Genomic DNA, 113,237 nt, shown 5'->3' on the forward strand with positions numbered 1-113,237 from the left:
CACAAGGCTACTTCAACAATCCTGAAAGCTCCGAGCAGCTCTGGGCCGGAGGTTATCTGCACACCAGCGACATCGCGGTGGTCAGCCCGGACGGCTACGTGCACATCACCGATCGCATGAAGGACGTCATCAAGACTGGCGGCGAATGGGTGTCGTCCTTGCAGATCGAGGATCTGATCTCGCAATGCGCCGGCGTATCCGATGCGGCCGTCATCGGCGTCAAGGACGACAAATGGGGCGAGCGCCCGCTGGCGCTCGTGGTCAAGCAGGCGTCGGAGACGAACGACGTCAGCGCCACGATCATCAAGGATCATCTCAAAGTCTTCGCGGACAAGGGCGTCATCTCGAAATACGGCATTCCGGAGCAGATCCTCTTCATCGAAACGATCCCCAAGACCAGCGTCGGCAAGATCAACAAGAAGCTGCTGCGCGAGCGCTACGGGAACATGTAGCCGTCCGCCGCAGCCACGAACGAGGAGGAAAAATTGAGCAACCTCACTCTCGCCGGTTTAAACGAACGGGTCGGGCAGGAGCTCGGCCTCTCCGGCTGGGCTACGATCGATCAGGCGCGCATTGACACGTTTGCAGCCTGTACCGGCGATCATCAATGGATTCATGTCGACGTCGCGCGGGCGAAGCGCGAGAGCCCTTTCCGTGGCCCGGTCGCGCACGGCTATCTGACGCTCGCGATGGTGGCCCCGCTCGCCATGGAGATCGGCATCATTCCGCGCGATGCCGCGGCCGGACTGAACTACGGGATCGACAAGGTTCGCTTCCTCGCGCCGGTGCCGGCCGGCGCGCGCGTGCGGCTGCGCGTCGTGCTCGCAGGACTCGAACCGAAGGACGGCGGTCAGGTGATCATGCGAACCCAGAATACGCTCGAAGTCGAGGGGGCGGAGAAGCCGGCTCTGGTTGCCGAGACGCTGTCGCTTCTGATCCCGGCGGCGGGGGCACGACGACAATGAATGCCGAAAACCGCCAGCAAGTTCCACCTGCCGAAGGCATCTCTGAAGATGCGTCGCGCAATACACTTGCGCTCAATCCTCTCGTCGGACTTCGGAGCGAGGATCTCCTGGAGAGTGCGGGTGTCCTGTTCAAGGCTGTCGTCAACGAGCCGAAGGTGGCGGCGGAGCAATGGCTGTCCTTTCTCGGTGAGCTCGGCTCCATCGCGGCCGGCAAGTCGGAGCGGGCGCCGCGGACCGGCGACCGGAGATTTTCCGATGCCTCCTGGAAGGAGAGCTCGCTGCACGGCGGCTTGCTCAAGGCCTATCTCGCCTGGGGCGACGCCGTCAGCGGCTTCGTCGACAAGACGAGCCTGAGCGACATCGACAAGGCGCGCGCGCATCTGGTCACGGAAATCCTGATCGACGCCGTCGCGCCTACCAACGCGATGCTGACCAATCCGGCGGCGATGCGCAAATTCGTCGACACCGGCGGCCGCAGTGTCTGGCAGGGACTGAAGAACTATGTCGACGATCTCACCCGGAACGGCGGCATGCCGTCGATGGTCGACCGCAGCGCCTTCAAGGTCGGCGAGAATCTCGCGACCACGCCGGGCGCGGTGGTTCTCCGCAACGAGCTGCTGGAGCTGATCCAGTACACGCCGACGACGTCGAAGGTCTGGAAACGACCGCTGGTGATTACGCCGCCGCAGATCAACAAGTACTACGCGCTCGATCTCTCGCCCGACAAGAGCATGGTCCGCTTCCTGCTCGAGAGCGGCATTCAGGTGTTCTGCGTGAGCTGGCGCAATCCGACCGCCGCCGATCGCGACCTCGGCCTCGACAGCTACGTCGCGGCGCTCGACGAAGCCGTCGACGTCGCGCGCGAGGTGAGCGGAAGCGACGATATCTCCATGATGGGTTCCTGCTCCGGCGGCATCACCTCGACGGCGTATTTCGCGACGCTGGGCAATGCTGCTGAGAAGATCAGGAACATGGTTCTGGCCGTCTGCCTGCTCGACCCGAACACGGCCGACGAGAGTGCATTCGGCTGCCTGATGACGCCGGACACGATGCGGGCCGCCAAGGAGACCTCGCGGCTCCGCGGGCTGGTCGATGGTCACGAATTGGCGCGGATGTTCGCCTGGATGAGGCCGAACGATCTGATCTGGAATTACTGGGTCAACAACTATCTGCTCGGCAACCAACCGCCGGCCTTCGATATCCTGTACTGGAACGCCGATACGACCCGGCTGCCGGCGCGTTTGCATGGTGACTACCTCGACCTGTATTTCACCAACCCGTTCGTCAATGCCGGAAAGCTCACGCTGAACGGCAGGACGATCGACATGGGCGAGGTCAAGGCCGACTGCTACGTCGTGGCGGGTGTGACCGACCACATCACGCCGTGGAAGGGCGTGCACAGGACGGCCCAGATCATGGGGGCGAACACGACCTTCGTGCTCTCGAACAGCGGTCATCTCCAGAGCCTGCTCAATCCGCCAACCAATCCGAAGGCGTCGTTCATGATCGGCTCCGTCAATCCGGCCGGACCAGAAGCATTCCTGGCCGCCTGCGAGAAGCGGAAGGGAAGCTGGTGGCTCGACTGGCGGGACTGGCTCCACGCCCGCTCAGGCGATGAGGTCGACGCACCGGCCTCGCTCGGCAGCGGGCGCCATCCCGTCCTTGCTCCAGCCCCGGGGACATACGTCTTTGAGTGACATAACCACAGAAGCGCGCCCCGCCAAGGACGCCGCGACCGGGACGCCGGGCGAGATCGAGGTGCGGCAAATCGCGATCGACGGGCAATCGCTTCGGGTCGCCATCAGGCATGGTCGCGGGCCGCAACCGCCGCTGTTGCTGTTCAACGGGATCGGCGCCAATTGGGAATTGACGAAGCCGCTGCTCGAGGCGCTTACGCGCACGACGGCGATCATCTTCGACGTGCCAGGCGTCGGTGCTTCGCCGAGACCACGCCTTCCGTATCGCCCGTCGACGCTGGCGCGGCTGGCCGCGGATCTCGTCGCCGAGTTGGGGTACAAGGAGATCGACGTCGCGGGCGTCTCCTGGGGCGGCGGGATCGCGCAGCAATTCGCGCATCAATATCCGAAGCTCTGCCGGCGGTTGGTGCTGGCCGCGACGGCGCCCGGATTCACCATGGTGCCGGCGAGCCCCGCGGTGCTGTGGAAGATGGCGACGCCCCGTCGCTACACCGACAAGAGCTACATGAACAGGATCGCCGCGGACATCTATGGCGGCGCATTTCGCGGCGACCCATCGCTGATCGGCCGGCACGCCGGAGCGATGCATGGTGCGCGAACTCTCGGCTATTTGTATCAGCTCCTCGCGATGGCCGGCTGGACCAGCCTGCCATGGCTTTGGTCGCTGCGACAACCGACGCTCGTGCTGACGGGCAGCGACGATCCCCTGGTCCCTCCGATCAACGGCCATATCCTGGCGAGCCTGATCCCGAACGCCGACCTCCGCATGATCGATGACGGACACCTGTTCATGGTGACGCGGCCGGCGGAGACCGCGGCATTGATCGAGGATTTTCTGGGCGGCGGCATCGCAGATCTCGTTCCGGCATCGAAAGACGGGCGCCACCATTCCAAGGCAGAGCAACAAGGGAGGACATCATGACGGATACGGCCTCATACATCGACATGCTGAGGAAGTTCGGCAGCGATCTCGGTCTGCCCAAGCTGAACGTGGATGAGCTGCTCCAGGCACAGAAGAAGAATATCGACGCCCTCGGCGAAAGTGCGAAGGTGGCCGCGCAAGGTGCGCAGTCGGTGGCGCAGAAGCAGCGCGAGGTGCTGGAGGCCGGCCTCAGGGAAGCCGAAACACTCGCGCGCCAATACAAACCGCTCGGCCAGATGCACGAGAACGTCGCGTTGCAGACCGAATTTGCGCGAAAAGTGTTCGAGATCGCCGTCGATGGCGCGCGGGAGAGCGCATCGACCGCGCGGCAATCGACGACAGACGCGGTGAAGATCATCCAGGACCGCGTCAAGCAGAGCCTGGAGGAGATCCGCGCCAGCGTTCGCCCGAACAAGTCGGCCTGACGCCACCATCCGCGCGGCAGGGAGGAAACCATGGCGAACCCGCAGGCGACACGAACGGGACGACCCGACTATGTGCCACCGCCGATCGACGGTGACTTCTATGGAATTGCGAACGTGATGAGCGAGAGCGAGCGCGCGCTGCTCCGGCGCGTTCGCGCGTTCACGGAAGGCGCGGTCGCGCCCGTGATCGAGGAGTATTGGGGGCGGGACGAATTCCCGTTCGCGATCGTTCCGAAGATGGCCGAGATCGGCGTCGGTGGTGTCGGCTACCAGGGCTATGGTGCGGCGGGCGGGAGCTGGCTGTTGAATGGCCTTGTCGCGATGGAGCTGGCCCGGGTCGATGCGTCGGTCGCGACGTTCTGGGGCGTGCACACTGGCCTGTCGGCAGGCTCGATCTATCTGTGCGGTGACGAAGAGCAGAAGCAGCGCTGGCTGCCGCCGATGATGCGCTTCGAGAAGATCGGCTCGTTCGGGCTGACGGAGCCCTTGGTTGGCTCGGCGACGTCGGGCGGCATGCTGACGACCTGCCGACGCGAGGGCGACGTCTGGATCCTCAACGGCCAGAAGAAATGGATCGGCAACGCCACCTTCGCCGAGATCAACGTGATCTGGGCGCGCGAGGAGGGGACAAACCAGGTCAAGGGCTTTGTCGTCGGCAAGGACAATCCGGGCTTCTCGGTCGAAAAGATCAGGACCAAGATGGCGCTTCGCGTCGTGCAGAATGGGTTGATCACCCTGAAGGACTGCCGTGTGCCGGAGGCAGATCGTCTCCAGAATGCCAACACCTTCAAGGACACCGCCAAGGTCCTGCGCATGACCCGCACCGGGGTGGCATGGTTCGCGGTCGGCTGCCAGATGGGTGCCTACGAGCACGCGCTGCGTTACGCGACCGAGCGGATCCAGTTCGGACGGCCGATCGGCGGCTTCCAGCTCGTGCAGGATCTCCTGGTGCGGATGCTCGGCAACGTCACATCGACCCAGGCGATGATGCTGCGTCTTGCCCAGCTTCAGGACGAAGGCGTGATGCGCGACGAGCATGCGTCGCTGGCGAAGGCATTCTGCACCGTCAAGTGTCGCGAGACGGTCGGCTATGCACGCGAACTGCTCGGCGGCAACGGCATCCTGCTCGAGAACCATGTCGGGCGGTTCGTCGCCGATGCCGAGGCGATCTATTCCTATGAGGGCACCAGGGAGATGAATACGCTGATCGTCGGCAAGGCGATCACCGGGCTGAGTGCGTTCGTCTGACCGGACGGAAATCTGGGGGGCATCATAGCAGGGGCGATTAACAGACGGGGAAGCGGCATGAATGGCGCGGAAAGTCTCTTGCGAACGCTGGTCGGATCGGGCGTCGAGGTCTGTTTCGGCAACCCCGGCACATCGGAAATGCACTTCGTCGCCGCGCTCGACAGGGTCGAGGGCATGCGGGCCGTGCTCGGCCTGTTCGAAGGCGCGGTAACCGGCATGGCCGACGGCTATGGTCGCATGGCGGAGAAGCCAGCCGCGACCCTGCTCCACCTCGGGCCGGGACTCGCCAATGGTCTTGCCAATCTGCACAACGCGCGTCGCGCGGCGACGCCGATCGTCAATGTCGTGGGCGACCACGCCACCTATCACGCGCAGTACGACGCGCCGCTCGCATCGGACGTTCACGGATTTGCCCGGCCGGTCTCCGGCTGGGTGCACTCGTCGGCGAGCGCCAGGACCGTCGCTGCGGATGGAGCGCGGGCGGTGCAGGCCGCGCTGCAATGTCCCGGTCAGATCGCGACGTTGATCCTGCCTGCTGACACGGCCTGGATGGAGGCCGATCGGCCGGCGCCAGCTTTGCCGAGGCCCGTGCCGACTGTGGTTTCCACCGAGGCGGTTGACCAGGCTGCCGCGGCGCTCAAGTCAGGTCGCAAGACCATGCTGCTGATCCGTGGAGCCGCACTCAGGGAGCGCGGACTGAGCGCCGCGGGCGGTATCGCCGCGGCGACCGGCGCGCGGATCGCATGCGATACTTTCGCGCCACGCTGCCAGCGCGGCGCCGGGCGCGTGGCGGTCGAGCGAATCCCGTATTTCGCCGAGCAGATCGTCGAATTCATGAAAGGAACAGAGCAACTGATCCTGGTCGGCGCGAGCCCGCCTGTGAGCTTCTTCGCATATCCGAACAAGCCGTCCTGGTGCACGCCCGATGACTGCAAAATTATCTATCTTGCGCATGCTCACGAGGATGGTCCGGCGGCGCTGGAGGCTCTCGCGGAATCTGTGAAGGCGGCCAGGCAGGCGTTGCATGTCGGTCCACTGAGCCGGCCCGATATTCCGTCCGGACCGCTCAATCCGCAGACGGCCGGACAGGTCATCGCTCATTTCCTCCCCGAAGGTGCCATCATCTCCGACGAGGGCGCGACAGCAGGCGGAGGTATGCATCGATTTGCGGCGACGATCGCACCGCACGACCATCTTGCCTTGACCGGCGGCGCGATCGGGCAGGGCATTCCGGTCGCCACCGGCGCCGCGGTGGCCTGTCCGGACCGCAAGATTGTCTGCCTCCATGGCGACGGCGGGGCGATGTACACGCTGCAGGCGCTCTGGACGCAGGCGCGGGAATCGCTCGACGTCGCGACGGTGATCTTTGCCAACCGTTCCTATGCGATCCTGAACATCGAGCTTGCGCGGGTCGGCGCCGGAGATCCGGGGCCGAAAGCCTTTTCGATGCTGGATCTGCACAATCCCGAGCTCGATTGGGTCAAGCTCGCGTCCGGCATGGGCGTGGACGCGAGCCGGGCGACCTCGGTTGGCGAATTCGCGAGCCAGTTCGGCAGCGCCATGCAGAATCGCGGTCCTCGCCTGATCGAGGTCGTGCTTTAGCTCGCCGGAGCGCGATCGCTCTCATGCAAGCGCGCGCTGCTCGATCCAATCGACGTAAAGCCGACGCTCAGCAAACAGCCACGCGCCGTCCATCTTCACGAACGTATCGAGGTAGCGGAGCGAGGCGACCATCAAGCGGCGTTGTCCGCCGTCGACGATGACATGATGAGCCAGGCAATACGTCTCCCCTGTGCCACGTTCGCTCGTCAGCGTGAAGAGCGTGCTCTGTCCGAGGAAGTGCGTCGTGGCATCGTACGTGTTCAGCTCCGCGAAGACCGGAGCAAGTTCTGCGCGAGCGTGCAGCTCCTGCGAGGGCGTCGGATCCTTGGCGTTCATGTACACCACGAAATGGGTGTCTTCGGTGAAGAGGGACATTTGCCCGATCGCATCGCGACGGTCGGCGCAATGCGCATAGGCTTCGACGAGCTCCCGTATGGCGAGGCGATCCGCCGCTTCGCCGGGGGAGATGGCAACGTGCTTGCTCATGGGCAGATATCCTTTGAGTCAGGGGGCGATCAGATCGGCTGGTCAAACTGCCGCATTTGCGAGCGTGGTCTTGGACAAAGTCTTGGACAAAACTGCTCCTGCCGGAGCCGCCTTCGGCGGTGGGCGCGGCCGGCGGATCCTCGTCGGGCGCCGGCAGGCGTCATCTTAGCCCTTGACATGCCCTTGTGTATGTAATAGCGATGGTGACACACTTTCGGAATCGGTCATGCCAACCAGTACACGCTTCGCTGTCGCCGTTCATACGCTCGCCGCGCTTGCGGTCAGCGACGGCAGGCCGATGCGGTCTGAGGATCTGGCCTATTCCGCCAATACCAGTCCTGTCGTGATCCGCAGCCTGTTGTCGCGCCTGAGCGAGGCAGGTCTGACCCGCTCGCAGCTCGGGACGGGCGGTGGGGCGCTGCTGGCGAAACCCGCGGCCAAAATTCGACTGCTCGACGTCTATGAGGCCGTCGAGGACACCGAGCTGTTCTCGTTGCATCGGACGCCGCCCTGCGAGAGCTGTGCGGTCGGAGGCAACATCCTGGAGGCGATGGAGCCGACGCTGATGCGCGCGCGCAAAGCACTCGAGAACGAGCTGGCAAAGGTCACGATCGCCGCCATCGCTGCCGAGGTCGCGCGCCTCGGGAAATTCAGCATTCCGCTGGAGTGGTGATCCTCTTTTTGTCGTTAAATGTAATCATGTCACCGACACACAGTTTAATGCGAGCCGCGCTGGGTTCGGCTGCATAGGGGCGCTGCCGTTCCGGAGTCATTCCGCCCCGTTCATCAACAGGAGCAAACAATGAGCATTGGCATTATCGGGGCGGGCGCCCTCGGTTCCAGCGTGGCCCGACTGCTGGCAAGAGGCGGGATTGCGGCGACGATCGCAAACAGCCGGGGCCCGGAGTCGCTGAAAGATCTCGTCGCGGAGCTTGGTCCGTCGATCAAGGCCGGTACCGCCAGGGAAGCCGCCGGCGCCAATATCGTCGTGGTGGCTGTGCGTTGGGTCGATCTCGAAACAGTGCTGGAACGTCTGCCCGCCTGGGATGGCCGTACCGTCATCGACGCGACCAATCCCGTCGAGTTCCTCGAGCCGGACTCCCCCGACGCCAGGGACCCGAACAATCCGCTCGCCGCCTATGGCATCAAGGCGATCGATCTCGACGGCAAGCATTCCAGCGAGGTGTTCCGCGGATACGTTCCTGGCGCGCGCGTCGTCAAGGCCTTCAACCATCTCGACGCGCGCGTGCTGTCGGAGCCGGTGGTGTCGGGCGGGCAGCGCACCCTTTTCTACTCGGGCGACGATGCCGGGGCGAAGGCCGCCGTTCGCAAGATCATCGAACAGGTCGGTTATTTCCCGGTCGACCTCGGCGCGCTCGATGCGGGCGGACCTCTGGCCTCGCTGCCGTTCGGTTCGCTTGCGGCCGTCAATTTCATCAAGACCTGACATTCGATGATTCTCGCCAGAGCCGCTTCGGCAAGCAGCTAGTCGCGGCTTTCGATCTTGCCGCCAAGCGCCTGCGTCGCGCTGGCGGCGCTGGCGAGCAGCGCCTTCACCTGATCGCTCGACGGCTCGACCTTCATCGAGGCCCGGGTGCCGGCGAGGCTCAGTGTGAAACGAACATCGCCATTCCAATCCACGATCGGCGCCGCGATGGAGACATAGCCGGTGAGGTCGGATCGGACGATTGTCGTATAGCCCTTTCGCTTCAGCTCACGGCTTGCATCATCCCTGAATTTTCCGGCATCGACTTTGCCGCCGAACACGGCCTCCCATTCCTGCGTGATCAGATGCGCCGTCAGGTTTGGCGGTAGCCGGGCGGCGTAGATCTTCCCCGCTGCAGAACTCAGCATCGGGATCAGTCCGGTGCGAAATTCGAACGCGCCGCGCTGGTCGCCGTCCTGCTTGAACAGGCTGAGCGGGCCGTCGTCGGTCCATGTGGTGACGGCCGCGCTTCGCCGCGTGATGTCGCGCAGATTGGTGACCTCGCGGCGGACGATCTCGAAACCGTCGATCTGCTGGATTGCGCTGACGCCGAGCGAGAGCGCCGCAGGCCCAAGGCGATAGTGGCCCGGCTTCTCGTCCGCCGCGGCGAGCCCGATCCTGACGAGGCTCACGAGATAGTTATTGGCGGCGCTGGTCGTCAGGTCCGCCAGCGGCGCGATGTCCTTCAGCGCCATCGCCTGCTGACTGCCCTGCATAACATTCAGAATCCGAAAGGCAATTTCCACCGACTGAATGCCGCGGCGCGGCTTCTTCTCCTGCATCTGCTTCCTTCGACCGGTTCAGTTAATCGAGATTGACACAAACGAAAGTCGCGAGCACTATACAACAATAAAATATGTATTCAACAGTATTGAATATGAGGGAAGGAGACGGAAATGCCCCTCGGTGCCATCCGCAGCATCTACACGGTCGCCAACGATATGGATCTCATGCAGGCCTTCTACGCAGAGGCGCTGGAGCTCCCGCTGGCATTTCGGGATCGCGACCAGTGGTGCCAGTTCAAGATCGGGCAGCTCGCGTTCGCGCTGAGCTCACCATCCGAAGCGGCCACCGGCGCGCGCGGGAGTGTGGTCGTGTTCGGCGCGACCGACGTGGCTCAATTGGCGCAGCGGATCGAGCGGCTCGGTGGGCTGCACCTGTCGAGCCGCGACATGGGTTCGCACGGCAGCGTCGCGACGTTCGCCGACCCCGAAAACAATCTGTTCCAGATCCACGTTCGGCAAAGCACCTAGCTGCGGCCGCGTATCAATCGTGCCACCTGAGAAAGGATATTCATCATGAAGTTCGGCGTCTTCGATCAGAACGACCGCTCGGGTCTGCCGCTAGCCGAGCAGTACGAGAACCGGCTTGCGCTCGCCGAGCTCTATGATCGGCTCGGCTTTCACTGCTTCCACATGAGCGAGCACCACGGCACGCCGCTGAGCACGACGCCGTCGCCCAGCGTATGGATGGCGGCTCTGTCGCAGCGGACCAGGAGATTGCGGCTATGTCCGCTGGTCTATCTGTTGCCGACCTACAATCCCGCGCGTCTCTATGAAGAGATCTGCATGCTCGATCATTTGAGCGGCGGCCGGTTCGAGTTCGGGATTGGGCGCGGCGCCTCGCCGCACGAGCTCGACGCGCTCGGGATCGAATCCGCGAAGGCGGCGAAGATGTACGCGGAGGCCTTCGAAGCGATCCAGCGCTGCTTCGCGCAGGACTCGGTCACGACGACAGGCGAGTTCTGGAGCTTGAACGATTACGCGGTGGAAATGAAGCCGCTCCAGCGTCCGCATCCGCCGATGTGGTACGCGGTCGGTTCGCCCGATTCCGTGGTCTGGCCGGCGCGCAACGGCATGAATGTGGTCTGCGGTGGGCAGGTGTCCCGCGTGCGCGCGATTTCCGATCGTTATCGCGAGGAGATGGCTGCCGCCGGTCTACAGGGCAAAGCCTCTCCCCTCATCGGCGTCAATCGCTACATCATCGTCGGCGAGACCGACCACGATGCCCACGAGCTGGGTCGAAAGGCCTGGCCGGCGTTCTACGAAAATTTCATCAAGCTCTGGCGCAAGCACGGGACGCAGCCGGTCAACGCAAAACTGCCGCCCGCGTTCGACCAGCTCGTCGAATCCGGCCATGCGATCGCCGGCTCCGCCCGGACGGTCGCGCAAATCCTGTCCGACCAGGTCGCGCTCGGCGGGCTGAACTACGTGATCGGCAGCTTCATGTTCGGAACCATGCCGCACGCGGAAGCCGCGGCCTCGATCCGCCGCTTCGCCGAACAGGTGATGCCTGCGGTGAAGGCGGCCGAAGCGGTCGCCGCATGAGTGCACAAAACGGGTGAACGCTAAGGAGGTGGAAGATGGCTGATGCTCCTCTGTTCGACAACCGCGACCTGCGGCGCGTGCTCGGAACCTTTGTCACCGGCGTGACAGTGGTGACCACGACCGATGACGAAGGCAGATTCCATGGCGTCACCGCCAACTCCTTCAGCTCGGTGTCGCTTGATCCGCCGCTGGTGCTTTGGAGCCAGGCGGTTAAAAGTCATAGCCACCCGGCGTTCCTCAGGGCGGAACGCTTTGCCGTGAACATCCTCGCCGAGGATCAGATCGAGCTGTCACAACGGTTCGCAAAATCTTCTCATGAGAAGTTCGCCGGCATCGACGTCGATATCGGCGCCAGTGGCGTGCCGCTGCTCCGCGATTGCAGCGCCAGGCTCGAGTGCCGGGTCGTGTCGCGGGTGCCGGGCGGCGACCACACCATCTATGTCGGCGAGGTGCTTGCGATCGACCGCGCCGAACGCAAGCCGCTTGTCTTCGGCAACGGTCAATATCTGCTGGCTGATCCCCACGATATGGCTGACGGCGCATTGTCGCCCGGCCGCAAGCAGGCGCAACTCGCCGCGATGCGGCTCGGCACCCGCGCGATCGCGCGCCTTGCGAACCAATTCGACGAGACCATGGCGCTCGCGGTCTGGGGCACACACGGTCCAACCATCACCCATTGGGAGCCGGCGTCCGCGCCCGTCAGCGACGCGCTTCCCGTCGGATTGATATTGCCGGTCACCTCGACCGCAACCGGCCTGGCATTCGCCGCGCATCTTGCGCCTGAGGCCATCGCGCAGACGGGCTGGCCCGGCGAGGTCGCCATGTCCGACGCGGGTGATTGGGAGCTGCGTCTCGATGACGTCCGGCGGTCGGGACTCGCGAGGCAGGGGCTGGAAACCTTCTACCGTAGCGAGACCGTGATCAACGCACTCAGTGCGCCGGTGCTTGATGCGAGCGGCCAGGCGGTGCTGGCTCTGACCGCGGTCGGCGAGGCGAGCCGGTTTCGCGCGGATCTCGACGGCGTGTTCGCCCGCGCCCTTCGGCGGAGTGCGAAAGATCTGTCCCGCCGCCTCGGCTACCGCTCCGACGATGCGCTCGAGCCGGCCAGGCGGCTGGAGCTGGCTGCTGGAGCTTGATCGATGGCACCATTATCCGCTCTCGACACCGAACTTCTTACGCAGGACCTGCCCGGGCTTGCGCAGGTGGCCGTTGCGTCGCCGGTCTATTCCGGACAACGGGGGCAGATCGAATATCGCGTCGCCGGAGACGCGCGCAATCCCGCAGTACTGATGCTTCACGGGCTCGGCTCCAGCTCGGCCGGATACCGCGCCCAGCTTGCCGGCCTGTCGCGGGATTTTCATGTGATTGCCTGGAATGCGCCGGGCTTTGGCGGCAGTTCGCCCATCCACGGACAAGATGCGGGCATCGATGACTACGCGGACGCCGTGGAAGGGCTGCTGCGTGCGCTCCGGGTGCGGCGGCTTGCCGTCCTGGCCGGCAGCTCCTGGGGGAGCGTCGTGGCGCTGGCCTTCGCACGGCGCTATCCAGCGCTCGTCGACAGCCTCGTTCTTTCAGCCCCCAACGTCGCCAGAGGTCATCTCGTCGGCGACGCCCGCGCGGCCGAGCTCAACGCCTGGCTTCGCACGGCGGATATCGACATTCCGGTTTCACGCGCGGCCATCGCGGACAAGTTGCTGGCGCCAGACGCGCCACCGCAGGTCAGGCAGCATGTCGAGCGTTTGCGCGACGCCATGACGACCGAGGGCTGGCGACAGGCGATACAATCGCTTTTCACCATCTCAACGCCGGACATCATCTCCACAGTGCGGTGCCCGATGGCCATTCTCTCCGGCACGCTCGACCAGGTCGCGCCACATCGGGATCACGCGGCGCGGCTGCTCGCCGCGGCGCCTTCCGCGACGTCGCACCAATTCGAGGCTTGCGGTCACATGCTCAAGCTCGAGGCGCCCGCGAAATGCGGGCGTGCCGTTGCGATCTGGGCGATGGGTGCGAGCATCGGCGGCGGGATCGCACTTCTTGCTGGAGGAGCCATTCTTCACCTGGTCGGCGAGAACGGGGCCTATGTCGTGCCGGTGCTCGGGATCTCAATTCGCTCGTGGCAGCTCGTCATGATTGCCTGTGGCGTGATTGCGCTGCCCGTTGCCCTGCTCGTTTTCACGTTCCCGGAGCCGGCAAGACGATCAGCCGGCTCAAGCAAATCTGTCGCGTTCAAGGAAGCTCTCGAGGCGATCCGTGGCCGACGGCTGATCTTTACGCTGCTCTTTCTGGCCAATGCTTTGACGATCATGCTGTCGGTGGCCTATTCATCCTGGATTCCCGCGTTTCTCGGGCGAGTGTGGAAGATCCCGGCAGGCGAGATCGGCCTAACCTACGGTCTCATCGTGCTGTTGCTCAGCACCACGAGCCAACTCAGTGCGGGTTTTCTCGTCGACTGGGTCTACCGGCGGTATGGCCTGGCCGGTATCCCGGCGCTCGGAATTGCGATTTGCGCGTTGATCTTCGTGCCGGCCGTCTTGGCGCCTGCCGCCGGTTCTATCTCCGCGACCTGGTTTCTGCTGGCCGCTTTCAATCTCCTGGCCGCGAGCCTTTTCACCATCGGCACCTCGACGATCGTGCATCTGTCGCCAGGCTCGGTGATCGGGAAAATCACGGCCGTCCATTTCGCGTGGGTCGGCATCACGGGAACGGCGGTCGCGCCGACGCTCGTTGCTGTGATCGCCGATCGACTATTTGAGGGAACGCAGAGCGCTCTCGGCTCCGCGCTATCAACTGTCGGCGGTGGGCTGGCGATAGCCGGAGGGCTGTGTCTTCTCGCTGTCTATTGGCAGATGCGTCCCGGCCGTGACGTGCCATCGCTTGTTCCCGAGCGCGCGCGATGAGGGGACCGTTTCTGGAATCACAATATCAACATGTTGAAGGGAGGTCGAAAATGCAAGTGATCAGGTTCGAACAGAAAGACTCGGTCGGTCATATCGTACTCGCCAATCCGCCGAAAAATCTCATTGCATCGGACTTTTCGGACTCGCTCAAGCAGGCCGTCCACGAAGCCGGCGAGGCTGACATCAGGGCATTGCTGGTGAGGGCGGAAGGCCCCCATTTCAGCCAGGGCGGCGATGTGCTCGATTTCCTGGAGAAGAACGCCAGCCAGTTCCGGACCTTCATCGCCGAATGCAATCAGTCGTTCCGCGCCATCGAGGCCTTGCCGATTCCGACCGTCGCGGCCGTGCGTGGATCCGCATTCGGCGGTGCCTTCGAGCTCGCACTCGCCTGCGACTTCATCGTTGCGGCCGAAGACGCGGTGTTTCGCTGTATCGAGGCTTCGGTGGGATCTGCGCCCGTCGCCGGCGCGGTGCAGCGACTGGCGGAGCGGATCGGCCGTTCGCGCGCGGCCCGATACGCCATGCTTTGCGAGCCGATGTCGGGTGTCACCGCCGGCGAATTGGGTATCGCGATCATGGTGAAGCCCGCGGATGATGTCGAAGCGGCTGCGCTGAAATTCGCGCAGGATCTGTCGACCGGTCCGACGCGCTCATATGCCGCCATACGAACCCTGCTCAAGGCCTGGTCGGGCGGCGGCATACCGTCCGCCGATGCGATGATCCTGGATATCACCATGGCGCTCCACAGCTCCGAAGATGCGAGGCGTGGACGCACGGCGCGGGCTGAGGCCATCAAGAAGGGGATCGAGCCGCCGAAGATCGTCTTCACCGGCCGATGATGGAACGTCTCGCAGAACGCGGGAGAGAAACGGCGGCATCGAGCCGCCTGTCGTCTTTCACAAGTCCAACCAGCGCTGCCGGTACCTGCTGCTGGACGGAGCCCTGAAGCGGACATTCTGCTGGCCAAGAGCGGAATCGAAATTGAATGCCTGCTGGTGCTCAACGATGAAGCCCACACCTGCGATGTTGCGCTCTCCGGAAGGCCAGATCTGTGCAGCTTACGAAGGGATTATTCAAATCACGCAAGTTAAGAATCTCAAGCGATCCGCGGCGCCGCCCTTAGTGTATGTTAGAGGCACGGCAATCGCGCCGTATCCTCGTTGAAGCGTGTGGAGACCTCATGATCGCCTGGAAAACGCCAAAAATCGTCGAAGTGCCTGTGGGAATGGAAATCAACATGTACGCATGTGCGGCGCGGAAGTAACCATCGCCCGTGTGCCAACTCTGAAAAGGTGGAAGTTGGTCGTTTGCTCTGACAGGCTCGTCCTGTCGGCAACGGTCCTTCCGCCTTTTTGCATTGATTTATCCATCCGCTGCCCGGCGTCGGTCCCATGCTTCGCGTGATCGTTCTCGGAGCTGCAGCGGGAGGCGACCCCAGGTCGGTCTTTTCGCACTGCTGGTCAAACGAATCTTAGCGCGTCCGCATGAGCATCTCGGAAGGATAGTGGCCAAACCGCGCATGATATTGCGCGGCGAAGCGCCCCATTTGCGTGAAGCCCCATTTGAGTGCCACTTCGCCGACGGGCAGTCTGTTCTCCGACAGAGACAACTCCGCGCGGACCGCGTCTAGTCGGATCTGGCGCAAATATGCCGCCGGCGTTGCGTCTTTGAACGTCCGGAATCCCGCTTGCAATGAGCGCACGCTGATGCCTGCAGCCTCGGCGATGTCAATCATGGTCAGCGGCTGATGCATGTTGGCGTGCATGAAGTCGACGGCCCGCCTGACATACCGCGGGGCCGCCTGGAGCCGGTCGCGGTTCAACCGGAAGCTCAGGCGATGCGGCACGTGCTCGAAGATCAGTCGCAAAGCCGATTCAACGAGGAGCGACATCGCCAAAGGTGAACGCTCGGAGAGTCGTGCATCGAGCACGCCCGACGCGATGGTTTGCGCAAGCAGATTGAAGGTCGCACCTGCGCCGGTCGAAAGATCCAGGATCGGTGTGAGATCAAGCCTGCTCAATTTCGCGGCGTCGAACGTTGCCGAAAGCACCCTGGACACGGCTTCGACGTCAAACATCAGTGTGACGCTAGCGTACTCGCCATCGACGCAGCGCAGCTTGATGTGGTGCGACAGGGACGTGGGTGCGAGCAATGCGGTGAGTGGCGGTGCCGTCGACGCCCTCGTTCCTATTGTCGCGTCAGCAACTCCGGCAATTGGCAGGATGATGCTGAGATGTTCATCGTTCGCCCTCTTTGTCACGGCCCAATCGGCAGTGTATCTGTTCCTCCGAAACACGCCGAGTCCGGGCCAAACCGCGACATCCGACTTCCAGCGAAAGCTTTGGCGCGGACTTGGTGGTGACGCCTTGAACGTCGGAACTTGCGAATGAAAGGTTGCGAGTAAATCTTCGAACGCGGTGCCGGAAAGGGCGGCGGGTGCGTAGAAGGGATCGTGTTGCAAGATGATTTGCTCGCTGCGCTGACTAGCTGGTTACAGTTTCCGCACGCCTAAACCGGCATTTCAAGCGATCGCCGCATTGCATTGAGGCTTTTGGAAGACCGGTCTATCCGGTTTACGCAAGGCCTATTCAAATTACGCAGGCCGGGGGCTGGACGCAACTCCAAGAATCCCCTTCCACGGCTTGGCCGACCCGACCGGAAGGTCGAGTTCAGCTGGATGGCGAGAAGCCATAGAGCTCCGCCGGATTCTCGACCAGGATGCGCTGGCGGACGGCCTCGTCAGGAGCCCAGTCGAACAGGAGGTCGAGCAACGCCGCATCGTCCGGCAGATCCTGGACCGAAACGTGGGGCCAATTGCTGGCCCAGATCATGCGCTCCGGCACAGCTCTGATAGCAACTGTCGCCAGCGCGCCTACGTCTGGATAGAGTGGGGCGCCGGCCTTCGAGGTCTCATAGGCGCCCGCCAGCTTCAGCCAGGTCCGGCCACGGTCGATCAGATGAAGGATGGTCCGGAAACCGGGATGCTCGACCGGCACCGGCTCCAGGAACTTGCCGACATGGTCGATGATCAGCCTGCAAGGCAGCCGCTTCAACATCGCCTCACGTTCTGACAGCAGGCGGCCATCCATCTGCAATTGGATGAACCAGCCGAAGTTGGTGATGCGGGACGCGACCGGCTCCAGCGCGTCCCAAGGCAACGGACCGCCCGGCAGCATTTGGAAACGCGCGCCGCGAATGCCGGCGTCGGTCAGCTGCTGCAACTCGGCATCGCTGGCGTCCGGCCCGACGATCGCGACGCCGCGAGTCCTGTCGAGCCCGAGGGCCGCGATCGCCTCGACGGTACAGCTGTTGTCGGTGCCATAGGCAGTTGGCTGCACGACCACCGCACGGGTCAAGCCGAGGCGGCGCTGCACGGCGTCGATGTAGGCCGCGACGTTGGCCCAGGCCGGGCCGGGACCCGTCGCGGTCGGGGCCACAGGCTTGGTCGGGTCAAAGATATGAATGCGGCTGTCGCAGGTTTCGGGCGGAGCGATCAGTCGCGGTGGGGCCGCAGGCATGGCATTTTTTCTCCTGACCGAGAGGAATCAGATCCGCCCTGTCCATCGGTCCGCGTTGACGGGGCCCGGCGGAATCTCGCCGTGCACCAGGGGCTGTATCGTATCACGTAAGGAGGCTGCGGTCGCCGGTTGGGCAACCGCAGCCTCCCGTTTCACGACACGCTACTTCTTGCTGTAGCTGATGCGATAGATCGCACCGGCCCAATCGTCAGCAACGAGGATCGAGCCATCCTTGGCAAGGATGATGTCGTTAGGACGGCCGAGATAGCCCTGGTCGCCTTCGAGCCAGCCGGAGGCAAACACTTCCTGCTTGGGGTTCTTGCCGTCGGGCCCGACGATCACGCGCACGATGCGCGCGCCCTGGTACTTGTGCCTGTTCCAGGAGCCATGCTCGGCGATCAGGATGTTGTTCTTGTACTCGGCCGGAAATTGATCGCCGGTATAGAACTTCATGCCGAGCGGAGCGATATGGGCACCGAGATTCAGCACCGGCGGCGTGAACTCCGAGCACTTGTGACCCATCGCGAATTTCGGATCCGGTGTGTCGCCCTGGTGGCAATAGGGGTAGCCGAAATGCTCGCCCATCTTCGAGATCATATTCAGCTTGTCGCTAGGCAGCTCATCGCTGAGCCAGTCGCGGGCGTTTTCGGTGAACCAGTAATTGCCGCTGCGCGGATCGACGTCGCCGCCAACCGAGTTGCGGACGCCGAGGGCGTAAACTTCCGCGTTGCCGGTCTTGGGATCGACGCGGCGGATCTGCGCGACGCTGGTCGGCGGAATGCCGACGTTGAAGGGAGGTCCGAACGGCAGAAAGAACCAGCCATCCTTGTCGACCGCGATGTACTTCCAGCCATGTGCGGCATATGACGGCATGTCGTCATAGACGACCTTGCCCTCGCCGGGATTGTCGAGCTTGTTTTCGATGTCGTCGTAGCGGATCAGCTTGTCGACCGCGATGACGTAGAGCGCACCGTCCTTGACGGCCAGACCCGTGGGCATGTTCAGGCCCTTGAGGATGGTCTTGACCTCTTTCTTTCCGTTGTTGTCCTTGATGGCATAGACGTTGCCGAGGCCGAACGAGCCGGCGAACAGAGTGCCCTTGTCGCCCCAGGCCATTTGTCGGGCCGCCAACACGCCGCTGGCGTAGACCTCGATCTTGAAGCCCTCCGGCAGCGTGATCTTCTTTACGATGTTGGCGAGCTCGGTCTCCGATGCACCGGTCGGCGGGCCGGATGGCGGCACGAGACCTTTCTGTTGCGCGTTCTCGTCGCCAAGGTACCAGTCGTCCGGTGGATGGGTCCAGAATTCCTTGGTGCCGGAATCGTAGTGTTTGAGCTCGTCAGCGCGTAGCGGGCCGCCCGCCGCAACCAACGACACAAATGCGAGTGTCTGCACAATGCGAGTTAAACTTGAAGCCATCGTTTCACTCCTGGAGGACAAAACCGCTATTGTTTTCGATCGAGCGATTTTCGTTGGCCTACGATGAGGCGCCTCTCTTATATCACGCGGAGGCGAGCCCACGATCGAGCGTGCTCGATTTAGAAGGCGAGTCCTATTCAATTTGCGAAGTGACTATTCAAACTGCGCAACCCAGGACGCAGATGATGGTACACCGACCGAGAGGCGAGCTCTCCGGGTGCACAACGTGACAATGATCTTGAACCGCAGCCCGATCTTGTCGAATCGTGGCACGGAACTCGCGCACGTCGCGAGGATTGACGCTATAGCGGCGTCGGGGGCGTGATCTGTCGCCGCCGTCATTGCGATCCCGCACGAGCGTCTCCACACGCAGGTCGTTTGCGCGCCCGTCTTAGGGGCGGAAAATCCCAACTGGATCTTGTCGCCCTTGGTCGTTCAATGCGACTCGCCCGCGCCGTGCGGGCGCAGCAGATTGTTTGTCCAGGCTTCGGCGATGTGGGGCAGGGAGAGAGCTGGCTTTTGGTCGACGAGAAGCTCGAGCACCCGCGGCGGAGTTAGTGGCAGCTCCCGGATCGGTTTTCCGATTGCGTTGGCGACGGCACAAGCCACGGCGGCTGCGACATTCAGGATCGGAACTTCGCCGGCGCCCTTCGTTCCGAGCGGACCGATCGACGGCGCACCTTCGTACAGATTGATCTCGACCGGCACGACATCGAGGGCCAGCGGCACGCGGTAGGTCTCGAAGCCATTTTGACGGACGCGGCCATTGCTGCCGATCGTCACTTCCTCATGCAGGGCATAGCCCAATCCTTGCACAACGCCGCCCTGGATTTGGCCATGGATCGCGCGCGGGTTCAGCGCGCGACCAACGTCCTGGACGACGCGGTAGCTCAACACCTCGACGTGTCCTGTCTCTGTGTCGACGGCGACCTCGCAATCATGGACGGCGAAGACGGGGATGTCGATCGCGTCGATGAAATGACCGGCGACGCAGCCGGGCATCGCAGGCACACCGGCTCCTGTGAAGGCGCCGGTGCCGGAGATCGGGCCAATCTGCACCTGGGCGCGGGCCGCAACTTCGGAGATCAGGCGGCCGGAGCCGGGCGCTCCGGCAATTTCAATTCGCCCGGAGCGCATGACCAGATCCTCGGGCGCGGCCTCGATCATCTCGGAGGCGACTTTCAGCAGCTTTGCTCGCACCTCTTGCGCCGCCGACAAGCTGGCTGCACCGAGCGAGACAGTGGTTCGGCCGCCTCCGACGCCGACGTCATAGCCGGCGGCATCCGTGTCGGCTGCGCGGACGATCACGTTGCCAGGGTTCAGGCCGAGCGTGCCGGCCACGATCTGAGGCAGAGCTTGCATCATGGAGCCTGACCCGATCTCGACGCCCGATGTCACCAGCGTTGCCGTCCCATCGGCATTCATGTTTACGGTCGCGGCCGAAGGACCGACAAAGACGAACCATGTGCCGACAACGGTCGCGCGTCCATGGCGCCGGCCGTCGGCGCGCCCGGGCGGCGTTGCGGCGGCATCACGCATCGTGTCCATTCGCTCGAGCATCGGGCCAAGCACGTCACCCTCGAACACCTGGCCGGTGGCGCCGAGATCGCCGTCGCCGAGCACGTTGCGGCGGCGGAAGGCGAGGGCATCCATGCCGATCCGGGCCGCGATTTCGTCGGTGTGCCGCTCGAGCGCAAAGGTGTTGTAGACGCCGTTGCAGGCGCGGAAAGCGCCGTTCGGGGCGGTGTTAGTATAGACCGCGCGCGAGACCAGCCGCACCGCGCCAAGGGAATAATTTCCGCCGAGCGTGTGAGCGGTCATCGTTGTCAGGAAAGATCTGTTCGCCGCCATATGCGCCGCAATCCATCAGGACCACGGCCTCGCGTCCGACGATCTCGCCATCGCGCGTCACCGCCGAGCGTATGCGGATTTCGGCGTTTTCGCGAAAGAGGCAGGTGAGCATCTCTTCCTCGCGCGAATTGACCAGCCGGACCGGCCGTCCGCTCGCCCGGGCGAGCAACGCAGCGAACGGCTCGATAGCGAGATCGAATTTGAGGCCGAAACCGCCGCCGACGGGCGGCACGGTGACGCGAACCTGGGAAGCCGGCACGCCCAGCAGGCGCGCTGTTGCATTGCGGATGGTCCAGGGAACCTGGGTCGACGTCTCGATATGGAAGCGCCCGTCTTCATAATTCGCGACCACCGCGCGCGGCTCGAAGGCGACATGGTTCTGGCGGCCGACCCGGAAGCTGCTTTCGATGATCTCGACATCGCGCCGGGCAAACGCAGCGTCGACGTCGCCGCGAACAACGGTGGCCTCCCAGGCGACATTGCCTCCGCGGGCACCGCCTTCGAGCAGAACCTCGTAGTTGCGCCAGTCGGGATGCACGAGCGGAGCGTCCGGAGCAAGCGCATCCGCCATGGTGAGAACCACGGGCAGCGGTTCAATCTCGACGTCAATTCCAGCAAGCGCGGCGTGAGCCTGCATCAGCGTGTCCGCCGCGATCGCGGCGATCGGCTCGCCGTCGTAGCGGATCACGTCGCGGGCAAAGAGCGGGTGGTCGGCGATGCCGATCCCGATCATGCCGGGCGCATCGGCGGCGGTCACGACGGCGCGCACACCGGGCATCCGGGCAGCCTTGGTGATGTCGAGACGGGCGATCCGGCCTGACGGCACGCCGGCGCGCAAAATCGCCGCGTGCAGCATGCCGGGCAGGTAGCGATCGATGGTGTAGCGCGTGCGGCCGCGCAGCTTGTCCGCCGCGTCGCGACGCGCAAAGTTCATGGTTGCGGAGGCGTTGGACACTTTTGCGTCTCCCGTCATGTCGTCGCAAGCGCAAGCAGTGCGGCTTCGATGATGCGTTCATATCCGGTGCAACGGCAGATGTTGCCCGTCAGAGCGGCACGAATATCGTCGCGCGTTGCCTCGGGGCGGGTTGTGACGAGATGCGTCAGGCTCACCACCATGCCGGGAAAGCACATGCCGCATTGGACCGCGTCGCAGGCCTCGAGCGCGACCTGGATCGGGTTCAATCCGCCATTGACGGCAAGACCCTCGACGGTGCGGATATCGCAGGCCTCGGCGAGCGCGGCCGGCATCAGGCACGACGGGGTGGGCTTGCCGTCGATCAACACCATGCAGGCGCCGCAAAAGCCCTCGCGACACACCGGCTTTGCGCCTGTCAGATGGAATTCCTCGCGCAGGATATCGATGAGAGGCGTGATGGGATCGGCAGTGGAGGTGAGGTGATCGCCGTTGACGGTCAGGCTAAGGCCCATGTTCATCCCCGACGGTTCAAGAGCCGAGCGCGGCGGCGGCACGGCGGACGAGGCCGGGCAGGACGCGCACCCGGTACCAGGCAGGCACGTCGGCACTGTCGCGACCCGTAAATTCACCGGCTAGTCCCGCCGCTGCGTCCGCAGCCTTCGTCGCATTCAGCTTATGTCCGACAAGAGCGTCCTCGAGGCGCTCCCATCGGCGCGCGACCGGCTCGACTGAACCCACGGAAACACGTGCCGACTGAACATGTCCGGCATCGTCAAGGCTCACGGCAAGACTGACGATGGCGGTTGGATAATCTCCGGCCTGTCGCAGCGGCAGGCGGGCGTGAGCGGTCTTGCGACCGCGCCGAGGTACGATGATGCGTTGGAGCAGCCACCCGGGTGCAAGCGTCGATCTCATTGTCAGAAATTGCTCAAGATCGATCCGCTCCCGGCCGCCTCGGCTTGCGATCTCGACTTCGGCCGCGAGGCAGAGCAGCGCGGGCACGCAATCAGCCGCGGCAAATGCTGTCGTTGCGAGGTTGCCGCCGATGGTCGCCATCCCGCGGATAGCAGGATTGGCGGAGCGGCCGGCTGCCGCCGTGAGCACGTCAAACTCCGACAGCTCCGCCAGCGCTGTGGCGAGCGCGGCGTGCGTGACCGCCGCGCCGATCTCGACCACATCGGTATCGACCTTGATCGCATGGAGCTCTGGAATTTTCCCGATTGCGACGTAACGGGACTTGAGCGGCTCGTGCCGGATTGGGGCGCGCATGATCCAGGTGCCGCCGGCGAAAGGCGCGGCTTCAGAGCCGGCTTCGTCGAGCGCATCGAGCGCCGCCGGCAGCGAGGGGGCGACGTAGACCGATCCCGAGGTGGGTGTATCCATGGTGTCGGAGCTCCCGGTTCGATCGGTCAGCCTGTGCTCCACTTCGCCACCGAGCGCCGTTCGAACACCTCGCGAAACTGACTTGTGGATTTTGGAAGCAGGGCGCCGGTGCCCCAGTCGAGGATCACAGCATGCTGGCGGATCACATCGAGCACGCCGATCGCGCCATTGCGATAATTTTCCGCCACGATCTCGGGATCGAGCCGCACATTGGCGACACGCTCGGCCCTGATTTTGGCGCGAAGCGCCGCGGTCGCGGCCTTGTCGACCTCATATTCGCACAGCTCGGAGTCAACGGTATGTACGACAACGCCATAATCCTTCGCAGCGCGCTCAACAGAGACATAGTCGTCCTTGATGTCCTCGATCACGAGGGCCGGGTCGCGTTCGAGCGGATCACCGAACCCGCCGCCGCCGGCTGTCGGGCGCGAGAAGATATCGCCTTCACCGATCGGGACATCCGAGAAGATCGAGCCGAGCCGCTCTTCGGCTTGGCCGCCGGCACGCGTCAACGTCAGCCCGTGCGGCATCGACGGCAAGCCGCCCTCGATGCCCCACACCACCGCGCGCTCGCGGTCGCAGATGTAGGAAATCACGGTCTTCTCGGCTTGTAGCATGCGGGAGGTTTTCACGACCCCGGCGCCGCCGCGCCATTTGCCCGGACCGGGCGAGTCCTTGAGGATTTCGCATTCCGTGGTCAGGATCGGATTGGCGCGCTCCTGGCCTTCGACCGGTTGCGACATCAGGCCGGTGCCGAAGCAAGCCGTCGTGACATTGCTGCCGTCCTTGCCGTTGCGTCCGCCCCAGCCGCCTGGCAACCAGTCGTAGAACATGAAGATGGGCTTGTCCGGGCTGCGGGCGTCGAGGCCGCCGGTGAGCAGGTATTCGAGATTGAAGGCGCAGGCGAGCGCACGCTCCGGCATCAGCTTTGACCACATCTCGTAGATCGAGTTCATGATCTTCTCGAACGGCATCAGGAAGCCGGTGACGGCGATCGGCCATTTGGCATCGACGATCGAGCCTTCCGGCGCGATGATTTCAAAGCAGCGGTAGAATCCGGAATTGAGCGGGAGATCGGGGAAGAAAGTCTTCATGCCGGCTGCAACGGCCGAGAAGGTCGTGCCGAAGGCCGAGTTGTAGATCGAACCGATGGTCGGATGGCTGCCGGTGAAGTCGTAAATCGCGCGGTCGCCTTTGATCGTCAGCTTGATGCGGATCGGGATCATGCCTTCGCCGCCGGCGGGATCACGGTCGATGAAGTCGACCGTCTCCCATTCGCCATCGGGCAGGGCCGCGATACGTTGGCGCACCGAACGTTCGACATAGTCCTGCACGGCGGCAAGGCCGGTCTCGACCGTGTCCCGACCATATTTGTTGACGAGGCGCAGGATCTCGCGCTCGCAGACCTGGGTGGCCTGGGACTGCGCCTGGATATCGCCGATGATCGAGACCGGGTCGCGCGTATTCGAGGCGACCAGATGCGCGACGTCCTTGCAAAAGCGACCCTTGTCGAACAGGCGTATCGGTGTGATGCGCAGCCCCTCGCGGAACATCTCGCGTGCGGCGACGTCGAATGAACCCGGCACGCTGCCGCCGACATCCGACCAATGGCCGTTCGACTGGCTGAAGGCGATGATCTTGCCGTCGGCGAAGATCGGTCGGATCAGGCGGACATCCGGGAAGTGCGTGCCGCCGGCGTAGGGGTCGTTGATGGCGAAGACGTCGCCCTCATGCATGTCACCGTCGAAGAAGCGCATGACGTCCTTGCAGGTGAAATGCAACGTGCCGACATGGACGGCGATGTCCTGATTGCCTTGCGCGGCGCATTCGCCGTGGGCGTCATGCAGGGCGCTCGAAAAATCGCGGTTGTAGATGACGAAGGAGTAGCAGGTCCGAAGCACCTGCTCGCCCATCTGGTCGACGCTGGTGATGAAGGAGTTCTTGAGAACCTCGAAGGTCACGGGGTCGAGCGGGAGATCTCCGGCCATGGTTCACTCCTTCACGCGGATGATGATGTTGAGATATTTGTCGACCTCGGCGCTGGCGCCTGGTGGCACGACGGTCGTCGCGTCGACCTGCTCGACGATCGCGGGGCCTTGAAAGGAGAAGCCGCAGGGCAAGTCGTCGCGCTCGTAGACGGGCGTGTCCAACCCGTTGCCTTCGAACCACACCCTGCGGCGGCCAACCGGCTCAGGGATCACACCGGTCGGTTCGTGAACGGCGAACTCCGCCTTTGGGACGACGCCGACCGCCTTCAGATTGAGGCGGAAGAAGCTGACCGGGGCGCTGTCGCGGCGGAAATTGTACTCACGCTTGTGCTCGGAATGGAAGCTCTGGACGAGGTCGGCGATCGCGCCGATCGGACTGGGCGCGTGGACCGCAAGCGACCGCCATTGGCCCCGATACATCATGTCGATCGATCGCTGGAGCACGATGTCCTGTGGCGCGATGCCTTCGTGGGTGAGCCGGGCGAGTGCGTCCTTCTCCAGCGCCGCGAACTGCGCCTCGATGTCGGCGGCATCAGCCTCGTCGGCGCCGACCATGCAGCTCTGCGAGAAATCGTGCTGCATGTCGACCAGGAGGCAGCCAAGCGCCGAGGTCACGCCGGGATTGGGTGGCACGATCACGACCGGGATCGCAAGCTCTCGGGCAACATCTACCCCGTGTAGCGCGCCGGCGCCGCCAAAAGCCACCAGGGCAAAGTCGCGCGGATCGTAGCCGCGGCTGATCGAGATCAGCCGTACCGCATCCGACATGTTGGCGTTGGCAACCTTGACGATCGCGTCGGCAGCCTCGTGCAGGCCGAGGCCGAACGGCTTTGCGACGCCGTCCTCGACCGCCTGGCGTGCCAGCGCGGGGTCAAGCTTCACCTTGCCGCCGGCGAGATTTGTGCCGAGCCGGCCCAGCGTGACGTTGGCGTCCGTATTGGTCGGCTGCTTGTTGCCGTTGCTGTAGCAGGCTGGGCCCGGAAAGGCGCCGGCCGATTGCGGGCCGTTGCGCAGGGAGCCGGCCGAGTCGGTCCAGGCCAGCGATCCGCCGCCGGCTCCGATGGTGAGGACCTCGATGGACGCAAAGCGGATCGGATAGCCGAACTCGATGTACCAATCCTTGGTGATGCGCGACTGCCCTTCATAGGCCAGCGAGACGTCGGTCGAGGTGCCGCCCATGTCGAGGCCAATGGAGTTGGGAAAGCCGCAGAGGCCGGCGATGTAGCGGCTGGCGATGGCGCCGGCAGCAATGCCGGAACCAGCCAGGCGTGCTGCGAAATCCTTGACGCTGGCCGGCGTCATGACACCGCCGCCGGTGTGCAGCAGCAGGAGATCGCGGGTATAGCCCTCATCGGCGAGACGCTCGCCGAGCCGGCTCGTGTAGCTGACTACGACCGGGCTGACGACGGCATTGGCGACCGTGGTCGAGAACCGCTCGTGCTCGAAGATTTCGGGGAGCACCTGCGAGGAGATCGAGATGGGGATATCGGGCATCTCCTCGACGAGGATATCGCGCATGGTGCGCTCGTTCGCTCCGTTGAGATAGGCGTTCATGAAGCAGACCGCGACCGCGGCCACGCCGCGACGCTTGAGAATGCGCGCGACGTTGCGCGCGGCCTCGACATCGAGAGGCTCGAGCACGACGCCGCCGGCGTCGACCCGTTCCGGCACGGTCAGGCGGTCGCGTCGCGGGACGTAAGGCTTGACGACATCCTTGTAGGTATCCCAGAGGTCTTCCTTGTTGGCGCGCCGGATCTCGATGGCGTCGCGAAACCCCTTGGTCGTGACCACCGCCGTGCGCGGAAGGCGGCGCGTGATCAGCGCGTTGGTCGCAACCGTCGTGCCGTGGGAGAACAGTGCCACTTCCGCGAGATCGACACCGGCCTTGGACACACCGCCCATGATCCCGTCGATGGGATCGGGCGTCGACGCCGTCTTCTCGATGCGGATGAGGCCGGTTACCTCGTCCATGATGCAGACGTCGGTAAAGGTGCCGCCGACGTCGACGGCCACGCGAAGGTTCTGCACCATGCGACTTCCTCATCGAATTGCGATCGCCGATCATATGCAGATCGGCGGCGGCAATTCTTGACGCTGAGCGCAGGAAGATTTGTGCGAGAGAGCACCGACGACCGCCGCTTCGGCGCCGGCTGCCTAAAGGTCGGTCAGGCGGGCGAATGAGCCTTCAGGGAAGGGCGGTGCGCGCCGCGGCGCGCGCCTCGCTCGGGGTGCAGCCGAACCGGCTGCGGTAATTCCGGCTGAACTGCGCCTGGTCGCCGAACCCCCACTGGTAGGCGATTTCCGAGATGCTCTTGCGGCAGCCGGGATCGCGCAGCATGGCGTCGGACATCGACAGGCGTTGGTTCCGGATATAGGCGCAAACGGTGATGCCTTCTCCCTCAAAAACCTGATGCAGATATCTGAGCGAGATGCCACAGCCGTCCGCGACCATTTGCGGCGTAAGCCGCATATCGTCGAGGCGCGTGCGAATGAACTGCTCGCAGCGATGGAGGTGGCCGTTGCGAACGGACGAGGAATGGCCCACCAGCACGCGGTCGTCCGACTCGATCACCATCGCCAGGAGATCGATGAGATGCTTGCCCATCACAGCCCGGGCTGCCTCGTCCATGTCCGCGATCCGTTCGCCGGCAAGCCGCAGGGTGTCGACGAACAGTGCACCCACGCTGCGGCTGGCGTCGAATTGCAGGGTTGCGAGGCGTTCGGGGCGGGATATCCGGGCGCGCAGGACGGCGCTTGGGATCTTCAGCACCCAGAGCGCTGCCGGATCATCGTGGCTGAATTCATAGGGAAGATGGCTTCGCTCGATCACGAATGCGCCGGGCCGGCACCGGACGTCCTTGCCGTCCTGCTCAAAACGGATTTCGGCGAGCTCCGGGACCGTAATGAGGAAACATTCTTCCCGCTCGTTCACGAGGTGTCGTTCGCGGCGCCTGTAGAGCAGGCCATTCGAGACATTGCGGGATACTGAGAGCGGGCCCATGGACCAGGCGCCCAGGCTCGCGTGGAAGTCGCGACCGCCGGGAAAGACGAGATCGAGCGGGAAGTAAGTCTTCGAGACAACGTCCTGCCAGAAATGCCGCCGACTTTGCGAGGGAACATCGCTGGTCGCATAAGTGGCCTGCATGCCGCACTCCGTCCCTGCCGTCGCCCGTTCGGGCCTTGCGCTCTTCATTGCGCCGACCGCTGTGATCGGTCCAAGCTTGGCGAGGACGACCTGACGGCGTCAAATCGAAATAAGCGGGTGCCGGTATCTCAGATTCCGATGGCCTCGTCCGATCGTTGCCGGTGGTCGATGCCGACCGGAGGACGTGCCGGACCAACGCCCGCCACGGCAAAGCGCATGAAGTCGCGATACGCCTTCGCGGCCTCGGAAAATTGGGTGTCACGGCGCCAGGCCAGTCCAACGTCCATGCTGGGCACTTCGTTCTCGATGACGCGGGTCTCGATCCTCTGGCCCTCGAGCGACCAGGGCCGGTAGACGAGATCGGACAGGATCGTAATGCCCATTCCGCCCGCAACCATGGACCGGACGGCTTCGACGGAGGAGGTGCGGAAGATCGTTCGCGGTTCGAGCGACAAGGCGTTCCAGTAGCGCATCGACGTGTGGCTGGCTTCGTCGACGGTGAGCATGACGTAAGGGTAGGTCGCGATCTCGGCGAGATGGACGCGCTCGGCGCGTGTCAGGGGATGATCGGCAGCAAGCCACAACCGGCGCGGCGACCGCAACAGCGTCTCGCTCGCAAGCATGGCATTGTTGTGCAGGTTCGAGACCAGCATGACCGCAAGATCGAGTGCACCGTCGACGACGGCGCGTTCGAGCACGTCACGCGGCGCCTCGTACAGTTCGACCGTGATTCCGGGAAAGCTCGCCTGGAAGCGCATCTGATGGCGCGGCAGAAAATAGCCGGAAACGGTATAGGTGACGCCGATGCGCACCGTTCCGAACAGCGGGCCGGCAGATATATGCGTCCCGCGGACGGCTTCGGCGACCGAAGCAAGGATCTGGCGCCCTTGCGACAGGAACCGGCTGCCCTCCATGGTGACGGTCACGCCGGTCGGCGTGCGTTCCAGCAGGCGGGCACAGACGATGGCTTCGAGTTGCTGGATCGCGGCGGTGACCGCGGATTGCGAGACATTCAGGTCGATGGCCGCCTGGCTGATACGTCCAGTTTCCGCGGCGGCGACGAAATAGCGGATTTGTTTCAGAGAAACGGACATCGCGGTCGATCCGATATTTTGATTTTACCTAACTCACGATCGGTTGAGCGCTGCTTCTCGGCGCGAAAGCTTTCGATGCAACTCTCGTGCCCAACGGGCGTGCGGGCAACTGGGGGAACAAAATGAGTGAAACGGCGGGTCAGAATGACCAAGCGCCGTAGCATCGGCGCTTGGCGGCCGAGGCGAGGCCAGATACTGCACTCTTCGGCGCGGAAGCTGCAAGGCGGCTACGCCAAAGCACCGCGAAGCTTGCCCAGCAACCCGGCCCGGCTCTTGCGCGCCGCAAGAGCCTCATCCATCCCGACCTTGACGAACTTCACCGGCGTGTTGGGCTGGAGCTGGCCGATCAAATCCATGTCCGCTGCGATGACCGTGCCGACCATGAAATAGCCGCCGCCCGAGACCGCGTCACGGTGCAGCACGATCGGCTCAGTGCCGCCGGGGACCTGGATCGATCCGTAGGGGTAGCAGGCATCGGTGATGTTGGAGGGGTCGGAACCGGCCCCGAAGGGCGGCTCGCGCGGCACGAATTCGAGCGGCTTGCCGCCCTTGAAGCGGTAGCCGATCCGGTCAGCTTCCGGCGCGACCTTCCAGGTGTCGCCGAAAAAACCAACGCCGGCCGTCTCGGTGATGCGGTGCCAGTAAAGCCCGGGCATCACGCGCAGTTCCGTCGGCATCCCTGCCGGCAGGCCGCGCAGCTCCTTCGCGACTATGCGGCCATCCTTGACGGGTGCGCTGGCCTTGCCGATGGGAAGTTCGTCACCGGCCTCGAGCTTCCGGCCCTTGAAGCCGCCGAGTGCGCCGAGCGCGTAGGTGGAACGCGAGCCCAGAACAAGCGGCACGTCGATGCCGCCAGCGATTGCAATGTAGCCGCGTGCGCCCTGCTTGAGGAAATCGAAGGAGAGCTTTTGGCCGCGCTTCACCTTGAAGCTCGTCCAGGTCTCGCGCGGCTCGCCATCGAGCTTCGGCGGCAGCTCGGCTCCAGTGATTGCGACCAGGGCGTCATCGGTGAATTCGAGCTCCGGCCCCATGAACACGGCCTCGAGGACCGCAGCGCCTTCCTCGTTGCCCACGAGCAGGTTTGCAGCGGCCAGCGCGTGACGGTCCATGCCGCCGGAGAGCGGGATGCCGATGTGATAGTAGCCGGGACGCCCCAGGTCCTGCACGGTTGTAGCAAGGCCGGGCTTCAAGACTTTAATTGCCATGGAGAACCCCCTCGAGCTTGCGATTATAGGCGTCGATGTCGTTGTTGAACTCGGTCAGCGAAAACGAGACATCGCGAATGATCGGCGCGAAACGGCCGGCATCGACATCGGCCACGGCAGCGTCATAGGCCGGTCGGTCGATCGGTTTCCATTTCACGATGTCGCCCGGCTTGAACAGGCACATGAAGTCGCGCAAATAGCTGATCTTCTGGTTGGGGTCGTAGATCGGCATCGGCGTGATGCCGAACATCTGGTAGCCGCCGGCGCCGCGTACCGAGTAGATGCAGCTGAAGCATCCGCCGTGCCCGACGGTGAGCTTCGGCGTGTCCGTGCGCGGGCGCAGATATTTCGGCGCCTGGATCTGCCGCTGGCGTTCCACCATCTGGTAGAGGAACGGCAGGCCTGCGACGAAGCCGACCATCGAGACGAACCATGGCGCGCTGGAGTGCGCTTTGATGAAGGCGTCGACCCCGTCGAGCCCGTTGATGCGCGCAGCATATTCGAGATCGGTGCCGTTCGGATCCTGATGGCGCTCCCGGAAGCGCATCAGGGTCTCGTGCGTCCAGGGGTCATTGTAGAGCACGGGGATTTCGATGATCCGCGTCTTGATGACCGGTGCGGATGTTTCAGATGCGGAATCCAGCTGTTTCAGCTCTGCAAGCAGGTCGTCGGGCTTGATCTGATCCGGATCGAACTTGACCTGATAGGACGCGTTGGCCGGACAGATCTCGGTCACGCCCTTGATCCTGGCGTCGCGCACCGCATTGGTGACGAACAGGCCCTTGAAGAAGGCCTCCAATGACATGGACTCAGCGACCTCGGCGAAGATGTGCTCATCGCCGCCGTAGGAAAATCGGGTTTGCATGACTAGCGGCCTCCTGTTGCTGGCGGGGCGGGTTCTCTCGCGGTCATTGCGCGACCTTGGCGGTCGGCGATGGCGCTACGGTGCCGAGCGAGGCCGCATGGGTTTCCAGCCATGGCTCGAGCCAGGCTGTATGAAAGCGTGCGGCCTGAACGTCGGGATCGCGCGCGAGCGCCTGGTGCAGGGTTTTTGTCGTCGCCAGGCCCTCGACGCTGAGCTCGGCAAGTGCGCGCTGGAGCCGCCGGATCGCGCTTGGCCTGTCCTTGTCGTGCACGATCAGCTTGCCGAGCAGGCTGTCGTAGAACGGCGGCACCGTGTAGCCCTGATAGAGCATGCTGTCGAAGCGCACGCCTTCACCGGCAGGCACGCTGAGCGCGCTGATTGTGCCGGGGCTTGGGAGAAAGCCTTTTGCAGGATCCTCGGCGTTGATGCGGACTTCGATCGAATGACCGCGGACGCGAACCTGATCCTGGCGGATGCGAAGCGGCTCGCCGCCGGCAATCCGGATCATTTCGCACACGAGGTCGATGCCGGTGACCATCTCGGTGACGGGATGCTCGACCTGGATGCGCGTGTTCATCTCCAGGAAGTAGAATTCGTGGCTGCGGTCGTCATAGAGATATTCCAGCGTTCCGGCGCCGCGATAGTCGACGGCCCTGGCGAGCGCGACCGCCGACGAACACAGTCTGTCACGAACGGCCGGTGCCAACGAGGGCGAGGGAGCTTCCTCCCAGACCTTCTGGCGGCGTCGCTGCAGCGAGCACTCGCGCTCGAAGCAATGGATGACGTCGCGCCCATCGCCGAGGATCTGCACCTCAATGTGCCGCGCGCCTTCGATCAGCTTCTCGACATAGAGCCCGCCATCGCCGAAAGCGGCGAGTGCTTCCGCCTGTGCCTGCGGCATCAGGTGATGGAATTCCTCGGCGGAACGTGCGATGCGGATGCCGCGTCCGCCACCGCCGGCCGCGGCCTTGATCATCACGGGAAAGCCGGTCTTTTCGACCAGTGCGAAGGCTGCGTCGGCAGAATCCAGCCGTCCAGCGCTGCCGGGGACGGTCGGCACGCCGGCCGCAGCCGCAGCCTCCCGGGCCGCGACCTTGTCACCCATCAGCCTGATCGATTGCGCCGTCGGGCCGACGAAGATCAGTCCGGCTGCCTCGACGGCGGCTGCAAATTCGGCGTTCTCGGCCAGGAAGCCGTAGCCGGGATGAATGGCGTCGGCGCCGGTCGTTCTGGCGGCGGCGAGGATCGTCGCCTGGTTGAGATATGACTTTGAAGCCTGCGGCGGACCGATCTCGATCGACTCGTCGGCAAGCCTGACGGCCAGCGAGTCCTTGTCGGCCTTGCTGTAGACCTGGACGGTCGCGATGCCGAGTTCGCGCGCCGCACGAATGATGCGGACGGCGATCTCGCCGCGATTGGCGATGAGGAGCTTCTGGATCGTCATGGACGCGCGAACCGTCTCAAACGTCAATCTCGGCAATTGGCTGGCCGGCCATCACGGCCTCCTCGTTCTCGGCCAGGAAACGCAGGATCTTGCCCGCCGCGCCAGCCTTCACCTCGTTGAATGATTTCATCACCTCGATGAGCCCGATCGTGTCGTGCTCCGTGATCGTGTCTCCGTCGGACTTGTAGTCCGGCTTGTCGGGCGCGGGCTTGCGATAGAATATGCCCGGCAGCGGCGAGAATATCTGCTGTGTTGCCATGAGGTCCTCCTGGTCGTTCGTTTCTTCGGGCCGTTCTCACCGGGCGGTGAGATAGGGGCGGACGGCCTCGCGAACGGCGTGCGCGATCGCGACGGCATTGGGGGTGTCGGAGTGGATGCAGATCGAGTCGGCGCCGACCAGCACGTCGTTTCCGGCCACCGACCGGGTCTTGCCTTCATTCACGGCTCGGGTGCACCGCGACGCCGCATCGGCCGGATCCTTGGCCTCGTGCTCGCGCGTGATGATGAGGCTGCCGTCGGCATTGTAGTCGAGGTCGGCGTAGTATTCGGCGACGAAGGTGTGGCCGCGCCGCTCGTAGACCATCTGATGCAGCGTACCTTTCATGCCGAGGAGCGGTACCTTGTAGACGTCAGCGGCATCCGCGACGGCCTCCGCGATGTTCTCGCTGCGTGCGGCCATGCCATAGAGGGCACCGTGCGGCTTGATGTGATTGAGCGGCAGGCCCTCGGCATCCAGGAATGCCTTGAGCGCGCCGATCTGATAAAGCAGGCAATTCGTCAACTCCTCGCGGTCGATCTTCATCTCCCGCCGTCCAAAACCCTGCAAGTCCGGGAGTGACGGATGGGCGCCGACCTTGACGCCGAATTGCTTGGCGAGCTGCACCGTTTTCCGCATGTGATTGAAGTCGGACGCATGGAAGCCGCAAGCCACGTTGGCGACATCGATGTGGGGCATCAGAGCCTTGTCGTCGCCCATCTTGTAGAGGCCATAGGCCTCGCCCATGTCGCAATTAATCACGACCATTCTCCTGTTTCCTCTCAACGGCTTGCGTTCGGTCCAAGGGGTGCGGCCGCCCGCAGGTGCGCGAGGCACCGCGGGCGGCGCATTGCCAGCTTACTTCGACACCAGATAGTCGACCGGGATCTTCTCCGAGATCGTCCACTGATCGACCATCTTCGGCTTGCCGGCCTCGGTGTCGATGATCAGGTAGCGGCCCTGGTTCTGATGGTGGATGTCCTTGTTGAAGGTACGCGGCCCGAACAGCGTAGCCTCGCTGTTCATCTTTTCCAGTTCCGCGACGACAGCCGGAGCATCGGTGGTCTTGGCACGCTCGACCGCCTTGGCCCAGACGTCGATCAGGACATAGCCGGGATAGACGTACTGGCTGGACGGATCGCCACCCGTCACGTCCTTGTACTTCTTGTTGAACTCGTTGACCTTCGGATTGGGATCGTCGCCGTAGATCGAGCCCTGCACCGGAACGTAGAAATTCGACAGATCCGGAATGGCGTTCAGCCAGTAGCTGCCGTCCATGCTGGAGCCGTTGAGGATCATCGATTTGATGCCGGCGGCCCGGATCTGCTTGATAGCCGAAACCGCGCCCGGCATCATGGTGCAGACCATGATGGCGTCGGGCTCCTTCGGCAGGCTCTTGATGCGCGTGATCTGGGACGCGATCGAAGCGTCATCATTCTTGAAGGTGTCGCTTCCGGCCAGCGTCGCGTCCTTCAGCTTCGGCATCATCCAGTCGAAGCCATCGCAGATACCCTTGTTGTAGACGGTCCAGCTGTCGAGCAGCCGGTAGAAGCTGCGGGCATTCTTCTTGTTGTAGGCCCATTCCGCCATGGTCGCGCCCTGCACGGCCGCCAGAACGGAGCCGGAGAACGAGTAGGGACCGACGCCGGGGATGCCCGCCTTGATCGATTCGGCACAGAGGAAGAACGAGACCTTGCCGGCCGCTTGCGCCTGGAGCGCTGCCGGCGCGCCGAAATCGTAATCGCAGGAGACGACCACGAGATCCGCGCCCTGGTCGAGCACGGCGAGGCCGGCCTTCGCGCCTTCAGCCTGATCGGTCTTGGTATCGGCAAAAACCGCCTTGATCTTCTTGCCGAGCAAGCCGCCCGCCTTGTTGATCTCGTCGATGCGGATCATGGCCGCATCTTGTGCCGGCTTGTCATAAGCCTGCATGAAGCCTGACGCTGCGGTCGCAAATCCGATGACGATCTCGTCGGCTGCTTTGGCCGGTGTGAACCAGAGTGCGGACACTCCAGTCAGGATGCCCAGTATTCTCGTAAGACGCATAACCATTCCTCCAGTTGTGCAGTGAAATTCAGTTCAGTTCCTTCATCGCGGTCCGCACCGGGCGTGACAAACGTCGCAGCATCGGCCAGCCGCGCCAGGAGAACTCCTGGTTGCGGGTGAGGCCGGTCGGCAGGTACATCAGGATGACGATGGTGATGATGCCGATCGCGATCTCCTGGACCCCGTTCGGCAGTGCGACCTTGAGTGCGCCAAGGCTGATGCCCTTCTCGAGGTTGCGGAACAATTCGATCAGCACCGAGATCGTGACGACGCCGGTGACGGCGCCGCTGAGGCTGTACATGCCGCCGACGACCAGCATCGACAGGGTGATGAAGGTCGTCCGCAGATAGAAGGCACCGGGGTTGACGATGCTCAGGAAGTGCGCGTAGAGCGCACCGGCGATGCCGATGATGAACGCGCTGACCACGAACGCGATCAGCCGTTCGCGGACAATATCGATGCCCGAGGCGCTGGCGGCAACGGACTCATCGCGTGTGGCGCGAAGCGCGAGCCCGGAGCGGGAAATCGCGTAGAGATAGGCGATCACGATCGCAACTGCGGCACCCAGCCAGCCGATCCATACGTTCATGGTTGGCGGTATGCCGACGATCGAACCTTGTCCGCCTGTGACCGAATCCCAGTTCGAATAGACGTTGTTGACGACGCCGAGCAGTCCGAAGGTCGCGATCGAAGCTGCAATTCCAGACAGGCGCATGATGACGCGCCCGACGATGAGCGCGAACAGGGCGGCGAACACGCCCGAAATGGGTGTGGCGACCCACATCGGCAGTTGCGTGTGCAGCAGCCACGCGGGCAGTCCCTTGAGCGTGATCGACTTCATCACGGGCGGAATCGCGAGCCATGCGGTCATGTAGGCGCCGAGGCACATAAAGCTGATGTGACCGAACGACAGCAGGCCCGAATTGCCGACAAAGACGTAGAGGCCGACGACCACCATGATGTTGATGAACATCTCGACGGCAGTTCGGTTGAACGCGCGGGTGCCGAACTGGTAGCTCAGGGCGGCCATGACGAGCAGCACGACGATCAGGACGATCGGTGTCAGCATCGTTTGCCGGATGACAGACGGCCGCTTTGACATCGATCAGACCCTCTGCTTGGCGGATTTCGGTGCAAACAGGCCTTGCGGCCGCACCAGAAGGACGACGATCACCGCGCCATAGACGAAAGCATCGCGAAAGACGCGCGCGTCGTGCGGCAATGTTGCCTGGAAGACGACGCTGGCCGCGCCAATGATGAAGCCCCCGGCGACGGCGCCGGGTACGCTGCCGAGACCGCCGATCACCGTGGCAATGAAGGCGATCAGCATGACATTGGCGCCCATGTTGATGTCGGCGGTGCCGGAGATGGTGGCCAGGATCAATCCGATCGCCGCGGCCAGCATGCCGCTGATGGCAAAGGCCAGCAGGATGACGCCGTTGGCACGGACGCCAAGCATGCGTGCCATGGTGAAGTTTTCGGCCGCAGCGCGCATCTCGAGGCCATAGCGCGTGCGCTTGAGGAATAGCACCAGCACAGCGAGCGCGGCCAGCGTGATGACGATGGTCACGACTTGGAGCATCGGGATGTGGGCGCCGAGAAAATCAACCGGGAGGCCGAGGCTTGGCCACAGCGTGATCGACTTCGGTCGGCTCGAATAGAGCATCAGCATCAAGTGCCGAATGACGAATCCAAGGGCGAAGGACGCGATCATCATCGTCGCCGGATTGGTGTTGCGGAAACGGCGGAATACGACGATCTCCGACAGGATCGACAGTGCCGCGCCGATCATCAGCAAGAGTGGAATCAGGAGATAGAACGGCAGCATGCCGGCAAATACGACTGCCGTTGCATCGATCGACGGCCATAGCATTGCGAACACGCAGAAGGCGATGAAGTCGCCATGGGCGAAGTTGACGAGCCGCATGACGCCGAAGATCAGCGCGATGCCGAGCGCGCCCAGGGCATAGAGACTGCCGAGGCTCAGTGCGTCGAAGATGATCTGCAGAACCGCCGTCATTCTCAATGGTCTCCGAAGCCGAAATAGGCCTGCTTCAGACGTTCGTCCTTGATCATGTCGGCGGCGGCGCCCTCGAGGACGATACGGCCGCCGCGGATCAGGATCATGCGTCCGCCGGTCATCATGGCGCGCGTCGAGCTCTGCTCGACGATCAGCAGCGTCAGCTTGCGCTGCGCCCGTAGCCGCACGAGGATCTCGTAAACCTGATCGATGATCTTGGGTGCAAGCCCCAGCGAAGGCTCGTCGATGGCCATGATGCGCGGAGCCGTCATCAACGCACGGCCGATGACGAGCATCTGCTGCTGACCTCCGGATAGCATGCCGGCCGCAGTGTGACGGCGATCGGCCAGCATCGGAAATTCGGCGTAGACGGATTCGAGGTCGCCGGCGATCTTGTGCCTGTCGGCCCGCATGCCGGTGCCGACCTTGAGATTTTCCTCGATGCTCAGTGCGCCGAAGACGTTGCGTCCTTCCGGCACCAGCGAAAATCCCCGCCGGGCGATGTCCTCCGGCGAGGCGCCCGTCACTTTCGCACCGTCCATGGTGATGGAGCCCGAGCCCGCCGGCACGACGCCGGCGATCGCGTTCAGCAGGGTCGACTTGCCTGCGCCGTTGGGGCCTGTCACGAACAGAACCTCGCCTTCGGCGATCTTCAGCGTGACGCCGCGCAAGGCCGTGAGGCGCCCGTAGCTTACGGTGATGTCGTCGACGGCGAGCAGCGTCATGATGCAGCGCCCATCTCGGCCGCGAGCGCCGGAATCACTTCGTCGCGCTGCGTGCCCATATAGGCGTGCCGGACCGCGTCGCTGTCGCGGATCTGCGCAGGCGCGCCGACTTCGATGATCTCGCCGGAATCGAGCACGAAGATGCGCTCGCAGAGTTCGAGCACAAGGCCGATGTTGTGCTCGATCAGCAGCACGCCGACGCCGAGTTCGCCGGCGATCCGCCGGATGATGACGGCTAGGTCGTGGCTTTCATGCTCGGACATGCCGGCCGCAGGTTCGTCGAGCAGCAGATAGCGCGGCGTGCACATGATGGCGCGGCCGATAGCGACGCGGCGCTCGTCGGTGTAGGGCAGGGCGCCAGCGATCGTACTGCCGAGGTGCGATATGCCAAGCCAGGTCATCACGCGCTCGGCCTCCGTGATCGCCTCGCGCCGCGTCTGGCCCATCCCCACGCCCGTGACCTCGAGATTGTCCACGACCGGCAGGTCGCGGAAAAGTCGGCCGGACTGAAACGTGCGCGCGACACCCTTGCGTCGCAACTTGTGGGCCGCGATGCCGTTGAGCACCTCGCCTTCCAGATCGACGGTCCCTGTGCCGACCGGCTGGAACCCTGTCAGCACGTTGATAAGTGTCGTCTTCCCGGCGCCGTTGGGGCCGATCAGTCCCGTGATGCGTCCCCGCGGTACTGTAAGCGTAACTTTGGACAGCGCTTTCAAGCCTTCGAATTGGACGCTGACGTCGCGAGCGCCCAACTCCAAGCCACCGGAAGTCATCTCAACGCCTTCTCACTCGCCGCCAATCACAAGCGGAGTTTTGCGTTGCGGGAGACGCTTGTAAAATTCGAAATATCGTTCGCCGATATCGGAAATTGTGATGACGCTGACGTTCCGGGAATATTTCGTAGCGGCGCAGCGCCGCGCCGTGGCGCTCCGGAGCCGCCGCAAGACTCCATCACGAAAATGGTCAGCATGACTTCATCTTCGTGCGAAGCCGACGTGATCGCGCGATACCCATCGAGCCAGGATGCCTGGAGCTCAGCCACGGCGGGCTCGTGCTCCATGAAGCTGACGGCGGCTGCAAAGTCGTAGAAGAACCAGGAGAAGCTGCAATCGTCGCGGCGGACGAACTCGAGCTACGCTTCCACCTTGCACAGTTTTGCTACAGGCCGGCACGAATTGCGGCAGTTTCCGCTGCAACAACGCGCTTGACATAGTATCCGATCTCAACGACCGTATCGTGCAAGCGTAGGGCAAGACGGCCCATCAACGCGGTGAGTTCAACCATTTCCAACGCCACGCTTTCATCGCGTGTTTGGTTGGCGGCGAGGGCGCCCTCGGCTTCACAGCCGACGGGCGCTTTTTTGTTTTGGATCGAGTGATGACGCAAAAGCGGTATCGAATTGGCGTGATGTTCTCGACGACGGGCTCCTATAGCGTCGTCGCGCGCTCGATCCTCAATGGCGCATTGCTGGCCTTCCAGGAGGTCAATGCGAGCGGTGGCGACATCGTGTTGGAGCCGGTCGTGGTCAATCCCTCCGGCGACCTCGCTCGTTATCGTTCGCTCAGCCTCGAACTCCTGGGGTCCGGCGTTCGCCAGGTGGTCGGCTGCTACACCTCGTCGAGCCGCAAGGAGGTGATCCCGTGCTTCGAGAAGTTCGATGGATTGCTGTGGTATCCGTCTCACTACGAGGGTTTCGAGAGTTCCGATAACGTCATCTACACCGGCGCCGCGCCGAACCAGCACGTGCTGCCGTTGGTCGATTACCTGGCATCCCGGGTCGGCTCTCGCGCTTTCTGCGTGGGCTCCAACTACATCTGGGCCTGGGAGAACAACCGCATCTTTCGCGAGGCGCTGATAGCGCGCGGCGGCGCCGTGCTCGCCGAGCGCTATCTTTCGGTCGGCGATACCGAGGTCGACCAGGTGATCGCAGCCATCATCGATCAGCGACCCGATTTCGTCTTCAACAATCTGATCGGCACCAGTGCCTATGCCTTCTTCCGCGCGTTCCGTGCCGCCTGCCGAGCCCGCGGCATCGATCAGGCCGCCGAAATTCCGGTCGCGAGCTGCACGCTGTCGGAGCCGGAATTGCCGGAGATCGGCCCGGACGCGGTCGACGGACACCTGTCCTCGAGTGTCTATTTCTCTTCGTTAAATTCGCCGGAAAATGCTGCGTTCATTCGCGCCTACACGACGTCCTTTCCGAACGGGCCGGTCTCGTCGGCAGATGCTGAATCCTCCTACATCGCCGTCAAGCTGCTCGCAGCGGCATTGTCACAGGCCGGGACTGACGACGCCCGCACGGTGCGCGCCGCCGTGGCCGATCAACGACTGCGCGCCCCGCAAGGAGAAGTCCGTATCGACCGACAGACCTTTCATGCCTGGCTCACGCCACGGATCGGCCGCTCGGCCGCCAACGGCCAGTTCGAGGTGCTGCTGGAATCCCGCGAGCCGATCGCGCCCGATCCGTATCTTGTTCAGTCGTCGCCGCGCTTTGCCAGCGCGATGCGCTCTCCGCTGTTGAAGGTGGTGCAATCATGAGCTTCCGACTGCTGCAGAACTTCAAGGGCGGCCGCGCCATCGTCGTCACCCGGCGAGGCGGATGGGAAAGCACGCTCGAAACGACGCTCGCCAAGCTCGGGGTCTCCACTGAATATCCGGAGATCATCGATGGCCACGCGCAGATCGACGTTGCGAGCTTTCAGGCCGATCGGGACATCCTGTTCGTCGATGGCGATCTCGAAGGCGCGGTTGCGATCGAGGTCAACCCGGCCTCGCGGCTGCCGCCGGTGCCGGTGATCGGGCTCGTCGGCGTCGAGGCGCCAAGCCGGCTCAAGGCGCTGGTCAATCTCGGTGCCACCTCATTCCTGCGCAAGCCGGTGCATGGCGGCGCGGTCTATACGTCGCTTTTCATGGGCATCAACCAGTTCCTGCTGCGCGCCGAAATGTTTGAGCGCCTTCAGGACCTCGAGGAGCGCCGTCGCGGCCGCCGCGCGGTGATCCGGGCCGTCATCCAGCTGATGCAGCAGGACGGCTTTGACGAGGAGGGTGCCTATTCCCGGCTCCGTCGCGAAAGCATGCGCGCGCGGCAGAACATGGAACTCTATTGCGAGGAGTTTCTGAACAAGCGGGCGAAGCCGCCCGATACGACGGGCCGCACGACCGGCATCATGCTGCAAGGCGGCGACAAGCAAGCCATCTAGGAGAAGCAAAATGAGCAAGTCTGTATTGCGGGGGCTGCGTGCCGCAGCCCTCACGGGGACGCTTGTCCTCGGATCCACCCTGGCACAAGCGGCCGAGAACCCGATCAAGCTCGGCGTGCTGGAGGACCAGTCCGGCGACTTCGCTGCGGCCACCATCGGCAAGGTCCACGCCATCGAGCTTGCCGCCGAGGAAATCAACAAGGCCGGCGGCATCATGGGCCGGCCGCTTGAGCTCGTTCCTTACGACACCCAATCCGACAACACCCGTTACCAGGAGTTCATGCGGCGCGTGCTCCAGCGCGACAAAGTCGACGTCGTGTTTGCCGGCTTCTCTTCGGCCTCGCGCGAGGCCTATCGCCCGATCGTCGATCAGTTCAACGGCTTTGCCTTCTACAACAATCAGTATGAAGGCGGCGTCTGCGACGGCCACATGATCGTCACCGGCGCGGTGCCCGAGCAGCAGTTCTCCACGCTGATCCCCTACATGATGGAGAAGTACGGCAAGAACGTCTACACGCTGGCGGCCGATTACAATTTCGGCCAGATCTCGGCGGAGTGGGTGCGCAAGATCGTCAAGGAGAACGGTGGCAAGATGGCCGGCGAGGAATTCATTCCGCTCGGCGTGTCGCAATTCTCGCAGAGCATCCAGAACATCCAGAAGGCCAAGCCCGACTTCGTGGTCACGCTGCTGGTCGGCACTGCACAGGCCTCCTACTACGAGCAGGCGGCTTCTGCCAACGTCAACCTGCCGATGGCCTCCTCCGTCAACGTCGGCCAGGGCTACGAGCACAAGCGCTTCAAGCCGCCGAGCCTGAAGGACATGTACGTCACCACCAACTACATCGAGGAGATCGACTCGCCGAAGAGCAAGGCGTTCTACGCCAAGTTCAAGGCGAAATTTCCGAGCGAGCCCTATGTGAACCAGGAGGCGGAAAACTCCTATCTCGCCGTCTATCTCTACAAGCAGATGGTGGAGCGGGCAAAATCGACCAAGCGCGAGGACATCCGAAAGGTGATCGCGATGGGAGATGTCTGCATGGATGCGCCGGAGGGCAAGGTCTGCATCGACCCCAAGAGCCAGCATATGTCGCACACGATCTATCTGGCCAAGGTGGGTGCCGATCATTCGATCTCCTTCCCGAAGACCTGGGAGGACATCAAGCCATACTGGTTGGGTGAGGCCGGCTGCGATCTCACCAAGAAGGATCCGATGGCCCAGTACACGCCGTCGAATCCGCCGCCGAAACCCTGACCCGGCGGCTGATCGCTCCGGCCCTCCGGGCACGCCCCGGCGTTGCCGGCGGGCCGGGGCGATCACGGACATCTGCGGCGGTGACGCCGCGTCTTCCTACAGACTGGTTGGTTCATGGATATCGCGACCCACGTCTTTTCGGCGCTCTATCAATTCGGTGACGCCTTCGCGTTCCTGGTGCTCTCGGCCTGCGGGCTCGCGGTGATCTTCGGCATGATGGGCGTGATCAATCTCGCCCATGGCGAGTTCATCATGTGCGGTGCGTATGTGACGGCCGCGACCGCGCATGCGGGCTTGCCGCTGCCGCTGGGCATCCTGGCAGGCACGGTCGTATCCGCGCTCGTCGGCGTCCTGGTCGAGCTTGCGGTCATCCGCCATCTCTACGACCGGCCGCTCGACACCATCGTCGCGACTTGGGGCCTCAGCCTGATCGCCACGCAGGGCACGCTGATCATGGTCGGATCGACCATGGCCGGCGTTGGCACGCCGTTCGGCAGCTTTCAAGTTGGTGACTATTCCTATTCGATCTATCGCATCGTGCTGTTCTGCGCCGCGCTCGGCGTGCTGGCCGGGCTCTACGCGCTGTTCAACTGGACCCGCTTCGGCGTGCTGGCGCGCGCCACCATTCAGGTCCCGCATATGGCCGCCGCGCTCGGGGTCGACACCCGCCTGATCTACAGCCTCACCTTCGCCTGCGGGGCGGGACTCGCCGGCCTTGCCGGTGGCCTCTATGCGCCGACCATGACGCTGGTGCCCACCATGGGCGCCACCTTCATCATGGAGGCATTCGTCACCGTGGTGATCGGAGGCGCAGACGTGTTCCTCGGCACGGCGCCTGCCGGCGGCCTGCTTGCGATCGTGAAGTCGGGGATGACGTCCTGGCAAGGGCAGTTATTCGGTCAGATCGGTCTTTTGGTCGCCGTCATCATTGTGGTCCGGGTGCTGCCGAAGGGCATCTCCGGCTTCGTGCTGCGCGAACGCACCTGACGGAGTGATGGCGTCGTGACCGGTTTCGTCTCTTTCTTTCGTCGTCTCGAAGGCCCGCAGACCGTCGGTCGTGGTCCGGCCTTCTGGAGCCTGTTTGCCGTCGTGATGATGATCGCGGTCGCTTATCCGCTGTTCAGCGACGGCTACACGGTCGGCAACACCGTCTACTTCTTCGTCTGGGTGTTCATCGCTCTCAGCCTCTGCCTGATCTGGGGCTATGGCGGCTCACTGTCTTTCGGGCAAACCGCGTTCTTCGGCATCGCGGGGTACGGCTACGGCGTCCTGACCCTCAATTTCGGTTCGGCCTATGGATTCACATTGGTGGCGCTGGTGGCGTCGGTCGCGATTGCGGCGTTCTTTGCGGCCTTGCTCGGCTACTTCATGTTCTTCGGACGCATCGCCGGCGTATTTCTCGGCATCGTCACGCTCGCCGTGACCCTGATGCTGGAGCGCTTCATGGCGCAGACTGCGGGACCGGAGTGGCATATTGGTAGCGCGCGGCTCAACGGCTTCAACGGCATGAGCGCGATGCCGCCTCTGACCATCCCGTGGCCGGGCGAACCGATCGTGCTATTCGCCGATGTTGGGCTCTATTATTTCGTGCTTGGCCTTTTGGTTTTCGTCTATCTGGCCTTGCGCATCCTGATGAACTCGTCGTTCGGCAACGTGATCGTCGCGATTCGCGAGAACCCGGAACGGGCGGAGATGCTGGGCTACGATGTGCGCAAGTATCAGCTCATCACTTTCGTCATCGGCGCCGTGCTCGCGGGGATGTCGGGCGTGCTCTACACGGCGTGGGGACAATATATCACGCCGTCGAGCATGGGCATGACGGCGGCGGCGCTGCCGCTGATCTGGGTTGCCGTCGGCGGCCGCAGTGATCTGACCTCGACCGTGGTCGGCACGCTGGTCGTGCTGGCGGCATTCCAGGCGCTCACGATCTACGGCAGCCAGTATGCGCTCGTCTTCATGGGTGTGCTGCTGGTGCTGACCGTCCTCATCGCCCCGAACGGTCTCGTGCTGGGGACGATGAACTGGCTCGGACGGCTCGCCGCGCGCATCACCCAAAGGGCCGGCTGATGTCGCTGCTCGAGCTTCGTAAACTGAACAAGCATTTCGGCGGCCTGCACGTCACCAATGCCGTTGACCTCACGTTGGAGGCGGGTGAGATCCATTGCCTGATTGGCCCGAACGGCGCCGGCAAGAGCACGCTGTTTCGCCTGATCCTCGGCGAGCACCATCCTGGCAGCGGCGATGTCCTCTTCGCGGGAGAGAACATCACGGCGCTGAAGGCCTTTGCGCGGATTCGCCGCGGACTGTCGGTCAAGTTCCAGGTGCCTGGAGTCTTCAAGGGCCTATCCGTCCGCCAGAACCTCGAGATCGCCTTGCAGAGCCGGCATCGCGGCAGGGAACTCGAAGCGGAGATCGACAGACTGCTCGTCTTCCTCGGACTGGCGAGCGAGCAGGCGCAGACGGCCGGCAATCTTAGCCACGGCCAGAAGCAGTGGCTTGAGATCGGCATGGCGATCAGCTTGAAACCAAGTCTTCTGTTGCTCGACGAGCCGACCGCCGGCATGTCTCCGGAAGAAACCCACATGACGGGTGAAATGGTGCAGCGGCTCAATGCCGATGGCATGACTGTGCTGGCGATCGAGCACGACATGGCCTTCGTACGCCAGGTTGCCCAGCGCGTGACCGTGCTGCATCTCGGCCAGGTCTTTGCGCAAGGCTCGATCGACGAGATCGTGGCCGACGAGCGTGTCGCGGCGATCTATCTGGGGCAGGCTCATGCTTGATAGGCCGCGCAAGGAAGTCATCCTGTCGACGCTGGCTCTGCGCGCCGGCTATGGCGGCAAGCCCGTCCTGCAAGGCCTCGAGATCGAGGTGCGGGAAGGCGAGATCGTCGCTGTCATTGGACGCAACGGTGTCGGCAAGTCCACGCTGATGAAGAGCCTGATCGGGCTGGTGCCTGCGATGAGCGGCTCGGTCGTCTATCGCGGCGAGGCGGTGGAATCTCTCCCGGCGTACAAGCGGGCTCGCCTCGGCATGGGTTACGTGCCGCAGGGGCGCGACGTGTTCCCGCGGCTGACCGTCGGCGAGAACGTCGCTGTCGGCGCCGCGATCAAGGGCAGCGGCATCCCCGAGGCGGGTCGGCGCAAGATCGTCGAGGCGTTTCCGATTCTCGCCGAGCGCTGGACCCAGCGTGCGGGCACCATGTCCGGCGGCCAGCAACAGCAACTCGCGATCGGGCGAGTCCTGATTGCCGATCCGAGTCTCATCCTGCTGGACGAACCGTCGGAGGGCATCCAGCCCAACATCGTCCAGGACATCGCACGCAACATGGTCGAGCTCAACCGCAGGACTGGCGTGACCATGATCCTGGTCGAGCAGAATCTCGACATGATCCGCGCCATGGCGCAGCGCTGCTACGTCATGGACAAAGGCCGCATCGTCGCGAGTCTCGATCGCTCCGCGCTCGACGATGAGGCGGAGATGCGCCGCCACCTCGCGGTTTGAAAGCGACGCCTATAACCAAGGAGAACAGCAATGGCCTGGCAAAATGATTCGATTATGGCCCGCAAGGGTCTCGCCAAGGGCGAGCGCGGCAAGGAATACACGATCACCGAAACCGAGCAAGGCAAGTACCACTATGTCTACGGGCCCTATGTGAAGCCGGTGCTGACGGTCGATCCGGGCGCCGTCGTCTCCGCCGAGACGCATGACGCGTTCGAAGGCGCAATCAAGCACGAGACCGATAGCCCGTCGAAGATCCTCAACTTCCCGTTCCTCAATCCGCAGAACGGACCGATCCACGTCAATGGCGCCGAGAAAGGCGACGTGCTGGCCGTTTATATCGAAAGCATCGTGCCGCGCGGGCCGCAGCCGTGCGGCACCACCGTGGTCATGCCGGACTTCGGCGGCCTGGTCAGCACGGGACAGACCGCGCTGCTCAATCCGGCGCTGCCCGAGCGCGTGAAGAAGCTGGTGATCGATGCCAAGACCGGAACGAAGTGGAACGACAAGATCACGCTTCCTTATGAGCCGTTCATCGGCACCATCGGCACCTCGCCGGAGATTGAGGCGATCTCGTCGCTGGTTCCGGACTATTATGGTGGCAACATGGACCTTCCCGATGTCGGTGTCGGCGCCGTCATTTACCTGCCGGTCAACACCAAGGGTGCGCTACTTTATCTCGGCGACTGCCATGCCGCACAAGGCGACGGCGAGCTCTGCGGCGTCGCCATCGAGCATCCGACCGTGACCACAGTCCAGATTGACTTGATCAAGGGCTGGACCATTGCGTGGCCACGGCTCGAGACGAAGGAGTTCATCATGACCATTGGCTCGGCGCGGCCGATGGAGGATGCCGCCCGCATCGCCTATCGCGAGCTCTGCCGCTGGATGGCGGCCGACTACGGCTTCGACGAGATCGACGCCTACATGCTGCTAACTCAGGCCGGACGCATGCGTGTCGGCAACATGGTCGATCCCAAATATACGCTCGGCGCCTCCATCAAGAAGTCCTTTCTCGTTTGAGGACCAGCCAGGCCATGCCGCGCATACACATAGTCGCCGCCGTCCAGTTCGAGCCGACCATGTTCGAGAAGGAGCGCAACATTGCGCGCCTTCTCGATTTCTGCGAGCAGGCGGCGGCTGCCGGCGCCAAGCTGATCGTCACGCCGGAAATGGGAACGACGGGCTATTGCTGGTTTGACCGTGCCGAGGTCGCACCGTTTGTCGAGACGATCCCGGGGCCGACCACGAACCGTTTCGCGGCGCTGGCGCGCAAGCACGCCTGTTACATCGTGGTTGGCATGCCGGAGGTCGATGAGGACGGCATCTACTTCAACACAGCCGTCCTGATCGGCCCCGACGGCGTTGTCGGTCGCCATCGCAAGACGCATCCCTATATCTCCGAGCCGAAATGGGCGGCGGCGGGCGATCTGCATAATCAGGTGTTCGAGACGCCGATCGGGCGGATCGCACTGCTGATCTGTATGGACATCCATTTCGTGGAAACTGCGCGACTGATGGCGCTCGGGGGCGCGGACGTCATCTGCCATATCTCCAACTGGCTGGCCGAGCGGACGCCTGCGCCTTACTGGATCAGCCGCGCCTTCGAGAACGGCTGCTACGTCATCGAGAGCAATCGATGGGGGCTCGAACGCACGGTACAATTCAGCGGCGGCAGCTGCGTGATCGCGCCGGATGGGCAGGTGACGGCCGTGCTTGACAAGGGCGATGGAGTCCTGCTGTCCGAGATCGACCTCGACGCCGCCCGCGTGCGCCGCGTGCTCGGTGAGACCGTGTTCGCGCAGCGACGGCCGGAGCTCTATCCGGAATTGCTCACCGACACATTCAGCTGGAATCCGCGTGACTTCTTCCGTCTCTACGGTCACGAGCCTTGGCCCGCCGGCAAGACGTCGCAGGTTAGCGTCGCGCAATTTGCGCCTGGTGATGACGCTGCTCAAAATCTGAAGGAGATCGAGGCGCACGCGCGCGCGGCAAAAGAGGAGGGGGCGGAGCTTGTCGTCTTTCCGGAGCTGGCAGTGACGGGCCTGACCGATCCCGCGAAGTCGGCGCAGCCGATACCGGGGCCGGCGACTGCTAGCCTCGGCGAGCTTGCGGCGGATCTTGGCCTCTATCTCATCTGCGGCCTCGCCGAGCGCAGCGACGATCTGGTCTACAACAGTGCCTGCCTGGTCGCGCCCGATGGAAGCATCTCCGTCTATCGCAAGACGCATCTGGCGGCCGACGAGCGAAGCTGGGCCACGGCCGGTGACGGTTGGACCGTCGTTGACACGCCGATCGGCCGCATCGGGCTAATGATCGGTCACGATGCATCTTTCCCAGAAGCGGGCCGGGTCTTGGCGCTACGCGGCTGCGATCTCATTGCGTGTCCCGCCGCGATTAGGGGGCGCTTCAGTTCGTCGCATGCCGGGACGGAGGTCGAGCAGCCGAAGCCGATTCCGACCGGTCCGGATCCGCATCATTGGCATCATTTCCGCGTTCGCGCCGGCGAAAACAATTTGTTCTTCGCCTTCGCCAATGTCGTCGATCCCGAGCGCGGCTATCCCGGGTTGAGCGGCGTGTTCGGTCCGGACACGTTCGCGTTTCCGCGGCGGGAGGCGATCGCGACCGACGCCACGGGCATTGCAACCGCACTGGTCGACACGACCAATCTGGACAGCGTCTATCCGACCAATGTCGTGCGTCGAAAGGATCTGGTTTCGATGCGCATGCCGCACAGCTATCGTGGATTGGTGAAGGTGACTGCGAACAATTACTGAACCAGGAAAAGGAATCCGACCATGGATCTGGGACTGAAGGGCGCCAAGGTTCTCATCACGGGAAGCACCAAGGGAATCGGCCGCGCGATCGCCGAGACATTTGCCGCCGAAGGCGCCAATGTCGGCGTGTGCTCGCGCAATCTGGCCGAGGTCGAGAGCACGACTGCCGCGCTCAAGGCCAATGGCATCGCGGCCTATGGAGGTGCGGTCGACGTCTCCGATGCGGCAGCACTGAAGGCCTGGGTCGGCGATATGGCGGCCAAGCTCGGCGGCATCGATGTCGTCGTCGCCAATGTCAGCGCGCTTGCCATCGGGCAGGACGACGAAAGCTGGGAGAAGGAGTTTGCGACCGATATGATGGGTACGGTTCGGCTGGTGAATGCGGCCATGCCCTATCTGGAGAAGAGTGCCGCCGGCGCGATCGTCACCATTTCCAGCGTCTCAGGGCGCGAGGTCGATTTCGCCGCGGGTCCCTACGGCACCTTCAAGGCGGCGATCATCCACTACACGCAGGGACTGGCCAATCAGCTCGCAGGGAAGGGTATTCGCGCGAACTCGGTCTCCCCGGGAAATACCTATTTCGATGGCGGGGTCTGGAACATGATCAAGGACAACAACCCCGAGCTCTACAAGACTGCATTAGCCCTCAACCCGACGGGACGGATGGGAACGCCGCAGGAAATGGCCAACGCCGTGGTGTTTCTCGCCAGCCGCGCGGCCAGCTTCATCACGGGCACAAATCTTGTCGTCGACGGCGCACTCACGCGTGGGGTGCAGTTGTAGGAAAACGTATCGGCGTTTGCCTCGCATTGGACCTCGATAGCTCAAAACTTGCCCCTGATGGATTGGAGCGAAAGTCATCGCTTGCTCGCCGAGAGCTCTGCCGCGCTTGAGACGTACAGCGTGCTTTGGGGAATAGCCGAAAAGACCGGCTTCACAGCGCAGGAGCAAAATGGCGCATACCTCGCCATCATCTTCGAAAACGAGTGCAACGGCAGGCGATCATGTGCACGTCCGGCGGCTATACTATTTTCGCGGAAATAGTATAACGGGGGCGAGTGTGAAGAGGATGTTATAACCAATTGAAATCGCAGGACTATCGCTTTTCCGTGGCCCCGATGATGGATTGGAGCGAGAGTTCAGGTTTTTCAATTGGTTAAAAGGCGGCGTGTGCACGACGTGTGCACCGGGAGATCTAGAAGAATCTATTGTGGGCAAGTGTGAAGCCGGTCGTTTTGGACTGATCTGACACGTCCGCAGAAGCCTGATGGTCTAAAGAGTGGCGCCGTAAGGGTAGGGCATTCGCGTGAGGCTTGGAGTTGATAGCGCCCCTCATGCGCAGAACTCCGTGTTCGGCTGATCGAGAAGAGCAATGTGAACTGCAGTGAGACAAAAATTGATGTCGGGGGTTCGAGTCCCTCTCCCGCTACCAAATTTCCACGATTTTGCTCGCGTTGCTTCGATCTTTTGCGATTCGTTTCGCTCAATGGTAGCGCCTCGTCAGCGGGAAAGGATTCGCCCCTCAAGCTCAGGCGAAAGTTTGGGGGAAAGCGCGACTTGTGCGCGATCAATGTCGATAGTTGCGCCTCCGGGATTTGAACTGTCGGGGACGCAGGCAGGCTTTCCGCCTCTCGGGACCCCACCAACGTGCGCACGTCGCCAGCCACAAGGGCCCTCTGCGGTGAGTGCTCTATTCATCTTGTAGTAATCATGATCCACTCGAAGCGGTCATTGGGCCCGGCGCCGATCTGGACTACTCATTCGAAACGGCAAACAGTGTCTACCCCAATAAGCCGATACCGGCCGCCCGAAGATAGCGCCAAGTAGGCAAACCAGGACAGATCGAATTCTGTTGCTGTGACAGCCGTCGATTCCGCGAAATCCTCAGAATCATGGGGCAGGAGACAAAAGGTCCATGAATCTCTGGAAGACCTGGTGCAAGTTGTAGTCTGCGGCGCGCAAGATTGGTGCCTATTCCGGTCTCCGCAGGAAAGATGCGAACAAGCCTGGATTTAGAATCCACGGTCGATCACAACAATCCCGTTTTGAACAACCATCCTTATGCTGTGTAGGGGAGCCGCAAGGAGGCCGATGTTGCGTAAAGGGTTTCCTTGGACGACAAGAAGGTCTGCGATTGCTCCCTCGCGGATAACGCCGAGCCTTTCTCTAGCGCCGATCAACTCGGCCGCGGTCGTTGTCGCACTGGCAAGCACCTCGGTTGGTGACAGAACCTCCGACCGGTACCTAAATTCCTCGTTCTGGTATTCGTGTGTCTCGCCGAGCAGGTCAGTGCCATAGGCCATCTTGACGCCTGCATTGCGCAAGATCTCGATGCTCTTGAAGCCCGCAGACCAGACCATGTCGAGCTTGGGCCGGTTTTCCTTCGGCAAGCCCAGCTTTTCTCCCTCGCGGGCCTGAGCCTCGAAAATGGTCAATGTCGGGACCGCAACTGCACCTGCAACGGCGGCGAGCTTTGCCGTTTCCTCGTCAATGAGGTTGCAATGTTCTAGGGAATGGACGCCGCACTCGACTGCTCTCCTAATTCCCGCTGCAGTATACAGGTGAGCTGACACGTAGGTGTGCGCATCACGGGCCTCGCTAACAGCGGCACGCAGCTCATCCTCGGAATAGCCGAACCAATCGATTGGGTCGGTCGGGCTTCCGACGCCGCCGTTGGCCATCACTTTTATGAAGCGCGCGCCTTGTCGGAGCTCTTCTCTACAGGCGTGACGTACTTGCTCTGGACCGTCTGCGATGCGGCCGAGCGATCCAAATCGACGATCGTTGCGATGCGGTTCGCGCACATCGTATTTTTGTCGGAAGTCGGTGTGTCCACCCGTCTTGGACAATGCCTTGCCGCAGACGATGAGCTTGGGGCCGGCAATTAGGCCTTGCGCTTGTGCATCTGCGAGTGCGACAGGGGCGCCGCCAACATCGCGTACCGTAGTAAAACCTCTCTCCAGCATGCCGCGCATGATCGGTACAGTGCGAAGAACGGCAAGAGAATCGGGCAGTGCCGCGTTTTGGGCGAGATTCATCATGCTTGCTACGACGTGAACATGGCAATCGATCAGCCCCGGCATCAGGCTTTTGCCTTTCAAGTCGAAGACCTGGCAATTTTCGGGAACGCGGCCGGAGAATGCAGCATCTCTGATCTGACCGTTCTCAACGTATACGGCACCATCCCGCGCGCCGAGCTCGGTCGCGTCTACGACAAGCGCATTCTTGAATAAAATCGACATCGGGTCTCTCAGATCAAAGGAAGACTTGTGTCAGGCATTGGCCGTAAAGGCTGGTCAATGGGCACATGTCTTCCGTGTAGTGATTTTCAATGTCCAAGATGTTTATCGAGCCGATAACCTGTCCTCGCGATAGAATCGGCGTGTTGAGCACACTTTCGCACCCAACATCGAATAGCGTTTCATGTTCGGCGAACACGCTCTTGAGATCGGAGCGGTTTCGGCCGACGTAGTGGAGACCTTCGACGAGAACGCGTTGAGTCCAGTTGCTTGCCTCGATCGGCTTGGTGCCCCCTACGGGGTTGATCTCCGCGTTGCTCGAGTAGAGCCGGCGCATGAGGCCGGCGTTGCGGTCGATTTTCAGGAGCGTGAAGAGCTTGTGTCCGAATTCTCGCTGAAAAGCCGTTTCCCCCAGCGTCATCATAAGGCTGGGGTCGGTCGCACGTGCAACAGCTGCATTGAAGGCTGCCAAGCGATGGAATTGCGTTTCCGTCAGGCCCTTGGTCACGCGCGGAACTCCTCGGCACCCTCGACAGGGAGAAGGGCAGCCGTAAATTCCGTGCTCTCGATCTCCTCGAGCGAGCGCCCTTTGGTCGGAATTCCAAGTGTGGTGACAGAGAGTGCGCCTGCGAGCAGGACGGCCGTAGTCATCCCAAATACACCCGCAAAGCCGGCGATTGGATAGATGTAGCCCACAAGAATCGGGGAACTGATTGCGCCAATGCGACCGATTGCCGATGCGGTCCCAACTCCTGTTGCCCGGACACGAGTTGGAAAAACTTCCGGCGTGTAGGCATACTCACCGGCATTGACGCCGTTGATAAAGAACGACAGCAGGATGCTCATAGCCAACACCTGCTGATCGGTCTGGACTGTGGCCAAGGCAAGAGCCGAAAGTGCCGCGCCAGCCATGTAAGACACGATCGTGTATTGACGGCCGATCCGTTCACAGACCCAAGCTGCGGAGAAATATCCCGGGATTTGAGCGAGATAGATCAGGATTGAGAAGGAGAAGCTCTTGGTAATCGTCATGCCGCGTTCGACCAGCAGACCGGGAATCCAGGTAAAGAACAGATAGGAACAGAAGGTCACAGAGAGCCAAAGCAGCCAGGTCATGATCGTTATACGCCGCAGCTTTGGCGACCATAAAACCTTGAAAGTCTCGCCGAGGCTCGCTGCGGGAGTTGTAACGACCGCCCCCGATGCAGGAACCGGCGGAAGTTTGACGCCGCGTTGCGCGAAATCCGCTTCGATGTTCGCAACGATAGCTTCGGCTTCTGCGTGTCTGCCGCGGCTTTCCAACCAGCGTGGAGACTCGTAGACCGAGCGGCGCCACCAAAGAACGAGAATGACAGGGAGAGCGGTCGCCACGATTGCGTATCGCCAACCGTTATCACCCAGCGGGACGATGAAATATCCGATGAGAGCAGCCGTTACGAACCCAAAAGAGAAGAATCCTGCGAGCGATGCCGTAAAGCTACCTCGCCGGTTGGCGCTTACGAATTCCGATAGGAATGGGGCGATGATGGCGGCCTCCGCGCCCATCCCAATTCCTCCAATCACCCTGAGTGCGAAGAAGTGGTGCCAGTTGTTGACGAACGCGCTTACGAAAGCGGAGACACAGAACAGCACGAGCGCCCACATCATGATGTTGCGGCGTCCATAGCGGTCACCGAGTGCGCCGGCGGTCAACGCGCCGACGAGGAAACCGAAAAAAGTGCTGCTTGCGAGGACACCGGTCTCGACGCTGGTTAGACCCCAGAGCGGTCGCACCACCGGCAAGAGGAATGCAATGATGGCGGCGTCGACCGCCTCGAACATGTATCCCAATCCTCCCATCAGGAGGAGCTTGTAGTGAAAACGACCGAAAGGCAGCCGCTCAAGGCGTTGAGCAATCTGAGACATACATCACACTCCCCTTGGGCGCACCTTTGGCGCCAATCGATTGGATCCAATTGCACTCAGAATATTGGCCCTCGACCTGCCGCTTCGACGATTCTGCAAAATTCTTTGCAAAAAGGGGGCGCCGGTATTTATTTTCGGCTGGAGCAGTATGCCATCTGCAAAAATAATTGCAATATGACTCGCCGATGACAAAAGATACAAAAATCGTTGCAAGACCGGGGCTGAATGGGCGGCCGGTTGAGGATTGGCTCCGCGCGCTTGCTGCCAACAAGGTTCCGTCGAAAGCGGTTCACCACGTTCTGGACGCAGTCATCACCAATCCAGAGCTTGCATCCTATGCCTCCACGTCTGAGATGGCGGGGGCTTCGGGCGTCAACGTCGCTACCGTTACGCGGAGTGCTCAATCCTTCGGATTCTCGGGCTGGCCGGAGTGGCGTCAGGAGATCCGCGCTCGCTATCTCGGCCTCTTGAGCGCACCTGAGCTTGCGGTTGTTCACGAAGCTTCATCAACGCAAGCGCCCTTTGACGCGACTATAGGCAAGCATATTGAGCACCTGGCTGCCATGAAGCGGGCGATCGATCGATCGGTCATCCTGGATTTTGCAAAAGCTATCTCATCGGCGAAGCGACGCCTTATTGTTGCGTCGGGAAGCTTTGCTGCGGTCGGAAGAACGTTAGCTCACCATGCAGGAGTGGCTGGCTATCGATGCGAGGTTCTGGACGATACAGTCGTCCTGACCAACGCACTCGCTGATCTAACAGACAGAGATGTCCTCATTCCGATAACGTTTTGGCGATTGTACAACTCATCCATCGCCGCTGCGCGCGAGGCAAAACGTCGAGGTGCACCCGTTTATCTGATCTCGGACCAATTGGTCTCGCCGATCGCTGAGCTCGCGGACCGGATCTTGGTGGTCCCATCTGAAGGTGCCTCGTTCTTTCCTTCGATCGTACCCAGCCTCTCGATCGTCGAAAGTGTGTGCGCTCAGCTTGTGAAGCTGGACCCAGAGAGAAGCGCGAAAGCAATCGCTGCCGCAGAGAAGCAGTGGCAGGAGTTTGATCTCCTGCACTTCAATTCCCCGAAGTTCCAACCCTAGAGCAAAGCAACGAGATCTTGGTGGAGGGAGCGCGGGATTAACACGCCGTCAGCAACGCTTCGCTTCCGGCTTTCGTATCGTCGTTGTGAGGGCAAGCGCGCTCCCTGTGTCGTGATAGCCTCAAACAGAGCCTCCGCTCTGCGAATATGGTGGTTGGTCGAAACGCCCAGGAATCCAACTGGATCGATGGCGACGATCAGCTCTCCTCCGAGCGGAGACGATTTTCGCCCTGCATCGGCTGCCAACGATTCCGCGCTCGTCATGTCGCCAATCAGCGGCCCTGCCAGCAACTCAACCATGACAGCCAGTGCGGAGCCTTTGTGTCCGCCGAAGGCGAGCATGGCACCGGCCAGCGCGTCACCGGCGCTCGTTGTCGGTCGCCCGTCGGTGTCGAGGCCCCAGCCGATCGGAATGGGTTTCCCAACACGATGATGCAGTTCGATCTCACCACGTGCGACCGCGCTCGTAGCGAAATCGAAAACGAAAGGTGGACCGTCGAGACGCGGCCAGCCGAAGGCAATTGGATTGGTTCCAAAGACGGGCTTCGTGCCCCCGGCGGGCGCTACCCATGCGTGGCTTGGCGTGCAGGCGAGGGCGGCGAGACCTAGATTCGCCAGGCGCTCGACTTCCGGCCACAGCGCTGCGAAATGAACACAGTTATTGATCGCCAGCGCGGCGATACCTGTTTGCTTTGCATTCTCGACGAGCGTGGGAAGCCCCATTTCGAATGCAAGCTGGGCGTATCCGCCCTTAGCGTCGACCCGCGTCATCGACCGCGCGGTGTTCGAGACTTCTGGAACGGCGTCTCGGACCACATTCCCGCTGGCGAGCGTCCGGGCGCAGACGATCAGACGGTACACTCCGTGTGAGGTGCAGCCGTCGCGTTCGCTCGCCACGATCGTTTCGGCGACTGCAGCTACATGGTCGGGCGCGAGGCCATAGTGCGACAGGATGCGCCTGGCAAGGTCGCGAACCTGATCGAGCGACATGCGGACGGCGTCGGTTTGGCTCATTGTGCACTCGATCAACTGAAGACGCTGTTCAGGCCAACTGGAAACCGTGAGCGAGCGGGTCACGATCGTCGACGTAGATGGTATTGTGGCCAATCACGCGGGCCCAACCTGCAACGCTGGGCAGGATTGCCGGCTTTGAGCCGACTGAAGTCTCGCCCTCGACGCGACAATTGAACATGGTGCCTATGATACTTTCATGGACGAAATTGTCTCCCGCGGCCAAGCGCCGGCGTGCCACGAGTTGCGCCATGCGAGCGGAGGAGCCTGTTCCACACGGCGATCTATCGATGGCATGGTCTCCGTAGAACACGGCGTTGCGCGCGTCTGCTTTTGGCGATTTTGGCTTGTCGCACCACATGACGTGGCTGACGCCGCGGATGCGCTCGTCCTCCGGGTGTACGGGCGCCAGAGCTCGCTCCGCGGCGGCGCGCACCAACGGGCTCAACCGCTTGATTTCGTCAGCCGACATTCCATCAAGGCCCAACCAGTTGGCCTGAGGTTCAATGATCACGTAGAAGTTTCCGCCGTAGGATAGGTCAACGACGATTGAACCCAGGCCGGGTACGTTCAGGGTGACGTCTTGTGCGTGAAGGTAACTGGGCACGTTGAAGAGCCTGACCTCCTCAACGTACTGTCCGTTCTTGAGGTATTCGATCGCCACGCGGCCGGCCGGCGCCTCGATCGCGAGGCGTCCTTCTTCCTTCGGAACGACGAGGCCTTCCTCGATTGCTGCCGTTACCGTTCCGATCGTGCCATGGCCACACATCGGCAGACAGCCGCTGACCTCGATGAAGAGCACGCCAACGTCGCAGTCATCGCGAGACGAAGGATACAGGATCGTTCCGGACATGACATCGTGTCCGCGCGGTTCAAACATGAGTGCGCGCCGGATCCAATCATAGTCCCTGACAAAAATCTGACGCTTCTCGGCCATTGAAACCGCGGGCAGGAGGGGACTGCCGCCTGCAACGACACGAACCGGGTTTCCGCAAGTGTGAGCGTCGATGCAGAAGAATGTGTGGCGTGCCATGGCGCAACTCTTGGCTCAGTTGAAGCGAGATATGGAATAGGGTGAGAGATTGATCGAATCAGGGCGCCCCTTGACCAAATCCGCGACGATCCGGCCTGTTGTGGCGGCTTGAGTCAGGCCGAGATGCCCGTGGCCAAACGCATAAATCACGTTCGGACAACGCCGAGCTCTGCCGATCACCGGTAGGCTATCCGGGGTCGCAGGTCGATGGCCCGCCCAGGCCGTCCCGCCGCGCGGGTTGAGTTTGGGAAAGTAGCGCGAGGCCAATGAAACCAAAGCTTCTGAACGCTTGTAGTTCGCGACTGCATCGAGGCCACCGAACTCAGCCGCACCTCCGATGCGCAAGCCGATGCTGAGGGGCGTTGCAACGAACTTGCGCTCGGCGAAGATGATCTCACGAGAGATCTCTACGCCTGGCTCTGGCAAGGTCGTATTGTAACCTCTCTCACTCTCGAGGAGCACGCGATCGCCCAGCGTCTGGGCGAGAACGCCCGACCAGGCACCAGCGGCGACCACGACAAAGTCGCCCGAGAATTCTCTCCCGTCTTCGCAGTACAGCGTGGCTCTTTGTGAATCCTGGGTGACGAAACCTCGTACCTCGCCCGTTAGGATCTGAACCCCTCTTTCGCGCATCAGCCACGAGCGCAACCCGTCAACGAGTGCTTTAGGGTCATTGATATGCGACCATTGCGGTGTGAGGATCGCGTTAGTTATGACCGGGCTGAGCGCTGGCTCGAATTCGCGCGCTTCATCTCCCGATAGAGCGCGTACCTCTATCCCGTGACGGCGTTTGAAGCTCCACTCCTCGGCGTCGTTCCTGAAAGCCTTCTCGCTCTCGTAAACGGTGAGTGCGCCACGGCGCTGGAGTTCTCCAGAAAGCCCGCACGCGTCAAGCATCGGTTCGAGATCATCGTAGACTCGGCTGTTCAAGGCCGAGAGCGCCGCCCCAATACGCTCAACTTCTTCCGGGCGACCCGCGCGTGAAAAGGCCCAGAGCCAAGGCAGAAGTTTGAGTGCGTGCGCAGGGCGGACCGCGAGAGGGCCGAGTGGATCGAGCAGCCATCCTGGAATCTTGAGGGCAAGGCCTGGCACCGAAGCGGGAACGACTTCTGTCACAGCAATCCCGGCAGCATTTCCAAATGATGCCTTATCCCCGAGAGGGTCGCGATCCACGACGGTAACGGTCAGATCTTCGGCGGCGAGATGAAACGCCGTGGATAGCCCGACGACTCCGGCTCCGATCACGATTGCAGATTGCGCTGACACGGCTTCTCCTGACCCATATTTGTAGATTGGATCCACAAAGCTCGTCAAGCCCTTCAAGGACGGAGGATGCGTTGGCCTCAAGGGTCAAAAATGCCAAATAAACTTCGCCAAAGGCACTCCAGCCCACTTTCAGCAGACTTGACAATTGTAGATTGGATCCATAATGTCGACATTGCCGGATTTACCAAGTCTGCTTTTCAGAGGGAGAGAGCCTGATGTCGCGTCAGAGTTGGGGTCGAGGTGCGCTGGTATCCTTAGTGCTCGCGGCATTTGCGGGTGGCTCCGCCGCCCATGCGCAGTCCGCGCTGGATAAAATCGTTCAATCGAAGACGCTGCGATGCGGGGTGCAACTCGATTATCCGCCCGCAGGCTTCCGCAACCAAAAGAACGAGCCTGATGGCTATGATGTCGCTTATTGCAAGGATATGGCCAAGGCCCTCGGCGCGACCGCGCAGATTATCGAGACACCTTCCTCGGAGCGGATTCCTGCTCTGGTCTCGAACCGAATCGACGTCCTGATTGCGTCTGCGTCGATCACCACGCAACGCGCGCTGACTGTGGCTTTTTCTCAACCTTATGTCAGCTACACGAATGTGGTTCTGACCCGTAACGACACTGGCGTCGAAAAATTCGACGACATGAAGGGGAGGGCGATCGGCGGAGTAACGGGCACGACGACCGAACAGGAGCTCAAGTCTCTCTACGGCGCCTGGAAAGACGCGAAGGGTTCTTACACCGGTTACGGCTCCGAAGCGGAAAGCTATCTCGCGCTAACGCAGGGGAAGATCGACGGGATTATTCTTGGTAACGCTTCGGCGGGTGCTCTCGTTCGGAGCGGCCAATTTCCCACCTTGGTGATCAAGGGCGAAGCGCCGACGCCAGCAGATCTTTGCGGCATCGCTGTCCGAAAAGACGACCGAGACCTTTTGAGCTGGGTGCGTGTGTTCGTCTGGTCGCAGGTAAGGACGGGTCGCTACAAAGAGCTCTATTCCCAATACTTTGGTGGCAGCGAACCTCCATCGCTGAGCGTGCCGGGCGTGGACTTCTGATCGCAGTGGGGTGGATCGCTTCTCGAGCGCCACCTCACAGGTTTTAGGAGGCGGCGCGATGTTCAATTACACATTCTACTGGTCGATCGTCTGGGAGAAGTTTCCTGAGTTGCTTCAGGGCGCGCGGATCACGCTTGAGGTCACCATTCTTTCGATGATCTTCGGTACCGCGCTCGCTTTGCCGCTTTCGCTCTGGCGGCGTGCAAGGGAGGGTGTCGGGCACGCCTTTGCAACTGGTTGGGTTGAGCTGGCGCGAAACACGCCGGCGCTATTCCAAGTGTACATGGTCTATTTCGGCCTTGGATCCCTCCATATACATCTGCCAAGCTATTTTGCGATGGTGGCGGCACTGACGTTCAACAACGCCGGCTATCTGGCAGAAACCTTTCGAGGTGGCCTGAATTCGGTGCCGCCACAGCAACTATCGGCCGCACGCTCGTTAGGTATGAGTGCATTTTCGGCGTACGCGTATGTCGTCTTCCCTCAAGTCTTTCAAGTCGTTTTCTTTCCATACGTGAATCAACTGAACTGGGCGCTGTTGAACAGTTCGCTTGGAATGATTATTGGGCTGCGCGAACTGACTGGAGCAACGCAGGCGGCGCAGTCGGAGTCATTCCGAACATTCGAATTCTTCATCGTCGCGGCCTGTATCTACTATGTCATGGCCAAAGCGATTGAAACGCTCGCCCAATTGGCGTCGTGGCGTCTGTTTGGGAGGTGAACGCGATGCAATTCCAGCTGCCGTATTCAGGACTCCAATGGTCGGATCTACCGTATGTCCTCTTGGGCGTCTGGAATACCCTCATCCTCACACTTGCCGCCGCTACGTTCGGTACCTTGATTGGCGTCGTGATCGGCTGGCTGAGGCAAGACGTGCCGGTCGCGCGGGTTGTTCTTGCACCCTACGTTGACGTAACCCGCAGCGTTCCGTTGATAATCCAGTTCATTCTGGTCAATAGTTCCTTCGCGCTGGCTGGCATTCCGCTGGAGCCACTGTGGGTTGGGGTCATTGTCCTCAGTCTCTACATGGGTGTTCTGACCTCCGAACTGGTCAGAGCCGGGCTTGGCGCTGTGCGGTTTCAGTTGAAGTGGGCGAGTAGATCGCTCGGCATGAGCTATTGGCAGGAGCTTCGCTATGTCTCCGCTCCACTCGCTCTTCGAACTTTCTTCCCTGGTTGGATTGGGACTGTCATAGCGCTGACGAAGGATACGGCTCTGGTCAGTGTCGTCGGGTACGTCGAGCTTCTGCGCGCATCGCAAGTCTTGATCAATCGTACGAACGAAGCACTTCTCGTGCTCGCCGGTACCGGGCTGTTCTACTTCGCCATTTGCTACCCTATCTCACTTTACAGCCGTAGGCTCGAAAGGACCTTCCAGCATGATTGAGATTGAGAACGTGCGCAAATCGTTCGGTACGCTGGAGGTGCTCAAGGGCATCAACCTGTCGATCGAAAAAGGCGAAGTGCTGTGTCTCATCGGCGGCAGCGGGTCTGGAAAGTCGACGCTGCTGCAGTGTATCAACGGTCTTCAATCGATCCAGGGTGGTAACATCATCGTCGACGGAACCAACGTGCACGCCCGAGATACAAATCTGAACACCCTCAGGCAGAAGCTTGGGATTGTTTTCCAACAGTACAATGCTTTTCCTCATCTCACGGCTCTTGAGAACGTCGCGTTGGCGCCGCGCGTCGTAAAGAAGCAGTCACGCCGCGATGCGCTCGATTTGGCTCGCGAGCATCTGGACTATGTTGGGCTGGGCAGCAAAGCGGATATGAAGCCGTCCGGGCTTTCGGGCGGGCAGCAACAACGGTTGGCCATTGCTCGAGCCTTGGCGATGAAGCCTGCTTACATGCTGTTCGACGAGGTAACATCGGCGCTGGATCCAGAACTCGTGGGCGAAGTCTTGGATACTCTACGCAAGCTCAAAGAGAGCGGGATGACCATGATCGTCGTCACCCACGACGTGGCCTTTGCTCGTGAATCCGGTGACCGCGTCGCGTTCTTCGACCAGGGGGTGATTTGCGAGTTAGGACCTGCGCGCCAGGTGATCAATGATCCGAAGGAAGAGCGGACCCGCCAGTTCCTGCAGCGCGTGCTACATTAAACCAAAGCCGAAGGACTAAGATGCGCCCCGACGTGGGCTGGTCGCGTGAAGCAACCAGGCGTGGTGCCGAACGCCTTATTCAGGCTGATATCGAGGACGGCAACTTCGCGGCATCCAAGATATGTTTTCGGAGGTAGTCGACGGCGGTCGGATTTCGTTCCGTGCACAGGCTCAGAAGGTCGCGGTGCTCTCGCTCGGCTGCGGCGACCGCGCCGGTCATCACGAGTTGAACCCGAATGAAACGCTCGACTTGAATATTGATCCCTTCGAGAACTGATAGCGTCTCTGGCCTGTTCGCGGGTAAATACAGGCTCCTATGAAACTGCCAGTTCAACTTACCCCATTCGGCCGTGTCCCGGCGTTGATACGCGCCCTCGAGCTGGTTTAGGAAATCCTGAGCCGCGGCAGCATCTGAAGGACCGAAGTGCGGTAGTGCGCGTGCAAGAATGTCGCATTCGAGTAGAGCTCGCAGATCGAAGAGCTCGCTGACTTTTTCCTTCTTCATGGAGGTCACGATCGCGCCCTTGTGGGTCTTAAGCGCGACTAAGCCCTGCCCCTCCAGTTGCCGAAGCGCTTCGCGCACGGGCATGCGGCTCACTTCGTATTCCTCCGCAATGGCCTCTTGAACGATCGGGTCGCCGTCCTTGAACTCGCCGTTGAGAATTCTCTCGCGCAGCTCAACGGCGATCGCATCGGGCAAACTCTGTCGAGCGATAGGATTCACCGATCGCGCTTCGCGGGTAGTCACTTTCATTACCTTCCGTTCTGAGCCCTCGCTGGCTGAATCCAAAAAACAGGATCCATGGCCGCTTTCGGAATCACTGCCGTGAAACCTTAGCCCACCTCGTCGTTGGAAGGAAGTAGACATGTAATATAAACTACTGTAGATTGGATCCAGTTGGCCTGTCACAGGAGATGGATCTCATGACGAAGAAATGGACCGGCGTTTTTCCGGCGGTCACCACCAAAATGACCCAAGATGGCAACGTGGATCTAACGGCTACTCAGTCCAGCATCCACAGACTGATCAAGGCTGGGGTTTCAGGCGTGATCGTTCTGCCAATGCTTGGCGAAAATGCATCGCTTACGCTCGCTGAACGAGAATCGGTTATCCGCGCGGCCGCCGAGGTGACGAAAGGTAAAGTGCCTCTCCTGTCCGGCCTGGCTGAAACGAATCTGAGCGCCGCCAAGGCCAATGCAAAGTTGTATGAGACGGTCGGCGCGCAGGGGCTGATGGTCTTCCCAAGCCTCGGCTACAAAACGGACGATCGCGAGACGGCGGAGTGGTACAAGGGCATCGCCAGCGCCTCGTCGTTGCCCATCATGATCTACAACAACCCGATCACCTACGGGGTTGATGTAACGCCGGCCGTATTGAAACAGCTCGTCGATACGCCTGAGATCGTATGCGTGAAGGAAGAGACCGGCGACATCCGTCGCGTCACTGATACGTACATCGAACTCGGCGATCGATTCAGCGTTTTCTGCGGCGTCGATGATCTCATTGTCGAAAGTTCCGCGCTTGGAGTGACGGGCTGGGTATCCGGCATGACGAACGTCTGGCCGGCTGAATGTGTCGAGATCTTTAGCTTGTGCGCTCAGGAGAAATTCGCAGAAGCGCGGAAGCTCTACCACATTCTGACGCCGTCCTTCCATCTCGATACTCACGTGAAGCTGGTCCAGTACATCAAGCTCGCCGAGAACCTTGTCTACGGCGCTCCCGAATGGACGCGCGCCCCTCGGATGCCGCTGGTTGGCCCCGAACGTGAACACGTCGTCACCACCGTGAACGCAGCGATCACTGCTCTGGATCGCCGCGACCGGAAGGCTGCTTGATTCCTTCAGCTTCTGATTATTCTCAGGCCCCGACAGTGTCGGGGCCTGCGTGCGATCGGTGAGTTGGTAGATTTGGGAGAGGCAAACTGGCGCAGCGGTTGCCGCCTCAATCAAACAATCCTCCCGGCACTGATCGAATCAGCCGTCCAGCTAGTGGATGTCAGTGACTGTGGATGGGCCTTCCGCAGACATTTCGTACTGGAGCGTTGTTGACATGATGATCTCTGGAAATCTCTTGATCGGCGGCAGCGCAAGGCGCGGCAATAACGGTGCGTTCTTTGGCTTGGATGCGGCTACCGGCGAGCCGCTGGAGGGATCGTTTGGCGGCGCGACGATTGCGGACCTGGAAGACGCAGCGGCCCTGGCTTGGCAGGCCTTCGGGATCTATCGGCAAACCTCGCTTCACTTGAGAAGCCGTTTTCTTTCGAAGATCGCAGACGAGATCGCGGAGCTTGGCGAAGACTTAATCTCGCGTTGCATGGCGGAAACCGGGCTGCCCCGAGCCAGAGTCGAAAGCGAAAGGGCGCGAACGGTTGGCCAACTCCGGCTCTTTGCGGCGGTCGTTCGTGACGGGTCATTTTTAGAGGCGCGTATTGATCCGGGCCAGCCTGACCGCAAACCGTCTCCGCGGCCGGATTTGAGACTCATGAAGGCGCCACTCGGACCCGTAGCAGTCTTTGGAGCGTCCAATTTCCCGCTCGCATTTTCAGTGGCGGGAGGTGATACGTCGTCGGCCTTGGCGGCCGGCTGCCCCGTGATCGTCAAAGCACATTCTGCTCATCCCGGTACCTCTGAACTGGTCGGCCTGGCGGTGCGACGCGCGGTCCAAGCCTGCGATCTTCCTGAGGGAGTCTTTTCCCTCTTATACGATAGCGGCAACGACATCAGTCAGGCGCTTGTCGCCCATCCCAAAATTTGTGCCGTCGGCTTTACCGGATCGCGTAGCGGCGGGAAGGCTTTCATGAAGATTGCGGCCGCTCGCAATCAGCCCATTCCGGTTTATGCCGAGATGAGTTCTATCAATCCCGTGATCCTTTTCCCCGTTGCCTTGGCTCGACGAGGGGCCGCAATCGGGCGGGCCTTCGCAAGTTCGCTCACACTTGGGGCAGGTCAATTCTGCACGAGTCCGGGATTGATCTTGGCCGAACAAGGCAACGGACTTGAAGAGTTTATCCGCGGCGCTAAAGACGCATTGTCCGGGATTCCCGCCGCGACGATGCTCACCGATAGAATCCGCAAGAGCTACGGCGCGGCTGTCGAGCAGCGCGCTGGTCGCCGTGGTGTCGAACTGCTCGCCCAAGGATTGCCTGCATCGGGACGGGCGGCTCAGTCGGTCATTTTTTCCACCGATGCGAGAACTTTCCTGGCAGGCGTCGATCTGCATGACGAAATCTTCGGGGCGGCATCGCTCGTCGTTCGCTGTACCGATCAAAACGAGCTTGAAAAGGTCGTTCATAGCCTTGAGGGGCAATTGACGATCGCGATCCATATCGATCCCGAGGACCACGATTCCGCGCGAAAGATGCTCCCGGCGCTTGAAGGGCTGGCAGGCCGAATACTCGTGAACGGGTTTGGCACCGGGGTCGAGGTCGCTCACGCGATGGTCCACGGGGGACCTTATCCCGCCACATCGGACGGACGCTCCACCTCTGTTGGTTCACTCGCGATCGAGCGCTTCCTTCGACCGATCTGCTACCAAGACACCCCGGACGATCTGCTGCCTCAAGTGTTGAGGGATCGGAATCCTGAATCCGTCCGTCGAATGGAAAACGGCATATTCGTTTGAAAAAAGGTTGGATTCCGTCTTTTGTCTTAGGAGAGGCATCATGTCTTGGTCAACGCGTGGCGCGCTCGCTGCGCTCGTAGGTTTTGCTCTGGGTATCCCAACCGTCGCATTCGCCCAAGTCGAGCTGAAGCTCGGGCACGTGCTCACGTCGGACAGCCACTATCACGCGGCGGCCGTAGCCTTCGCTGAAGCCCTCAAGTCTAAGACGGCGGGGAAAGTGGTCGTGAAAATCTTCCCGCAGGGGCAGCTTGGAGGCGAAGTACAGGAGGTCCAGGCATTGCGCATGGGTACGCAGGACGTGCTCGTGACAAGTCAGGCCGCGGTCGTCAACACGATCAAGGAGTGGCAGATTTTCGACGTGCCCTATCTCTTCGACTCCGTCGATCAGGCAAATAGGGCACTACGCAGTGAGACCGGACGTAAGCTCCTCGACCTCGTCGATCGTCAGGGCATGGTGGGGTTGTCGTGGCTTTCGTCTCAGCGAAGAAGCCTGTCATGAAGCTTGAGGATCTGGATGGGTTCAAGATTCGCGTCATACAGAGCCCGGGGTTCGTCAAAGCTTACAAGACGCTCGGAGCGAATCCGGTGCCGCTGCCGTATGGCCAACTGTACCTCGCCCTTCAGCAAGGGGTCGTGGATGGGGCCGAAAGCTCCCCTGAGCTCATGATCCAGGACAAGTTCGCGGAGGTTTCCAAACACTTTGTCCTGTCACACGTAAATCACATGCCGGTCGCCCTGCTGATGTCCAAGGCGGCATTTGCCAAGTTCGACCCGCAGACACAGGCCGCGATCCGTGATGCTGCGCTGGAAGCCTCTGCGGTGCACGAGTCCTCTTATCATAGGCAGTACGACGAGGCTCTTGCGGAACTAAAGAAGCGCGGTCTCGAAGTCTCTGTACCCGCAGACCTAAAGGAGTGGCAGGCGGCAACTGAAGCGGCGGGCCGGGAGATCGTAGCCGACACGCCTGACGGCGCAACCTGGCTGGCGGGGCTCCAAGGCGCCAAAAAATAATGAGCGAAGCAGTAGGATCGGCGGCTATGGCAACGTTCAAGGCGATCATCCTCCGCGTGGACCGGGCGCTGCTCACCCTCAATCTCGCTCTCGGCGGCACGGTACTCTTTGCGATACTGTGCATCGCGGCACTAGGGGTTCTGTTCCGCTTTGCGTTGCATGCCGCTCTGCCATGGGCCGAGGAAGCGAACATGTATCTGTTCGTTTGGTTGACTTGTCTCGGGGCGTCGGTCGCATTTCGACAGCGGTCGCACCCTCAAGTGGATGCCCTTGTCGTTTTCGGTCCGTCCTGGATCGCATCCATATCGAGCTGGCTGTCACCCCTCGCGCTTATGGCTCTTAGTCTGATTTTTCTGATCTACGGCGGTCGCCTGGTGGAGTTTATTGGCGAAGAGACCGGCTCGGCGATTCCGCTCTCGATGGCTTATCCGTATGCCTCGATTCCCTATGCGGGGGCCTGCATGGTCATTCATGCCGTTGCTTTGGTTGTTGAGGGCACTCCGGCAACGTCATCGGCTGCAGTCGACGCTAGAGAAATCGCATGATTCCGCTATTTGTCGCGCTGGCGCTGTTGGCATTTGGAGTTCCCGTAGCGCTTTGCCTTGGCCTAGCTGGTACTCTCGCGCTCTGGCTTGGCGGAGTGAACCTCCTCGTCGTCCCGCAGCAATTCTTTTCCAATCTGGCGAGCTACAATTTGCTCGCCATACCCTTTTTTATGTTGACGGGTGCGGTTATGGAGCACGCGGGCATGTCGCGGCGCCTGATCGACTTCGCCCAGGCACTTGTGGGATGGATGCGCGGTGCCATGGGACACGTCACGATCGTGGCTAGCATGTTCTTCGCCGATATTTCAGGCTCGGCGACGGCCGATACGGCCGCAATCGGATCAATCATGATTCCGGGGATGCAAAGTAAGGGCTATTCGGCCGCATTTGCGACCGCGCTTCAGTCCGCAGCCGGTTCGCTTGGTCTCCTGTTTCCGCCGGCGATGTGCATGATCGTCTACGCCTATACCGCAAACGTATCGGTCGCGCATATGTTCATGGCGAGCCTTGTGCCCGGACTACTCGTCGTCGCCTCTTTCATGATGGTCAACCATGCCGTGGCGGTGCGGCGAGGCTATCTCGCGGTGGAAAGCTTCTCGGCGGTGCGGCTGGCGCGAACCTTCGTACGTGCTATCTGGTCTCTTGGAGCCACTCTCGTCGTACTAGGGGGCATTTTATTCGGCGTATTCACGCCCGTTGAGGCCGGTGTCATCGCGGCAATCTATGTGATCTTAGTGGGGACGCTCGTGCACCGCGAGCTGCGCCTGTCGCACTTACCGCGTGTCCTCGCTGCGACTTCAGTGAACACGGCCAGAGTCGCTTTCCTTCTGGGCGTCGCCTTCATCGTCGGAAGATATCTCACCGAGATGGAGGTACCCCACAAAGTTGCTGCGCTGTTCTCGGCGTGGACGAACTCGCGCCTGATCTTTCTGCTCTTGGTAAATCTTTTTTTCATCGTGATGCACACGGCCCTTGAGACAATTTCCAGCATTGTTGTGATTGTGCCGGTATTCATGCCACTCGCCCTTCAGCTCGGCGTAGATCCGGTGGCATTCGGGGTCGTGTTGCTAATAAATTCTGCTATCGGCATAAACCTGCCGCCCGTCGGCTTCTGCCTCTATACTGCCTGCTCCATTAGCGGCGTTCGCCTCGAACAAGCGACGCGCGCGATCTTACCTTTCATCGGCGTCCTATTGATTGACTTGGCGCTGGTCTCGATCTTTCCCGAGATCGCGCTCATGCTCCCGAACCGGATGCACTAAAGGGCACAATCGGCTTCGTTGCCAAATTCACACGACAATTATGTGCCGTGCTTCGCCCGACTCGCCTCAGATTGGCGTCGTTTCGACAAGTTAAAGAATCAGCTTGTCGAAATGTCTCATTCAGCATTCCGTGACCGCCGCAGACCACTCGGTCAAACGTCTAGATCGGTCTTGTTGAGCGGTTTTCCAGGTGGTATCGGTAACGTTTCCCGAATTGGCAGCCGCCTTCCCGACCAGGCCGGCGAGCGAGTTGATCTTGGGGTCGCTGTCGGCTTGCCCGTCTGGAGGGCGGTGACCTGCTCTTCGGTCCAGCCGTTCATTTGTGCGAGCCGACCGGCGATGCGAATCATGTAGCCGTTGCCGACGCCGGCCGCGGACGCGAGAGTCAGGGCCGCACCGACTTTCGGGTCGAAAGTGCCGTGCTCGGTCAGCACCGCGCGCAGCGACGAGTACGCCGTGAGGACCGCCGGAGAATGCGCCATCTGGGCATGGAGGTTTGCGGCGCGCCCGCCCGGAGTGGACAGGACGATCTTTTGCAGGAGCGGACGCGATGCAGCGGGTGCGTCCTCGACGCGCGGCGCTATGGCTGGGCGTCGAAATCATAGAGTAGCTTGTCGAAGTGACTCAGTTGGCAAATCCTCGGCCCTCATTCGCCTGGAACAGATTTGTTGGGTAGCTATTCATGAATAGGGAGATGACAGTGTCAGTCTCGCCAATCAGCTCCTTGACTGTGGCCCGCCGCAGTTTATTGACGGGAGGGCTGGGGACGATCTTCGCGAAATCGATGTGGGGACGATCTCTCGCCGCCGCGGATACCGATACCGCGTCTGATCCGAGCGCTCATCTGGCCGCCATAAACGAGCTTGCGCAGGCGGGGACGGAGGAGGGGCAGCCCTACGCTCTCCTGGCCAAGCTCGACCGTGCGTTGGAGCGGGCAGTTGGACATAAGCTGTTCACCGTTCTCGTCTTGAACGAGGAGGTGGGGCAGAACCAGCGCTACTATTCAAACCAACCGAAGGACTATCCGGTCGGCGGTAGCAAGCAATGGAAATCGCTCACGGAGCGAAGCCGACATTGGGCCGGATACTATTGTCGCGCAGCGGGCGTCTCCGCCATGGCGGTCTGCAAGGTGGCCTGCGAAGGCGGGCAGGTGATCGCAGCCTCCAGCATGTCGAGGATGTTCTCGATGGTGAAGGGCTGGCCCCACAGACGACTGCTCCTGGTATTCCGTGATTCCAGCGCAGCTTCGTGTGCAGACAGAACCGCGTTGGAATAGATCGCCAACATCGAAAGGCGCTGTTCGACGATGGCCGCGGGTCCGGGCAACATCCGCTTCAGATGATTGACGCACTCGACGTAGCCGGCGTTCCACCGGTTGTTCAGCGCATCGCGTAGCGTCGTGGGATCGGATGCCTGGAGGTGTGAGATAAATCGGATATAGCCGCGCCACCGTTCGTCCTCGCCGAGTTCGATGACCGGCATGAACAGGACCAGCATCACCTCGCGAATGCTCGCCGGGCCGCCGCGCTTTTCCATGTCGTCGAGCATTTCGCGCCGTCGCGCATCGAGCACGGCGGCGCCATCGACCACCATCTGCCGGATCAGCTCTTCCTTGGTCCGGAAGTGATAGTACAGCGCGGCGTTGTTCCGCTGTCCGGCGGCATCGACAATCTGCTGAACCGTCACGGCGTCGATACCATGGCGCCCGAATAGCATTTGCGCCGCCATCTTGATCTGGTCTTTGGTCTGTTCCGAGGCGGCGCGGGGCACCGTTTTCATTCTGCTTGACATTCAAACCTGCCTGAACCTAAGTTAAGTGAAATCACTTAATAGGTCAAGATGAGGAAACGAACTATGCGCGTGCTCGTAGCAGGTGGCGGCATCGGCGGACTGGTGACTGCAATTGCGTTGCGTCATCACGGCATCGAGGTGGTCGTCCTCGAACAGGCAGAAGGGCTGAACGAGGTCGGCGCCGGCATTCAGATCGCCAGCAATGCCGCGATCGTGCTCCGCGAACTGGGGCTCGAAACCGCCATGCAAGCCGTCGGCGTCAAACCTGAATCCTACGACTATCGCGATCTGCGCACGGGGCGCCTGCTCTATCAGGCGCCGCTCGGCGATGAGGCGGCCCGCCGCTACGGAGCGCCGATGTACAACGTCCATCGCAGCGATCTCATTCAGTTGCTGTTCGACGCTGTCCCTGCGGAATCGAAGCGGCTGGGCGCCCGTTGTGTGGCGATCTCGCAGTCCGATGACGCGGTCGAGGTCAGGCTGCAGACCGGCGAGACGCTGAAGGGCGACGTATTGGTGGGGTGTGATGGCATTCACTCCGTCGTGCGACAGTATCTGCGCGGGCAGGAAGAGAAGCATTTCTCTAATATTCTGATGTGGCGCTCATTGATTCCGGCAGAGCGCCTCGAAGGCCTCGAGCTTCCCGAGCGCGGCAACTACTGGTTCGGGCCTGGCCGCACGCTGATCACCTATTGGGTGCGGCCTAAAAATCTGTACAGCATCCTGGCTTCGGTGCCGGCCGATGAGGTACGCCGCGAATCCTGGACCGAGAGCGGCGACATTGCCGAAATGCTCCGTTCTTTCGAAGATGCCGAGCCGCGGGCGCGGGCCATGCTCGAGCAGTCGAAGACGGCCTTCATCACCGGCATGTACTACCGCGATCCGATCGACAGCTGGAGTTCGGGCCGCGTCACGCTGCTTGGCGACGCGGCACATCCCATGGTGCCGTTCCTGGCGGCAGGTGCCGGACAGAGCATCGAGGATGCCTGGACGTTCGCGCGCGTCCTGTCCCGACGGCAAGACGACGTCCCGGACGCGCTCCTCGAGTATGAGCGGCGTCGCCTGCCACGCACGACGCGCATCCAGGCCGGAGCGCGTGCCGCCGTGAAGCTCGTACACGAGACGGACACGGCCCGTCTGCGCAATCGCAATGCGCGCTGGAAAGGTATGGCGCGCATCGATCCGCTGGCGGAGACGAGCTGGGGTCTGGCATGGGACTACAATGTCGTGAAAGCAGTGGAGGGGGCGCCGGGCGAGGTCGTCAATGTCACCGGCCTGCGTGAAGGCAAGCGGCTGCAGCGCCCGGAGAGCCAACGCGCCTTCGAGCTCTGGAAATACGCGTTCCGTCCCGAGGACGTGGCGCGTGGTCATGACGGCCTTCGCGAGGCCTATGATCGCTTCCTGACCACGAACTTCCCGTTGCCCGGCGGCTTCGAGGCGATAGAGGACGAACTCGGCGACGTCAGGGCGTTCCGCGTCTCGGCAAAGGAAGCTCACTCCGACAATGTCGTGCTGCACTTCCATGGCGGCGGCTACCTGATCGGTTCGGCCGAGGGGTCGCTGGAATATGCAAGCAGGTTGGCAACAGCTGCCGACGGGGTTTGCTATACCATAGACTACCGGCTTGCGCCTGAGCATGCTTATCCAGCTGCGATCGACGACGCCGTCGTCGCGTATCGTGCATTGCTGGGAAGAGGCGTTCCCGCGAGTTCAATTTTGCTATCCGGCGAATCCGCTGGCGGCGGCCTTGCCCTCGCGCTGGCGCTCGCACTCCGCACGGCCGGCGATCCCATGCCCGCCGGCATCCTCGCGGTCGCGCCATTTGCCGACCTCACCCTATCGGGCGAGAGCGTCCGTGCGTTCAATGGAGACGATCCCGCGGCGAACCGCGATCTCCTGACCTTCATGGGAGCGTCGTATTTCCAGGGCCACGAGCCCACGGATCCTCTGGTGTCGCCACTGTTCGGCGATCTCACCGGCCTGCCGCCGCTTTTCGTTACGGCAACGCAAGGCGAAGTGTTGCTCAGCGACGCCATACGCCTGGCCGAACGCGCGGAAAGGGCTGGTGTCAACGTGACGCTGCGTCTGGTAGAGGATTCCGTCCATGTTTACACGATCTTTCCCTTCCTCCCCGAAACGGAGAGCACGATGGGCGAGGTCGCTGATTGGGCGCGGCGGAATCTGCAACGGAGTGCGGCGCACTCGCAAGCCGCGGAATGAGAAATGCAGGACGTGTCGCACTCCAAAGCGTAATGACGGCTCAACCCGATCTGGTCGCCTTTTGGGTGCATCCGCGTTCGAGTCTCATATGTGAGTGCCCGCTCTCTCTGACGTGAACGGCAGGTCAGCTCGCCGCAGGGTTACGATGAGCCCGCTGGACAGCACGGAAATTCCGGCAGCGATCCACAGCGCGAGCTGATAGGTCTGGAACTGATCGTAGATCCTCCCGAACAGTGTCGGTCCGAACGCCAGGCCGAGTGTGAACGCGACCATGAGAAAGCCGAGTATTCGACCAAAATGTCGAAGCCCGAATGCTCGTGAGGCGATGTAGGTCAGCGCGTCGACTTCCGCGCCGAGGCCGAAGCCGAGGAATGCGGCCGCAATCATCGCGTTTGCGCCGGTGGCGTTGGTCAGTAGCAGCACGCTGAATGCGACCGCCGGCGCCAGGAACACCAGCGCGGTCAGATGCGGCGCAAATATCCTGTCGAGTAGCAGCCCGAGTGAGAGGCGACCGACCATCATGGCGAGACCTACGATCGTCATGACGAAGGAAGCCTGCTGTGCTGACACGCCTCGGTCCGTCAGAACGAGCGGAAGACTGGTGCTGCCGCCTCCGATCGCGATCGAGATCAGGAAGAATGCTGCGAACAGCGTCCAGAACGCGCGTCCCGCCAGCGCCGCCCTTACGGACAATCCCGGCGTCTTGTCCTCGTGACCGAGAGTCTTGTCGGTGAGTTGCGGTGGATCACGCAGGAGAAAGGTGGCGGCGAATGCACCTATCGTGAATACGATGAGCCCCAGGAAAACATAAGCATGGCGCCAGCCGAATTGCGTGATGAGCGCAGAACTCAGTGGCGGAAGCAGCGCTGTGCCGAGACCGCTCATGGTCAACATGAGCCCCAACGCCAGGCCTCGCCGCCGGTCGAACCAGCCGGATACGATTTGGGCATATGGCAGCGGTGTCAATGCGAAGCCGCAAGCGTAGGCGACCACGAGCAGAAGTGCGAACAACCCCGGTGTCTGCGAGAACTGACCGAGCAGTAACATGCCGACGGCGAACAATATCGAAGACAGCAGCGCGATGCGCCGAGCGCCATAAGAATCGACGGCCCAGCCGACCAGGGGCAGGGTCAAGGTAATCAGAAGGTTTGCCGGCAGGCCGGCGGCTGCAATCGTGCCCCTGGTCCATCCTGTGTCGTCGGTGATCGCCTTCGTGAAAATGCCGCCTGTGTAATAGAGAACGGGTCCGAGGTTGATGAACATCAGGAGGCCTGCGCCGATAACGACACCCCAGGCGCGGTCGAAGCGCGAGGCTGATGCGGGAGCCGTACGTTCGTGCAGCTTTTCAGCCAGGTCCGTCATCGTCCTCGTCCTCCCTTGCCGGCCCCATTCGGGTCTCTTATTGGTAGTTTCTGACGCAGCTCGCTTGGATATCAGGGATCGCGAGGCGAACGCGTCGACTGCGACTGGAAAAAATCTATCCCGCGCGAGAGCGTCGGCCGCCTCATGTGTGCCCCGTTGCAACGGTGGCGATAGCGCGGAGGTCGGCAGGAAGCGAGTTGCCGCGCCAGACGACGTGCAGATCGGGTCGAACCAGGACGAGGTCGTGACCATAGACCTCGCGCGCTGGCTTGCTTTCGACCTGAACAATGTCGAGCTTCGCACCGAATTCCGCAAATGATTGACGCAGCGCAGGCAGTGCACTCTGGTCCCGACCAAGGCTGACCAGCGTGAATTCATTGCCAATGCGATCGTGCAGCGCCTGGCCGTCGTCGAGCCAGACGTGAGGCAATCTCGAGCCGGGCCGTGTCGTCGGTTGGTAGTGATCATCGACCTGTGTGGGCGGCGGCTCGTCGTCCGATCCGATCAAGGGTGAGCCGGCGTAGCTGTAGCCGAGCTCGGTTCCGATCATCTCGTGGCTGAGGCGCTGGCCAATGGCCGCCAGCCTTGCGACCTCGTTGCGGTTTGCCTCGCCTTCGGGCGTGTCGCTGTCGATCTCGGGGCGGCATGCCGCGCGCCACGAGTTGACGCCGGCCGCAGCGCGACCGGAAACGTCACGATTGTGAAGTCCGACCGGGCGACGCTCCAACTCATAGGACGAGAGCAGGTTCGGTCCGCCCCAGCCGGCGAGCGTTCCCGCGAGCTTCCATGACAGGTCGATTGCATCGCCGACGCCCGTATTCATCCCGAGGCCGCCGGTCGGGATGACGAGGTGAACGGCATCTCCAGCAAGAAACACGCGTCGATCCGAATAGCGCTCGGCGACCAAGAGGTTTTGATGCCACAGGGTGACGTTCTGGACTTCGAAAGGAAAATCGATACGAAACATTTCCTGTAGCAGGACTGCCGGGGTAGGACCCTCGATCGAACCCGTATTCGCCATGAAGTGTCTCAGATCATCCTGGACAACGAGCATGCCGAACGGGAAATGATAGTGGCGGCCCGGTCCGAAGGGCAGGCGCGAAAAGAGAGCCTCGCTGCGGAAGAAGATCTGGCGTTGTTGAGCGATGCGCCCGCGCCCTTCTAGCTTGACGCCCAATTGCTTACGGACGGTACTGCTGCCGCCATCGCAGCCGACCATGTATCGCGTTCTGATCCTGCTCGTCGTTCCATCCGTAGACTTGACATCGGCGTCGACACCGGCGGCGTCCTGCGAAAAGCTGATCAATTCGCATCCAAAGCGGACATCCGCCTTCGGCAGGCTTTCGACGACCGATTTCAGCAGCGGCTCGAGCGTGTATTGCGAGATGAGCTGGTAGGGCTCGAGCGGCAACGTGCCGTCATTGCAGCGACGGCCGGCTTCCTGCATGGCAGCGACCGATGGATAGGGAAGCTGAAAAATCTTCTTGCCGCGCAGGTGCGTCGCGATGAAGACGTCCATCGGAATGTCCTGGAATCGGCTCGCCGCGCGAATTCGGGTGGCCAATCCAAGACGACGATAGAACTCCATGGTTCGCGCGTTGCAGCGCTCCATCTTCGGATGTTGCAGGCACGTCCGGTTCCGTTCGATCAGCACGACCGACACGCCGCGCTTGGCGAGATCGATGGCAAGGGTCTGTCCAACCGGGCCGGCGCCCACGACGAGGACATCGGCATCGTAGAGGCCTGCGTCTCGCATGGTAGAACCCATCAACTCACACTCCTACTGTCGAGCTCGACCCGATCCCAACAAGACCGCGGCATTCGCGTCGAACGAAATGTCCTTGAGCGCGGAAGCTGCAAATGCTCCTGGCCCAGGCTGGCGAATAGCGAAGGGATAGTCGGAGCCGACGACGAGGCGGTCTGATCCCACCTGATCGGCCAGGAAGCGGAGCGAGGCGGGAGCGTAGACGATGGTGTCGTACCAGAATCTTTTCAGCGTTTCCGATGGCGCCTGGGCAATCGCCTTGCTCCAGGGCGCCGCCATCTTCCAGGCAAACTCGATCCGGGGTGCGATCCAGGGGAAGGCGCCTCCCCCATGGCTCAGCAAGATGTTGAGCCGCGGAAATCTCTCGAGCACGCCGCCCGCCAACAACGAGGTCGCCGCCAACGCGGTTTCGAGCGGAAACACCGCTGCCGCCGCGAGCTCCTTGGGTCCACCGATGCGCTCGAGACCGGCAGGATGCAGCGGGTGGACAAAGACAAGAAGACCAAGCTCTTCGGCGCGCGCGTAAAACGGCGTTAGCTTCGGGTCGCCAAGTGGAACGCCGTCGATATGCGTCCCGATTTCCACGCCGCGAAGCCCCTGCTTTTGGATGTCATCGAGCCGTTTGGTCGCAAGCTCGACGTCCTGCATCGGCACCATCCCGATGCCTTGAAACTTGTCCGGGGCGCGAGCGATCATCTTGACGATGTGATCGTTCATGATCCTTGCAAGATGATCGGCGAGCTCCGCGGGCAGCCAATGGGACAGCAGTTCAGGCATGGGCGAGAGGACTTGAACGTCGGTACCGTCCGCGGCCATGTCGCGCATCCGCCGCTCCACGTCCCACGAGCGTGCATCGATTTCGCGAAACGGTTTGCCATCGATCACGAGGGCCGCCCGGCCGCCTTCATGCATCTCCAGCGTCGGCCAGAGACGATGACGTGCGGGCAGATCGGCCAAGGAATTCGGCACGACGTGTGTATGGATATCGACGACGGCCACGTGGAATCCTCCCCAGGATTGGGCGAGTCCTACACTAAAAAATATCGATATAAAATAGAAAATATCGTATTTGTCGATGTTCCGTCGTCCTGCTAGGATAGCCGAGGATTCGGAGAAACAGAGTTATGACAGGCCTCGAGGACGGCGCTTCGGCCGTCGTCACCAGAACAAGGGCAATCTACGAGCAGCTTCGTCGGGACATCATCCAGGGGACGTTGCCGCCGGGGGAAAAGCTGCGGATTGAAGTCCTTCGCACCAGATACAATGTCGGCGGAACCCCGCTGCGAGAGGCAATGAATCGCCTGTCCACCGAGGGGCTTGTGACCCAGTCGGACCAAAGGGGATTCAGGGTCACGCCTGTTAGCGCCGACGATCTGCTCGAGCTCACGCGCACCCGGTGCTGGATCAACGAAGTTACCTTGAGGGAATCGATCGGGCGCGGTGGTCGAGAGTGGGAAGAGCAGGTTTTGCTGGCACTTCATCGGTTGTCGCGGGTTCCGGTCGTGGTCGACAGCAGCCGGATGAACCCGGAATTCAGCGAATTGCACCGGGTGTTTCATGGCGCCTTGCTGGCAGGCTGCGGCTCTCGCTGGCTGATGGATTTCAATGATCTTCTGTTCGATTGCGCCGAGCGTTACCGAAATTTGCTGGCAGTGATAGGCACTGTGCGTGATGTGCACGGTGAGCATCGCGCGATTGCCGAGGCTGCGATCGCGCGCAAGACCGCATTGGCCATCGGGCTGCTCAACGATCATTACGAGAAGACGAGTGCGGCGCTGCTCCGGGCGATCGAGGCGGGCGGGCTCACGGGGCGTTGATCGGCGCGACTGCTATATCGCTCCATCCCAGCTAGACTTTCGATAAAAAAGATGATTACGATAAAATATCGATATTTTGGCCGGCGTTTTCGAGGGGGTGGAGCGAGCCTATGCGAGTTGTGAGGTACGACCACCAGGGAGCGGGCCGGTTGGGCATCCGCGAAGGCAGCGAGGTTGTTGACCTGTCGCATGCCGATCGCGAGCTGCCCAGCGATGTTGCCGATCTGTTGCGAGCCGGTCCTGATGCTCAGGACGCGTTGATCTCAGCCGCCAGATCCAGCAGGACGCGTTTGCCTGTAGCCGATCTGAAGGTGCTTCCGCCCGCCTCGAGCTGCGGCAAGATCATCTGTCTTGGCTTGAACTATATCGATCATGCGGCCGAGGGCGGCGCCAAGCCGCCGGACTATCCGATGATCTTCCTTCGTGCGGCAACCTCGTTTGTCGGTCACAACATTCCAATGATCCGACCCAATTGTTCGGATCAGTTTGATTATGAGGCGGAGCTCGTCGCCTTCATTGGAAAGAAGGGGCGGCACATCTCGCGTGCAGACGCGCTGTCGCATGTTGCGGGATACTCGATATTCAATGACGGCTCCATCCGGGATTATCAGTGGAAGACATCCCAGTGGACAGTGGGCAAGAATTTTGACGGGACGGGCGGCTTTGGTCCGGAGTTCGTGTCGGCCGACGAGGTGCCGTCCGGCGCAAGCGGATTGAAGATTCAATCGCGCCTGAACGGACAAACCATGCAGGATGCGAACACCAAGGACATGGTCTTTGGTGTCGCAGATACGATCAGTTTGATCTCGGAATGCATGACGCTCGATCCCGGTGATATTCTGGTGATGGGGACGCCGGGTGGAGTCGGTGCTGCGCGCAAGCCGCCTGTGTTCATGAAGCCCGGCGACGTCTGCGAGATCGAAATCGAGTCGATCGGCGTGCTGCGGAATCCGATCGAGCAGGAAAGCCGTTAGCCGCTCCTCAGCCTCCCACGGAGTTCCCGGGGGGCGATGGTCGCGAGCAGGGTTTGCGAAGCATGTGCCTCATAGCGGGTTTGCTCCTCGCGAGTCGAAGAAGCATTCCTAATCACGCGTACGGTACGGGAGGAAATGAAAATGATCCGCTACAAGAAACTCGGATACGTTGAGTTGAACGTCAGCGACCTCGAGAAATCGCGCAAGTTCTACGAGGACGTCGTCGGTCTCGAGTTTGTTGGTAAGCGATCCGACGGGGCCGTCATGTTTCGGTGCGATGACGAGGATTCCCGCTCCGTCATTTTGCATCAGAAGCAACCGGCAGGGTTCAAGAGCGTCGGCTGGCAGTTGGAGGACGGTTCGCAGTTCGAGTTGCTTCATCGCCGGCTTCGCGAGGCCGATGTGCCATATGAGGAGCTTGGCCCCGCGCAGTGCGATCTTCGCCAGGTGAGGCGGGTGACGCGTACCATGGAGCCGCATTCTCGCGCGGCCCTGGAATTCTTCGCGGCCGACGGTCCGCGTCCCAGCAAGCCGTTCGCGACCACCCACACCAAGATCCAGCGTCTCGGTCATGTCGTATGGTCCGTGCCGCAGGAAGCCGAATCGATCGCCTTCTTCCGTGACGTGCTGAACTTCCGGGAATCCGACAGCATTGGAGAGATAATGACCTTCATGCGGCCGTTCCCCAGTCCATTCCACCACGGCATCGGAGTAGGCAAGGGTCCGAAGCGGGTCATTCATCACCTGAACTTCATGGTTTCCGAGATCGACGATATCGGAAAGGCGCAGAACCGCATGAAGAAGCACGATGTGCCGATCGTGTTCGGGCCGGGCCGGCACCCAGCCTCCACCAGCGTGTTCTTCTACTTCCTGGAACCCGACGGCATGACGCTCGAATACAGCTTCGGCATGGAGGAGTTCACGGAGGTGGATCCGCGCAAGCCGCGCACGCTCCCTATGGCGGCAGAATCGATCGACACCTGGGGCTCGGTGCGTGATCCACGCATGGGACAGCTCGGTGACATCGAAGAGACAAAGATCGGGACACCGGCGTAAGTGGGGCAGTCGGATGTTGCGCTGAGCTGCGCGGGTGAAGGATGACATACCGGATCACGGTGAACGGCGAGTCCCATGAGGTTGCGGCGGCGCCGGAGACGCCGCTGTTGTATGTGCTGCGGAACGATCTCGGATTGAACGGTCCGAAGTTCGGCTGTGGTCTCGGGCAGTGCGGCGCCTGTGCTGCTTTGGTGGGCGGAAAGCTAACGAGGACCTGCTCGGTCGCGTTGGCCGACATCAAGGACGCCCCGATCGTTACACTCGAAGGATTGGGGACGCTGCAAAGGCCGCATCCGCTGCAAAAGGCGTTCATCGACGCGCAGGCGGCGCAGTGCGGCTATTGTTCGAACGGCATGATCATGGCCGCAAAAGCCTTGCTCGACCGGAATCCAAAACCCAGCGACGAGGAGATCAAGGACGCGCTCGCCGACCAGCTTTGCCGCTGCGGCACCCACAACCGGATCGTCAGCGCCATTCGCAAGGCCGCTATGGAGCCGGTGCGATGAGCGTCGCGAGGCTGTCCCGTAGGCATGTCACGCAGTCGCTGGGCGTGGTGCTTGCGACCTTTGCGCTGCCGTCCCCGCTCGCGTTTGGCCAGGCGCCGGCAAATGTGCCGTTCAGCCTGCGCAACAATCGCAAGCTGGAAGGATGGATCCGCCTGGAGGCGGATGGGACGGTGATGGTCTTCACCGGCAAGGCCGAGCTCGGTCAGGGGATTTTGACCGCGCTGGCGCAGATCGCGGCCGAAGAGCTCGATGTCGGCTTCGACAAGATCCGTATGGTCTCGGCCGACACGTCGCGGGGACCGGACGAGCAGTACACGTTCGGCAGCCAATCGGTCGAGCAGGGCGGCGGCGCCATTCGCGCGGCCGGCGCGGAGGCGCGTGGCATCCTTGTCGCTGCGGCAGCGCGCCGGTTTGGCGTTCGCGCGGAAGAGCTTAAGGTCAGCAATGGCACGGTCGTTGCGGCTGATGGTCGGCGCGCGACCTTTTGGGAGCTGGCGAATGAGGGGGCCGGCCTGTTGAAGGGCGATATCGCACTCGCGGCGGCGCCGAAGAAGCCGGGCGACTATGCCATCGTCGGCAAGTCGGTCAATCGGATCGATCTGCCCGGCAAGCTGACGGGAGCGCCGTCCTATGTGCAGGACATCAGGCTTCCCGGGATGGTCTTTGCGCGGGTGGTTCGGCCGCCGCGCTACGGCGCAAGACTTCTTGCATGCGACGAGGCGGCCGTGCGCGCGCGTCCCGGCGTGGTCGCGGTTATCAGCGACGGCAATTTCCTTGCCGTTGCTGCGGGGCGAGAGGAGCAGGCGATCGCCGCGCGCGATGCGCTTGCCGCGAGCGCGCATTGGAGCGACGACGCGGTCGAGCTTCCTGACATGGCGAGTTTACGCACCGAGCTGCAGAAGCTGCGCGCGGAAACCATCGTCGTGGGCACGGCCGGTCAGTCGGAGCCGGTGCCGGCCCAAGCGAGGCGAATGAGCGCCGAATACTCCCGTGCCTATCTCTCCCATGCCGCGATCGGCCCCTCCTGCGCAGTCGCCTGGCTGAAGGACGGGCGCATGACGGTGTGGTCGCACACCCAGGGTGCGTTTCCCCTGAGGGGCGATCTGGCCAAGGTGCTGGGCATGCAGAATGGCGAGGTCGACGTCGTCCATGTGCCCGGCGCCGGATGCTACGGGCACAATGGCGCTGATGACGTCGCTCTGGACGCAGCGCTTGTCGCGCGCGCCGTTCCGGGCGCGCCGGTCAAGCTGCAGTGGATGCGGGACGACGAGTTCGCCTGGGCGCCCTTCGGTCCGGGAATGGCGATGAAGGTCGAGGCGGCGCTCGGATCCGATGGCAGGATCGTCGACTGGTCCTACGACGTCTGGAGCAACAGCCATGCGATGCGGCCGGGGCAGGCGGGCGGGGTCAATCTTCTCGCGGCCTGGGACCTGAAAACGCCCTTCGTCAAATCTCCTGCGCCGCATATCCCGCAGCCGTTCGGCGACGGCGACCGCAATGCGGTGCCTTCGTATGAGCTGCCGCGGAAGGAGATCCGCAATCATCTGCTGCTCGATGCGCCGGTGCGCAACGGCTCGTTCCGGACGCTGGGCTCGCACGGCAACATCTTCGCGATCGAGTCCTTCATGGACGAGCTCGCCGAAGCCGCCGGCAGCGATCCCCTGGCGTTCCGCCTTGCCCATCTCAGGGATCCCCGCGCCCAGGCGGTGCTGCGGGTTGCCGCCGACAAGGCGGGATGGGCTCCGGGAAGGAAAGGCGATGGTCAGCGCGGCCGTGGCCTGGCCTTTTGCCGCTACAAGAGCATCGGGATGTACGCTGCCGTGGTGGTTGACGTTGAGGTCGACCGCAAGACGGGTGTCATCAAGGTCCTCCGCGTGGTGATGGCGGCCGATATCGGTCTCGTCGTCAATCCCGACGGCGCGAAGAACCAGCTTGAAGGCGGCATCGTTCAGGCGGTCAGTCTCGCGCTGAAGGAGCAGGTCACATTCGACCGGCGTCAGATCACGAGCCGGGACTGGTCGGGATATTCCGTCCTCACCTTCTCTGAGGTCCCCAACATTGACATCGTTTTGGTGCAACGGAGCGATCCGCCGCTCGGCGCGGGGGAAGGCTCACTGCCGCCAACCTCGGCTGCCCTTGCCAACGCATTCGCCCACGCAACCGGCCGGCGATTGCGAGAGCTGCCCATGACGCCGGAGCGCGTCAAGGCCACGCTGTCCTGATCGGCTGGATTCAAGAACCAAAAAATGCCGGAGGAAACATATGAAGACATTCGACCCGAAGGTGTTTCGGCTTGGATACGTCGCACTGGCAACGGCGGACATTGAACGAACGAAGCAGCACTATCTCAAAGCCATCGGATTGACCCAGACGGCGACGGGCGACGACGGATCGGTCTTCCTGTCGCTCGGCTATGACCAGCACAACATCGTACTCAGTCCAGCCGGAGAGAAGGCGTTGCGTCACGTCGGTTTTCAGCTGAATCCAGGTATTGCTGTAGCGGAGTTCGCCAAGCAGGTGAGGGCATTTGGTCTGGTCGCAGAAATCAAGACGGACTCTCAGCCGGGAATCGCCGAGCTTGTCGAGGTCGAGGGCCCCGGCAACAGCATCTTCCAGTTCTACGGCACAATGGAAGCCCCGGCGCCGGGATTCAAGAAGACCGCCGTGGCGCCGGTTCGGCTGGGACATCTCGCCGTCGTTTCACCGGAAGGTGAGAAGCTTGTCAAATTCTACGAGGAATTTCTGGGCTTTCGCTACACGGACGATATCCAGGGGATCGCGACCTTTCTCACCTGCAACCGAGAACACCACGTAGTCAACGTGGTCAGCGCCCCGGAGTCTCGGCTTCATCACATCGCCTTCGAGCTCAAGGACACCGCATACCATGCAGTGGCGGCGGACAGTCTTCGTGCCGCCGGGGTCAAGCAACTCTGGGGCCCCTCGGGCCACAACATCGCCGGCTATCACTATGATCCCGACAAGGTGATCGTCGAGCTTTACACGGAGATGGATCAATTCATTCCGGAACTCGGCTTCCACGAACCAAGGCCTTGGCATGAACACCTCCCGATGCGCCCCAGGACCTGGCAGCTCACTGAACTGAACGCCTGGGGAGCCGAGTTCAGCTTCAATCTGGCTCAGGGGTGATCCCCTGGGCTCGCAGGTCCAGTCGCTTACAGCGCGTAAGGAAGGAAGGCAGCAATGAAGAACCGCCAGATTTGGCTACGCTCCCGCCCGAACGGCATTCCTCAGGCGGCAGATTTTGATCTCCGCGAAGTCGAGTCGCCGACTTTGTCTGATGGAGAATTTCTGATTCACAACTCCTATCTCTCTGCTGATCCCGCCATGCGCGGATGGATCGCTGACAAGAGCACGTATTGGCCAAGAATAGAGGTGGGCGACACCATGCGGGCATTTGCTGCCGGCGAGGTCGTTGAATCGCGCAATCCTGCCTATGCTGTCGGCGACAAGGTCATGGGCATATTCGGTTGGCAGGATTACTCCGCGGTCAAGCAACCCCAGGTGATGCGCAAGGTCCAGGAAGCGGATTTGCCGCTGTCGCTCTCTTTAGGGATTCTGGGGCTCAATGGGCTCACTGCGTATTTCGGCCTGTTGGATGTCTGCCGGCCGAAGTCGGGAGAAACTGTTGCGGTTTCGACCGCGGCCGGAGGTGTCGGCTCCGCCGTCGGGCAGATCGCAAAGATCAAGGGATGTCGCACGATCGGGTTCGCTGGCGGACCCGAGAAGGTTCGACAGTGTGTCGAGGATTTCGGCTACGATCACGCAATCGACTACAAGGCAACGAAGGGCCTTGACGAGGCGGTGGTAGAGCGCTGTCCGGATGGGATTGATGCATTCTTCGACAACACGTCGGGCGCGGTCCACGATGCTGTTCTTCGCCGCATCAATCTGGGGGCACGAATAGCGATCTGCGGTACGGCGTCCTACGCGAGCTGGGATCCATGGAATGAGGGGCCGCGCCCGGAGCGGCATTTACTCGTCAAGCGCGCGATCATGCAAGGCTTTCTGACGACCGACTTCGCACCAAGGTACGAGGAGGGAGTAGCTGCGCTCGCCGGCTGGATCCGAGAAGGACGTCTCAAATATCGGGAGGACGTCCTGGAGGGCATTGAGGCCGCGCCCGCGTCAATCGCAATGCTTTATGCCGGCGAGAATCGAGGAAAACTTATTATCAGACTGTAGGCGAGGAAAGCGAAATTCGGGACGATCTCTACCTAGGCGTCTTCAGCGTCCACATCGAAGAACTGGAGCTATCGGTAGCGGAAGGATGGCAAGCAGTGCTGGCCATGCCTAGACGATCACCTGAAATAGCAAGTTGAGATGGTTGCAGGTCCCCCGATTTGAACCTACCGTTCGACAAGCTTCTGAGCTTAGGCAGACGATCGGTGGAAATATCGCAGATTTGCGGCGTGTGGGGAAAAGCGCTAGCGGTCTCGTGACTCCAATCCCCGACACGGCAGCTGCCGAAATAACGAGGCTCGACCACAGACGCAATGCAGGTTTACCCGTACGTTTGGCGGAATGGGCGAATGGGCGTTGAGTTTCTAAGAGTATACGCTTCCTGATCAGGGGCTCCGTCAGACCACCATCCAACCGATGAGTGAGCGACGATTGCATTCAACATCACCCAAGTCCCGCCTGGCGCCATCGAGCGGACTGCTGTGCGCGAACTCGCGCCGAACGAAAAGCCCACGTATCTGGTGCGGTTCCTGGTGCGGTCGTCGCGCCGAGAGCAACGAAGACCAAGTAGGATACTGATATTCTTGGTGGGCCCGGCAGGACTCGAACCTGCAACCAGACCGTTGTGAGCGGTGGGCCAACCGGACCTCGCGTAGGACAGGGCTCTTCTACTAGCCGCTCGGCAATCGCCAAGCTCAAGAGGTGTAGGTCACAGCAAAAAGTAGCCCAAACTTCTTCGCTGAATCCGAGAACGCTCTATAGACGTCCTCCTCGGTGAGGCGGGGTGGCGAACCATTCTTTTCAATCGGGGGCAAATTCGCGCGGCGCGCGAATGCTTTCGAAGTGCGCTCGGCACCGCGGTCGACGCGACGATCATGCCACTCATCTTGCCTATACTTGAGACCATCAAACAGGAGACATGGACATGTTGCTCACCGATTTCGACGCACTGACCTTCGACTGCTACGGCACTCTGATCGATTGGGAGACCGGGATGGTCGAAGCTCTGAAGGGCCTCACGGATCGCGCAAAGCGTTCGCTCACGCGCGACGAGATTCCGGAAGCGCACGCTCGTCATGAATCGAGCCAACAGAAGTATACCCCGGCGAGGCCATATCGGGATCTGCTACCTATCGTCTACAAGCGCCTCGCCGAGGAGTGGGGCGTGCACGTCACACACGAAGATTGTGTCGAATACGGCCGGTCCGTCGGAAATTGGCCAGCGTTCGAGGATTCACCGGGAGCGCTCCAGTACCTCAAGAAGTATTTCAAGCTCGTCATCCTTTCGAACGTGGACAACGAGACGTTTCGAGCGAGCAACCGCAGGCTTCAGGAGGAATTCGACGCGATCTATACCGCGGAGGACATTGGATCCTATAAACCGTCGTCCCGAAACTTCGACTACATGATCGAAAAGCTGGGAGAGATCGGCGTGAAGAAGGAGAAGATCCTACACACGGCCGAGAGCATGTTCCACGACCACAAGCCGGCGAACGAGCACGGCTTGAAGTCGTGCTGGATCTATCGTCGTCACGCCCAGCAGGGATTCGGAGCAACTATGAATCCGGGGCAGATGCCTCACGTAGACTTCAGGTTCAACAGCATGCATGATCTCGTAAAGGCTCATCAGGAACAGTTGGTGAAGTGATGTGCCCACCCTGGCCTCGGGCCGCCTGGCGGCCAGGGACCTCGCGACTTACAGGAGCGCATCCGCCGGCGAAGGCAACCTATGGCCAAAGCGGACTACCCTTGTTCGGTCTCGATCTTCTTGGCCGAAAGTAGCTTAAACTTGCCGATCATGGATTGGAGCGAGAGTTCATGTTTCTCAGTTGTGTTAGAGGGCCGCGTGTGCGCCGGGAGACGGAGATAAATCCATTGAAGACTAGCGTCGGCCGTCGAATCGGAGGTGGATTGCTGCCCCGAGAGAAGCGTTGAGGGCCCTCAATATCTTGTTCCTGCGGTCTGCTACGTAGAGGCGCCCGCCTCGTTCGCACGGATTGGTCGCGATGATACCGCGATCCTTTTGCGAACGACATGATCCGCGCCAACGTCATCCAGGCGTAATCCGCTTTGGCGGTGTCTCTGCGAACAAGTCGCGGGAGGTCTTGAATTCGCCGCGGACGCGACGGCCCGCAAGAGCTGTCACTGGCAGGTCGTCGAAAGGTTCTTGGTCGTCCAGTTCATGGAATGGTCCGTCAGAGTTGGCTTGATCGAGCGGCGGTGGTGAAAGGAGGACGGGCGCGCCCCGTCCTCCCCTGGGTCACTTCTTCATCGCCTCATAGATCGCAAAGCTGTAGGCGCCTTCGGGCTTCTTGGTGATGACGGGATCGGAACCGCCCGACATCAGGGTTGCGACCGTGCGGTCGAAGTCCTTGACGTCGAGCTTGCCGTCGGCGTCGCCGAGCAGCTTGCCGATTTCGCCCATCATCCGCTTCTGGTCCTTCTCGGTCTTGGCGCCGGTCGAGTCCGCGGCGAGGATGATCTTCACGGCCTCATCGGGATGCGCCTTGGCGTATTCCCAGCCCTTCATCGAGGCCTTCACGAACTTCGCCATCTTGGCGACGAAGGCCGGGTCCTTCAGATTCTTTTCGAGCACGTAGAGGCCGTCCTCCAGCGTGGCGACGCCTTCGTCTTCGTATTTGAAGACCACGAGCTGGCTCGGTTTGTAGCCGCCGTCGATCACCTGCCAATATTCGTTGTAGGTCATCGTGGAGACGCAGTCGGCCTGCTTCTGGAGGATAGGGTCGACGTTGAAGCCCTGCTTGATTACCTTGACGCCGCCCGGCGAGCTGTCGGTCTTGAAGCCGAGCTTCGACATCCAGGAAAGGAACGGATATTCGTTGCCGCCGTACCAGACGCCGAGCGTCTTGCCCTTGAGGTCGGCAGGCTTCTTGATGCCGGTGTCGGCGCGGCAGGTCAGCTCCAGGCCGCTCTTCTTGAAGGTCTGCGAGATGTTGACGAGCGGGACACCCTTCTCGCGCGAGGCGAGCGCGGACGGCATCCAGTCGACGGTCACGTCGGCGCCGCCGCCGGCGATCACCTGCGGGGGCGCCACGTCAGGGCCACCCGGCTTGATGGTGACGTCGAGGCCGGCCTCCTTGTAGAAGCCCTTGTCCCTGGCGACGAAGTAGCCGGCGAATTGCGCCTGGGCGACCCATTTGAGCTGGATGGTGACGGTTTCGGCTGCTTGTGCGTTCGAAAGCGTCAGGCCGAGCGAAAGACCTGCGGCCAGTGCCAATGCGTGCTTCATGCAAGACTCCAAATTCAAAGTGGACCTTGCCGACCTAGGTCCGGTAGGACGGATGCCAAAACGTTGTCGCGCGTTCGGCGAGCGTGACAAAGCCGTAGAAAGCCATTCCGGCCAGGGCGGCCAATGCAATCTCCGCCCAGACCATGTCGATGGCCATGCGGCCCGCCTCGGTGGAGATGCGAAATCCGATACCCTGCGTCGGAGTTCCGAAAAACTCTGCAACGATCGCGCCAATCAGGGCGAGCGTGGCGTTGATCTTGAGCGCGTTGAAGATGAACGGAAGCGCGGCGGGCAGATAAAGCTTGGTGAGCGCCTGGGAATGGGTGGCGCCGTAAGAGCGCATCAGGTCGCGTTCGATATGGCCGGCCGCATTCAGCCCGGCGATGGCGTTCACCAGCATCGGAAAGAAGGTCACGAGCACGACCACGGCGGCTTTCGAGGGCCAGTCGAAGCCGAACCACATCACCATGATGGGAGCGACACCGACAAGCGGAAGCGCCGAAAAGAAGTTGCCGAGCGGCAGCAGCCCGCGGCCGAGGAAAGCGTAGCGGTGCGCCAGGATCGCAACCAGAAGCCCGGCGCCGCAGCCGATGAAATAGCCTGCCAGCACGCCACGCACGAAGGTCTGGACGAAGTCGGCGCCAAGGGTCGGCAGCGAATGGATGAATCTCGTCGCCGCCGCGCTCGGCGACGGCAGCAGCACCGGCGGCACACCGAAACCGCGCACCGCGACCTCCCAGAGATAGAACACGGTGAGACCGAACAGGAGCGGGACCAGCAGATCGAGCGCGCGTTGTAGCTTGCCCCGGACCTGATGTGTCCCGGCGAGATTGACCACGCCGAGTGCTGCCGACAGCCAGCAGGCCATCACGATCATCCAGAAGCCGGCGCGTGCCGCCCCCGCCACGGCCGCATCGTCCAGCAGGACCAGCGAGGCGGCGGCGGCAAGCGTCGCGCCGGCAAGACCGGGAAGTGTCGCTCGTTGGTCCGACAGCCTGGCGGCCAGCAGGAACAAGATGCCGGCTGCACCGACAATGGGCCAGACGATAGGATGAGCCGATAAAGGCGGCGATTGCGGCGCGAGCGGAAGCAAGAAAGCGAGCGCCAGCGCGGCGGTTGCGGCGATGAATCCCAGCCTCAGCTTGCGCGGATCCATCAATGAGCCCCCATGCGCCGGCCAGTTTCGCGCTCGATCAGTCCGATCAGCGCGATCAAGGCGGACGAGAGAACGGCGGCGGCGACCAGCGCCGACCAGAGCTGCACTGTCTGCCCGTAGTAGGAGCCTGAGAGCAGCCGCGCGCCGATGCCGGCTTCGGCGCCGGTGGGCAATTCGGCGACGATGGCGCCGATCAGCGAAATGGTGACGGCGACCTTGAGGCTCGCGAACAGATAAGGCACCGACGCCGGCCAGCGCAGCTTCCACAGCACCTGGCGCGGCGTCGCCGACCATGTTCGCATCAGTTCGAGCTGCAGGGGATCGGGCGAGATAAAGCCCTTCACCATGCCGATGGCGACGGGAAAGAAGCACAGATAGGCCGAGATGATCGATTTCGGCAGCAATCCGTGCAGTCCCAGTGCCCCCAGCACCACGATGAAGATCGGCGCCAAGGCCAGCACCGGCACCATCTGCGAGCAGATGATCCAGGGTAGTAAGCTCCGCTCCAGCACTCGGCTGTGTACGATCAGCAGAGCCAGCACGATCCCGAACAACGCGCCGAGCAGGAAGCCGAGCAAGGTCGCCGACAATGTCACCAGCGAATGGTAGACGAGGCTGCGCGGCGCCAGCGGCGGATAGCCGAACACGGAATCGAGGAACGCCGAGGCGATCTGGTGCGGTGCCGGCAGCAGTGGCCGCTCGGCATCCATCGTGCCAGCGAGCACGTCGCTCATGGCATACGGCGTCTCTTCGCGCTCGAAGCCGTCCCGGACCAGCGACCAGTTCATGGCGACGGCCGCGACGTACCAGATCGCGACCAGCGCCAGCACCATGGTGAGGACCGGCGCGTAACGTGCGACCAGGGGATGATCCCTAAGCGTGCGCGCGGGACGCAAGAGCAAAGCGAGCGAGCTACTCGTCATAGGAGTGCCCCGCGCGCAGGCCGTTGCGGACGCGCTGCGCCACCTTAAGGAATTCCGGCGTCTCGCGGATTTCCAAGGACCGCTCTGCCGGGAAATCGCAGTCGATGACATCGATGATGCGGCCCGGGCGCGGCGACATCACCACGATCCTGGTCGACAGGAACACCGCTTCCGGAATCGAATGGGTCACGAACAGCACGGTTTTGCCGGTCGACTTCCAGAGCTGGAGGAGTTGCTCGTTGAGGTGATCGCGCACGATTTCGTCGAGCGCGCCGAACGGCTCGTCCATCAGCAGCAGCGCCGGATCGAAGGACAATGCGCGCGCGATCGAGACACGCTGCTGCATACCCCCGGAGAGCTGCCAGGGAAACTTGCGCTCGAAGCCGGTGAGGTTGACCATCGACAGATAGCGCTCGACTCGCTGCTGCTGCTCGATCTCGGAATAGCCCATGATCTCCAGCGGCAGCTTCAGGTTCTTCTCGATGGTCCGCCAGGGGAACAGCGCCGGCGCCTGGAACACATAGCCGTAGCTTCGGGCAAGACGCGCCCCTTCCGCGCTCATGCCGTTCACCATGAGCGTGCCGGAGGAGGGCTGCTGCAAATCGGCGATCACCCGCAGCATCGTGGTCTTGCCGCAGCCGGACGGACCGATGAAGGAGACGAACTCGCCCTCGGCGACTTGCAGATTGACGTCGGAGAGCGCCTCGACCCGACCGTCGGCCGTGTCGAACGTCAGCGAGATACTTTGTGCATCGACGACGAGCCGCCTTGGGGCGTGGTCCGCGATCGGTTCGTCGGGTATGGAAAGACTTGGCTTTGGCATGGCGATGCGAAATATTGTCGCAAATGAGGATTGTCGTGGCGCGCCCAATGTTTGCGCAGGTGGGAAGCATAATAAGCAGGTTTTTGTCTGATTTCGAAGCAATTGACGCGCGGGTGGCTTTTGACTTGCCTCGTTCACAGCAGATAGTTTCGTGTTCGCTTTCGCAACAAGCGCGCGAGCCCTCGATATGCGAGCCATATGAAGCCTGCTCCCTTCAAATTCGTCGCGGCGTCGTCGCTCGACCACGCACTTGCGCTGAAGGCCGAACATGGCGACGAAGCGCGCTTTCTCGCGGGCGGCCAAAGCCTTATCCCGGCGATGAATTTTCGCCTGGCGCGGCCTTCGGTGCTGATCGATATCAATGCGCTCACCGGGCTTGCCGGCATCGATCGCTCGGAGACGGGTCAGGTCAGGGTAGGTGCCCTGACGCGCTACCGGGCGCTTGAGCGGGATGGCGATTTTCTAAGGGCGTGTCCGCTGTTCGCTGACGCGCTGCCGCATATCGCGCATCCGCAGATCCGCAACCGTGGTACCATCGGCGGCAATCTCTCCCACGCCGATCCGGCTTCGGAGCTGCCGGCGCTCGCGGTCGCCATGCAGGCGGAGATGCGGATCAGGTCGGCGGCAGGCGGGCGAACGGTGGCGGCGTCCGACTTCTTCGCCGGCCTGCTCACCACCGATCTCGCCAGCGACGAGATGCTGGTCGATATCACCTTTCCCGTCCTGGCCCCACGCAGCGGCGCCTGTTTCATGGAAATCGCGCGCCGCCGCGGCGATTTCGCCATCGCCGGCGTCGCGGCCATTGTGACGTTAGACGAGGAGCGCCGCTGTGCGAGCGTCCGGCTCGCGCTCTGCGGTGTCGGCGAGACGCCGGTGGATGCCGGCGCCGCCACCTCGCCGATGCTCGGCAGCCGCGTGACGGGCGAGGTGATCGACACGGTCGCCGCTGGCGTGCGGGAGCTCATCGCGCCGTCCGGCAACGTTCACGGCAGCCCGGACTACCAGCGGCACGTGGCCGGCGTGCTGGTCCAGCGCGCCATCCGCACCGCTCATCAACGGATTGGCCATGCAGCCTGACCAGCATGAGATCGAGTTTACGGTGAATGGCACCCATTATCGGCGCATGGTCGAATCGCGCATGCTGCTGTCCGATTTCCTGCGTCATGAGCTGGGGCTCGCCGGCACCCATGTCGGCTGCGAGCACGGCGTGTGCGGGGCTTGCACCATCCTTCTCGACGGCCATCCGGTCCGTTCCTGCCTGATGCTCGCGGTGCAGGCCAATGGCCGCGCGCTTGCGACGGTCGAGGGGCTGGCGTCAGCGAGCGGCGAGCTGCATCCGGTGCAGCAGGCAATGCACGCGCATCACGGCCTGCAATGCGGCTACTGCACGCCCGGGATCCTGATGACCATGACGGCCTATCTGGCGGAGCATCCGTCACCATCGGAGGACGAGGTGCGCGAGGCGCTGTCCGGCAATCTCTGCCGCTGCACCGGCTATCAGAACATCGTCGATGCGATGATGGATGCGGCTGCGCGGATGCGGGAGGCGGCGCCATGAGCACCCGCTTCTTCGGCGCGCCGGTCAAGCGCAATGAGGACAGGAAGCTCCTGACCGGACAGGCGCTGTTCATCGACGATGTCGAGCTGCCGGGCATGCTGCATGTCGCTTTCCTGCGCAGTCAGGTTGCTCATGCCCGCCTCAAGCATATCGACGTATCGCGCGCACGGAAGCGGGCGGGCATCGTCGCGGTCTATGTTGCCGAGGACTATGGCGACTATTGGCAGCCCGGTCCGCTTCTGGTGCAGCCGCCGCCGATTCCGGGAAGCACCTTCAATCCGCGAACCCAGGTGCCGCTCGCCAGGGACAAGGTGCGCTATGTCGGCGAGCCGCTGGCCGTTGTCGTCGCTGAGAGCCGTTACCTCGCCGAGGATGCGCTGGACGATATCGATGTGGAGCTGGAGCAGCTATCCGCGGTCGTCGACATCGAGCAGGCGCTGACGTCCTCATCGGCGTGGGTCCACGACGATCTCGGCTCGAATGTCGCAGCCCATGTCCACCAGGTCAAAGGCGACTATCGCAAGGCTGCCGCGAACGCGCACATCATCCTCAAGCGCCGCTTTCGCTACGAGCACGGCATCTCCTCGCCGATCGAGACTCGCGGCGTGGTCGCGCAGTGGAATGCGCGCGGTCAGCAGATGACGATCTGGGATACGACCCAGGCGCCGGTCTTCATCCGCAACGGTCTTGCCGCCATGCTCGGCCTCGGCGAGCGGCAGGTGCGCGTCATCGCGCCCTTCGTCGGCGGCGGCTTTGGGCCGAAGATCATGATGTTCTATCCGGAAGAGGTGGCGCTGCCCTGGATCTCCATGCGGCTCAACCGTCCGGTCAAGTGGATCGAGGACCGACTCGAGCATTTCGTTGCGACCACGCATGAGCGCGGCCAAATTCACGACGCCGAGATCGCCGTCGCGGCCGACGGCCGCATCCTCGGCGTCAAGGACGTCTTCCTGCACGACACCGGCGCCTACAACCCTTACGGCCTGACAGTGCCGATCAACAGCCAGTGCACGCTGCTCGGCCCCTACGTGATCCCGGCCTATGACAGCACGTTCACGGCCGTGTTCACCAATCTGCCGATCGTCACGCCCTATCGGGGCGCCGGGAGACAGCACGGTGTTTTCGTGATTGAGCGGCTGCTTGATCTCGCCGCGCGGGAGCTCAACATCGATCGCGCGGAGATCCGGCGGCGCAACCTGATTCCGCCGGACGCCTTTCCATACAACAACGAGATCATCTTCCAGGACTTCGCGCCGCTCAGCTATGACAGCGGCAATTACGAGCCGGTGCTCGCCAAGGCGCTCGACGCGATCGGATATCAGTACTTCCTGAAGGAGGAGCAGCCCAGGCTCCGCGAGGAAGGACGCTGCGTCGGTATCGGCATCGCCTGCTACGTCGAGGGCACTGGCATCGGCCCGTATGAGGGCGCCAAGGTGCAGGTGCAGACCAACGGCAAGGTGAATGTCGCGACCGGCATCGGCACCCAGGGGCAGGGGCATTTCACGAGCTTCGCCCAGATCGTCGCCGACCAGCTCGGCGTCGATCCGGCTGACGTCGATATTGTCACCGGTGACACCGACCAGTTCTACTGGGGCGCCGGTACCTTTGCGAGCCGCGGCGCGGTGGTGGCGGGGAACGCCGTCAGCGCGGCGTCGTCCGTGGTCAGGCAGAAGGCCTTGAAGCTCGCGGCCGACGCCTTCGAATGCGCCGAGGAGGACCTCGTCCTGGCCGACGGAAAAGTGTCGATCGCAGGGATTCCCGGAAAGTTCATCCGCCTCGGCGAGCTTGCGCAGCGCGCCAATCCGATGCGCGGTGCGGTGAAGCCGGGCACCGAGCCGGGGCTCGAATCCACGCAATATTTCGGTCCGCCCTCCGGCGCGACCGCCAACGGCGTTCATGCCGCGATCGTCGAGATCGATCCGCTGACCTTCGAGCTGAAGGTGCTCAAATATGTCGTGGTCCATGATTGCGGCACGGTGATCAATCCGATGATCCTCGAAGGCCAGATCCATGGCGGCGTCGCGCAAGGCATCGGCAACGCCTTCTTCGAGAAGCTCGCCTTCGACGATCAGGGCCAGCTTCTCAATGCTTCGCTCGCCGACTATCTGCTGCCGACCGCGCTCGACGTGCCACGCATGGAGCTTGACCATACGGTGACGCCGTCGCCGCTCAATCCGCTCGGCATCAAGGGCGCAGGTGAGGCGGGAGCCATTCCGGTGGGGGCCGTGTTCGCGCAGGCGATCGAGGATGCGCTCCAGCTCACCTCGCGCAAGCTCGAGCTGTTGGAGATTCCGCTGAGCCCGAGCCGGTTGTTCGAGCTGACACGACAGGAGGCCCCATGAGAACGGCACGCGTGTTTCGCCTTTCGATGGCCCATCCTGGCGATCTCTCCGAGCTCGACGGTCTGATTGTGAGTGGCACGATCAAGGCGGCCGACGTTGCGGCCATCATCGGCAAGACCGAGGGCAATGGCGGCGTCAACGACTTCACCCGCGGCTACTTTACCCAGACGCTGATGGCGCTGCTGTCGAAGCATCTCGGAAGGCCGGCCGCCGAGCTAGTCCGCGAGGTTCCCTGCGTGCTGTCCGGTGGCACCGAGGGCGTGATGAGCCCGCATTACAGCGTCTTCTGCGTCAGCGAGGGCGAAGCCGCAAAGCGGTATCCCTCGGCGCTCGCGATCGGCACCGCCTTCAGCGCGCCGGTTCCGGCCGAGGATGTTGGCCGGAGCGCGCATGTCGAGAGCGTGGCGGCGACCGTGCGCGCAGCGATTCTCGGCGCCGGAATCGAGAGGGCCGAGGACGTGCATTTCGTGCAGGTGAAATGCCCCTGCGTGACGGTGGCGCGGGCGGCCGCGGCCATCGCCGCCGGCAAGACGCCGCTGACCAGCGACCCCAACAAGTCGATGGCGTTTGCGCGCGCCGCGGGCGCCTTTGGCGTTGCGCTCGGGCTGTCCGAGATCAAACCGGACGACTTTACCGATGCTTCGCTGCTCGCAGATTTTGCGATCCAGTCGCCGCGTGCCAGCATTTCCTCGGGCGTCGAGGTCGAAAGCAACGAGGTCGTGGTGCTCGGCAACAGCCCGAACTGGGCGGGCGATTTGCGCATCGCGCACCGGCCAATGAGCGATGCACTCGATATCGGTGGGGTCGTCGACGTGCTCGCCGATCTCGGCTTCGCGGCCAGCCCGCAGGTTTCCGCTGCCGATGCCACGCGCATCTCCTCGGTGCTGGTCAAATGCGAGCCGGACCGGCGCGGCCGGATCCGCGGTCACCGCCACACCATGCTCGACGACACCGACATCAACGCACAGCGCCACATCCGCGGCGCGGTTGCCGGCCTCGTTGCCGGCGTGATCGGCGATGGACGCATTTTCGTCTCGGGCGGTGCCGAGCATCAGGGGCCGGATGGCGGCGGCCTGATCGCCGTGATCGCGTCGCAGGAAGGGGCTGGCTAGATGCGGATTGTCATCATCGGCGCTGGTGTCGCGGGATGCGTGATGGCGCGGCGGCTCGCAGCTCTCGACGGCGTCGAAGTGACCTGTCTCGAGCGCGTCAGCCGCGACGACCATTCCGAGGCAGGCACCGGGCTCAATGTCGGGCCGAATGCGGTGAAGGGGCTGCGCGCGGTCGATCCGGAACTTGCCGCGCGCATCACCGAGGCGAGCTTCGTCTGGGCCAATTGGCGTATTTCGCTCACCGACGGCACTGTGCTGTTCGATCTGCCGCTCAAGGACGTCGCCGAAGGTCCGGGTTGGCGGATCCGCTGGTCGGAGCTCTATCGCGTGCTGCGCGAGGCGGCCGGCGCGAGTGTCGCCTATGGCTGCGAGATCACGCAAATCGCGCGCGATGCCGCCGATCCGCGCAAGACAAAGGTCGCCTGGCGTCAGGATGGCCGCGAGCATCGGCTTGACAGCATCGATCTCTTGATTGCGGCGGACGGCCGCTACTCCGATGTGCGGCGGACTATCTCCGGCGAGGCGCCGGTGCGTCTCACGGGCGTCGCGATCTCGCGTCTCCTGGTGCCGGACACCTCGCGCGGCCTGATCGACGACTATGAGCAATGGTTCAACGGGCCGAACCGGTTGCTGGCGTTCCGCGTGCCGCCGGATCATGTCTATCTGGCCGGCACGTTCCCGATCGAATCGGAGATCCCGGAAGCCCGCAAGACGCCCGATGCGCTGCGCGCCGCCTATGCGCCGGCTCACGCGCCGCCGAGTGACCAGGCGCGCTGGCTCGTCGACCAGCTTTGCGATGGTGTCGCCGACACGCATTGGGCGCGGATGCAGGAGCATGACTTGCTGTACCGTGCCGCCGACTGCAACGTGCTCTATCTTGGCGACGCCGCTCATGGCATGGTGCCGACCCTCGGCCAGGGGGCGACACAGGCGATCGAGGATGCCGCCTTTGCGGCGGCGCTGATCACGCAACGCCACCAGGCCGGCGCGCGCGACGTCGTCCGGTGGCTTGCGGAGATTGAGGCGCTGCGGTCTGATCGTATGCGCTTCGTCATGGAGTTTTCACTGGCCGCGAGCGACACGATTCTCGCCGGCGGGGATCCTGTCGCGGGCACGCGCAAGAAGAGCGACGAACCGTTTCGCAACAATCTGAAGGCGCTTTATCGTCAAATCGGCCTGCCGATCGACGGCAGTCAAGCGTGAGGAGATATTGAGATGACCGATCTGCCGCTCGCGACCGTCCACGGTCTCTATCACATTGCAATCAAGACCGATGATCTCGCCGCGACCAGGAAGTTCTGGACCGCCATCATCGGGCTACGCGAATTTCCCCGGCCTGATTTCGGCTATCCCGGCGCCTGGCTCGGCTGCCCTCAGCCGGGCGGGCTCGGCATCATCCATGTCTATGCCGGCGGTCCCGCGCTCGGCCCCGAAGGCAAGGCGCCGGCCGGCACGGCGGCCATCGATCACGTCTCGCTGTCTTGTTCGGGCTATCGCTCCTACGTGACGCGCTTCAAGGCGGCCGGCCTCGATTGGCGCGAGTTCATCGTGCCCGGCACTTCGCTGTGGCAGCTTTTCGTCTATGATCCCTCCGGCGTGCAGCTCGAGCTGACCTTCGAATCCTTCGGGGAAGGCGAGGAGAAGCCGGACGTGTCGCCGGCCCGCAAATATGTCGCGGGCGCGAGTTTCTTCGACAAGGCCACCTACCCGAAGCTCGCCTGATCGATGCACGATCGCGCTCCGCTCTGGGCCATGTCGGCGTGCGAGTTCGTGCGCGCCTTTGCGGACGGCCTTTCGCCACGCGCGGTGATCGAGGCGACGCTCTCGCATATCGCAGCGACCAATCCGCGCCTCAATGCGATCGTCACGCTCGATGAGGCTGGCGCGCTCGCTGCGGCAGATGCAAGCGCGAGGCGTTGGCGCGACAGGCGCCCCGCAAGCGCACTCGACGGCGTGCCGATCACGGTCAAGGACAACATCCTTGTCGCGGGGCTGCGCGCAACCTGGGGCTCAAGGCTCTATCGCGACTTCGTGCCCGATGAGGACGAATTGCCCGTGCGTCGGCTGCGCGAGGCCGGCGCCATCATTCTCGGCAAAACCAACGTGCCTGAATTGACCCTGCACGGTTACACCGACAATGCGCTGTTCGGTACCACCGGCAACCCCTGGGATCCGGCTCTGACGCCAGGTGGTTCGAGCGGCGGTGCGGTGGCAGCGGTAGCCAGCGGAATGTGCACGCTCGCACTCGCGACCGATGGCGGCGGCTCGATCCGGCGCCCGGCCGCTCACACCGGCCTCGTCGGCTTCAAACCCTCACGCGACACTGTGGCGCGTGGCAAAGGTTTCCCGGCGATCCTGGGTGAGTTCGAGGTCATCGGCCCGATCGCACGCTGTGCCGAGGATGTCCTCGCTGCCATGGACGTGATTGCTGCGCCTGCGTGGTCGCGCCTCATGGCTGAGCCGCTCACGCCGCGGCCGCGCGTCGCCTATGTGTCGACATTTGGCAGAGCGCCTGTCGACCCTTTCATTCGTGACGTGATCGAAGGCACGATCGCGCGGGCTCGGGCGCTCGGCCTCGACGTCGAGACCCTGTCGCCGTTCACGTTGGCCGATCCGCTAGATGCCGTGTGGCCTGTGGTCAGCCAGACTGGCGTCGCATGGCTCCTGGAACGGCATCCGGGTTGGCAGGGCCAGGTTGGTTCGGCCATCGCCGAGATGGAGGCGGCCGGGCGCCGCTTGACGGCGCGCGACTATCTGGATGCGCTCGACCAGGTCGCGGCCTTGTGCCGGTCTTTCGATGCGTTGTTCGCGCAGTACGACTTCCTGATCACGCCGTCTGCCGCGGCGATGCCGTGGCCGGCCACCGAATCCCATCCCGCCGTCATCGACGGCCAGTCGGTCGGTCCGCGCGGCCATGCGGTGTTCACGGCGATCGCGAATGCGCTCGGCCTGCCTGCCATATCACTTCCCTGTATCATCCCCGACGGCGCGCTTCCTGTCGGGCTGCAAGTGATCGCGGGCTCCGGTCATGATGGCTGGCTGATGAAGTTCGCGCGCGAATATGAAGGTCGGTTGTTCACGCACCGATGGCCGAATGTCCTCCCTGGCGTTTAATTCTGAGCGGTCAACGACATCGTGTCCTGCATTTTCGGGACTTCTTCCTCGTCATGCTCGTGTAGCAGGTCGAGCAGGCGTTTGCGCATCAACATGCCGGGGCGATCGGACGGCATGTGCTTCTCGATCTTGCGGCCCATGTCGACGATAGCGTCCGGGTCGGTCGATTCTAGGATATCCCGGTCCTCTGCGATAATTGCGGCATCCCAATCGATCAGTTCCTGTGCCGAGCAGTCCGCCTCGGTGTCGTTGCGGAACAGAAGCTGCACCACCTGAATCTTGCCGTCGGCGATCGGCGTTGCGCAGTTAAAGATGATATGCCGGATGCCGGAGGGATACTCCATGTCGAGCCGGCGGCAGAACGGCATGAACCATTTGTTGCGCATGTGGCGCTTTGTATAGGGCTCCGTTGTCCCGGAGATCTTCGCCGCCATGGGCGGGTTCTTGACGGTGACGAGGGTTTCCGCCTCGAAGCCGTAGTCGGTCTCGACGATCTCGTATTTCTCCGGTCGCGGCTGGTCGATGTCGCCAAACGTGTTTTTGTGCACGAAAGCGAAGTGCGCGTTGTCGAACGAGTTTTCCATCAGTCGTAGCGCCGCCGTGTTCCAGGTGTCGTAGAACTGGAAAATGCGGCGATAGGCGGGATCGCTATCCTCTGGAATGTCGGGAATGTCGCGCAGCGGCTCGTCCAGCGCAACCCAGACATAACCGTAGCGAGTTTTCGTGCGGAAGGCGCGCGCCCTGGCGTCGGGGATCGGTTGCTCGAACGGAAACTGCGGGATCATCACCAGCTTGCCGTCGCGGTCGTACTCCCAGCCGTGATAGCCGCAAACGATGTTGCCGTTGCGGCACCAGCCCTTAGAGAGTTTTGCGGTACGATGGCAGCAGCGATCCTCCAGCGCCGCGGGTTCGCCCTTGGCATCGAGAAACAGCACGATCGGCTCGCCGAGCAGCGTGAACGGCTGCGGTCCATTATCGAGCTGTTCGATCCGCATGATCGCGTACCAGAAGCGGCGCAGCACCGGCTGTTTGGTGACCAGCATGAGGTGTCTCCCAAAAAGTTCAGGCGGCGATGCGCGTAACGACGCGCGCCGCGTCGGATCGAAGTCGTGCAAGGTCGAGGCCGGGGATGGCGCCGTCGTCAACGACGATCCGTCCGCCAATCAGCAGATGACGTACACGGGCGCCACCGCAAGTTACCGGTGCGACCAGGAGATCATGCATGCCGAAGTGGCGAGGCTGGTCGAGATCAAACACGGCGATGTCCGCCTGCTGGCCGGGTGCGAGCGTGCCGATCTGCGGCAGGCCCAGCACGCGCGCGCCACCGGCCGTGGCCCAGTGCACGACGTTTTCGGCGGTGACCGCATTCGCGCCCTTCACCGCGCGATGGGTGTGCCAGGCGCTGTGCATCTCGCAGACCATGTCGGCGGCCTCGTTCGACGCGGCACCGTCGACGCCCAGCGACACCGCGCCGCCGAGCGCCGCGAGGGAGTCGGCTGGTGCAATACCGGAGCCAAGCCGGCAGTTCGACTGCGGGCAGTGCGCCATGCCGGTGCCGGTGTCGGCGAGAATCTTCACCTCGTCATGGTCGAGATGCACCATGTGCGCATACCAGACATCGGGGCCAAGCCAGTCGTGGTCGGCAAGCCAGTGCACCGGGCGCTTGCCGTGCACCGACATGCAGAAGTCGACATAGTCCGACGTTTCCGACAGATGGCTGTGCAGCCGCAGCTTCATGCGCCGCGAAGCGGCAATCACTTCGCGAAGTTCACCCGGGTCCAGTGACCAGGTCGGCGTGGTCGGCGCCATCGCAACCTTCGTGAGACCGGCGGGAGAGGGATCATGAAAACGCTGGGCGCAGGCTTCGACCGAGGCCAGCATGCGCTCGAGCGGTTCAACCGGCGTCGGTGCTCCGTCGCCGCCGCCGACATGGCTCATCTTGGTGCCGCCGCCGCGGCAAAGCACCAGGCGCAGCCCGAGGCTGCGGGCGACTTCGAAGATCACCGCCGCCGGATCGAAACGGTAGGTATCGCTAAACAGATAGTGGTGATCGGCCACGGTCGTCGTGCCGGACAGCAGCAGCTCGGTGAGGCCGATCCGGGCCGCGACGGCCAGCGCCTCCTCGTCGATCTTCGACCAGTACGCATAGGGCACTGACCGCAGCCAGCCGGCGAGCGGCCGATTGATGCCGGCCTGCACGCCCTTCAACACGCTCTGGAATAGGTGGTGGTGGGTGGAGATCAGACCTGGATAGATCACGCAACCGGAGGCATCCAGCCTTCGTTCGCCGCTCTCCGGCGTGAGCGCGCCAATCGCCGCGATGACACCGTCGCGGATCCGGATCGATCCCCGGGCGCGCATCGCGTCGCCGGCAAGGCCAGTGAAAATCCCCTCGGCGTTCTCGATCAGCAACGCGCTCATGCTTCGGCTCCGATCTCGCTCTCGTGCCAATTCGACAGCGCGAGCCTGGACAGTCCCACCATCGCGCCGAACAACAACACGCCGGTAACGGTGATCAGGAACAGTGCGGCGAACATCCTGGGAATGTCCAGCTGGAATCCGGCGTCGAGAATCTCGTAGGCAAGTCCTGATGAGCGGCCGCCGGTGCCGGCGACGAACTCGGCGACCACTGCGCCGATCAGAGCGAGCCCGGAGGAAATGCGCAGGCCGCCGAAGAAGTACGGCAGAGCGCCGGGAATCCGCAGCCGCACCAGCGTTTTCAATCGGCTGGCTCGGTTCATGCGGAAATAGCTGGCGAGCCCGGGATCGACGCTGCGCAGGCCCAGCGTGGTATTGGAGATGATGGGGAACAGCGCTACCAGCGTTGCGCACACTGTTAGCGAGAGTTGCGTGTTCTTCACCAGGATGATGATCAGCGGCGCGATCGCCACGATCGGCGTCACCTGTAGCAGCACCGCGTAGGGAAACAGGCTGACCTCGATGGCGCGGCTTTGCACGAACATGAAGGCGATCAGCGTTCCCAGCACAACGGCAGCGGCGAACGCCTGCAGGGTGATGCGCAAGGTGATCAGCAGTGCGCGCAGCAGCGACGGACCGTTCTTGATCAGGCTGGCGAGGATGTCGCTCGGTTTCGGAAACAGATAGACCGGGATTGAGTCGAGCCGGCAGCCGATTTCCCAGACCGCGAGCAGCACCACGCCGACCGCGAGCGGCGCTACGATTCGTACGAACGTCTCCGATTGCAACAGCGGCTTCATGGCGCAGCTCCCGATGCCGATGGCAACGACGCTTCGGCGAGCCAGGTCGACAGTTCGCGGCAGTAGGCGGCGAACCGGGCGCTGTCGCGGAAATCCTGGCTGCGCGGTTGCGGTTCATCGATGGTCATGGTGCGGAAGATGCGGCCGGGGTTTGCGGCGAGCACCACGATGCGGGTCGACAGGAACACCGCTTCATAGATCGAGTGGGTGACGAACACCGTGGTCAGCTTGCGTTCCCACCACAATTTGACCAGATCATCATCGAGCTTGTTGCGGGTGAATTCATCGAGCGCGCCGAACGGCTCGTCCATCAACAGCAGGTTAGGATCGGTGGCGAGCGCGCGCGCAATCGACACCCGCATTTTCATGCCGCCGGAGAGCTGGCGCGGGAAATGCCGTGCGAAGGCCGAGAGGCCGACCCGGGCGATGGCGTCGCTGACCCGTGGATCGGCCTTGCCGCGTGGCACGTCGGCGAGGTCGAGCGGCAGCCGCACATTGGTGTCGACCCGCGCCCAGGGCATCAGGGTCGGCTCCTGGAATACGAAGGCGAAGCCGCGGCCGTCCTGGCCCACCTGTCCGAAATCGCCGCGCCACCACAAGATCCGCCCGTCCGATGGCTGGATCAAATTGGCGATCAGCTTGAGCAGTGTGCTTTTGCCGCAACCGGACGGGCCGATCAAAGTGAGGAATTCACCCTCGGCGATCGTGAGGTCGATCGGCGCCAGGGCACGGGTGCCGTTGGCGAAGACCTTTTCCGCGGAGAGCACCTCGACGGCCGGCGGACGATCGCCGGCGCGACGCGTGGTTTGCGCGTCCAGAGGGTCGCTGGGTAAGGGAGCATTCATGATAGGCTTCTTCGTGGGGTCATCGTCACAGGACCGCTGCAAGTTCCGTACTAGAAGCCGATCTTCAGATCCTTGACGAAGCGGTCGGTGAACGCCTTTTGCCATTCAGTCTTTGGATCGAGCAGGTTGGCGGCAACCAGGAAGTCATAGGTCTGCTTCCATCGCGCAGCCGTCATGATGCCGATTCCGCCGGTGGCGGCGTCGCCGCCGTCGAGCGCTTTGGTCTGCTTCAGCTTGTCGATCGCGAATGCGATCTGGGCGTCGGTCATTTTCGGATTGTCGACCTTGATCAGGGCGTTGGCCGGTTCCGGGTTTTTGAGGTAGTCACGCCAGCCCTCGAGCGATGCCTTGACGAAACGCGCCACCACATCGGGTTTCTCGGCGAGCATCTTGTCGGTGGTCACGATCGCCGCGCCATAGGGCGGATAGCCGCCGTCGGCGAACAGGAAGAATTTTGCCTTGACGCCTTGCTGCTGCGCCTGGAACGGTTCGGACGAGAGATAAGCCTGTTGAGACACCGTGGGGTCTGCGAAGAACGGTTGCAGGTTGAAAGTGTAAGCGCGGATCTGGTCGTCGGTGTAGCCATACTTGGCCCGCAGCCACGGCCAGAACGTGGTCCGCGACGAACCAGAAATCAGGATCGGCTTGCCTTTCAGGGCAGCGAGATCTGCCACGTCGTCATGGGCCATGATGCCTTGCGGATCGAACTGGAACGAGGACGCCACCGTCACCAGCGGCAGTCCCTGTTCGCGGCCCTTCAGCACCTGGATGTCATAGCCCATCAGGAAATCGGTCTCGCCGGCGAGCAGGAGCTGCGATCCGTTCACCTGCGGTCCACCCATCTTGATGGTGACGTCGAGCCCGGCCTTTTCGTAAAGCCCGGTCGCCTTGGCCTGGTAGAAGCCGCCATGCTCGGCCTGGGCGAACCAACTGGTCAGAAATGTCACCTTGTCGGCGGCGGTCGACGGGGCGACGAAGGCAAGGCAAGCCGCCGCAGCGAGCAGGGCGCGGGACACGATGGTCATGATGGCGTTCATGGCAACCTCGGTGTGATTTCGATCGGATGGAATTCCAATGGCGGCGGAATCCCGGTGCAGCGTTCCCGGCACTGCAAAAGATGCACGCGCCGTCTGTCATCCGGAAGCATTTTGATTCGAGGCATACGTTGCCTTTTAGGCAACGCATAAAAAGCCAGGGTCAGGCCCCTGCGTGCACCATTGTCAACGGCTCCGCGATGCCATAGTCGGACATCATGGTCGTGCGCGCCGCAACCGCGCGGTGCGCCGTGAAAAGGAACTGAACATGGACAAGCCGCGCCGCCGGGTCTGGTGGGACGAATACGCCTCGCGTGAATTCGAAAGCCTCGATCCAGAGAGCACCATCGCTGTCCTGCCGATCGCCGCCATCGAGCAGCACGGGCCGCATCTGCCGGTTGGCGTCGACGCGGCGATCAACCGTGGCATGCTCGAGACACTCATCGATCATCTGCCCGATGATCTCGACATCCGGATCCTACCGGTTCAGCAGGTCGGAAAATCCAACGAGCATCTGCGGATGCGAGGGACCTTGACCTTGCCGGCGGCGACGCTGATCGAGGCCTGGACCGAGCTCGGATTGTCAGTCGCGCGCGCCGGCATGCGGAAACTCGTGATCGTCAACTCGCATGGCGGCAACGACGAGGTGATGGGCATCGTCGCGCGCGAGCTGCGGGTACGCGCCGACATGCTGGTGGTTAAGTCCGCCTGGTCGCGGCTCGGCAAGCCGGCCGGCCTCTACAGCGAGCGCGAGCTAAAATTCGGTATCCACGGCGGTGACGTCGAGACCTCGCTGATGCTGCATTTCCGCCCGGAACTGGTCGATATGGCGCGCGCACAGGACTTCCGGTCCGTTGCCGAGGACGACGAAGCGGCCTTCGACCATCTCAGACCGACCGGGTTCATTGCCTATGCCTGGATCGCCGGGGACCTCAATCCCGCCGGCGCGGTTGGCGAAGCGCACAAGGCAACCGCCGACAAGGGCCGTCTCACCGCCGAGCACGGCTCGGGGGAATTCATCAAGCTCCTGTACGACGTGAAGGCGGCGAAGCTGCCGCGCTGATCAACCGCGCTCGCACAACTGCCGGACCAGGGTCGTGATCCGTGCGGTCGGCGAGCCCAGCGCGAGCATGACCGAGAAGTGGTCGGCGCCCGGAATTTCCTCATAGCTTACCGGCAGTCCATTGGCGGCGCGGTGTGCGGCCATGTCGGCGGTCTGCTGGCGCAGCATCGGCAGTTCGGCGCCGCCGACCACCAGGGCCAGCGGCGCAGAAGGGCCTGCTGAGTGCAGCAGCGGCGAATTGCGCCGCGACATCGCTTCGTCGAGCTTGAGCTTGACGTTGAGATAGCTGTGGCGGATCGGCTCGAGATCGAAGATGCCGCTGATCGCAATGCCCGCCTTCACGCGCGGATGCGACAGCGCCATCGCCGCCAGATGTCCGCCTGCCGACCAGCCGGATACGACAATACGGCCAGGATCGCCACCGAGCGCGGGAAGTCGTTCAACCAGCGCGTCGAGAGCCCGATGGATCTCGGCAACAATCTCGTCCAAGGTCGCTTCCGGCGCCAGGGTGTAGCCGATCAGCGCGACATTGATGCCGTGAGCCATCGGTCCCTCGGCAAACCAGGTGACGGTTTCCTTCGAGCGCATCTGCCAGTAGCCGCCGTGGATCAGTACGAGCGTCGGGCCGCCGTCGGCGGCCTTGAGGAAATCGGTGCGATTGCGGTCGCGTGGACCGTATCTCAAGTCGAGATGCGCAGGATGCTTGTCCCGCATGGTGGCGGAGCGCTGCTCCCAGCTCGCGACTAGCTCGGCGCTGCCCGGGACGGCGGCGCTGTTGTTGAGCCCGAGGTCACGCTGCTCCTGGCTCATCGATCGCCAGTTCGTCTCGCCGAATATCGTCGCCATCGTGATGTCCTTGAATGCCGTTGGTCGCGAATCCACTTTTGCAGCGAACAACTCATAGCCGCTGCATCGCTCGGCGGACCTCCGCGAGAAAGCGGCGGCGCCTGACTTCGGTCGCAGTGTTCATGTGGTACAGCGCATGATAGCGCACCCTGGCCTTGAAGCCGGTGAACCAGGGCAGGTAGCGCGTCATGATCTTGCGCGGCGGGTCGGCCATGGCGATGGCTTTCCAGCGTTGGCGGCCGTAGGTCGAGATGCCGCTGATACGACTGATGTGCTGTAGCAGCGGTTTCGCATGTGCCGGGTCGGGCAGGTCCATCGCGATGCCGGGGCCGAACATCCGATCGAACCAGCCCTTCAGCATGGCCGGCGGTCCGAAGGACCAGGTCGGAAACTGCACCACCAGTGCCTCCGCTGCCATCAGCCGGTCGACATGGGCCTGGTTGTTGGCACGGTTGCGCGCGGGATCGTGATAGTCGCGCCGCCGCTCCGCCGTGAGCACGGGATCGAACCCCTCCGCATAGAGGTCGAGCAAGTCGACCGCATGCCCGGCCTGCGTGAGTCCGGCCAGCGCCTCGCGACGGATCGCGGCATGGAAGCTGTCGTCCAGCGGATGGCAATAGACGTACAGCACGCGCACGTCACCGCTCCGCCACGAAGCTGCGCATCTTGCCTGGATTGAGCAGGCCGTAGGGATCGACCTCATGCTTGAAGCCGAGCTGATCGACATCGACGCGCTTGTAGCGGCTGCCGTCCTCGACCGTGTACACGTGCGGATTGGCGATATGGACCTCGTGCGCCTCGTGCAGGCGGATGATCTCGTTCAGCCGCTCCGCGTCGCTATACCGCACCACCGGCAGTCCGCTACAGGTCAACTGGCCGTTGAAACGGATGAATTCGAGGTGCTGCAACACCTCGTCCGGAAACATCGTGCGCATCTCCTCAACCTTCTGGAGCAGCCGGTCATGGGGGTACAGGCATTGCAGATAGGTCACGGTGCGATCGCTCTTGAGCACCTGCAGGGTGGTATGATTCCAGGTGTATTCGTACAGTGGCACCTTGCTGGGGCCGTCGTCGGTCGGCATCTCCAGGGTGATGGTGCCGCGGCCGCCAAGGAGATTCCTGAAGCTTTCCAGCGAGGGCTCAGCAATCATCGCGATCAGGATGCTTTTGCCCTCCGGACAGCAGGATTTCAGCGCACCGAAATAGGACGGCAGCGGCCATGTAATAGGCGCCAGCAGCTTCTTGACGATGCCGTCGGCAAGCGCCGCCGCGTGGCCGAATTCGACCGCGGCCATGAAATCATCGAAAGCGACCACCACGTCGATCCATGGCCATGCCGGCGCCAGCGGCATCTCGAGCGCGGTGATGATGCCCGTGGTGCCGTAGGCACGGTTGATCTTCTGCGCCGCGTCGCCGCGTAGTTCGATAATGCGAGGCTCCGGCTCCATGGTGACGACGCGCGCGGCGAGGATGTTGCCGCGTTCGCGCAAGCCGCCATAATTGATCGAGCCGATGCCGCCGGATCCGCCGGCGACGAAGCCGCCAATGGTCGCGGTGCGCTTGGTAGAGGGATGCATCCGCAGCTCATAGCCCGAAGGCTGTGTCGCGGCGTCGATCGCATTCATTTTGGCGCCGGCGCCGACACGGATCTGCCCGGGTCTGATCCATTCGATCGTGTCAAGTGCGGTGATGTCGAGCAGTACGCCGCCGGCGAGCGGTACAGCCTGGCCATAATTGCCGGTGCCACCGGCCCGCACTGTCAGCGGCACGCGATGACGCGCGCAGGCCGCGGCAACGCGTATAATATCGGCCTCGTCGCGTGGCGTGACGATCAGATCCGCCGACTTGCCGTTGAGCTGGTCGTTGAGGACCGGGCTGTACCAGAAGAAATCGCGCGAGCGCCGGCGCACGATGGTAGGATCAGTCACGACCGGGATATTGCCGAGCTCGGCGAGCAGCGAGGTCAGTGTATCCGTCGACGGATGCCGGTTGGATGCGACGTCAAAGGGCGTGAGATCGTTCATGGCGTGCTCGACCTTGGCAATCGCGGCCCGCGACCGGCGAGGGCGGCGGCAAGAACGGTGGACTCCAGCACGAAACCGAAGCATTGGTTCACGTTGTAGACGGTCGCTGCCATGCAGTAGTCCGGCGACGTGGTGGCGGCGCAGTCGCGGAGCAGCATGCAGTCGTAGCCATGAAAGTTGGCGTCCTGCAGCGTGCAGAGCACGCATTGGTCGGCATTGACGCCGGCAAACAAGAGCGTCGTGACGTTGAGGTTGCGCAGGATGCTGTCGAGCTCGGTGTCCTGGAAGCCAGACATGCGATACTTTGCGACATGAATGTCGCTGGATTCGACGGTCAGCTCTTCGACAATCGAAGCCGACCAGCTGCCGCGTTCCAGCACCCGCGCGCCGGAGCCCGGTAGCCGATCGCCGAGGCCAACGCCTGCACCCGACGGCTTGTAAACATGCAGCAGGGCCGGGCTGAGGTTGAGCCGATCGGGCCGGTTGCCCCAGTTGAGCCAGATCACCGGCACGTCGAGGTCGCGCAGCACCGGCAACAGCCGTTGCAGCGGTGCGATCGGCGCGCGCGCCGGCGTTACGTCGACACCGATGTGGCCAAGCCAGCCGTCGGGATGGCAGAAGTCGTTCTGCATGTCGATGACGATGATGGCGGTGCGCGCGAGGTCGAAGGTCACGAGCTTGGCGCCGGCATCGATCGTCACCGGCTGCGGCACGACCGGCGGCCGGACCAGGTTTGCCTGGGTCGCCGAGACCGACCAGCGGTTACGCGGGCTGGCGCCGAGTGGCGTGAGATCGTCGACCGGTTGAAGGCGGATGTCGGTCATCGCGGAACCGCGACGTCGCGCCCCTGCAGCACAGCGATATCGTCGGCCTCGACCTCGACCGGTTCGCCGCCGCGGATCAATTCGGCAAAGCCCTCGTTCGGCGTCATCACCGTCAGGCAATACAGCTTGCCGGCGCCGGTGTTCTCGATCACGTGCTCGGAGCCGGGATGCAGCAGCAGCGAGTCGCCCTTTTTGATCGGCAGCATCTTGCCATCGCAACGCGCGACGCCTTCGCCGTGCAGCACATGGAAGAATTCATGCGCGGCTGCATGTTCGTTGGGCGGCGTCGCGCCGCCCGGCCGGAAGATCTCGATGACGAAGATGTTGTCGATCCGGTCGCTCTCATGATCGAACAGCACCACGAAATAGTTAGTGTCCGTCGGCGAGATGCGGAAGGCCTTGGACCGGGCGAGGTTTTCGACGCTGAACGCCATGAAGGAAACTCCTGATTGTGGTCGGTCCGACGGTGCGGGGCGTGCGCGCGACGAGCCACGATGGATTCAGCACGCCGCATGGCTTGCATAAAAGCGCTTTATTTCGCAAACATTGTTGCCTTTTAGGCAACATGACAGCATGCTCCGGAGCGATGCGTTTTTTCGAGCAGGAGCAAAGGGATGCTGCATAGCCGCCTGTTGACCTATGTGGACGAGGTGGCGCGCACCGGATCAATCCGCACTGCTGCAAGCCATCTTAATGTCGCGGCGTCCGCCATCAGTCGCCAGATTCTTGCGCTGGAGACCGAACTCGGCACGCCGATTTTCCAACGGCTGCCGCGCAAGCTGATCCTGACCGCGGCGGGTGAGGTGCTGGTCGGCCACATTCGCCAGACTCTCAAGGAGCTGACCCGCGCCCAGGGCAAGATCGAGGAACTGAAAGGTTTGCGCCGGGGCGAGATCACGGTGGCGATGATGAGCGGTCTCGCCTCGAACCTCGTGCCGGGAACCGTCAAGCAGTTTCGCGTCTCCAATCCCCGGGTGCGGCTCTGCCTGACGCTGCTGACCACGGGCGAAGACATTCAATCCGCGGTCGGCAGCGGCGAGGCCGACCTCGGCATCGGCTTCGATTTCACCCGCGGCAGTCATCTGAAGGTGCTGGCCCGCGCTGCCGGCAAGCTCGGCGCGGTGATGGCGCCGAGCCATCCGCTCGCCAAGCGTAACCAGATCCGGCTTAGCGACTGCGTCGACTATCCGCTGGTGATCGCCGACGGGTCGACCGCGATTCGGCCGTACCTCGATTCGGCATTTGCGAAAGCTTCGCTGGAACCGCTGCCGATCATCGAAACCAACGCCATCGAGATCATGCGCCACGCCGCCATTCTTGATAATGGCATTACCTTTCTTACGCCGTTCGACATCGAGTTCGAGCGCCGCGTCGGCCGTCTCGTCTATGTGCCGGTGCGCGAGTTGGCGCACGAGACGCAGACGCTCATGTTGATCGGCCACGAACGCGGGACGAGCGCGATCGCCAGCGTGCTCGCGGAAATGCTGAAGGCGATGATGCGTGAGGCCGCGGCGTGAGCGACCGGGGCGTCACCCGCGGTCAATGCCAGGCGGGTCGCAGCCGCTTCGTGCTCGATGATCTGCATGCTTTCAACGGTGTCATCATGCAGCGGACTTCTGACTCCAATCCCCTGCATTGGTGTGCGGGCTTTCCGATCAGTCGAGGGCTCATCCAGTACGGTGCAGAGCCGCAGCGTGTTGGCGCTCACCCGTAGCAGATTGGACTTGATTTGCTAGAGCTAGCCCAAACTTGCCCATGATGAATTGGAGCGAGAGTTCAGGCGTTTCAATCGGTTAGAGGTTTGCGTGTGCACGACGTGTGCACCGGGAGATCAAGAATAATCTTGTGACAGCCAGCGTAAGCAAGCCTTTTGAAGTGGGTAGGGACGGTCGAGGAAGGCGCCACTCTCCACGCATTCGCTGAATTGCGCGGTGGCTGCTAGGCAAGCCGGCCCAAAAGCGCGGCGGCGAGCAGCGTGGCGCCGAAAGCACGTGTGATCAACATGAGCACATTCTCGCGTCTTCGCTGCTGAACTATCATGTTGATTGCCGCAAGGACGGCGATCCATGAATGCCAGTGTGCAGCGAGTCCGGTCTTCGAGCAGCGCGGATGATCCAGAGGGCCGATTGTCACCGCATCCGTCGCAGCATGTCATTCGAACAGAAGCCTGACGGGGGCTGGTGCGATCCCGCCGATCACGAATTGCGCATGTCGTAGGCGGTTCGCTCGCCAGACGGCAGATGTTTGCCCAGGCGTAGACCTCTAGGCAGATCAGTTTGCCATATAATCGGTCATAAACCACATAAGGCCCACCAAAACTGAGCCAATTTTAAGTCTGGCACGGCTTCTGCATGACCGTTTTGACCGATTGGGCTTTTACGCCAGAAAAAAGGGGAATGTCGATGCTTCCGAAATTTGACCGTCGCCACTTTCTAAGGGGTGCGGCGGGAGCCGCGGTCGCCGCAGGCTACACGCAGATCAATCCAGACTTCTTCATCTCCGAGGCACACGCGCAGGCCGGCAAGACCATGACCTTCCTGTCGGCCGAGAACATCACCGGCAACTGGGATCCGACCGCGCACACCACACTTTCGCAGAAGAACATCGAAGGCTTCGTGATGGGTTTTCTCACCCGCACGCCGATGAAACTCGATAATCCGGGCGAGGTCATCTACGAGCTTGCAACCGACATCAAGCTGCTTGATCCCAACCGCCTGCAAATCAAGCTGCGCGAGGGCGTGGTGTTCCACGATGGCAAGCCGTTCAAGGCGGAAGACGTCAAGGCCACATTCGAATACGGATCCAAGCCTGATCGTCCGGCGCAATGGTATCCCGGCCCCAGCGAAACACTGAAGATCGAGACGCCCGACGACTACACCGTGATCGTTGACACCTCGAAGGGCGGCTATCCGGCGCACCTCTTCACGTTTCTCGCCGCCTTCCTGCCGATCATGTCGGCGAAGGATATCGCCGGAGGGCCCGGCGGCGTGCTGTCACAGCGGCTGAACGGCACGGGTCCGTTCAAGTTCGTCGAACAGCGCGGCAACGATACCGTGATGAAGGCCTTCGATGGCTACTTCAAGGGCAAGCCGGCCATCGCTGGGATCAGCTTCACCTTCACCGGCGACTCCACGACACGGATGCTCTCGCTGATGAATGGCCAAGCCTCGATCGTCGAACGGTTGGAGCCGGAACAGGTCGACACCGTCAAGGGCAATCCCAACATCCGCATCAATCGGGTGGTGTCCGTCGAGAACAAATATCTGTGGTTCCGCTGCTCGAAGCCACCTTTCAACGATCCGCGGATCCGTCTTGCTGCCTGTCATGCCATCAACCGCGACCTTGTCCTCGAGGTGCTGGGCTCGGCGGGCCATGCGTCGTCGAATTTCGTCTCTCCGGTGAAGTTCGGCTACGTCGACCTCGAAAACTATCCGAAGTTCGATCCGAAGAAATGTCAGGCGTTGCTCGCGGAAGCCGGCTTCCCGAACGGCAAGGGCCTGCCGCCGCTCGAATACATCGTGTCGGTGGGCTTCTATCCCAAGACCAAGGAGTACGGCGAGGTCATCACCGCGATGCTGAACGAGCAGGGTTTCAACGTCAGCCTGACCGTGCTCGAACCTGCGGCCTGGAACGAGCGGCTATACCATCGCCCGGGCGGCGGTCCCGGTCATATGGTGGATTGCGGATGGTCGACAGGTTCGCCGGAGCCCGACCTGGTTCTCCGCACGCATTTCCACTCCTCCTCGCATCGTATCTGCGGCATTGAAGACGCTGCGATTGACGCAAGCCTTGACAAGGAGCGCAGCGCGCCGACGCTCGAGGAGCGGAAGAAGATCCTCCAGACCGAGACGATGCCGTTGCTTGCTTCGAAGATGCCGGCGCTCTCTTTGTTCACCTCTGTGATGATTCACGCGATGCAGAAGGATTTCGAAGGCCTCTATATCTACCCGGATGGATCGATGGATGCGTCCAAGCCCGTTGCCTGACCATGACTGGTTGCCGCGTGCCGCGATCGGGCGGCGCGCGGTCCGCCATGTCCTTCACGGAGCTTAGGGATGTTCGTCCTGAATTTCCTCATGCGGCGTCTGGCCCAGGGCGCCCTGATCATCTTCCTCGTCTCGCTGCTGATCTTCACGCTGTTGAGGGTCGTGCCGGGGGATCCCGTACGGCTGATGGCCGGCGGAATGGCGCCCGAAGCCCTGATTGAGAAGATCGCAACCGACATGGGCTTGCGGGACCCGATCGTCGTCCAGTTCGGGCGCTACATCGGCGGCGTCGTGCGCGGCGATCTCGGGCAGTCCTTCGTTCGGCCCGCGAATGGGGCCGCCACGGGCGGGGCGACCTTCAACGACACGACGCGCGGCGAACGGGCGAAGGTCCTGAGCCTGATCCTCGAAGCACTGCCGATGACGCTGCAGCTTGCCGCGGTGACATTGGTGATCGCCCTGGTGTTCTCGGGCATCGTCGGAATTGCCGGAGGCCTCGCGATCGGGCGATGGCCGGACAAGCTGGCGTTCTACATCTCCTCGATCTTCATATCGCTGCCGAACTTCTGGCTGGGAATCGTTCTGGCACTGCTATTTTCCGTCAAGCTCGGATGGCTGCCCGCAATCGGCTACAGGGGATTTGCCTATACGATCCTTCCGGCGATCGTGCTCGCGGTCGAGCTGTCGCCCGTCCTGATTCGGACGCTCGTGAGCTCCGTCTCGGCGCAGATGACGGAGCCCTATGTGGCGGTGGGACATGTGCGCGGCCTCGGCCGGGGGCGCATCATTGCGAACCATGCGCTGCGCAACGCTTCGGTGCCGCTGCTCAATCTGCTCGGGATTCAGTTCTCGAGCCTGCTCGGCGGGGTCATCATCGTCGAATACATCTTCGACTATCCCGGCCTCGGCCTCCTGACCATCAACGCGGTGCTCCAGCGTGACTTTCCGCTGATCCAGGGGATCGCCATCGTGACCAGCGCTATCTTCGTGCTGATCAACATCATCGTCGACCTCGTCGCCACCACCATGGATCCAAGGCTCGAATACTAAGGCTCGAATATTGATGTCCGTGACCACAGCCGCCGGCGGGCCGATCGCGCACAAGCCGGCCCAGCGCTCCATCGCCCGGCGTATCTTCGACAAGGCGGCATCCACGCCGGGGTTCCGCGTCGGCCTTAGTATCTTCGTCGTCCTCGCTCTGGCCACTGCGCTCTATCCAGAACTGAGCAGCATCGATCCGACCAAGATGGATGTGAAAGCGCGCCTGCTGCCGCCGCTGTTTCTCGGCAACAATTGGAGCTGGGCTCATCCGCTCGGGACCGACCAGATCGGCCGCGACATGCTGGTGCGCTCGCTGGTCGGCCTGCGCTACTCCTTTCTGATCGGGGTTGCATCCGTTATCGTCATGCTGGCGATCGGCTGCGCGCTCGGCACGATCGCCGGCTATTTCGGTGGACGGACCGATGCCGTCATCATGCGACTGACGGACGCGCAGTTATCGATCCCGATGATCATCCTTGCCATTTCCGTGCTGGGCGTGTCCCGGCCGACCATCCCCGCGATCATCGTTGTGCTCGGCGTCTCCAACTGGCCGGTCTATGCGCGCATCATGCGCAGCATCG

105 protein-coding genes and 1 pseudogene (2 of these 106 running past the window's edge) are annotated in these 113,237 nt (G+C 62.3%); 56 read left to right on the forward strand and 50 right to left on the reverse strand.

Annotation, left to right across the window (positions count from 1 at the left end):
* The 7 genes in view from FXB40_RS07740 to FXB40_RS07770 are tightly spaced (at most 57 nt apart) and all read left to right on the forward strand, a layout consistent with a single transcriptional unit that may run on beyond the window.
* Positions 1–452, forward strand: partial view of a fatty acid--CoA ligase gene (locus FXB40_RS07740; protein ID WP_148771611.1) — the 3' portion only. The gene continues 1,201 nt to the left of window position 1, outside the view; the window shows 452 of its 1,653 coding nt (coding positions 1,202–1,653); the start codon falls outside the window, past its left edge; it ends in the stop codon at positions 450–452.
* 33 nt (positions 453–485) lie between these two features.
* Positions 486–965, forward strand: coding sequence for a MaoC family dehydratase (locus FXB40_RS07745; RefSeq protein WP_148771612.1), 480 nt, complete (start codon positions 486–488; stop codon positions 963–965).
* On the forward strand, positions 962–2,662 hold the full coding sequence (locus FXB40_RS07750) for an alpha/beta fold hydrolase (protein ID WP_148771613.1): 1,701 nt from the start codon (positions 962–964) through the stop codon (positions 2,660–2,662). The genes FXB40_RS07745 and FXB40_RS07750 overlap by 4 nt, the downstream gene beginning before the upstream one ends.
* Entirely contained in the window at positions 2,655–3,584 is a 930-nt protein-coding gene (gene phaZ / locus FXB40_RS07755; RefSeq protein WP_246207451.1) for a poly(3-hydroxyalkanoate) depolymerase, read from the forward strand. Before FXB40_RS07750 ends, phaZ begins: the two co-directional genes overlap by 8 nt.
* Positions 3,581–4,009 (forward strand): phasin family protein, encoded by a 429-nt coding sequence (locus FXB40_RS07760; RefSeq protein ID WP_148771615.1) that lies wholly within the window; start codon positions 3,581–3,583, stop codon positions 4,007–4,009. The genes phaZ and FXB40_RS07760 overlap by 4 nt, the downstream gene beginning before the upstream one ends.
* Before the next feature lie 30 nt (positions 4,010–4,039).
* A complete protein-coding gene (locus FXB40_RS07765) occupies positions 4,040–5,257 on the forward strand; it encodes an acyl-CoA dehydrogenase family protein (RefSeq protein ID WP_148771616.1) in 1,218 nt (405 codons plus the stop codon).
* Between the two features lie 57 nt (positions 5,258–5,314).
* Positions 5,315–6,859 carry an acetolactate synthase large subunit gene (locus FXB40_RS07770; protein ID WP_148771617.1) on the forward strand — a complete coding sequence of 515 codons (1,545 nt, stop codon included), beginning with the start codon at positions 5,315–5,317 and terminating at the stop codon, positions 6,857–6,859.
* A 21-nt stretch (positions 6,860–6,880) separates the two neighbouring features.
* Here FXB40_RS07770 and FXB40_RS07775 read toward each other — a convergent pair whose 3' ends face one another.
* A complete protein-coding gene (locus FXB40_RS07775) occupies positions 6,881–7,345 on the reverse strand; it encodes a nuclear transport factor 2 family protein (protein WP_148771618.1) in 465 nt (154 codons plus the stop codon).
* 226 nt (positions 7,346–7,571) lie between these two features.
* On the opposite strand from FXB40_RS07775, the gene FXB40_RS07780 reads away from it, so the two are divergent.
* Both FXB40_RS07780 and FXB40_RS07785 read left to right on the forward strand, forming a co-directional pair.
* Positions 7,572–8,018 carry an Rrf2 family transcriptional regulator gene (locus FXB40_RS07780; RefSeq protein ID WP_148771619.1) on the forward strand — a complete coding sequence of 149 codons (447 nt, stop codon included), beginning with the start codon at positions 7,572–7,574 and terminating at the stop codon, positions 8,016–8,018.
* A 129-nt stretch (positions 8,019–8,147) separates the two neighbouring features.
* Positions 8,148–8,792 carry an NADPH-dependent F420 reductase gene (locus FXB40_RS07785; RefSeq protein WP_148771620.1) on the forward strand — a complete coding sequence of 215 codons (645 nt, stop codon included), beginning with the start codon at positions 8,148–8,150 and terminating at the stop codon, positions 8,790–8,792.
* Positions 8,793–8,830: 38 nt separating this feature from the next.
* On the opposite strand, the gene FXB40_RS07790 is transcribed toward FXB40_RS07785, so the two are convergent.
* A complete protein-coding gene (locus FXB40_RS07790) occupies positions 8,831–9,613 on the reverse strand; it encodes an IclR family transcriptional regulator (RefSeq protein WP_148771621.1) in 783 nt (260 codons plus the stop codon).
* Between the two features lie 114 nt (positions 9,614–9,727).
* Between FXB40_RS07790 and FXB40_RS07795 the strand changes: the two genes are divergently transcribed.
* The 6 genes from FXB40_RS07795 (at position 9,728) to pqqA (ending at position 15,322) form a co-directional block, all read left to right on the forward strand.
* Complete coding sequence (locus tag FXB40_RS07795) at positions 9,728–10,084, forward strand: VOC family protein (RefSeq protein ID WP_148771622.1); 357 nt, start codon at positions 9,728–9,730, stop codon at positions 10,082–10,084.
* A 45-nt stretch (positions 10,085–10,129) separates the two neighbouring features.
* Positions 10,130–11,158: an LLM class flavin-dependent oxidoreductase gene (locus tag FXB40_RS07800; protein WP_148771623.1), complete on the forward strand. Its 1,029-nt coding sequence runs from the start codon at positions 10,130–10,132 to the stop codon at positions 11,156–11,158.
* A 35-nt stretch (positions 11,159–11,193) separates the two neighbouring features.
* Positions 11,194–12,294, forward strand: a complete 1,101-nt coding sequence (locus FXB40_RS07805) for a flavin reductase (RefSeq protein ID WP_148771624.1) — start codon at positions 11,194–11,196, stop codon at positions 12,292–12,294.
* 3 nt (positions 12,295–12,297) lie between these two features.
* Entirely contained in the window at positions 12,298–14,058 is a 1,761-nt protein-coding gene (locus tag FXB40_RS07810) for an alpha/beta fold hydrolase (RefSeq protein ID WP_148771625.1), read from the forward strand.
* Positions 14,059–14,108: 50 nt separating this feature from the next.
* Positions 14,109–14,897 carry an enoyl-CoA hydratase/isomerase family protein gene (locus FXB40_RS07815; protein ID WP_148771626.1) on the forward strand — a complete coding sequence of 263 codons (789 nt, stop codon included), beginning with the start codon at positions 14,109–14,111 and terminating at the stop codon, positions 14,895–14,897.
* Between the two features lie 344 nt (positions 14,898–15,241).
* Positions 15,242–15,322 carry a pyrroloquinoline quinone precursor peptide PqqA gene (pqqA, locus tag FXB40_RS07820; protein WP_009031067.1) on the forward strand — a complete coding sequence of 27 codons (81 nt, stop codon included), beginning with the start codon at positions 15,242–15,244 and terminating at the stop codon, positions 15,320–15,322.
* 207 nt (positions 15,323–15,529) lie between these two features.
* Here the strand turns inward: pqqA and FXB40_RS07825 are convergent, their stop codons facing one another.
* The 22 genes from FXB40_RS07825 to FXB40_RS07930 all read right to left on the reverse strand — a co-directional run bounded on the left by FXB40_RS07825 (position 15,530) and on the right by FXB40_RS07930 (position 39,319).
* Positions 15,530–16,519: an AraC family transcriptional regulator gene (locus FXB40_RS07825; protein WP_148771627.1), complete on the reverse strand. Its 990-nt coding sequence runs from the start codon at positions 16,517–16,519 to the stop codon at positions 15,530–15,532.
* A gap of 208 nt (positions 16,520–16,727) precedes the next feature.
* Positions 16,728–17,576 carry an amidohydrolase family protein gene (locus tag FXB40_RS07830; RefSeq protein WP_148771628.1) on the reverse strand — a complete coding sequence of 283 codons (849 nt, stop codon included), beginning with the start codon at positions 17,574–17,576 and terminating at the stop codon, positions 16,728–16,730.
* A gap of 162 nt (positions 17,577–17,738) precedes the next feature.
* On the reverse strand, positions 17,739–18,995 hold the full coding sequence (locus tag FXB40_RS07835; protein WP_148771629.1) for a PQQ-dependent sugar dehydrogenase: 1,257 nt from the start codon (positions 18,993–18,995) through the stop codon (positions 17,739–17,741).
* A 435-nt stretch (positions 18,996–19,430) separates the two neighbouring features.
* The gene (locus FXB40_RS49845) at positions 19,431–20,816 is read right to left on the reverse strand and encodes a xanthine dehydrogenase family protein molybdopterin-binding subunit (protein ID WP_283812888.1); all 1,386 of its coding nucleotides are present in this window, start codon (positions 20,814–20,816) and stop codon (positions 19,431–19,433) included.
* Positions 20,743–21,801: a xanthine dehydrogenase family protein molybdopterin-binding subunit gene (locus FXB40_RS49850; RefSeq protein ID WP_283812889.1), complete on the reverse strand. Its 1,059-nt coding sequence runs from the start codon at positions 21,799–21,801 to the stop codon at positions 20,743–20,745. The genes FXB40_RS49845 and FXB40_RS49850 overlap by 74 nt, the downstream gene beginning before the upstream one ends.
* 14 nt (positions 21,802–21,815) lie before the next feature.
* Positions 21,816–22,274: a (2Fe-2S)-binding protein gene (locus FXB40_RS07845; protein ID WP_148771630.1), complete on the reverse strand. Its 459-nt coding sequence runs from the start codon at positions 22,272–22,274 to the stop codon at positions 21,816–21,818.
* Positions 22,275–22,290: 16 nt separating this feature from the next.
* The gene (locus FXB40_RS07850) at positions 22,291–23,145 is read right to left on the reverse strand and encodes an FAD binding domain-containing protein (RefSeq protein WP_148771631.1); all 855 of its coding nucleotides are present in this window, start codon (positions 23,143–23,145) and stop codon (positions 22,291–22,293) included.
* Positions 23,146–23,171: 26 nt separating this feature from the next.
* A complete protein-coding gene (locus FXB40_RS07855) occupies positions 23,172–25,133 on the reverse strand; it encodes a hydantoinase B/oxoprolinase family protein (RefSeq protein WP_148771632.1) in 1,962 nt (653 codons plus the stop codon).
* Between the two features lie 3 nt (positions 25,134–25,136).
* A complete protein-coding gene (locus FXB40_RS07860; RefSeq protein ID WP_148771746.1) occupies positions 25,137–27,161 on the reverse strand; it encodes a hydantoinase/oxoprolinase family protein in 2,025 nt (674 codons plus the stop codon).
* 157 nt (positions 27,162–27,318) lie between these two features.
* Positions 27,319–28,278: an AraC-like ligand-binding domain-containing protein gene (locus FXB40_RS07865; RefSeq protein WP_148771633.1), complete on the reverse strand. Its 960-nt coding sequence runs from the start codon at positions 28,276–28,278 to the stop codon at positions 27,319–27,321.
* A 128-nt stretch (positions 28,279–28,406) separates the two neighbouring features.
* Positions 28,407–29,372 carry a LysR family transcriptional regulator gene (locus tag FXB40_RS07870; protein WP_148771634.1) on the reverse strand — a complete coding sequence of 322 codons (966 nt, stop codon included), beginning with the start codon at positions 29,370–29,372 and terminating at the stop codon, positions 28,407–28,409.
* 227 nt (positions 29,373–29,599) lie between these two features.
* Entirely contained in the window at positions 29,600–30,577 is a 978-nt protein-coding gene (locus FXB40_RS07875) for a 5-oxoprolinase subunit C family protein (RefSeq protein WP_148771635.1), read from the reverse strand.
* Positions 30,567–31,442 (reverse strand): 5-oxoprolinase subunit B family protein, encoded by an 876-nt coding sequence (locus FXB40_RS07880; protein WP_148771636.1) that lies wholly within the window; start codon positions 31,440–31,442, stop codon positions 30,567–30,569. The genes FXB40_RS07875 and FXB40_RS07880 overlap by 11 nt, the downstream gene beginning before the upstream one ends.
* Before the next feature lie 43 nt (positions 31,443–31,485).
* Positions 31,486–32,886: an acetyl-CoA carboxylase biotin carboxylase subunit gene (locus tag FXB40_RS07885; protein ID WP_148771637.1), complete on the reverse strand. Its 1,401-nt coding sequence runs from the start codon at positions 32,884–32,886 to the stop codon at positions 31,486–31,488.
* 16 nt (positions 32,887–32,902) lie between these two features.
* On the reverse strand, positions 32,903–33,145 hold the full coding sequence (locus FXB40_RS07890) for an acetyl-CoA carboxylase (RefSeq protein WP_148771638.1): 243 nt from the start codon (positions 33,143–33,145) through the stop codon (positions 32,903–32,905).
* A 36-nt stretch (positions 33,146–33,181) separates the two neighbouring features.
* Entirely contained in the window at positions 33,182–33,910 is a 729-nt protein-coding gene (locus FXB40_RS07895; RefSeq protein WP_148771639.1) for a LamB/YcsF family protein, read from the reverse strand.
* 90 nt (positions 33,911–34,000) lie between these two features.
* Complete coding sequence (locus FXB40_RS07900) at positions 34,001–35,188, reverse strand: ABC transporter substrate-binding protein (RefSeq protein ID WP_148771640.1); 1,188 nt, start codon at positions 35,186–35,188, stop codon at positions 34,001–34,003.
* Between the two features lie 28 nt (positions 35,189–35,216).
* A complete protein-coding gene (locus FXB40_RS07905) occupies positions 35,217–36,290 on the reverse strand; it encodes a branched-chain amino acid ABC transporter permease (RefSeq protein WP_148771641.1) in 1,074 nt (357 codons plus the stop codon).
* 3 nt (positions 36,291–36,293) lie between these two features.
* Positions 36,294–37,208 (reverse strand): branched-chain amino acid ABC transporter permease, encoded by a 915-nt coding sequence (locus tag FXB40_RS07910; protein ID WP_148771642.1) that lies wholly within the window; start codon positions 37,206–37,208, stop codon positions 36,294–36,296.
* A gap of 2 nt (positions 37,209–37,210) precedes the next feature.
* Entirely contained in the window at positions 37,211–37,933 is a 723-nt protein-coding gene (locus FXB40_RS07915) for an ABC transporter ATP-binding protein (RefSeq protein WP_148771643.1), read from the reverse strand.
* Complete coding sequence (locus FXB40_RS07920; protein ID WP_148771644.1) at positions 37,930–38,706, reverse strand: ABC transporter ATP-binding protein; 777 nt, start codon at positions 38,704–38,706, stop codon at positions 37,930–37,932. The genes FXB40_RS07915 and FXB40_RS07920 overlap by 4 nt, the downstream gene beginning before the upstream one ends.
* A gap of 385 nt (positions 38,707–39,091) precedes the next feature.
* Positions 39,092–39,319: a hypothetical protein gene (locus tag FXB40_RS07930; protein WP_148771645.1), complete on the reverse strand. Its 228-nt coding sequence runs from the start codon at positions 39,317–39,319 to the stop codon at positions 39,092–39,094.
* Here FXB40_RS07930 and FXB40_RS07935 point away from each other — a divergent pair.
* The 10 genes from FXB40_RS07935 to FXB40_RS07980 all read left to right on the forward strand — a co-directional run bounded on the left by FXB40_RS07935 (position 39,311) and on the right by FXB40_RS07980 (position 49,446).
* Entirely contained in the window at positions 39,311–40,471 is a 1,161-nt protein-coding gene (locus tag FXB40_RS07935; RefSeq protein WP_148771646.1) for a transporter substrate-binding domain-containing protein, read from the forward strand. The two genes, FXB40_RS07930 and FXB40_RS07935, sit on opposite strands and share 9 nt — an antisense overlap.
* Entirely contained in the window at positions 40,468–41,133 is a 666-nt protein-coding gene (locus FXB40_RS07940) for an ANTAR domain-containing response regulator (RefSeq protein WP_148771647.1), read from the forward strand. Before FXB40_RS07935 ends, FXB40_RS07940 begins: the two co-directional genes overlap by 4 nt.
* Positions 41,134–41,143: 10 nt before the next feature.
* Positions 41,144–42,385: an urea ABC transporter substrate-binding protein gene (locus tag FXB40_RS07945; protein ID WP_148771648.1), complete on the forward strand. Its 1,242-nt coding sequence runs from the start codon at positions 41,144–41,146 to the stop codon at positions 42,383–42,385.
* 114 nt (positions 42,386–42,499) lie between these two features.
* On the forward strand, positions 42,500–43,372 hold the full coding sequence (locus FXB40_RS07950; RefSeq protein WP_148771649.1) for an ABC transporter permease subunit: 873 nt from the start codon (positions 42,500–42,502) through the stop codon (positions 43,370–43,372).
* A 15-nt stretch (positions 43,373–43,387) separates the two neighbouring features.
* Positions 43,388–44,452, forward strand: a complete 1,065-nt coding sequence (locus FXB40_RS07955; RefSeq protein ID WP_148771650.1) for a branched-chain amino acid ABC transporter permease — start codon at positions 43,388–43,390, stop codon at positions 44,450–44,452.
* On the forward strand, positions 44,452–45,168 hold the full coding sequence (locus FXB40_RS07960; protein WP_148771651.1) for an ABC transporter ATP-binding protein: 717 nt from the start codon (positions 44,452–44,454) through the stop codon (positions 45,166–45,168). The genes FXB40_RS07955 and FXB40_RS07960 overlap by 1 nt, the downstream gene beginning before the upstream one ends.
* Positions 45,161–45,889 carry an ABC transporter ATP-binding protein gene (locus tag FXB40_RS07965; RefSeq protein ID WP_148771652.1) on the forward strand — a complete coding sequence of 243 codons (729 nt, stop codon included), beginning with the start codon at positions 45,161–45,163 and terminating at the stop codon, positions 45,887–45,889. The genes FXB40_RS07960 and FXB40_RS07965 overlap by 8 nt, the downstream gene beginning before the upstream one ends.
* A gap of 30 nt (positions 45,890–45,919) precedes the next feature.
* Positions 45,920–46,909, forward strand: coding sequence for an acetamidase/formamidase family protein (locus tag FXB40_RS07970; RefSeq protein WP_148771653.1), 990 nt, complete (start codon positions 45,920–45,922; stop codon positions 46,907–46,909).
* A gap of 14 nt (positions 46,910–46,923) precedes the next feature.
* Positions 46,924–48,663: a nitrilase-related carbon-nitrogen hydrolase gene (locus FXB40_RS07975; RefSeq protein WP_148771654.1), complete on the forward strand. Its 1,740-nt coding sequence runs from the start codon at positions 46,924–46,926 to the stop codon at positions 48,661–48,663.
* 21 nt (positions 48,664–48,684) lie between these two features.
* Complete coding sequence (locus FXB40_RS07980; RefSeq protein WP_148771655.1) at positions 48,685–49,446, forward strand: SDR family NAD(P)-dependent oxidoreductase; 762 nt, start codon at positions 48,685–48,687, stop codon at positions 49,444–49,446.
* 1,229 nt (positions 49,447–50,675) lie between these two features.
* Here the strand turns inward: FXB40_RS07980 and FXB40_RS07985 are convergent.
* From FXB40_RS07985 to FXB40_RS07995, 3 genes are read right to left on the reverse strand one after another with little or no spacing between them, the layout of a single operon-like run.
* Complete coding sequence (locus tag FXB40_RS07985) at positions 50,676–51,905, reverse strand: metal-dependent hydrolase family protein (RefSeq protein WP_148771656.1); 1,230 nt, start codon at positions 51,903–51,905, stop codon at positions 50,676–50,678.
* Positions 51,906–51,918: 13 nt separating this feature from the next.
* On the reverse strand, positions 51,919–52,410 hold the full coding sequence (locus FXB40_RS07990) for a hypothetical protein (protein ID WP_148771657.1): 492 nt from the start codon (positions 52,408–52,410) through the stop codon (positions 51,919–51,921).
* Positions 52,407–53,807 carry an MFS transporter gene (locus FXB40_RS07995; protein ID WP_148771658.1) on the reverse strand — a complete coding sequence of 467 codons (1,401 nt, stop codon included), beginning with the start codon at positions 53,805–53,807 and terminating at the stop codon, positions 52,407–52,409. Before FXB40_RS07995 ends, FXB40_RS07990 begins: the two co-directional genes overlap by 4 nt.
* Before the next feature lie 185 nt (positions 53,808–53,992).
* Here FXB40_RS07995 and FXB40_RS08000 point away from each other — a divergent pair, with 185 nt between their 5' ends.
* On the forward strand, positions 53,993–54,904 hold the full coding sequence (locus tag FXB40_RS08000) for a MurR/RpiR family transcriptional regulator (protein ID WP_148771659.1): 912 nt from the start codon (positions 53,993–53,995) through the stop codon (positions 54,902–54,904).
* Here FXB40_RS08000 and FXB40_RS08005 read toward each other — a convergent pair.
* From FXB40_RS08005 to FXB40_RS08015, 3 genes are read right to left on the reverse strand one after another with little or no spacing between them, the layout of a single operon-like run.
* Entirely contained in the window at positions 54,901–55,917 is a 1,017-nt protein-coding gene (locus FXB40_RS08005; protein ID WP_210352136.1) for an Ldh family oxidoreductase, read from the reverse strand. The genes FXB40_RS08000 and FXB40_RS08005 overlap by 4 nt on opposite strands.
* A gap of 28 nt (positions 55,918–55,945) precedes the next feature.
* Positions 55,946–56,947 carry a 4-hydroxyproline epimerase gene (locus FXB40_RS08010; protein ID WP_148771660.1) on the reverse strand — a complete coding sequence of 334 codons (1,002 nt, stop codon included), beginning with the start codon at positions 56,945–56,947 and terminating at the stop codon, positions 55,946–55,948.
* Positions 56,948–56,962: 15 nt separating this feature from the next.
* The gene (locus tag FXB40_RS08015) at positions 56,963–58,213 is read right to left on the reverse strand and encodes an NAD(P)/FAD-dependent oxidoreductase (protein ID WP_148771661.1); all 1,251 of its coding nucleotides are present in this window, start codon (positions 58,211–58,213) and stop codon (positions 56,963–56,965) included.
* 215 nt (positions 58,214–58,428) lie between these two features.
* On the opposite strand from FXB40_RS08015, the gene FXB40_RS08020 reads away from it, so the two are divergent.
* From FXB40_RS08020 to FXB40_RS08035, 4 genes are read left to right on the forward strand one after another with little or no spacing between them, the layout of a single operon-like run.
* A complete protein-coding gene (locus FXB40_RS08020; protein ID WP_148771662.1) occupies positions 58,429–59,262 on the forward strand; it encodes an ABC transporter substrate-binding protein in 834 nt (277 codons plus the stop codon).
* Between the two features lie 58 nt (positions 59,263–59,320).
* Entirely contained in the window at positions 59,321–59,983 is a 663-nt protein-coding gene (locus FXB40_RS08025) for an amino acid ABC transporter permease (protein WP_148771663.1), read from the forward strand.
* A 5-nt stretch (positions 59,984–59,988) separates the two neighbouring features.
* A complete protein-coding gene (locus FXB40_RS08030) occupies positions 59,989–60,648 on the forward strand; it encodes an amino acid ABC transporter permease (protein ID WP_148771664.1) in 660 nt (219 codons plus the stop codon).
* Complete coding sequence (locus FXB40_RS08035; protein WP_148771665.1) at positions 60,641–61,366, forward strand: amino acid ABC transporter ATP-binding protein; 726 nt, start codon at positions 60,641–60,643, stop codon at positions 61,364–61,366. The genes FXB40_RS08030 and FXB40_RS08035 overlap by 8 nt, the downstream gene beginning before the upstream one ends.
* Before the next feature lie 79 nt (positions 61,367–61,445).
* Here the strand turns inward: FXB40_RS08035 and FXB40_RS08040 are convergent, their stop codons facing one another.
* Positions 61,446–62,120, reverse strand: a complete 675-nt coding sequence (locus FXB40_RS08040) for a GntR family transcriptional regulator (RefSeq protein ID WP_148771666.1) — start codon at positions 62,118–62,120, stop codon at positions 61,446–61,448.
* A 170-nt stretch (positions 62,121–62,290) separates the two neighbouring features.
* Here FXB40_RS08040 and FXB40_RS08045 point away from each other — a divergent pair, with 170 nt between their 5' ends.
* From FXB40_RS08045 to FXB40_RS08065, 5 genes and pseudogenes are all read left to right on the forward strand, one after another.
* Positions 62,291–63,202 (forward strand): dihydrodipicolinate synthase family protein, encoded by a 912-nt coding sequence (locus tag FXB40_RS08045; RefSeq protein WP_148771667.1) that lies wholly within the window; start codon positions 62,291–62,293, stop codon positions 63,200–63,202.
* Between the two features lie 214 nt (positions 63,203–63,416).
* Positions 63,417–64,988, forward strand: a complete 1,572-nt coding sequence (locus tag FXB40_RS08050; protein WP_148771668.1) for an aldehyde dehydrogenase (NADP(+)) — start codon at positions 63,417–63,419, stop codon at positions 64,986–64,988.
* Positions 64,989–65,028: 40 nt separating this feature from the next.
* Positions 65,029–65,999, forward strand: a pseudogene (locus tag FXB40_RS49025) (TRAP transporter substrate-binding protein).
* Positions 66,000–66,025: 26 nt separating this feature from the next.
* Positions 66,026–66,544, forward strand: a complete 519-nt coding sequence (locus FXB40_RS08060) for a TRAP transporter small permease (protein WP_187436724.1) — start codon at positions 66,026–66,028, stop codon at positions 66,542–66,544.
* A complete protein-coding gene (locus FXB40_RS08065; RefSeq protein WP_148771670.1) occupies positions 66,541–67,806 on the forward strand; it encodes a TRAP transporter large permease in 1,266 nt (421 codons plus the stop codon). Before FXB40_RS08060 ends, FXB40_RS08065 begins: the two co-directional genes overlap by 4 nt.
* A 152-nt stretch (positions 67,807–67,958) precedes the next feature.
* Here FXB40_RS08065 and FXB40_RS08070 read toward each other — a convergent pair whose 3' ends face one another.
* Both FXB40_RS08070 and FXB40_RS08075 read right to left on the reverse strand, forming a co-directional pair.
* A complete protein-coding gene (locus FXB40_RS08070; RefSeq protein WP_148771671.1) occupies positions 67,959–68,288 on the reverse strand; it encodes a carboxymuconolactone decarboxylase family protein in 330 nt (109 codons plus the stop codon).
* 604 nt (positions 68,289–68,892) lie between these two features.
* Entirely contained in the window at positions 68,893–69,585 is a 693-nt protein-coding gene (locus FXB40_RS08075; RefSeq protein ID WP_246207453.1) for a TetR/AcrR family transcriptional regulator, read from the reverse strand.
* A gap of 75 nt (positions 69,586–69,660) precedes the next feature.
* On the opposite strand from FXB40_RS08075, the gene FXB40_RS08080 reads away from it, so the two are divergent.
* Positions 69,661–71,817, forward strand: a complete 2,157-nt coding sequence (locus FXB40_RS08080) for an alpha/beta hydrolase fold domain-containing protein (RefSeq protein ID WP_148771673.1) — start codon at positions 69,661–69,663, stop codon at positions 71,815–71,817.
* Positions 71,818–71,901: 84 nt separating this feature from the next.
* On the opposite strand, the gene FXB40_RS08085 is transcribed toward FXB40_RS08080, so the two are convergent.
* From FXB40_RS08085 to FXB40_RS08095, 3 genes are all read right to left on the reverse strand, one after another.
* Entirely contained in the window at positions 71,902–73,179 is a 1,278-nt protein-coding gene (locus tag FXB40_RS08085) for an MFS transporter (RefSeq protein WP_148771674.1), read from the reverse strand.
* A 142-nt stretch (positions 73,180–73,321) separates the two neighbouring features.
* Positions 73,322–74,947 carry an FAD-dependent oxidoreductase gene (locus FXB40_RS08090; RefSeq protein ID WP_246207455.1) on the reverse strand — a complete coding sequence of 542 codons (1,626 nt, stop codon included), beginning with the start codon at positions 74,945–74,947 and terminating at the stop codon, positions 73,322–73,324.
* A 12-nt stretch (positions 74,948–74,959) separates the two neighbouring features.
* Entirely contained in the window at positions 74,960–75,943 is a 984-nt protein-coding gene (locus FXB40_RS08095) for an amidohydrolase family protein (protein WP_187436725.1), read from the reverse strand.
* 125 nt (positions 75,944–76,068) lie between these two features.
* Between FXB40_RS08095 and FXB40_RS08100 the strand changes: the two genes are divergently transcribed.
* The 8 genes from FXB40_RS08100 (at position 76,069) to FXB40_RS08140 (ending at position 85,145) form a co-directional block, all read left to right on the forward strand.
* Positions 76,069–76,761, forward strand: a complete 693-nt coding sequence (locus FXB40_RS08100) for a GntR family transcriptional regulator (RefSeq protein WP_148771676.1) — start codon at positions 76,069–76,071, stop codon at positions 76,759–76,761.
* A gap of 110 nt (positions 76,762–76,871) precedes the next feature.
* Entirely contained in the window at positions 76,872–77,735 is an 864-nt protein-coding gene (locus FXB40_RS08105; protein ID WP_148771677.1) for a fumarylacetoacetate hydrolase family protein, read from the forward strand.
* A 141-nt stretch (positions 77,736–77,876) separates the two neighbouring features.
* The gene (locus tag FXB40_RS08110) at positions 77,877–78,791 is read left to right on the forward strand and encodes a VOC family protein (protein WP_148771678.1); all 915 of its coding nucleotides are present in this window, start codon (positions 77,877–77,879) and stop codon (positions 78,789–78,791) included.
* A gap of 41 nt (positions 78,792–78,832) precedes the next feature.
* Entirely contained in the window at positions 78,833–79,297 is a 465-nt protein-coding gene (locus FXB40_RS08115) for a (2Fe-2S)-binding protein (protein WP_148771679.1), read from the forward strand.
* Entirely contained in the window at positions 79,294–81,519 is a 2,226-nt protein-coding gene (locus tag FXB40_RS08120) for a xanthine dehydrogenase family protein molybdopterin-binding subunit (RefSeq protein WP_148771680.1), read from the forward strand. Before FXB40_RS08115 ends, FXB40_RS08120 begins: the two co-directional genes overlap by 4 nt.
* Positions 81,520–81,559: 40 nt before the next feature.
* Positions 81,560–82,444: a VOC family protein gene (locus FXB40_RS08125; protein WP_148771681.1), complete on the forward strand. Its 885-nt coding sequence runs from the start codon at positions 81,560–81,562 to the stop codon at positions 82,442–82,444.
* Positions 82,445–82,498: 54 nt separating this feature from the next.
* Positions 82,499–83,500 carry an NADP-dependent oxidoreductase gene (locus FXB40_RS08130; protein ID WP_148771682.1) on the forward strand — a complete coding sequence of 334 codons (1,002 nt, stop codon included), beginning with the start codon at positions 82,499–82,501 and terminating at the stop codon, positions 83,498–83,500.
* A 922-nt stretch (positions 83,501–84,422) separates the two neighbouring features.
* Positions 84,423–85,145: a haloacid dehalogenase type II gene (locus FXB40_RS08140; protein WP_148771683.1), complete on the forward strand. Its 723-nt coding sequence runs from the start codon at positions 84,423–84,425 to the stop codon at positions 85,143–85,145.
* A gap of 612 nt (positions 85,146–85,757) precedes the next feature.
* Here the strand turns inward: FXB40_RS08140 and FXB40_RS08145 are convergent.
* The 4 genes from FXB40_RS08145 to FXB40_RS08160 are packed head-to-tail and all read right to left on the reverse strand — an operon-like array spanning position 85,758 to position 89,649.
* Positions 85,758–86,747, reverse strand: coding sequence for an ABC transporter substrate-binding protein (locus FXB40_RS08145; RefSeq protein WP_148771684.1), 990 nt, complete (start codon positions 86,745–86,747; stop codon positions 85,758–85,760).
* 34 nt (positions 86,748–86,781) lie between these two features.
* Positions 86,782–87,903: an ABC transporter permease gene (locus FXB40_RS08150; protein ID WP_148771685.1), complete on the reverse strand. Its 1,122-nt coding sequence runs from the start codon at positions 87,901–87,903 to the stop codon at positions 86,782–86,784.
* Positions 87,903–88,826, reverse strand: a complete 924-nt coding sequence (locus tag FXB40_RS08155; protein WP_148771686.1) for an ABC transporter permease — start codon at positions 88,824–88,826, stop codon at positions 87,903–87,905. The genes FXB40_RS08150 and FXB40_RS08155 overlap by 1 nt, the downstream gene beginning before the upstream one ends.
* The gene (locus FXB40_RS08160; protein WP_148771687.1) at positions 88,816–89,649 is read right to left on the reverse strand and encodes an ABC transporter ATP-binding protein; all 834 of its coding nucleotides are present in this window, start codon (positions 89,647–89,649) and stop codon (positions 88,816–88,818) included. Before FXB40_RS08160 ends, FXB40_RS08155 begins: the two co-directional genes overlap by 11 nt.
* Before the next feature lie 198 nt (positions 89,650–89,847).
* On the opposite strand from FXB40_RS08160, the gene FXB40_RS08165 reads away from it, so the two are divergent.
* From FXB40_RS08165 to FXB40_RS08195, 7 genes are read left to right on the forward strand one after another with little or no spacing between them, the layout of a single operon-like run.
* Positions 89,848–90,726 carry an FAD binding domain-containing protein gene (locus tag FXB40_RS08165; RefSeq protein ID WP_148771688.1) on the forward strand — a complete coding sequence of 293 codons (879 nt, stop codon included), beginning with the start codon at positions 89,848–89,850 and terminating at the stop codon, positions 90,724–90,726.
* The gene (locus FXB40_RS08170) at positions 90,716–91,207 is read left to right on the forward strand and encodes a (2Fe-2S)-binding protein (protein WP_148771689.1); all 492 of its coding nucleotides are present in this window, start codon (positions 90,716–90,718) and stop codon (positions 91,205–91,207) included. The genes FXB40_RS08165 and FXB40_RS08170 overlap by 11 nt, the downstream gene beginning before the upstream one ends.
* Positions 91,204–93,549 carry a xanthine dehydrogenase family protein molybdopterin-binding subunit gene (locus FXB40_RS08175; RefSeq protein ID WP_148771690.1) on the forward strand — a complete coding sequence of 782 codons (2,346 nt, stop codon included), beginning with the start codon at positions 91,204–91,206 and terminating at the stop codon, positions 93,547–93,549. Before FXB40_RS08170 ends, FXB40_RS08175 begins: the two co-directional genes overlap by 4 nt.
* Complete coding sequence (gene atzD, locus FXB40_RS08180) at positions 93,546–94,661, forward strand: cyanuric acid amidohydrolase (protein ID WP_148771691.1); 1,116 nt, start codon at positions 93,546–93,548, stop codon at positions 94,659–94,661. The genes FXB40_RS08175 and atzD overlap by 4 nt, the downstream gene beginning before the upstream one ends.
* A complete protein-coding gene (locus tag FXB40_RS08185) occupies positions 94,662–95,864 on the forward strand; it encodes an FAD-dependent oxidoreductase (RefSeq protein ID WP_148771692.1) in 1,203 nt (400 codons plus the stop codon). It begins immediately after the preceding gene.
* A gap of 12 nt (positions 95,865–95,876) precedes the next feature.
* Complete coding sequence (locus FXB40_RS08190; protein ID WP_148771693.1) at positions 95,877–96,383, forward strand: VOC family protein; 507 nt, start codon at positions 95,877–95,879, stop codon at positions 96,381–96,383.
* Between the two features lie 3 nt (positions 96,384–96,386).
* Complete coding sequence (locus FXB40_RS08195) at positions 96,387–97,775, forward strand: amidase (RefSeq protein WP_210352139.1); 1,389 nt, start codon at positions 96,387–96,389, stop codon at positions 97,773–97,775.
* On the opposite strand, the gene FXB40_RS08200 is transcribed toward FXB40_RS08195, so the two are convergent.
* From FXB40_RS08200 to FXB40_RS08220, 5 genes are read right to left on the reverse strand one after another with little or no spacing between them, the layout of a single operon-like run.
* The gene (locus FXB40_RS08200) at positions 97,772–98,818 is read right to left on the reverse strand and encodes an aromatic ring-hydroxylating dioxygenase subunit alpha (RefSeq protein ID WP_148771694.1); all 1,047 of its coding nucleotides are present in this window, start codon (positions 98,816–98,818) and stop codon (positions 97,772–97,774) included. The genes FXB40_RS08195 and FXB40_RS08200 overlap by 4 nt on opposite strands.
* A 19-nt stretch (positions 98,819–98,837) precedes the next feature.
* Entirely contained in the window at positions 98,838–100,196 is a 1,359-nt protein-coding gene (locus FXB40_RS08205; protein ID WP_148771695.1) for an amidohydrolase family protein, read from the reverse strand.
* Entirely contained in the window at positions 100,193–100,993 is an 801-nt protein-coding gene (locus FXB40_RS08210; RefSeq protein WP_148771696.1) for an ABC transporter permease, read from the reverse strand. The genes FXB40_RS08205 and FXB40_RS08210 overlap by 4 nt, the downstream gene beginning before the upstream one ends.
* The gene (locus FXB40_RS08215) at positions 100,990–101,838 is read right to left on the reverse strand and encodes an ABC transporter ATP-binding protein (protein ID WP_148771697.1); all 849 of its coding nucleotides are present in this window, start codon (positions 101,836–101,838) and stop codon (positions 100,990–100,992) included. Before FXB40_RS08215 ends, FXB40_RS08210 begins: the two co-directional genes overlap by 4 nt.
* A 50-nt stretch (positions 101,839–101,888) precedes the next feature.
* Positions 101,889–102,875 carry an ABC transporter substrate-binding protein gene (locus FXB40_RS08220; protein WP_187436726.1) on the reverse strand — a complete coding sequence of 329 codons (987 nt, stop codon included), beginning with the start codon at positions 102,873–102,875 and terminating at the stop codon, positions 101,889–101,891.
* Between the two features lie 265 nt (positions 102,876–103,140).
* Between FXB40_RS08220 and FXB40_RS08225 the strand changes: the two genes are divergently transcribed.
* Positions 103,141–103,935, forward strand: coding sequence for a creatininase family protein (locus tag FXB40_RS08225; RefSeq protein WP_148771698.1), 795 nt, complete (start codon positions 103,141–103,143; stop codon positions 103,933–103,935).
* Here the strand turns inward: FXB40_RS08225 and FXB40_RS08230 are convergent, their stop codons facing one another.
* Genes FXB40_RS08230 through FXB40_RS08250 form a run of 5 tightly spaced genes read right to left on the reverse strand, consistent with a single transcriptional unit; the run spans position 103,936 to position 108,063 of the window.
* Positions 103,936–104,781, reverse strand: coding sequence for an alpha/beta hydrolase (locus FXB40_RS08230; protein ID WP_148771699.1), 846 nt, complete (start codon positions 104,779–104,781; stop codon positions 103,936–103,938).
* 52 nt (positions 104,782–104,833) lie between these two features.
* On the reverse strand, positions 104,834–105,418 hold the full coding sequence (locus FXB40_RS08235) for an NAD(P)H-dependent oxidoreductase (protein WP_148771700.1): 585 nt from the start codon (positions 105,416–105,418) through the stop codon (positions 104,834–104,836).
* A 1-nt stretch (position 105,419) separates the two neighbouring features.
* A complete protein-coding gene (locus FXB40_RS08240) occupies positions 105,420–106,805 on the reverse strand; it encodes an FAD-binding oxidoreductase (RefSeq protein ID WP_148771701.1) in 1,386 nt (461 codons plus the stop codon).
* A complete protein-coding gene (locus FXB40_RS08245; protein WP_148771702.1) occupies positions 106,802–107,629 on the reverse strand; it encodes a cysteine hydrolase family protein in 828 nt (275 codons plus the stop codon). The genes FXB40_RS08240 and FXB40_RS08245 overlap by 4 nt, the downstream gene beginning before the upstream one ends.
* Positions 107,626–108,063, reverse strand: a complete 438-nt coding sequence (locus FXB40_RS08250) for a cupin domain-containing protein (protein WP_148771703.1) — start codon at positions 108,061–108,063, stop codon at positions 107,626–107,628. The genes FXB40_RS08245 and FXB40_RS08250 overlap by 4 nt, the downstream gene beginning before the upstream one ends.
* 180 nt (positions 108,064–108,243) lie before the next feature.
* Between FXB40_RS08250 and FXB40_RS08255 the strand changes: the two genes are divergently transcribed.
* The 4 genes from FXB40_RS08255 to FXB40_RS08270 all read left to right on the forward strand — a co-directional run.
* Positions 108,244–109,146 carry a LysR family transcriptional regulator gene (locus tag FXB40_RS08255; RefSeq protein WP_148771704.1) on the forward strand — a complete coding sequence of 301 codons (903 nt, stop codon included), beginning with the start codon at positions 108,244–108,246 and terminating at the stop codon, positions 109,144–109,146.
* Between the two features lie 885 nt (positions 109,147–110,031).
* Positions 110,032–111,615, forward strand: a complete 1,584-nt coding sequence (locus FXB40_RS08260) for an ABC transporter substrate-binding protein (protein WP_148771705.1) — start codon at positions 110,032–110,034, stop codon at positions 111,613–111,615.
* A 69-nt stretch (positions 111,616–111,684) separates the two neighbouring features.
* The gene (locus FXB40_RS08265) at positions 111,685–112,665 is read left to right on the forward strand and encodes an ABC transporter permease (RefSeq protein WP_148771706.1); all 981 of its coding nucleotides are present in this window, start codon (positions 111,685–111,687) and stop codon (positions 112,663–112,665) included.
* A 13-nt stretch (positions 112,666–112,678) separates the two neighbouring features.
* Positions 112,679–113,237, forward strand: the 5' portion of a protein-coding gene (locus FXB40_RS08270) for an ABC transporter permease (protein WP_148771707.1). The gene runs 362 nt beyond the window's last position; 559 of the gene's 921 nt are visible here — the first part of the coding sequence; it begins with the start codon at positions 112,679–112,681; its stop codon lies off the right edge, out of view.

This window comes from Bradyrhizobium rifense, from assembly GCF_008123425.1.
Taxonomy (GTDB): Bacteria; Pseudomonadota; Alphaproteobacteria; order Rhizobiales; family Xanthobacteraceae; genus Bradyrhizobium; species Bradyrhizobium rifense.

What these genes read in the sequence shown, in the direction of transcription:
- FXB40_RS07750 (WP_148771613.1), top strand. Translation starts at nt 962, where the DNA reads ATGAATGCCGAAAACCGCCAGCAAGTTCCACCTGCCGAAGGCATCTCT.
- FXB40_RS07760 (WP_148771615.1), top strand. Translation starts at nt 3,581, where the DNA reads ATGACGGATACGGCCTCATACATCGACATGCTGAGGAAGTTCGGCAGC.
- FXB40_RS07765 (WP_148771616.1), top strand. Translation starts at nt 4,040, where the DNA reads ATGGCGAACCCGCAGGCGACACGAACGGGACGACCCGACTATGTGCCA.
- FXB40_RS07770 (WP_148771617.1), top strand. Translation starts at nt 5,315, where the DNA reads ATGAATGGCGCGGAAAGTCTCTTGCGAACGCTGGTCGGATCGGGCGTC.
- FXB40_RS07775 (WP_148771618.1), bottom strand. Translation starts at nt 7,345, where the DNA reads ATGAGCAAGCACGTTGCCATCTCCCCCGGCGAAGCGGCGGATCGCCTC.
- FXB40_RS07780 (WP_148771619.1), top strand. Translation starts at nt 7,572, where the DNA reads ATGCCAACCAGTACACGCTTCGCTGTCGCCGTTCATACGCTCGCCGCG.
- FXB40_RS07785 (WP_148771620.1), top strand. Translation starts at nt 8,148, where the DNA reads ATGAGCATTGGCATTATCGGGGCGGGCGCCCTCGGTTCCAGCGTGGCC.
- FXB40_RS07790 (WP_148771621.1), bottom strand. Translation starts at nt 9,613, where the DNA reads ATGCAGGAGAAGAAGCCGCGCCGCGGCATTCAGTCGGTGGAAATTGCC.
- FXB40_RS07795 (WP_148771622.1), top strand. Translation starts at nt 9,728, where the DNA reads ATGCCCCTCGGTGCCATCCGCAGCATCTACACGGTCGCCAACGATATG.
- FXB40_RS07800 (WP_148771623.1), top strand. Translation starts at nt 10,130, where the DNA reads ATGAAGTTCGGCGTCTTCGATCAGAACGACCGCTCGGGTCTGCCGCTA.
- FXB40_RS07805 (WP_148771624.1), top strand. Translation starts at nt 11,194, where the DNA reads ATGGCTGATGCTCCTCTGTTCGACAACCGCGACCTGCGGCGCGTGCTC.
- FXB40_RS07810 (WP_148771625.1), top strand. Translation starts at nt 12,298, where the DNA reads ATGGCACCATTATCCGCTCTCGACACCGAACTTCTTACGCAGGACCTG.
- FXB40_RS07815 (WP_148771626.1), top strand. Translation starts at nt 14,109, where the DNA reads ATGCAAGTGATCAGGTTCGAACAGAAAGACTCGGTCGGTCATATCGTA.
- FXB40_RS07830 (WP_148771628.1), bottom strand. Translation starts at nt 17,576, where the DNA reads ATGCCTGCGGCCCCACCGCGACTGATCGCTCCGCCCGAAACCTGCGAC.
- FXB40_RS07835 (WP_148771629.1), bottom strand. Translation starts at nt 18,995, where the DNA reads ATGGCTTCAAGTTTAACTCGCATTGTGCAGACACTCGCATTTGTGTCG.
- FXB40_RS49845 (WP_283812888.1), bottom strand. Translation starts at nt 20,816, where the DNA reads ATGACCGCTCACACGCTCGGCGGAAATTATTCCCTTGGCGCGGTGCGG.
- FXB40_RS07845 (WP_148771630.1), bottom strand. Translation starts at nt 22,274, where the DNA reads ATGGGCCTTAGCCTGACCGTCAACGGCGATCACCTCACCTCCACTGCC.
- FXB40_RS07850 (WP_148771631.1), bottom strand. Translation starts at nt 23,145, where the DNA reads ATGGATACACCCACCTCGGGATCGGTCTACGTCGCCCCCTCGCTGCCG.
- FXB40_RS07855 (WP_148771632.1), bottom strand. Translation starts at nt 25,133, where the DNA reads ATGGCCGGAGATCTCCCGCTCGACCCCGTGACCTTCGAGGTTCTCAAG.
- FXB40_RS07865 (WP_148771633.1), bottom strand. Translation starts at nt 28,278, where the DNA reads ATGCAGGCCACTTATGCGACCAGCGATGTTCCCTCGCAAAGTCGGCGG.
- FXB40_RS07870 (WP_148771634.1), bottom strand. Translation starts at nt 29,372, where the DNA reads ATGTCCGTTTCTCTGAAACAAATCCGCTATTTCGTCGCCGCCGCGGAA.
- FXB40_RS07875 (WP_148771635.1), bottom strand. Translation starts at nt 30,577, where the DNA reads ATGGCAATTAAAGTCTTGAAGCCCGGCCTTGCTACAACCGTGCAGGAC.
- FXB40_RS07880 (WP_148771636.1), bottom strand. Translation starts at nt 31,442, where the DNA reads ATGCAAACCCGATTTTCCTACGGCGGCGATGAGCACATCTTCGCCGAG.
- FXB40_RS07885 (WP_148771637.1), bottom strand. Translation starts at nt 32,886, where the DNA reads ATGACGATCCAGAAGCTCCTCATCGCCAATCGCGGCGAGATCGCCGTC.
- FXB40_RS07890 (WP_148771638.1), bottom strand. Translation starts at nt 33,145, where the DNA reads ATGGCAACACAGCAGATATTCTCGCCGCTGCCGGGCATATTCTATCGC.
- FXB40_RS07895 (WP_148771639.1), bottom strand. Translation starts at nt 33,910, where the DNA reads ATGGTCGTGATTAATTGCGACATGGGCGAGGCCTATGGCCTCTACAAG.
- FXB40_RS07900 (WP_148771640.1), bottom strand. Translation starts at nt 35,188, where the DNA reads ATGCGTCTTACGAGAATACTGGGCATCCTGACTGGAGTGTCCGCACTC.
- FXB40_RS07905 (WP_148771641.1), bottom strand. Translation starts at nt 36,290, where the DNA reads ATGTCAAAGCGGCCGTCTGTCATCCGGCAAACGATGCTGACACCGATC.
- FXB40_RS07910 (WP_148771642.1), bottom strand. Translation starts at nt 37,208, where the DNA reads ATGACGGCGGTTCTGCAGATCATCTTCGACGCACTGAGCCTCGGCAGT.
- FXB40_RS07915 (WP_148771643.1), bottom strand. Translation starts at nt 37,933, where the DNA reads ATGACGCTGCTCGCCGTCGACGACATCACCGTAAGCTACGGGCGCCTC.
- FXB40_RS07920 (WP_148771644.1), bottom strand. Translation starts at nt 38,706, where the DNA reads ATGACTTCCGGTGGCTTGGAGTTGGGCGCTCGCGACGTCAGCGTCCAA.
- FXB40_RS07935 (WP_148771646.1), top strand. Translation starts at nt 39,311, where the DNA reads ATGACGCAAAAGCGGTATCGAATTGGCGTGATGTTCTCGACGACGGGC.
- FXB40_RS07940 (WP_148771647.1), top strand. Translation starts at nt 40,468, where the DNA reads ATGAGCTTCCGACTGCTGCAGAACTTCAAGGGCGGCCGCGCCATCGTC.
- FXB40_RS07945 (WP_148771648.1), top strand. Translation starts at nt 41,144, where the DNA reads ATGAGCAAGTCTGTATTGCGGGGGCTGCGTGCCGCAGCCCTCACGGGG.
- FXB40_RS07950 (WP_148771649.1), top strand. Translation starts at nt 42,500, where the DNA reads ATGGATATCGCGACCCACGTCTTTTCGGCGCTCTATCAATTCGGTGAC.
- FXB40_RS07960 (WP_148771651.1), top strand. Translation starts at nt 44,452, where the DNA reads ATGTCGCTGCTCGAGCTTCGTAAACTGAACAAGCATTTCGGCGGCCTG.
- FXB40_RS07965 (WP_148771652.1), top strand. Translation starts at nt 45,161, where the DNA reads ATGCTTGATAGGCCGCGCAAGGAAGTCATCCTGTCGACGCTGGCTCTG.
- FXB40_RS07970 (WP_148771653.1), top strand. Translation starts at nt 45,920, where the DNA reads ATGGCCTGGCAAAATGATTCGATTATGGCCCGCAAGGGTCTCGCCAAG.
- FXB40_RS07975 (WP_148771654.1), top strand. Translation starts at nt 46,924, where the DNA reads ATGCCGCGCATACACATAGTCGCCGCCGTCCAGTTCGAGCCGACCATG.
- FXB40_RS07980 (WP_148771655.1), top strand. Translation starts at nt 48,685, where the DNA reads ATGGATCTGGGACTGAAGGGCGCCAAGGTTCTCATCACGGGAAGCACC.
- FXB40_RS07985 (WP_148771656.1), bottom strand. Translation starts at nt 51,905, where the DNA reads ATGTCGATTTTATTCAAGAATGCGCTTGTCGTAGACGCGACCGAGCTC.
- FXB40_RS07995 (WP_148771658.1), bottom strand. Translation starts at nt 53,807, where the DNA reads ATGTCTCAGATTGCTCAACGCCTTGAGCGGCTGCCTTTCGGTCGTTTT.
- FXB40_RS08000 (WP_148771659.1), top strand. Translation starts at nt 53,993, where the DNA reads ATGACAAAAGATACAAAAATCGTTGCAAGACCGGGGCTGAATGGGCGG.
- FXB40_RS08005 (WP_210352136.1), bottom strand. Translation starts at nt 55,917, where the DNA reads ATGAGCCAAACCGACGCCGTCCGCATGTCGCTCGATCAGGTTCGCGAC.
- FXB40_RS08010 (WP_148771660.1), bottom strand. Translation starts at nt 56,947, where the DNA reads ATGGCACGCCACACATTCTTCTGCATCGACGCTCACACTTGCGGAAAC.
- FXB40_RS08020 (WP_148771662.1), top strand. Translation starts at nt 58,429, where the DNA reads ATGTCGCGTCAGAGTTGGGGTCGAGGTGCGCTGGTATCCTTAGTGCTC.
- FXB40_RS08025 (WP_148771663.1), top strand. Translation starts at nt 59,321, where the DNA reads ATGTTCAATTACACATTCTACTGGTCGATCGTCTGGGAGAAGTTTCCT.
- FXB40_RS08030 (WP_148771664.1), top strand. Translation starts at nt 59,989, where the DNA reads ATGCAATTCCAGCTGCCGTATTCAGGACTCCAATGGTCGGATCTACCG.
- FXB40_RS08035 (WP_148771665.1), top strand. Translation starts at nt 60,641, where the DNA reads ATGATTGAGATTGAGAACGTGCGCAAATCGTTCGGTACGCTGGAGGTG.
- FXB40_RS08040 (WP_148771666.1), bottom strand. Translation starts at nt 62,120, where the DNA reads ATGAAAGTGACTACCCGCGAAGCGCGATCGGTGAATCCTATCGCTCGA.
- FXB40_RS08045 (WP_148771667.1), top strand. Translation starts at nt 62,291, where the DNA reads ATGACGAAGAAATGGACCGGCGTTTTTCCGGCGGTCACCACCAAAATG.
- FXB40_RS08050 (WP_148771668.1), top strand. Translation starts at nt 63,417, where the DNA reads ATGATGATCTCTGGAAATCTCTTGATCGGCGGCAGCGCAAGGCGCGGC.
- FXB40_RS08060 (WP_187436724.1), top strand. Translation starts at nt 66,026, where the DNA reads ATGGCAACGTTCAAGGCGATCATCCTCCGCGTGGACCGGGCGCTGCTC.
- FXB40_RS08065 (WP_148771670.1), top strand. Translation starts at nt 66,541, where the DNA reads ATGATTCCGCTATTTGTCGCGCTGGCGCTGTTGGCATTTGGAGTTCCC.
- FXB40_RS08070 (WP_148771671.1), bottom strand. Translation starts at nt 68,288, where the DNA reads ATGGCGCATTCTCCGGCGGTCCTCACGGCGTACTCGTCGCTGCGCGCG.
- FXB40_RS08075 (WP_246207453.1), bottom strand. Translation starts at nt 69,585, where the DNA reads ATGAAAACGGTGCCCCGCGCCGCCTCGGAACAGACCAAAGACCAGATC.
- FXB40_RS08080 (WP_148771673.1), top strand. Translation starts at nt 69,661, where the DNA reads ATGCGCGTGCTCGTAGCAGGTGGCGGCATCGGCGGACTGGTGACTGCA.
- FXB40_RS08085 (WP_148771674.1), bottom strand. Translation starts at nt 73,179, where the DNA reads ATGACGGACCTGGCTGAAAAGCTGCACGAACGTACGGCTCCCGCATCA.
- FXB40_RS08090 (WP_246207455.1), bottom strand. Translation starts at nt 74,947, where the DNA reads ATGGGTTCTACCATGCGAGACGCAGGCCTCTACGATGCCGATGTCCTC.
- FXB40_RS08100 (WP_148771676.1), top strand. Translation starts at nt 76,069, where the DNA reads ATGACAGGCCTCGAGGACGGCGCTTCGGCCGTCGTCACCAGAACAAGG.
- FXB40_RS08105 (WP_148771677.1), top strand. Translation starts at nt 76,872, where the DNA reads ATGCGAGTTGTGAGGTACGACCACCAGGGAGCGGGCCGGTTGGGCATC.
- FXB40_RS08110 (WP_148771678.1), top strand. Translation starts at nt 77,877, where the DNA reads ATGATCCGCTACAAGAAACTCGGATACGTTGAGTTGAACGTCAGCGAC.
- FXB40_RS08115 (WP_148771679.1), top strand. Translation starts at nt 78,833, where the DNA reads ATGACATACCGGATCACGGTGAACGGCGAGTCCCATGAGGTTGCGGCG.
- FXB40_RS08120 (WP_148771680.1), top strand. Translation starts at nt 79,294, where the DNA reads ATGAGCGTCGCGAGGCTGTCCCGTAGGCATGTCACGCAGTCGCTGGGC.
- FXB40_RS08125 (WP_148771681.1), top strand. Translation starts at nt 81,560, where the DNA reads ATGAAGACATTCGACCCGAAGGTGTTTCGGCTTGGATACGTCGCACTG.
- FXB40_RS08130 (WP_148771682.1), top strand. Translation starts at nt 82,499, where the DNA reads ATGAAGAACCGCCAGATTTGGCTACGCTCCCGCCCGAACGGCATTCCT.
- FXB40_RS08140 (WP_148771683.1), top strand. Translation starts at nt 84,423, where the DNA reads ATGTTGCTCACCGATTTCGACGCACTGACCTTCGACTGCTACGGCACT.
- FXB40_RS08145 (WP_148771684.1), bottom strand. Translation starts at nt 86,747, where the DNA reads ATGAAGCACGCATTGGCACTGGCCGCAGGTCTTTCGCTCGGCCTGACG.
- FXB40_RS08150 (WP_148771685.1), bottom strand. Translation starts at nt 87,903, where the DNA reads ATGGATCCGCGCAAGCTGAGGCTGGGATTCATCGCCGCAACCGCCGCG.
- FXB40_RS08155 (WP_148771686.1), bottom strand. Translation starts at nt 88,826, where the DNA reads ATGACGAGTAGCTCGCTCGCTTTGCTCTTGCGTCCCGCGCGCACGCTT.
- FXB40_RS08160 (WP_148771687.1), bottom strand. Translation starts at nt 89,649, where the DNA reads ATGCCAAAGCCAAGTCTTTCCATACCCGACGAACCGATCGCGGACCAC.
- FXB40_RS08165 (WP_148771688.1), top strand. Translation starts at nt 89,848, where the DNA reads ATGAAGCCTGCTCCCTTCAAATTCGTCGCGGCGTCGTCGCTCGACCAC.
- FXB40_RS08170 (WP_148771689.1), top strand. Translation starts at nt 90,716, where the DNA reads ATGCAGCCTGACCAGCATGAGATCGAGTTTACGGTGAATGGCACCCAT.
- FXB40_RS08175 (WP_148771690.1), top strand. Translation starts at nt 91,204, where the DNA reads ATGAGCACCCGCTTCTTCGGCGCGCCGGTCAAGCGCAATGAGGACAGG.
- atzD (WP_148771691.1), top strand. Translation starts at nt 93,546, where the DNA reads ATGAGAACGGCACGCGTGTTTCGCCTTTCGATGGCCCATCCTGGCGAT.
- FXB40_RS08185 (WP_148771692.1), top strand. Translation starts at nt 94,662, where the DNA reads ATGCGGATTGTCATCATCGGCGCTGGTGTCGCGGGATGCGTGATGGCG.
- FXB40_RS08190 (WP_148771693.1), top strand. Translation starts at nt 95,877, where the DNA reads ATGACCGATCTGCCGCTCGCGACCGTCCACGGTCTCTATCACATTGCA.
- FXB40_RS08195 (WP_210352139.1), top strand. Translation starts at nt 96,387, where the DNA reads ATGCACGATCGCGCTCCGCTCTGGGCCATGTCGGCGTGCGAGTTCGTG.
- FXB40_RS08200 (WP_148771694.1), bottom strand. Translation starts at nt 98,818, where the DNA reads ATGCTGGTCACCAAACAGCCGGTGCTGCGCCGCTTCTGGTACGCGATC.
- FXB40_RS08205 (WP_148771695.1), bottom strand. Translation starts at nt 100,196, where the DNA reads ATGAGCGCGTTGCTGATCGAGAACGCCGAGGGGATTTTCACTGGCCTT.
- FXB40_RS08210 (WP_148771696.1), bottom strand. Translation starts at nt 100,993, where the DNA reads ATGAAGCCGCTGTTGCAATCGGAGACGTTCGTACGAATCGTAGCGCCG.
- FXB40_RS08215 (WP_148771697.1), bottom strand. Translation starts at nt 101,838, where the DNA reads ATGAATGCTCCCTTACCCAGCGACCCTCTGGACGCGCAAACCACGCGT.
- FXB40_RS08220 (WP_187436726.1), bottom strand. Translation starts at nt 102,875, where the DNA reads ATGAACGCCATCATGACCATCGTGTCCCGCGCCCTGCTCGCTGCGGCG.
- FXB40_RS08225 (WP_148771698.1), top strand. Translation starts at nt 103,141, where the DNA reads ATGGACAAGCCGCGCCGCCGGGTCTGGTGGGACGAATACGCCTCGCGT.
- FXB40_RS08230 (WP_148771699.1), bottom strand. Translation starts at nt 104,781, where the DNA reads ATGGCGACGATATTCGGCGAGACGAACTGGCGATCGATGAGCCAGGAG.
- FXB40_RS08240 (WP_148771701.1), bottom strand. Translation starts at nt 106,805, where the DNA reads ATGAACGATCTCACGCCCTTTGACGTCGCATCCAACCGGCATCCGTCG.
- FXB40_RS08245 (WP_148771702.1), bottom strand. Translation starts at nt 107,629, where the DNA reads ATGACCGACATCCGCCTTCAACCGGTCGACGATCTCACGCCACTCGGC.
- FXB40_RS08250 (WP_148771703.1), bottom strand. Translation starts at nt 108,063, where the DNA reads ATGGCGTTCAGCGTCGAAAACCTCGCCCGGTCCAAGGCCTTCCGCATC.
- FXB40_RS08255 (WP_148771704.1), top strand. Translation starts at nt 108,244, where the DNA reads ATGCTGCATAGCCGCCTGTTGACCTATGTGGACGAGGTGGCGCGCACC.
- FXB40_RS08260 (WP_148771705.1), top strand. Translation starts at nt 110,032, where the DNA reads ATGCTTCCGAAATTTGACCGTCGCCACTTTCTAAGGGGTGCGGCGGGA.
- FXB40_RS08265 (WP_148771706.1), top strand. Translation starts at nt 111,685, where the DNA reads ATGTTCGTCCTGAATTTCCTCATGCGGCGTCTGGCCCAGGGCGCCCTG.